The 88482-nt window shown below is 73.0% G+C and carries 70 protein-coding genes and 4 tRNA genes; 45 read left to right on the plus strand and 29 right to left on the minus strand.

Going from position 1 to position 88482, the window contains the following annotated elements; translation table 11 throughout:
* Positions 1–50: 50 nt before the first annotated feature.
* The 4 genes from ACYVM4_RS01390 to glsA form a co-directional block, all read right to left on the minus strand.
* Complete coding sequence (locus ACYVM4_RS01390) at positions 51–1028, minus strand: inorganic phosphate transporter (RefSeq protein ID WP_368820855.1); 978 nt, start codon at positions 1026–1028, stop codon at positions 51–53.
* Positions 1029–1071: 43 nt separating this feature from the next.
* A complete protein-coding gene (locus tag ACYVM4_RS01395) occupies positions 1072–1686 on the minus strand; it encodes a DUF47 domain-containing protein (RefSeq protein WP_460667413.1) in 615 nt (204 codons plus the stop codon).
* Positions 1687–1978: 292 nt separating this feature from the next.
* On the minus strand, positions 1979–2623 hold the full coding sequence (locus ACYVM4_RS01400; RefSeq protein ID WP_017832008.1) for a hypothetical protein: 645 nt from the start codon (positions 2621–2623) through the stop codon (positions 1979–1981).
* A gap of 43 nt (positions 2624–2666) precedes the next feature.
* The gene (glsA, locus tag ACYVM4_RS01405) at positions 2667–4538 is read right to left on the minus strand and encodes a glutaminase A (protein ID WP_460667414.1); all 1872 of its coding nucleotides are present in this window, start codon (positions 4536–4538) and stop codon (positions 2667–2669) included.
* 183 nt (positions 4539–4721) lie between these two features.
* On the opposite strand from glsA, the gene ACYVM4_RS01410 reads away from it, so the two are divergent.
* Positions 4722–4794: transfer RNA gene (locus ACYVM4_RS01410), tRNA-Lys, on the plus strand.
* A 108-nt stretch (positions 4795–4902) separates the two neighbouring features.
* Here the strand turns inward: ACYVM4_RS01410 and ACYVM4_RS01415 are convergent.
* Positions 4903–5187 carry a hypothetical protein gene (locus ACYVM4_RS01415; RefSeq protein WP_368820851.1) on the minus strand — a complete coding sequence of 95 codons (285 nt, stop codon included), beginning with the start codon at positions 5185–5187 and terminating at the stop codon, positions 4903–4905.
* Between the two features lie 165 nt (positions 5188–5352).
* On the minus strand, positions 5353–5607 hold the full coding sequence (locus ACYVM4_RS01420; protein WP_368820850.1) for a hypothetical protein: 255 nt from the start codon (positions 5605–5607) through the stop codon (positions 5353–5355).
* A 154-nt stretch (positions 5608–5761) separates the two neighbouring features.
* Between ACYVM4_RS01420 and ACYVM4_RS01425 the strand changes: the two genes are divergently transcribed.
* On the plus strand, positions 5762–5986 hold the full coding sequence (locus ACYVM4_RS01425) for a hypothetical protein (RefSeq protein ID WP_368820849.1): 225 nt from the start codon (positions 5762–5764) through the stop codon (positions 5984–5986).
* A gap of 19 nt (positions 5987–6005) precedes the next feature.
* Here the strand turns inward: ACYVM4_RS01425 and ACYVM4_RS01430 are convergent, their stop codons facing one another.
* Positions 6006–7076: an ArsO family NAD(P)H-dependent flavin-containing monooxygenase gene (locus tag ACYVM4_RS01430; protein ID WP_460667415.1), complete on the minus strand. Its 1071-nt coding sequence runs from the start codon at positions 7074–7076 to the stop codon at positions 6006–6008.
* 29 nt (positions 7077–7105) lie between these two features.
* Positions 7106–8254 carry a phosphate ABC transporter substrate-binding protein PstS gene (pstS, locus tag ACYVM4_RS01435; RefSeq protein WP_368820847.1) on the minus strand — a complete coding sequence of 383 codons (1149 nt, stop codon included), beginning with the start codon at positions 8252–8254 and terminating at the stop codon, positions 7106–7108.
* A 120-nt stretch (positions 8255–8374) separates the two neighbouring features.
* Here pstS and ACYVM4_RS01440 point away from each other — a divergent pair, with 120 nt between their 5' ends.
* On the plus strand, positions 8375–9667 hold the full coding sequence (locus tag ACYVM4_RS01440; protein ID WP_460667416.1) for a DUF2254 domain-containing protein: 1293 nt from the start codon (positions 8375–8377) through the stop codon (positions 9665–9667).
* A 9-nt stretch (positions 9668–9676) separates the two neighbouring features.
* Here ACYVM4_RS01440 and ACYVM4_RS01445 read toward each other — a convergent pair whose 3' ends face one another.
* Positions 9677–11203, minus strand: coding sequence for an MFS transporter (locus tag ACYVM4_RS01445; protein ID WP_460667417.1), 1527 nt, complete (start codon positions 11201–11203; stop codon positions 9677–9679).
* Between the two features lie 160 nt (positions 11204–11363).
* On the opposite strand from ACYVM4_RS01445, the gene ACYVM4_RS01450 reads away from it, so the two are divergent.
* From ACYVM4_RS01450 to ACYVM4_RS01465, 4 genes are all read left to right on the plus strand, one after another.
* Positions 11364–13160: an AMP-binding protein gene (locus tag ACYVM4_RS01450; protein WP_460667418.1), complete on the plus strand. Its 1797-nt coding sequence runs from the start codon at positions 11364–11366 to the stop codon at positions 13158–13160.
* Between the two features lie 616 nt (positions 13161–13776).
* Complete coding sequence (locus ACYVM4_RS01455) at positions 13777–15963, plus strand: RecQ family ATP-dependent DNA helicase (RefSeq protein WP_460667419.1); 2187 nt, start codon at positions 13777–13779, stop codon at positions 15961–15963.
* Positions 15964–16027: 64 nt separating this feature from the next.
* The gene (locus ACYVM4_RS01460) at positions 16028–17122 is read left to right on the plus strand and encodes a glycosyltransferase (RefSeq protein WP_368820842.1); all 1095 of its coding nucleotides are present in this window, start codon (positions 16028–16030) and stop codon (positions 17120–17122) included.
* 88 nt (positions 17123–17210) lie between these two features.
* Positions 17211–19307 carry an acyltransferase family protein gene (locus ACYVM4_RS01465; RefSeq protein WP_460667420.1) on the plus strand — a complete coding sequence of 699 codons (2097 nt, stop codon included), beginning with the start codon at positions 17211–17213 and terminating at the stop codon, positions 19305–19307.
* A 12-nt stretch (positions 19308–19319) separates the two neighbouring features.
* Here ACYVM4_RS01465 and ACYVM4_RS01470 read toward each other — a convergent pair whose 3' ends face one another.
* Positions 19320–20786, minus strand: a complete 1467-nt coding sequence (locus ACYVM4_RS01470; RefSeq protein WP_368820840.1) for a lipopolysaccharide biosynthesis protein — start codon at positions 20784–20786, stop codon at positions 19320–19322.
* Positions 20787–20996: 210 nt separating this feature from the next.
* On the opposite strand from ACYVM4_RS01470, the gene ACYVM4_RS01475 reads away from it, so the two are divergent.
* From ACYVM4_RS01475 to ACYVM4_RS01490, 4 genes are all read left to right on the plus strand, one after another.
* Positions 20997–22103: a glycosyltransferase gene (locus ACYVM4_RS01475; protein ID WP_460667421.1), complete on the plus strand. Its 1107-nt coding sequence runs from the start codon at positions 20997–20999 to the stop codon at positions 22101–22103.
* Positions 22104–22165: 62 nt separating this feature from the next.
* Positions 22166–22254 (plus strand) — tRNA-Ser (locus tag ACYVM4_RS01480).
* Positions 22255–22438: 184 nt separating this feature from the next.
* Positions 22439–22864, plus strand: a complete 426-nt coding sequence (locus tag ACYVM4_RS01485) for a spore germination protein GerW family protein (RefSeq protein WP_460667422.1) — start codon at positions 22439–22441, stop codon at positions 22862–22864.
* Positions 22865–22916: 52 nt separating this feature from the next.
* Positions 22917–23327, plus strand: a complete 411-nt coding sequence (locus tag ACYVM4_RS01490) for a phage holin family protein (protein ID WP_368820837.1) — start codon at positions 22917–22919, stop codon at positions 23325–23327.
* 13 nt (positions 23328–23340) lie between these two features.
* Here ACYVM4_RS01490 and ACYVM4_RS01495 read toward each other — a convergent pair whose 3' ends face one another.
* Positions 23341–25458, minus strand: coding sequence for a prolyl oligopeptidase family serine peptidase (locus ACYVM4_RS01495; protein ID WP_460667423.1), 2118 nt, complete (start codon positions 25456–25458; stop codon positions 23341–23343).
* Between the two features lie 64 nt (positions 25459–25522).
* On the opposite strand from ACYVM4_RS01495, the gene ACYVM4_RS01500 reads away from it, so the two are divergent.
* Positions 25523–27487, plus strand: coding sequence for an FAD/NAD(P)-binding protein (locus ACYVM4_RS01500; RefSeq protein ID WP_460667424.1), 1965 nt, complete (start codon positions 25523–25525; stop codon positions 27485–27487).
* A gap of 86 nt (positions 27488–27573) precedes the next feature.
* Here ACYVM4_RS01500 and ACYVM4_RS01505 read toward each other — a convergent pair whose 3' ends face one another.
* From ACYVM4_RS01505 to ACYVM4_RS01515, 3 genes are all read right to left on the minus strand, one after another.
* The gene (locus ACYVM4_RS01505; protein WP_460667425.1) at positions 27574–29634 is read right to left on the minus strand and encodes an ExeM/NucH family extracellular endonuclease; all 2061 of its coding nucleotides are present in this window, start codon (positions 29632–29634) and stop codon (positions 27574–27576) included.
* A 46-nt stretch (positions 29635–29680) separates the two neighbouring features.
* Entirely contained in the window at positions 29681–31852 is a 2172-nt protein-coding gene (locus ACYVM4_RS01510) for a bifunctional metallophosphatase/5'-nucleotidase (protein WP_460667426.1), read from the minus strand.
* A 162-nt stretch (positions 31853–32014) separates the two neighbouring features.
* Positions 32015–32102 (minus strand) — tRNA-Ser (locus tag ACYVM4_RS01515).
* Positions 32103–32197: 95 nt separating this feature from the next.
* On the opposite strand from ACYVM4_RS01515, the gene ACYVM4_RS01520 reads away from it, so the two are divergent.
* From ACYVM4_RS01520 to ACYVM4_RS01545, 6 genes are all read left to right on the plus strand, one after another.
* Positions 32198–33634: a cryptochrome/photolyase family protein gene (locus ACYVM4_RS01520; protein WP_368820833.1), complete on the plus strand. Its 1437-nt coding sequence runs from the start codon at positions 32198–32200 to the stop codon at positions 33632–33634.
* A 108-nt stretch (positions 33635–33742) separates the two neighbouring features.
* Entirely contained in the window at positions 33743–34726 is a 984-nt protein-coding gene (locus tag ACYVM4_RS01525; protein WP_368820832.1) for an NAD(P)H-quinone oxidoreductase, read from the plus strand.
* 111 nt (positions 34727–34837) lie between these two features.
* Positions 34838–37165, plus strand: coding sequence for a carbon starvation CstA family protein (locus ACYVM4_RS01530; protein ID WP_460667427.1), 2328 nt, complete (start codon positions 34838–34840; stop codon positions 37163–37165).
* Entirely contained in the window at positions 37158–37382 is a 225-nt protein-coding gene (locus tag ACYVM4_RS01535; protein WP_460667428.1) for a CstA-like transporter-associated (seleno)protein, read from the plus strand. Before ACYVM4_RS01530 ends, ACYVM4_RS01535 begins: the two co-directional genes overlap by 8 nt.
* Before the next feature lie 86 nt (positions 37383–37468).
* On the plus strand, positions 37469–37933 hold the full coding sequence (locus ACYVM4_RS01540) for a hypothetical protein (RefSeq protein ID WP_368820829.1): 465 nt from the start codon (positions 37469–37471) through the stop codon (positions 37931–37933).
* A 60-nt stretch (positions 37934–37993) separates the two neighbouring features.
* Positions 37994–38314, plus strand: a complete 321-nt coding sequence (locus tag ACYVM4_RS01545; RefSeq protein ID WP_368820828.1) for a hypothetical protein — start codon at positions 37994–37996, stop codon at positions 38312–38314.
* A 25-nt stretch (positions 38315–38339) separates the two neighbouring features.
* On the opposite strand, the gene ACYVM4_RS01550 is transcribed toward ACYVM4_RS01545, so the two are convergent.
* The 5 genes from ACYVM4_RS01550 to ACYVM4_RS01570 form a co-directional block, all read right to left on the minus strand.
* The gene (locus ACYVM4_RS01550) at positions 38340–38954 is read right to left on the minus strand and encodes a glycosyltransferase family 2 protein (protein WP_460667429.1); all 615 of its coding nucleotides are present in this window, start codon (positions 38952–38954) and stop codon (positions 38340–38342) included.
* Between the two features lie 219 nt (positions 38955–39173).
* Complete coding sequence (locus tag ACYVM4_RS01555; protein WP_460667430.1) at positions 39174–39605, minus strand: ATP-binding protein; 432 nt, start codon at positions 39603–39605, stop codon at positions 39174–39176.
* Positions 39598–39930, minus strand: coding sequence for an STAS domain-containing protein (locus ACYVM4_RS01560; RefSeq protein ID WP_368820825.1), 333 nt, complete (start codon positions 39928–39930; stop codon positions 39598–39600). Before ACYVM4_RS01560 ends, ACYVM4_RS01555 begins: the two co-directional genes overlap by 8 nt.
* Positions 39914–41869: a glycosyltransferase family 2 protein gene (locus ACYVM4_RS01565; protein ID WP_460667431.1), complete on the minus strand. Its 1956-nt coding sequence runs from the start codon at positions 41867–41869 to the stop codon at positions 39914–39916. The genes ACYVM4_RS01560 and ACYVM4_RS01565 overlap by 17 nt, the downstream gene beginning before the upstream one ends.
* A complete protein-coding gene (locus tag ACYVM4_RS01570) occupies positions 41866–42963 on the minus strand; it encodes a PP2C family protein-serine/threonine phosphatase (RefSeq protein WP_368820823.1) in 1098 nt (365 codons plus the stop codon). Before ACYVM4_RS01570 ends, ACYVM4_RS01565 begins: the two co-directional genes overlap by 4 nt.
* Before the next feature lie 79 nt (positions 42964–43042).
* On the opposite strand from ACYVM4_RS01570, the gene ACYVM4_RS01575 reads away from it, so the two are divergent.
* Entirely contained in the window at positions 43043–44860 is a 1818-nt protein-coding gene (locus tag ACYVM4_RS01575) for a sensor histidine kinase (RefSeq protein ID WP_460667432.1), read from the plus strand.
* 758 nt (positions 44861–45618) lie between these two features.
* Here the strand turns inward: ACYVM4_RS01575 and ACYVM4_RS01580 are convergent.
* Positions 45619–46290, minus strand: a complete 672-nt coding sequence (locus ACYVM4_RS01580; RefSeq protein WP_368820821.1) for a hypothetical protein — start codon at positions 46288–46290, stop codon at positions 45619–45621.
* 418 nt (positions 46291–46708) lie between these two features.
* Positions 46709–46781, minus strand: a tRNA-Thr gene (locus tag ACYVM4_RS01585).
* 219 nt (positions 46782–47000) lie between these two features.
* On the opposite strand from ACYVM4_RS01585, the gene ACYVM4_RS01590 reads away from it, so the two are divergent.
* Entirely contained in the window at positions 47001–47720 is a 720-nt protein-coding gene (locus ACYVM4_RS01590; RefSeq protein WP_460667433.1) for an HAD-IA family hydrolase, read from the plus strand.
* Positions 47721–47808: 88 nt separating this feature from the next.
* On the opposite strand, the gene ACYVM4_RS01595 is transcribed toward ACYVM4_RS01590, so the two are convergent.
* From ACYVM4_RS01595 to tmk, 3 genes are read right to left on the minus strand one after another with little or no spacing between them, the layout of a single operon-like run.
* On the minus strand, positions 47809–49398 hold the full coding sequence (locus ACYVM4_RS01595; RefSeq protein ID WP_460667434.1) for an alpha/beta hydrolase: 1590 nt from the start codon (positions 49396–49398) through the stop codon (positions 47809–47811).
* Between the two features lie 40 nt (positions 49399–49438).
* A complete protein-coding gene (locus ACYVM4_RS01600; protein WP_460667435.1) occupies positions 49439–50578 on the minus strand; it encodes a DNA polymerase III subunit delta' in 1140 nt (379 codons plus the stop codon).
* Positions 50575–51294, minus strand: coding sequence for a dTMP kinase (gene tmk / locus ACYVM4_RS01605; RefSeq protein WP_368820817.1), 720 nt, complete (start codon positions 51292–51294; stop codon positions 50575–50577). The genes ACYVM4_RS01600 and tmk overlap by 4 nt, the downstream gene beginning before the upstream one ends.
* 82 nt (positions 51295–51376) lie before the next feature.
* Between tmk and ACYVM4_RS01610 the strand changes: the two genes are divergently transcribed.
* The 3 genes from ACYVM4_RS01610 to ACYVM4_RS01620 all read left to right on the plus strand — a co-directional run bounded on the left by ACYVM4_RS01610 (position 51377) and on the right by ACYVM4_RS01620 (position 53719).
* Positions 51377–52546 (plus strand): trans-sulfuration enzyme family protein, encoded by a 1170-nt coding sequence (locus ACYVM4_RS01610; RefSeq protein ID WP_460667436.1) that lies wholly within the window; start codon positions 51377–51379, stop codon positions 52544–52546.
* 10 nt (positions 52547–52556) lie between these two features.
* Entirely contained in the window at positions 52557–52871 is a 315-nt protein-coding gene (locus tag ACYVM4_RS01615) for a DUF2516 family protein (RefSeq protein ID WP_368820815.1), read from the plus strand.
* Positions 52872–52960: 89 nt separating this feature from the next.
* Positions 52961–53719 carry a phosphoglyceromutase gene (locus ACYVM4_RS01620; RefSeq protein ID WP_368820814.1) on the plus strand — a complete coding sequence of 253 codons (759 nt, stop codon included), beginning with the start codon at positions 52961–52963 and terminating at the stop codon, positions 53717–53719.
* 103 nt (positions 53720–53822) lie between these two features.
* Here ACYVM4_RS01620 and phoU read toward each other — a convergent pair whose 3' ends face one another.
* On the minus strand, positions 53823–54521 hold the full coding sequence (gene phoU, locus ACYVM4_RS01625; RefSeq protein WP_368820813.1) for a phosphate signaling complex protein PhoU: 699 nt from the start codon (positions 54519–54521) through the stop codon (positions 53823–53825).
* Between the two features lie 220 nt (positions 54522–54741).
* On the opposite strand from phoU, the gene ACYVM4_RS01630 reads away from it, so the two are divergent.
* On the plus strand, positions 54742–56010 hold the full coding sequence (locus ACYVM4_RS01630) for a sensor histidine kinase (protein ID WP_460667437.1): 1269 nt from the start codon (positions 54742–54744) through the stop codon (positions 56008–56010).
* Complete coding sequence (locus ACYVM4_RS01635) at positions 56007–56687, plus strand: response regulator transcription factor (protein WP_035926161.1); 681 nt, start codon at positions 56007–56009, stop codon at positions 56685–56687. The genes ACYVM4_RS01630 and ACYVM4_RS01635 overlap by 4 nt, the downstream gene beginning before the upstream one ends.
* Positions 56688–56786: 99 nt before the next feature.
* Here ACYVM4_RS01635 and ACYVM4_RS01640 read toward each other — a convergent pair whose 3' ends face one another.
* A complete protein-coding gene (locus ACYVM4_RS01640; RefSeq protein WP_368820811.1) occupies positions 56787–57338 on the minus strand; it encodes a hypothetical protein in 552 nt (183 codons plus the stop codon).
* Between the two features lie 156 nt (positions 57339–57494).
* Here ACYVM4_RS01640 and ACYVM4_RS01645 point away from each other — a divergent pair, with 156 nt between their 5' ends.
* Entirely contained in the window at positions 57495–57977 is a 483-nt protein-coding gene (locus ACYVM4_RS01645; protein WP_017831963.1) for a CarD family transcriptional regulator, read from the plus strand.
* A gap of 207 nt (positions 57978–58184) precedes the next feature.
* Positions 58185–58991 (plus strand): IspD/TarI family cytidylyltransferase, encoded by an 807-nt coding sequence (locus ACYVM4_RS01650; protein WP_460667438.1) that lies wholly within the window; start codon positions 58185–58187, stop codon positions 58989–58991.
* Positions 58992–58994: 3 nt separating this feature from the next.
* Here ACYVM4_RS01650 and ACYVM4_RS01655 read toward each other — a convergent pair whose 3' ends face one another.
* Positions 58995–59918, minus strand: a complete 924-nt coding sequence (locus ACYVM4_RS01655) for a sugar-binding transcriptional regulator (RefSeq protein ID WP_460667439.1) — start codon at positions 59916–59918, stop codon at positions 58995–58997.
* Between the two features lie 171 nt (positions 59919–60089).
* Complete coding sequence (locus ACYVM4_RS01660) at positions 60090–60761, minus strand: histidine phosphatase family protein (RefSeq protein WP_460667440.1); 672 nt, start codon at positions 60759–60761, stop codon at positions 60090–60092.
* Positions 60762–60836: 75 nt separating this feature from the next.
* Here ACYVM4_RS01660 and ACYVM4_RS01665 point away from each other — a divergent pair, with 75 nt between their 5' ends.
* From ACYVM4_RS01665 to glgX, 15 genes are all read left to right on the plus strand, one after another.
* Positions 60837–61592, plus strand: coding sequence for a DeoR/GlpR family DNA-binding transcription regulator (locus ACYVM4_RS01665; protein WP_368820807.1), 756 nt, complete (start codon positions 60837–60839; stop codon positions 61590–61592).
* 1201 nt (positions 61593–62793) lie between these two features.
* Complete coding sequence (srlA, locus tag ACYVM4_RS01670; protein WP_460667441.1) at positions 62794–63462, plus strand: PTS glucitol/sorbitol transporter subunit IIC; 669 nt, start codon at positions 62794–62796, stop codon at positions 63460–63462.
* Positions 63463–63464: 2 nt separating this feature from the next.
* Complete coding sequence (gene srlE, locus ACYVM4_RS01675; RefSeq protein WP_460667442.1) at positions 63465–64547, plus strand: PTS glucitol/sorbitol transporter subunit IIB; 1083 nt, start codon at positions 63465–63467, stop codon at positions 64545–64547.
* 16 nt (positions 64548–64563) lie between these two features.
* Positions 64564–65007 carry a PTS glucitol/sorbitol transporter subunit IIA gene (locus ACYVM4_RS01680; RefSeq protein ID WP_368820804.1) on the plus strand — a complete coding sequence of 148 codons (444 nt, stop codon included), beginning with the start codon at positions 64564–64566 and terminating at the stop codon, positions 65005–65007.
* A 12-nt stretch (positions 65008–65019) separates the two neighbouring features.
* Positions 65020–65466, plus strand: coding sequence for a transcriptional regulator GutM (locus ACYVM4_RS01685; RefSeq protein ID WP_460667443.1), 447 nt, complete (start codon positions 65020–65022; stop codon positions 65464–65466).
* A gap of 24 nt (positions 65467–65490) precedes the next feature.
* Entirely contained in the window at positions 65491–66837 is a 1347-nt protein-coding gene (locus tag ACYVM4_RS01690; RefSeq protein WP_368820802.1) for an NAD(P)H-dependent oxidoreductase, read from the plus strand.
* Complete coding sequence (locus tag ACYVM4_RS01695) at positions 66834–67805, plus strand: thiamine pyrophosphate-dependent dehydrogenase E1 component subunit alpha (protein ID WP_368820801.1); 972 nt, start codon at positions 66834–66836, stop codon at positions 67803–67805. Before ACYVM4_RS01690 ends, ACYVM4_RS01695 begins: the two co-directional genes overlap by 4 nt.
* Positions 67806–67815: 10 nt before the next feature.
* Positions 67816–68826 carry an alpha-ketoacid dehydrogenase subunit beta gene (locus tag ACYVM4_RS01700; protein ID WP_460667444.1) on the plus strand — a complete coding sequence of 337 codons (1011 nt, stop codon included), beginning with the start codon at positions 67816–67818 and terminating at the stop codon, positions 68824–68826.
* Position 68827: 1 nt separating this feature from the next.
* Positions 68828–70231 carry a dihydrolipoamide acetyltransferase family protein gene (locus ACYVM4_RS01705; protein WP_460667445.1) on the plus strand — a complete coding sequence of 468 codons (1404 nt, stop codon included), beginning with the start codon at positions 68828–68830 and terminating at the stop codon, positions 70229–70231.
* A 126-nt stretch (positions 70232–70357) separates the two neighbouring features.
* Positions 70358–71104, plus strand: a complete 747-nt coding sequence (locus ACYVM4_RS01710) for an IspD/TarI family cytidylyltransferase (protein ID WP_368820799.1) — start codon at positions 70358–70360, stop codon at positions 71102–71104.
* A 37-nt stretch (positions 71105–71141) separates the two neighbouring features.
* On the plus strand, positions 71142–71528 hold the full coding sequence (locus ACYVM4_RS01715; RefSeq protein ID WP_460667446.1) for a hypothetical protein: 387 nt from the start codon (positions 71142–71144) through the stop codon (positions 71526–71528).
* Between the two features lie 101 nt (positions 71529–71629).
* On the plus strand, positions 71630–72124 hold the full coding sequence (gene ispF, locus ACYVM4_RS01720; protein ID WP_460667453.1) for a 2-C-methyl-D-erythritol 2,4-cyclodiphosphate synthase: 495 nt from the start codon (positions 71630–71632) through the stop codon (positions 72122–72124).
* 35 nt (positions 72125–72159) lie between these two features.
* A complete protein-coding gene (gene cysS / locus ACYVM4_RS01725; protein ID WP_460667447.1) occupies positions 72160–73590 on the plus strand; it encodes a cysteine--tRNA ligase in 1431 nt (476 codons plus the stop codon).
* A gap of 39 nt (positions 73591–73629) precedes the next feature.
* Complete coding sequence (gene rlmB / locus ACYVM4_RS01730; RefSeq protein ID WP_460667448.1) at positions 73630–74604, plus strand: 23S rRNA (guanosine(2251)-2'-O)-methyltransferase RlmB; 975 nt, start codon at positions 73630–73632, stop codon at positions 74602–74604.
* Positions 74591–76810: a glycogen debranching protein GlgX gene (glgX, locus tag ACYVM4_RS01735; RefSeq protein ID WP_460667449.1), complete on the plus strand. Its 2220-nt coding sequence runs from the start codon at positions 74591–74593 to the stop codon at positions 76808–76810. The genes rlmB and glgX overlap by 14 nt, the downstream gene beginning before the upstream one ends.
* A gap of 107 nt (positions 76811–76917) precedes the next feature.
* Here glgX and glgP read toward each other — a convergent pair whose 3' ends face one another.
* The gene (gene glgP, locus ACYVM4_RS01740) at positions 76918–79515 is read right to left on the minus strand and encodes an alpha-glucan family phosphorylase (RefSeq protein ID WP_460667450.1); all 2598 of its coding nucleotides are present in this window, start codon (positions 79513–79515) and stop codon (positions 76918–76920) included.
* Positions 79516–79658: 143 nt separating this feature from the next.
* Here glgP and ACYVM4_RS01745 point away from each other — a divergent pair, with 143 nt between their 5' ends.
* From ACYVM4_RS01745 to glgB, 3 genes are all read left to right on the plus strand, one after another.
* Positions 79659–82115 (plus strand): alpha-1,4-glucan--maltose-1-phosphate maltosyltransferase, encoded by a 2457-nt coding sequence (locus ACYVM4_RS01745; RefSeq protein ID WP_460667451.1) that lies wholly within the window; start codon positions 79659–79661, stop codon positions 82113–82115.
* A gap of 106 nt (positions 82116–82221) precedes the next feature.
* Positions 82222–83988: a maltose alpha-D-glucosyltransferase gene (gene treS / locus ACYVM4_RS01750; protein ID WP_368820792.1), complete on the plus strand. Its 1767-nt coding sequence runs from the start codon at positions 82222–82224 to the stop codon at positions 83986–83988.
* Positions 83989–84041: 53 nt separating this feature from the next.
* Entirely contained in the window at positions 84042–87980 is a 3939-nt protein-coding gene (glgB, locus tag ACYVM4_RS01755; RefSeq protein WP_460667452.1) for a 1,4-alpha-glucan branching protein GlgB, read from the plus strand.
* Positions 87981–88482 lie beyond the last annotated feature (502 nt).

Here is an 88482-nt window from a genome sequence, read left to right on the forward strand (position 1 = left end):
CCGTCGTCGTCGGTGCTCCCGACCGGGGTGCGGGGTCCCGCGGCGGGTCCCTACAGCAGCGGCGAGAGGGCGAGCAGGAGCGTCCCGGAGATCGTCGCGCACACCGGGACGGTGAGGACCCACACCAGGAGGACCCGCCGCACCACCCGGACGTTGACCGTGTGGAAGCGCTGCTGGCGCCCCGCGCCGAGGATCGCGGCGGCCGTGGTCTGGGACGTGGACATCGGCACGGGGATCAGCGTCCCGCCCAGGAACAGCAGGGCCCCCGCCACGCCCTGGGCCACCGCGCCGCGGAACGGGTCGGTCGTGATCATCCGGGAGGACAGGGTGTAGGCGATCCGCCAGGCCCCGAACAGGGTGCCCACGGCCAGCCCGGCCGCGACGACCAGGAAGGGCCACGGTACGGCACCGTCCGCCAGCGGATCCTGGAGGCCCGCGCACAGCATCAGCGTCGCGAAGACCCAGACGGCCCGGCGACCGTGGTGGATGCCGTGCCCGAAGGAGACGGCCGCCGCGCCGATGGCCAGGACGAGCCGGGATCGGAACGTGGTGGCGTCCGGCTCGGAGTGGCGCAGCGCGTGCAGCAGGGGCACCACGAGCACCCAGGCCGCGGCGTAGGCGACCAGCGGCGCCAGCACGAGGGGCACAACGACCTGGTAGAGGGCCGTGGCCGTGAGCGGGTTCTCCGCCACGAGCCCCACCGCGCGGGCGCCCAGCAGGGCGCCGAGCAGCCCGCCGGCCAGCGCTGTGGTCGACGAGCTGGGCATGCCCCACCACCAGGTGAGCAGGTTCCAGCCGATCGTGGTCACCAGGGCGCAGACGATCGTCGCGGAGCCGACCACGTCGTGCGGCACCGGGACGCCCGTGATGACCCAGTCCGCGAGCAGGTACGCGGCGGCCCACACGCCGGCCACGTTGACGAGGGCGGTGAACACCAGGCCCACCCGGGGGGTGAGGGCGCGGAAGCGCACCGGCAGGGCGAGGGCGTTGGGGGCGTCGTGGAAACCGTTGACGACGGTGTGGGTCACGGTCAGGACGATCCCCAGGACTGTCAGGGCCGTCAGCACGGAGTCAGGACTCCGCCACGACGATGCGGCCCACCTCGGTGGAGACCCGCACCAGGGCCCGGGCGGCCCCGGCGAAGCGCCGGACGGCGCGCTCCCGCCGCATCGCGGGGATCGCCTTGTGGTTCTCGAGCAGGTGACCCATGTGCAGCTGGTAGATGCGCTCGGACTGCTTGCCCAGCCGCAGCATCTCGTACCAGTAGTCGTCCAGGCCCTGGAGGCTGCCGAGGTCGCGCATCGCCCGGGTGGTGAGCTCGGACATCCGCTCGATCACCCCGAGCTGGTCCGTGGCGTACGAGGGTGGCCGGGTGAGTCCGTAGGCGACGTGCGCCTCCGCGACCGCCAGCAGCTCCTCCGCGGCCTTGTTGAGCCAGTGCCCCAGGATGTAGACGTCCTGCCGGGGGATGGGGATCACGAACGTGGAGCGCACCGTGGTCATCACGGAGAAGTACAGGTCCGTGGACCGGGCCTCGCACTCGCGGATCGCGTCGAGGGTCGCGACGTCGGCCTCGGGGGAGCCCAGCAGCTCGGACAGGAGCCGCACGCTCTCCGTCACCTGTCCCGACATGTCGGCCAGCAGGTCCAGGACCAGCTCGTCCTCCGGGAAGATGCGAAGCGCCATGTGCTGACCGTCCTGGGCGTCGGGACCTGCGCCGCGGAGCACGGCGGGTCTCACTGTACATGGGACCGTCGAACGGCCCGCGGGCGGCCGGCGGTCCCGGAGAGAGGGGGAGGGCGGTGCCGGACCGGGAGCGCCTCTCGGCGGAAGGCCGCTCGTGGCGGCTATGTGATGGAGCCCGGGGCTGCCGCGGCCCGGCACCTGGGGTCCATGGTAGTCGACGTGCGCGTGGGGCCAAGTCCTGCGGCTGTGGGCTCCCGCACGGCCGGGCGCGCAGCCGCCGGGGCGGCGGGACTCAGTCGAGGTGGCCGCGGCGCCACTGGTGCGCCGCGGCCTCGAGCTCCTCCGCGGTCCGCTCGAGCCGCTGGGTGAGGGCCACGGTGCTCGGCGCCCGTGCCGCGTCCGGGTCCACGACCGGCATCTGCCCCGTGTCCGCCAGCCGGATCCGGCCCAGGGCGATCACGCGGCAGAACGCCGCGAACCGGTCCAGGGCGACGTCGAACTCCCCGTTGAACGCCCCGGAGAGGATCGCGTCCGCCATCGAGGTGATCTCGTCCGCCCCGGGGGGCTCCGCGACGCCGGCCACCACGTGGGAGACCTGGGCGGTGCCCCGTCCCGCCGTGAAGTAGCGGCCCATCCGCACCGGGTCCTTCCGCACCCCCGCCCGCAGGGCGTAGAGCCGCCACAGGGCCCCGGGCAGGGACACCGCCGGGGCCTCCGCCCACATCTCGGCGATCCCCTCCAGGCCCTGCTCGTCGGTCAGCTCGATGAGCCGCCGGCTGATCTCGGGATCGTCGCTGGCGCGCCCGCGGGAGACGAGGGCATGGGCGGCGAGGTGGGCCGCCTCGGAAACGCGGGCCGGGTCGGGCCCGCCCTCGTGCGCTTCGAACTGCTCCGGGGAGAACTTCACCGGCTTGTGGTGGCGGGGCGCGTCGCTCATGCGTCCAGCGTACGGCCGTGGCCCGCGGCGGGCCACGGAGCGCTCACCAGTCGCTGGTCGAGGCGTGCACCGCCGCGTCCCGCCACTGCTGGTCGGTCTGCTCGAAGCCGTCCCGGGCCAGCGCCTTCCACAGCCGCAGGCCCAGGGCGGGCTCCTCCAGCTCGAGCTCCGCGAGCGCCTGCGGTAGCAGCACCCGTGCGGTGACGTCGGTGACGGCGCTCAGGGTCGCGTGCTGCTTGTTCCCGGTGCCGAGGGCGAGCTCCCCGAAGCTCATCCCCGGGCCGAGGACCTGCAGCTCGACGCGCTCGCCGATGGGCGTGCGTAGGGACATCGACACGCTCCCGCTGACGATGAGGTGGATGCCGGCGAAGTTCTGACCCGTGCGCAGGATGTTCTCCCCGGCCGCCCACGTCCGCTCGACGGTCCGCGCGCGGAGGTCGCGGGCGTCCTCCGGGTCCAGCCGGGAGAACAGCTCGGACTCCACGGGCTTCACCCGGGACGGGGTGCACTCCGGTCCGCCGTGCTCCTCGAGCAGCCGGTCCTCGACCCACTTGATGGCCGCGGCCCGGCTGGGGAACACCTCGAGCGGCGGATCGCCCCGGAAGGAGCCGGCGAAGCCCGGGTCGCTGGCGACCACCACCACGGTGCGGCCCGCCGCGTGCAGCTCGGCGCGGGTCTTGGCCAGGAGCGGCATCGCGTACTCGGCGATCACGTCCACCCGGCGCATGTCCACCACCACGTACGAGGCGTCGTAGGCGATGTCGCGGACCGTGCGGATCGCGGTCTCCGTGCCCGTGAACAGCAGGTCGCCCTGGAGCTCCACGACGACGCCGTCCCTGCCGTGCTCGGCCAGCACCGCCTCCGCCTCGGCGTTGCGGCGCACCAGTGACGGGGACTGGTCGATCGGGTAGCTGGCGCGGACCGTGGAGTGGGCCACCCGGGCGGTGTGCGTGAAGTGCAGGTCGAGGTCCTGGGAGAGCCGCTCGCACGCGAGCACCCCGCGCACGCTGTTGCCGTGCCGGTCCAGCGCCGGGGAGAAGGTGGCCACGGCCAGCTCCCCGGGCAGGACGGCGATGATGCCGCCGCCCACCCCGGACTTCGCAGGCAGGCCCACCCGGACCATCCACTCGCCGGCGTCGTCGTACATCCCGCAGGAGCTCATGACGGAGAGCACCCGGGAGACCGTGTCGACGTCGAAGACCTCGTCCCCGGTCAGCGGGTTCGTGCCGGCGTTGGCGAGGGTCGCGCCCATCAGGGCGAGGTCGCGGCACGTGATCAGCACCGAGCACTGGGCGAAGTAGTCCTCGAGGGCCTGGGTCGGGTCCCCCTCGATGATGCCGGCGGAGGCCAGGAGGTAGCCGAGGGCCCGGTTGCGGTCCCCGGCGTCGTGCTCCTGGGAGAGGACCTCGGGACTGATCGCCAGGTCCCGGCCCGCGCACCGGGAGTAGGCGTCGCGGATCCGATCCCGGCGCAGGTCGCGGTCGCTGTCGGGGACGAGCCACGTCGAGGCGATCGCACCGGCGTTGATCATCGGGTTGGCGGGGCGCCCGCTGCCGGGCTGGAGGGAGATCTCGTTGTAGGCGTCCCCGCTCGGCTCCACGTCCATCTTCGCGTGCACGGCCTCCGCCCCGAGGTCGGAGAGGGCGAGGGCGTAGGTGAACGCCTTGGAGATCGACTGGATGCTGAACTCGTCCCGCGTGCTGCCCGCCTCGTACACGTGGCCGTCCGCGGTGGCGATGACGATGCCGAAGCGCTCGGTGTCGGCTCCCGCCAGGGCGGGGATGGAGGAGCTGGGCTCGCCGCCGCGGACGTCCCGCAGCTGCTCCACCACCTGCTCGAGGTACTCGGTGACGGCCGACGGGCCGAAGAGCCCCGTCTCCGCGCGTCCTTCTTCCTCGGTGCTCGGGTGCGGCACGGTCGGTCCTCCGGTCGGGGTGGGCGTGGGTGGCACGGAACTGCCCACCACTCTAACCGTCAGGCGGCTGTGCACATCCGGGGCGGGTCGCCCCGGGCGGCGCGCACCGGCTCCCGGGGAGACCGTGCGGTAGAGTGGTGCCCGCTCCGGACCGGCCGCGCCCCGTGCCCGCCGGTGGAGCACGGGCCTCTAGCTCAGTTGGTAGAGCAGTGGACTTTTAATCCATGGGTCGTGGGTTCGAGCCCCACGGGGCCCACCCGAGGAGAACCCCATCACTGCCGGTGCGACCGGAGCCGGTGGGGTTCTTTCCTTGTCCTCCATCAGTTGCCCCGGCGCGCGGGGCAGCGCGGCGGGGCCGATGGTGCTACTGCTCGAGCAGGGCGAGGGCCTCGTCGATGCGGTCGCGCAGGGCTCTGGCCTGCTCCACGGTCCACGCCTCGTGGCCGATGTGGAGGACGAGGCCGTCGCGGTGGGCGTAGGAGCCGTCCGCGGTGGTGATGACCTCCCAGGTCTCCAGAAGCGCGACCGGTGAGGGGCCGGCGAGGGACCGGGTGGGCAGCTCCCGCGAGTTGGTGACCGTCTCGGGATCGGTCAGCTCCTGACGGGTCGCCCAGCGGGGGCGGGGAACGAGAGCGGTGTTCTCGTACATGGGGGTGCCTTCCAGGGAGAGGGGGTATGCCCATGTTTATGCATACGAGGTCCCGGGTGTCCGCGCGGCGTGCGCGTGTCGCCGAGGGATCGAGGTGTAGACGTCCGTCGGCATCCCCTGCACTTTTGTCCTGCCCGGCGACGACGCAGCCCCGCCGGGGCCGCCCTACTGCCCGTCGAGCTGCTCGGAGGGAGTGGGGACCGACTCGGGGCCCGGCTGGTCCGGCGCGGGAGCCGCGGACCCGGTCCCGGGATCCGTCGGCACGCCGTCAGGCGTCGGGGGCGGGGTGGCGGTGACCGGGGGAGGAGGGCTGAAGGAGGTGGGGGAGACGCCGGGAGTGCTCTCCACCTCCTCCGGCCGGTCGTCGCACCCGGTCAGTGTCAGCACGAGCAGGGCCACGGCGGGAAGGGTGCGGCGCATCGGAGGAGCCTCTCTGTCGGGGACCACTCCACGGTAGCGGGGCGGGCCGCCGCCGCGGGAGAAGGACGACAGGTGGGCCCCGCTCCCGGCAGGACGCACGCACCCGGGATGTGCGAGGATCCGGGGACCAGGACGCCGACCGGCAGGAGCCGCCATGTCCGAGCGAAGCAGCGAGCGCACCGCTCTCGTCCTCCTGTCCGCGACCGCGGTGCTGCTGCTCGCGGGCCAGCTCCTCACCTGGTCCTCGGAGGACGGGATGTTCAGCGCCCTCGTGCTCGTCCTGCTGCTGCTCTGGGCCGGGCTGATCGCCGTCCGGGTGGTCCGCTTCGTCCGGCGGGACCGCCGCCCGGAGGACACCGGCCCCGACGGTCCGGCCTAGGGCGCCGCCGGGGCGGGCGTCAGCCGCCGGCGAGCCGCTCCCGCACCGCCGCGACCGTGTCCCGCGCCGAGCGGCCCACACCGATGAGGGTCGCCGATCCGGGACCCGTCCAGTCCCCGTACCCCACGAGGTACAGGCCGGGCACCCGGGTGGAGGCCGTGCCGTCGGTGCGGATCCGCCCGTCGTCCTCCCGCAGGCGCAGCGGCCGGAGGTGCCGCAGGGCCGGGTGGAACCCGGTGCACCAGACGACGGCGTCCAACGGCTGCTCCCGGCCGTCCGCCAGGACCACGCCGTCCGCGGTGAACCGCGTGAACATCGGCCGGGGGTCGAGCACCCCGGCCTCGCGGGCGCGGCGCACGGCGGGGACGGCCACCACGTCGCCGAGGCTCGCCACCCCGCCGGGATCCGGGCTGCCCTCGGCGACGGCCTGGGCGCGCAGCGTGGCCACGCGGAACAGCTCGCGCCCGTCGACCTCGTCGGGGAGGTAGCGGAGCGGGGCGTTCGTGCACCACGTCAGCTCGCTCGCCCCGGCGAGCTCGGCGGCGATCTGCGCCCCGGAGTTCGCCCCGCCCACCACGAGAACGCGGCGGCCGCGGTACCGTCCGGGCCCGTCGTAGTGGGCGCTGTGCACCTGCTCGCCCCGGAACTCCCGCTGCCCGGGCAGGACGGGCCAGAACGGCTGCGACCACGTGCCGGTGGCGCTCACGACGGCGCGCGCCCGCAGCTCGCCGTCGTCCGTCACCAGTCGGAAGCCCGCCCCGTCGCGGTGCACGGCCCGCACCCGGACCGGCCGCCGGACGGGCAGCCCGTAGCGCTCCTCGTACCGGGACAGGTAGTCGACGACGTGCCCGGCGTCCGGGGCGGCCCCGCCCGTGTCCGGCATCGGGTGCCCGGGCAGCGACGAGTACCCCGCGGGGGAGAAGAGCCGCAGCGACGGCCAGACGTGCCGCCACGCCCCGCCCGGCGCCTCCTGCTCGTCGAGCAGCGCGAACGACAGGCCGGTGCGCCGGAGGTAGTAACCCACGGCCAGCGCGGCCTGTCCGGCGCCCACCACCGCGACGTCGAGGACCTCGTCCCCGTCCTCGTCCACGTCCCCGCCCGCGCTCCCGTCCCGACCGGTCAGCGGAGGCTGATCGAGTCCAGGGCCGCCTGCGCCTCGGCGGTCAGGTTCTCCGGCAGCGGGGCGCTCTTGACGGCCTCCGAGGAGGCCTGCTGGCCCTCCTCGCTGACCACGTAGTGCCCGAACTCCTTCGCCAGCTCGAGGACCTCCGGGTCCGCGTAGCTGCTGCAGTAGATGTGGTAGGACACCAGGACCACCGGATAGGCCCCGGCCGCGTCCGGCTCGCGGTCCAGCTCGAGGGCGATGTCGTGCGGGCCGGTGCCCTCCACCCGGGTGGCCTCGCCCACCGCGGTGCCGGCCGCCTCGCCGGACACGGCCACGTACTCGGAGCCGACCTTCACCCTTGCCTTGCCGAGGGACTCGTCCACGAGCGAGTCGTCCGCGTAGGTGACGGCGCCCTCGGTCTCCGCCGTGAGGCTCACGACCCCGGCGTTGCCCTGGGAGCGCTCCGTGGGCAGGTCCGCCGGCCAGCCGCCGTCCTCCTCGTCCGTCCACACCTCGGGGACCACCGAGTGCAGGTAGTCGGTGAAGTTCTCGGTCGTCCCCGAGTCGTCCGCACGGGCGATGGGCGTGATCGGCAGATCGGGCAGCTCCACGCCGGGGTTCTGGGCGGCGATCGCCGGGTCGTCCCACCGGGTGATCTCGTGGCGGAAGATGCCCGCGATGGTCCCGGCGTCGAGGTCGAGCTCCTGGATGCCGGGCAGGTTGAAGGCCACGCTGATCGGGGAGATGTAGACGGGGATGTTCAGCGCGCCCCCGGGACCGCAGAAGTCGCGGACCTCGGCCTGCTCCTCCTCGTCCAGGTAGGCGTCCGAGCCGGCGAAGTCGGTGCCGCCGCCCACGAGGGCGCTGCGCCCCGCGCCGGAGCCCGCGGAGAGGTACTGCACCTGCGCGTCCGGGTGCATCGACTCGAAGCCGCTGCGCCACGTCAGCATGGCGGCGTTCTGCGCCGAGGACCCCACGCCGGTGAGGATCCCGGACAGGTCCGAGCCGCCCTCCTCCGCGGCCCGGCGCTGCTCCTCGCCGAGGGGGTAGTCGGAGCCGCAGCCGGTGAGCGCCGTCAGGGCCAGGACCAGGGCCGGCGCCGCGCCGGCCCGCAGCACCCGGGCGGTCCTGTTCCGTCGGGGCGGTCGCGAAGCGTTGAGCATGGGGAGGTCTCCTCGGAGCGGTCAGGGTGGGGCGACAGGGAGGTGGCGCGCCCGCGGGCGCGCGGGTCCGGGCGCCCAGCCTACCGCCACCGGTGCGCAGGCCCGGTCTAGGGTGAGCCCATGGAAAAGCTCTCCGGCTCCTGGCGCCGGGTGTTCGACAGGTTCTGGTTCCTGCCCGCCGTGTGCGTGCTCGCCGCCGTCGTCCTGGCCCAGTCCGCCGTGGCCGCCGACCGGTGGCTGCCCCAGGACCTGGACTCCCCGTGGATCGCGTGGCTCTACGCCGTCGGCATCGACGGGTCCCGGTCGATGCTCTCCGCGATCGGCGGGTCGATGCTCGGCGTGGCCGCGACCGCCTTCTCCATCACCATCTCCGTGATCGCCACGGCCAGCTCCACGTACGGCCCCCGCCTGGTGCGCAACTTCATGGCGGACCGCGGCAACCAGGTGGTGCTGGGCATGCTGGTCTCCACCTTCATCTACACGCTGCTGGTCCTGCGCACGATCCGCTCGGCCTCCGACGACCTCGCGCAGCCGTTCGTCCCGCACCTGGCGGTCAACCTCGGGGTGCTGATGGCCGTCGCGGACGTCGCCCTGGTCGTCTACTTCATCCACCACATCGCGGACTCCGTGCAGGTGGACACCCTCGTCCACGGTGCGCGCCGGCACCTGCTGGACGTGATCGAGCGGTGGCACCCGGAGGAGACGCCGGAGGAGCTGGTCCGGACCGCGGGGCGCCGCAGCGGTGGGGGAGAGGTTCGGGCGGACAGCGTGGGCTACGTCGTCGGCGTCGACCTCGAGCGGCTCCGGGACCACGCCGAGGCCGGTGACGTCGTCGTCGAACTCGTCCCGCGGGTGGGCGACCACGTCCTGGCGGCGGAGCCGCTGGTCCGGGTGTGGCCCGAGCACCGGGCCGAGGAGCTCGCAGGCCGGCTGCGGCGCTGCGTGCGGGTGGGCGACTCCCGCTCGGCGCTCCAGGACGTCCGCTTCGCGGAGCAGCAGGTGGTGGAGCTCGCCGTGCGCGCCCTCTCCCCGAGCACCAACGACCCCTACACCGCGGTCAACGCCGTCGAGGAGGTCGCCTCCGGGATCGTCACGGCCGTGGCCCGCCCCCTCCCGGGGAACACCGTGGTCGTCGACGGCGTGCACCGGCTCCGCTACGGGACGGTGGGGGTCGAGGAGATCGTGGACATGCCGTTCGACCAGATCGGCCCGCACGCCACCGGGCACGTGAGCGTCCTGCTGGCCCTCGTGGACCTCGCCGCCCGCATCGAGGCGGCGAGCGTCCACCCGTCCGTGCGGCGGCAGGCCCACGAGCACGTCGACGTCCTGCTCGACCGGTTCCGGGACAGCGCACCGCACCCCCGGGACCTCGCCCGGGTGGAGCAGCACGTCAGGCTGCGCTCGGCCGGCTGAGCGGATCCGCTACCGGCGGCGGAGCCGCGGGACCCGGCGCAGCAGCAGGCCCACGAGCACCGCGGTCCCGGCCAGCAGGGCGGCGCCGATCCCGGCGGACAGGTGCACGCCGGCCTCGAAGGCCGCGACGGACGAGGTCAGGAGCTCCCCGGAGGCGTCCGGGCCGAGGCCTGCGGCGACGTCGACCGCCCCGCCGAGGGTCTCGGACGCGGTGGCGGCCTGCTCGGGGTCCAGTCCGGGCGGCACGGCCATCCGGCGGGCGTAGGTCGCGGTCACGGCCGTGCCCAGGACGGCCACGCCGAGCCCGGCCCCCAGCTCGTAGGCGGTCTCCGAGATCGCCGAGGCGGCACCGGCCTGCTCGGGGGCCACCTCGGTGAGGATCAGGTCCCCGGCGATCGTCTGGGCCGCGCCCGAGCCCAGCCCGATGACCATGAGGGCGACCACGAGCACGAGCCCGCCGGAGAGGTCGCCGAGCAGGACGAGCAGGAAGCCCGAGGCCATGACCAGCAGCCCGCCGCCGAGCACGAGCGCCGGGGGCACGAAGCCGACCACGCGCACCACCAGCAGACCCGAGGCGATCGTGACGGCGGCGCCCGGCATGAGGGCCAGGCCCGCCTCCAGGGGCGGCATGCCCTCCACGAGCTGCAGGTACTGGGAGACGAAGAACAGGAAGCCGATGAAGGTGGTCGAGGCCACCAGGTTGTTGAGCAGCCCGCCGGTGAAGGGGGCGTGGCGGAAGAGCCGCAGGTCCAGCATCGGCACCGGGCTGCGCAGCTGCCGGCGCACGAACAGCCCCCCGGCGGCCACGGCCACCACCGCGGCGGCCAGCACGCCGGCGGACGGGCCGTGCCCGCCGAGGTCCTTGATGCCGTGGACCAGCGCCACCATGGCGGTCATGATCAGCGCGGCGCTGGGCACGTCCACCGGGCCCGGCGCCGGGTTGCGGGACTCGGGCACCAGCACCGGCGCCAGGACCAGCAGCGGCAGCAGCACCGGGACCGCCAGGAGGAACACGGACCCCCACCAGAAGTGCTGGAGCAGGAACCCGCCCACCACCGGGCCCAGGATCCCGCCCGCCGAGAAGCCGGTGGCCCACACCGCGATGGCCGTGCGCCGCTGCGTCGCGTCGTGGAAGATGTTGCGCAGCAGGGACAGGGTGGCGGGCATCAGCATCGACCCGAAAAGGCCCAGCAGCGCCCGGGCGGCGACGAGCGCCTCCCCGGTCGGGGCGAGCGCGGCGAGCGCGGACACGGCCGCGAAGCCCGTGCTGCCCACCAGCAGCAGCCGGCGGCGGCCCACCCGGTCCCCGAGGGAGCCCATGGGCACGAGCAGCCCGGCGAGCACCAGCGGATAGGCGTCCACCATCCACAGCAGCTGCGTGCCGGTCGGGCCGAGCTCGCGGGAGATCTCCGGCAGCGCGAAGTTCAGGACCGTGTTGTCCACGGAGATCAGCAGCACCGGCAGCATCAGGACCACGAGGGCGGCCCACTCGCGGGCGCCGGCGCGGACCGGGACGTCGGGTGCCGGGGACAGCATGGCGGGGCGGGCTCCTTCCGGGGCGTGGGGTGCGGGCCCCATCCTTCCAGAGCCGGCACCGCGCCCGGCCCGGACGGGCGGCGGCGGGGCGCACTAGACTGCTCGGGATGGCCCGCCGGACGGTCCCGTCCGGCCCGCAGCGGAAAGAATGAGGTCCCCGATGGCCGAGCCGGTCCCCACAGGCACGACGTCCGACGACGCCCCCGGCGTCTCCGAGCAGTACGAGGCGGCCCGGGACCGCGTCCTGGAGCTGCGCGAGGACTACGACCGGGCCCGCGAGGAGTTCAGCTGGCCCCGGATGGAGCACTTCAACTTCGCCCTGGACTGGTTCGACCACGTCGCCGGGGACCCGGAGCGCGGGGCCCGGGACGCGCTGTGGATCGTCGAGGAGGACGGCACGGAGCTCCGGCGGACCTTCCGGGAACTCGCCGAGTCCTCTGCCCGCACCGCGAACTGGCTGCGGGGCCTGGGGGTGCGGCGTGGCGACCGAGTCCTGCTCATGCTCGGCAACCGGCTCGAGCTGTGGGAGACCCAGCTCGCCGGCATGAAGCTGGGCGCGCCCCTGATCCCGACCGCCGTCATGATGCCGCCCGCCGACCTGCTGGACCGCGTGCAGCGGGGCAAGGTCTCGTGGGTCGTCACGGACACCGCCAACGCGCCCAAGTTCGCGGGCGTCGACGGCGACTACGAGCTCGTCGTCGTCGGCGCCGGCGCGGAGGTCGAGGGAGTGCGCGCGCAGCTGCCCGGCCGTCCCGTGCACCCGTACGCGGAGGCCGCGGCCGCGGACCCCGTCTTCGTCCCGGAGGGCGCCACGCGCTCCCGGGACCCCCTGCTGCTGTACTTCACCTCCGGCACCACGTCCCAGGCCAAGCTCGTGGAGCACACCCACTACTCGTACTCCTTCGGGCACCTGTCCACGGTCTACTGGATGGGCCTGCGCCCCGGGGACGTCCACCTGAACATCGCCTCCCCGGGATGGGGCAAGCACTCGTGGTCCAACTTCTTCGCCCCGTGGATCGCTGAGGCCACCGTGTTCATCCACAACCAGGCCCGCTTCGACGCGGTCGGGCTCCTGGCGCAGATGGGCCGGGCCGGGGTCACCAGCTTCTGCGCCCCGCCCACCGTCTGGCGGATGCTCATCCAGGCCGACCTGCACCGGGTGCAGGACCCGCCGGCGTCCGCCGTCTCCGCCGGCGAACCGCTCAACCCCGAGGTGATCCGCCGGGTGCAGGACGCGTGGGGCGTGACCATCCGGGACGGCTACGGCCAGACGGAGACCACGCTGCAGATCGCCAACACCCCCGGGCAGCCGGTGGCGCCGGGGGCCATGGGCCGGCCCCTGCCGGGTTTCGTCGTCGACCTCTTCGACCCGCAGACGGGCGCGCCCGCCGAGGAGGGGGAGATCTGCCTGAAGGTCGACGACGACCCGCCCGGGATCATGGCGGGCTACATCGACGAGCCAGAGCGCACGGCCGAGGTCGTCAAGGACGGCTGGTACCACACCCGCGACATCGCCCGCCGCGACGAGCACGGCGTCTACACGTACGTGGGCCGCACAGACGACGTCTTCAAGGCCTCCGACTACCGGATCTCCCCGTTCGAGCTGGAATCCGTGCTCATCGAGCACCCCGCGGTGGCCGAGGCCGCCGTGGTCCCGGCGCCGGACCCGGTCCGGCACGCGGTGCCGAAGGCCTACCTGGTGCTCGCCGCCGGCGCCGAGCCCACCCGGGAGCTCGCGGGAGAGATCCTGCGCTTCGCCCGGGAGAACCTCGCGCCCTACAAGCGGGTGCGCCGGGTCGAGTTCACCGACCTGCCGAAGACGATCTCCGGCAAGATCCGCCGGGTGGCGCTGCGCGAGCGGGAGGCGGCGGCGGACCGCTCCGCCGCCGCGGATCCCGGGGCCGACGGGTACGGCGTCGAGTACACGGAGGCCGACTTCCCGGGGCTGCGCGGCTGAGCGCCCGCGCACGGCGCCCCGCGACCGGACCGGGGTGCCGTGCCCGCAACGTGACGTAACGCACGGTCCCGGCCGTGCGCCCAACGGGGGACACCCCGCGTGCGGGGTGTCCCCACTTCGTGCCACGCTCGCCGCCGCGCAATACCGATCGGTAATGAGAGGTCGGGGCCGAACCTGTCGTTGACTAGTGCAAACACATGATTCAGCTTCGATGTCCACCAAACCGAATGTGACTTCACGGGCCGTGACAGGTCACAGAAACCCTGCCACCATGGTGGCAATTGGTTCACCCGATGGGGCAGAACCAACCGATCCGCCGGGGGGCGGATCGACCGCGGTTCATCGGGGGATGGGCCGCACGCACGCAGGCATCGGGGGGTGCCGGTGCAGCCGGTTCATCGGGGGGTGAACCGAATGGGAGCACCGCTGGGGGGCGGTACTCCCGCCAGGCGAGTCTCTGCTCGCCACCGGCCGTCAGGCCGGTCGATGCGCCCGCTGCGGGGGCCATCCGTTCAACGGATGGGCAGCGGGCGCATCGCTCTGTCCGGGCCCTGTCGCCACTGCACGTCCTGACCTCCGGTGGGGCGGCGTCGGGGGGCCCTGGAAGACTGGGACCATGACGACTTCCCCCGCCCACGACATCGCCGCCCACGACACCGGGACGGACCCGGCCCTGCACGAGGACGCGCTCCACCTCCTGCGCGCGCTCACCGGCCGGGCGGACGCCGCCTTCCACCCCGGGCAGTTCGAGGCGGTCGAGGCGCTCGTGGGGCGCGGCCGGCGGGCCCTGGTGGTGCAGCGGACCGGCTGGGGCAAGTCCGCGGTCTACTTCCTCTCCGCCCTGCTCCTGCGTGCCCGGGGGCGCGGGCCCACCCTGATCGTCTCCCCGCTGCTGGCCCTCATGCGGGACCAGGTCTCCGCCGCCGCCCGCGCGGGCGTGCGGGCGGCGGCCATCAACTCCGCCAACGCCACCGAGTGGGGGCAGGTCGCCGCGCAGCTGGAGGCCGACGAGCTCGACGTCCTGCTGGTCTCCCCGGAGCGGCTCAACAACCCCGTGTTCCGGGAGCAGCAGCTGCCGCAGCTGGTCGCCCGGCTCGGGCTGCTCGTGGTGGACGAGGCGCACTGCATCTCCGACTGGGGCCACGACTTCCGGCCCGACTACCGGCGCATCCGCGACCTCATCGCCCGGCTCCCGGAGCAGGTCCCCGTCCTGGCCACGACCGCCACCGCGAACGAGCGCGTGGTCGCCGACGTCGAGGAGCAGCTGGGCGTGCGTCCCGGCGGCAGCAGCACGGGGGAGGTCTTCACTCTCCGCGGCCCGCTGTCCCGGGCGTCCCTGCGCCTCGGCGTGCTGGACCTGCCCTCGGCCACGGCGCGCCTGGCCTGGCTGCTCGAGCACGTCGAGTCCCTCCCGGGCAGCGGGATCATCTACGCGCTGACCGTGGGAGCCGCCGAGGACACCGCCCAGGCGCTCGCCGACGCCGGGATCCCGGTGCGCGCCTACACCGGGCGCACCGACCAGGGCGAGCGCGAGGAGCTCGAGGCCGCCCTCAAGGAGAACCGGGTCAAGGCCCTCGTGGCCACCTCCGCGCTCGGCATGGGCTTCGACAAGCCGGACCTGGGCTTCGTGGTCCACCTGGGCGCGCCGTCCTCGCCCGTGGCCTACTACCAGCAGGTGGGCCGTGCGGGCCGCGCCACGGACAACGCGGACGTCCTGCTGCTGCCGGGCACCGAGGACCGCCGGATCTGGGAGTACTTCGCCACCTCGTCGATGCCCACCGAGCAGAAGGCCGCCGCCGTCCTGGGCGAGCTGGAGGCCGCGGGCGGGGCCCTGTCCGTGGCCGTGCTGGAGTCCCGCGTGGACGTCCGGCGCAGCCCGCTCGAGCTGCTCCTGAAGGTCCTCGCCGTCGAGGGCGCGGTGGAGCGCGTGCAGGGCGGCTGGCAGAGCACGGGCGTGCCGTGGCGCTACGACGCCGAGCGCTACGGCCGGATCGCCGCGGCACGGGTGGCCGAGCAGGACGCCATGCTCGAGTACGAGCGCACCACCGGGTGCCGCATGGAGTTCCTCGCCCGGCAGCTCGACGACGCCACCGCCGAGGCGTGCGGGCGCTGCGACAGCTGCGCCGGCCCCTGGTACCCCACGACCGTCGACGAGTCCGCCACCGACACCGCCGGGGCCGCCCTGACCCGCGTGGGCGTCGTGGTGGAGCCGCGCGCCCAGTGGCCCACCGGGATGCCGCGCCTCGGGGTCGAGGTCAAGGGCCGCATCCCGGAGCAGGAGCGCTGCGCCGAGGGCCGGGCCCTGGCCCGGCTCACGGACCTCGGCTGGGGCAACCGGCTGCGCGAGGTGTTCCGCACCGACGAGGAGGGCGCGCCGGTCGACGGGCCGGTGGACCCCGCCCTCGGCCGGGCGTGCGTCCAGGTGCTCGCCGAGTGGCGCTGGGCGGACCGGCCCGCGGCCGTCGTCTCGGTCCCGTCCCGCTCGCGTCCCCGGCTCGTGCGCTCCCTGGCGGAGGGCATGGCCGAGGTCGGGCACCTGCCCTATCTCGGGGAGCTCGACGTCCCCGAGGGCTTCCCGTCCGGCGGGCACGGCGGCAACAGTGCGTACCGCCTCGCGGCCCTGTGGGAGAAGTTCCGGGTGCCGCCCGAGCTCGCGGAGGGGCTGGACCGGCTGGGCGGGCGCCCGGTGCTGCTGGTCGACGACCTCGTGGACAGCCGCTGGACGCTCGCCGTGGCCGCCCGCGCGCTGCGCCGGGCCGGTTCCGGACCCGTGCTGCCGTTCGTCCTGGCCTCCCAGGGCTGAGGCGCGGACCGCGCCGGGCGGCGCCGGGCGGCCCGGCCCGGCGCGGTCTTGTACGCTGGCCTGCGTGTCCTCTGCCCCCACGCCGCTCGTCGACGTCATCATCCCGGTGCACACCACCGCCCGGCCCGTGGACCGGGCCGTCGGCTCCGTGCTGGCCGGGGGGCTCCCGGTCGGCGACCACGGCGGGGTGCACATCACGGTGGTGTGCCACAACGTCGAGGCCGCACTGATCCGCGACCGCCTCGCCGCGGAGCACCGTCCGCTCGTCGAGCTCGTGGAGTGCTTCGACGGCACCAGCAACCCGGCCGGGCCCCGCAACCTGGCCCTCGAGCGCTCCCGCGCCCGGTACGTGTCCTTCGTGGACAGCGACGACACCCTCGCCCCCGGGGCCCTCGCGGCCTGGACGGCGACCGCCGAACGCCACGGCTCGGCGGCGGTGCTCCCACGCCTGGTCAAGGACTCCGGTCGGCCGGTGCGCACCCCCGTGCCGCGGCCCTTCCGCCGCGCGGACCTCGACCCGGTCAAGGACCGGCTCGCCTACCGCACCCACGTCTTCGGGCTGCTCCGCCGGGAGCTCCTGGTGGACCGCGGGGTCCGCTTCAACGGCCGGTACGCCACCGGGGAGGACCAGGAGCTGGTGGTCCGAGCCTGGTTCGGCGACGGGCGGGTCGACCTCGCGCCCCGCGGCGCCGGCTACCTCCTGCGGGAGGGGGCCGCCGACCGGATCAGTGCCGCGCCGCGGCCCCTGACGGACGACCTCGCCGCGGCGACCGACCTGCTCGGCGGCTCCTGGTACGCCGGGCTGGGCGTGGAGCAGCGGACGGCGATCGCCGCCAAGATCCTCCGGGTCCAGGTCTTCGGCACGGTCCGCGGCCGGACCGCCGCCGGACGGTGGTCCCCGGAGGACACGCACCAGGTGGGCAGCCTGCTCGACCTGGTCGCGTCGCGCGCACCCCGGGCGCTCACCGTGCTGTCCCGCGCGGACCGGGAGGTCCTGGACCTCGTCGTCCGGCCGGAGGCGACGGCGGAGGCCATCCTCCGGGTGGACAACGCCCGTCGCCGCTTCGGCTGGCCCACCACCCTGCTCACCCGGGACCCGCGCAGGGTCCTGCACCGCGAGGCCCCCCTGCGGTTCATGGTCGCGTCCCTGCTGATGTGACCGTGCGGCGCGACCGTGCGGCGCCACCGTGCGGTGGAACAATGGTGTCGAGCCAGTCGTCCGACCCCCCGCCCGACGAGAGAACTCCATGAGCCGTCTCCTCCCCGCCGACCCTTCCCCCGGGGTCGCGAGCAGCACCGCGCCCCCGGCGGGCACGGCCGCCCCCGCCCACCGCTTCCGCCCCGAGGTCCAGGGGCTGCGCACCGTGGCCGTCCTCCTGGTCGCCGTCTACCACGTGTGGATCGGCGGGGTCTCGGGCGGAGTGGACGTCTTCCTGTTCATCTCGGCGTTCCTCATGACGCTCTCCTTCGTCCGGCGGCTCGAGGCCGGGAAGGGGCCGCAGCTGGGCCGCTACTGGACCAGGACGTTCTCGCGGCTGCTGCCTCCCGTGGTCGTCACGGTGCTGGGCACCCTCGTCATGGTGCGGATGCTGTTCCCGCCCGACCGGTGGTACGCCGCGATCGAGGAGGCGGCGGCCACGGTGCTGTACTCCCAGAACTGGGTGCTCGCGTTCAACGCGGTCGACTACTACGCCGCGGACACCTCCTTGGCCAGCCCGTTCCAGCACTTCTGGTCCCTGTCCGTGCAGGGCCAGGTGTTCCTGCTGTGGCCCCTGCTCCTGGCCCTGTGCGGACTGGTCGCCCGGCGCACCCGGTGGTCCGTCGCCACGGTGGCCACCGGCGTGTTCGGCGCCGTCTTCCTCGCCTCCTTCGTCTTCTCGGTGGTCTCCACGGGCAACGAGCAGGCCTTCGCCTACTTCGACACCCGCGCCCGGCTGTGGGAGTTCGCCCTCGGGTCCCTGCTGGCCCTGGCCGTGCTGCGCGGCGTCACCCTGCCGGGCGCGCTGCGCCTCGTGCTGGGCTGGACCGGGCTCGTGGCCATCGCCGTGTGCGGGCTCGTCCTCGACGTCCAGGGCTCCTTCCCGGGCTGGGCCGCCCTGTGGCCGCTGACCGGGGCGGCTCTGGTGATCCTCGCCGGGCACACCGGCGACCCCCGCGGGGCCGACGCCCTGCTCGGCCGCCGGCCCCTGCTGGTCCTGGGCGAGGCGTCCTACGCCGTCTACCTGGTGCACTGGCCCGTGCTCGTCACCTACCTGGTGGTCACGGACCGCGCCAAGGCCACGCCGCTGCACGGGCTGCTCATCCTCCTGGGCAGCATCGTCCTGGGCGTGCTGGTGCACCGGCTCGTCGAACGGCCCCTGCGGCCCCGCACCGGAGCCCGTGCCGGCAGGCACCAGCTCGGGCTCGTGGTGCTGTGCGCGGCCCTCGTGCTCGTCCCCGTCTCCGGGGCGCGGGTGGTGCTGGACCGGCACGCCCAGGAGGCCGCGGAGCAGGCCGTCCTCGAGAACCCGGGGGCCGCGGTGCTGACCGGGGACCTCGCCTGGGAACGGGACCCGCAGGTGCCCACGATCCCGAACCCGCTGGTGCGGGAGGGTCAGTGGTCGGAGCTGCCGGAGTCCTGCGACGCCGCGACGGAGGAGTGGTTCGACGGCTACAAGGTGGCCTGCTCGACCCTGCCGGTCGACCCGGACGCCGAGGTCGACGCCATGGTGGTCGGCAACTCCCACGCCGAGCAGTGGCTGCCGGCGTTCCAGCGCGTCGCCGAGGACCGCGGCTGGAACCTGGTCTCCGTCATCCGGGGCGCCTGCCGGTTCCAGCCCGTGGAGACCACCGACAACACCGAGTGCCGGGAACTGATCGGTCTCACCGACCAGTACATCGAGGACCACGGGATCGACGTCGTGCTCACCACGTCCACCGTCACCGCCGACGAGGGGCCCGGCGAGCAGATCGCCCCCGGGTTCCCGCAGCTCCTGGACGACCTCGACGAGCGGGGCATCACGGTGGTCGGGATCCGGGACAACCCGCGGTTCTCCTTCAACATGGTCACCTGCATCGACCAGGACGGCCCGGACGCCGAGCGCTGCAACCCGCCGCGGGCGCAGAAGCTCGCCCCGCAGAACCCGGCCGACGCCCTGACGGGGCGGCACGGGAACTTCGTCAGCGTCGACATGAGCGACTGGATCTGCCCCGACGGCACGTGCTCGTCCCGGATCGGCAACCGCTGGGTCTACATGGACGACAACCACATGCCCCGCGACTACGTGGTCACGATGGTCCCGGCCTTCGCCGAGCAGTTCGACCAGTGGCTCGGGCAGCGGGCCCGGCCGCTGCCCGGCGGGTGAGCCGGCGCCGGCTCAGCGACGGAGCCGGGCGCCCACGGCGCGCAGCGCGGGCCGCAGGTCCCGGGCGCTGAGCCCGGCCCAGACCGCGAGGAACACGGCGGTCGCCCCGAGCGCCGGCAGCACCCTGAAGTCGGGGCCGAGCACCTGGAGCGCGACCAGGATCATCGCGTAGCCGGCCACGATCCGCAGCAGGACCGTGCCCCACCGCATCCGGTCGAGCCGCCAGACCACGAGCAGCGGCAGCAGCGCGCTCAGGAGCGAGCCCACGAGGTAGCCGACCGCGGAGGCCGTGATCCCGAGCTCCGGGCCCAGCAGGAGCATCGTGACCACGCCCAGCACCAGGCCGAGCCCGTTGGCGGCGGCGAGCACCTTGACCCCCCAGGGCTCGGTGCCGTTGAGCCGGGCGTTGGCGGCGTTGAAGCTGGTCGCCGAGACGGCCAGGAACAGCACGACCAGCAGCGGCTCGGCGTTCACGAACTCGGGGTCCCCGAAGTAGACCAGCCGGAGGACGGGTTCCGCCCACAGGGCCCCCACGCCGAAGACCGGCAGGAAGACCGTGACCATGGTGCGCAGGATCGTGTCCACCTGGCGGGTCAGGCCCGCGGTGTCCCCCGCGGCGTACATGCGGGCCACGCTCGGGGACAGCGCGGTGAGCATGGCCCCGGACAGCATGCTGGCGGGGGTCGCGAGGGACACCGCGGCGGCGTAGAGGCCGACCTCGGCCTTCGTGGCGAAGCTGTCGCCGATCACCAGGGACAGCTGCATCAGGCCGCTCGCCGCCAGCAGGTGAGCCGAACCCCAGGCGGTGAAGACCAGGATCTCCCGGCGCAGCGCCGGGTCGAGGCGCGCCCCGGTGCGGCGCGGCCAGGAGGGCAGCGCGTAGACCGAGTAGCCGAGGATCAGGGGCAGCAGCAGGACCCAGTGCCAGCCGGCGAGCAGGACCAGCAGCAGCAGGGTGAGGGTGAGGAACGAGCTGATGGTGTCCCACGCCGTCGTCGTCACGAACTGGTTGTTGCCCGTGCGGACGCCGCGCACGAAGTTGTAGGCCGACAGGGAGAGCACGAGCAGGCCCGCCGAGACCGCGAAGCCCCAGGAGAGCTCGAGCGCGAACGCGGCGTAGAGCACCGCCGAGACGGACAGCAGCGCCATGCCCGCGGACGCGCTGGTCGCGGTGAAGGAGGCCGTCGCCGCCTGCCCCTCGGGGTCCTGGCGGCCCCGGGCCATCGCGATGAACTTGGCGGCCCCCGTGCCCGAGGCCTGGGGCCACAGCAGCACGAGGAACAGGGCCAGCGAGATCGTCAGGTTGACCTCGGCGAGCGCCTCCTGCCCCAGCAGATTGCCCACCAGGACGCTGTAGCCGAAGCGGGACAGCCCCTGGACGAACACGGCCACCACGGTCAGCGCGAACGCCGACCCCAGGGGGTTGTCGGTGTTCGCGTGGTTGGGCGGCGGGAAGAGGATCGAGCGCAGCCGGGACATCAGGCGGCCGACCCGGGGGCTGGGCTGGTCATCGCGCCCGAGTCTACTCGCGCCCGGTCGCCGTCCGGGGACCGCCCCGGGCGTGGCCCGCCGATAGGGTGGCACCATGATCGCCGCCCCCACTTCGTCCAGCACCGTCCGCAGCACCCCGTTCAGCACCGCGCCCGACGACGCCCCCGGCCGCACCGGCGCCGGGAAGGGCTGAGCGCCGTGCGCGTGCTCGTCGTCAGCACCTGGTACCCGTCCGCGGAGCGGCCCGGGGAGACGCCCTTCGTCCCCCGACACGTCCGCGCCGCCGCCCGCCACCACGACGTCCGGGTGCTGCACCTGCGGCTGCTGCGCACCGGGCCGGCCGTCCAGGACCGGTGGGACGGGGTGCCGGTGCTCCGGCTCCCGTTCGACCCGCGGCACCCGGTCACGCTGATGCGGGCGTACGCCGCGCTCCGCCGCCACCTGGCCGGCGCCGACGTCCTGCACACCATGCCCTTCTCGGCCGCGCTCGTCTGCCTGCCCCTCGCGGGGCGCCGCCCGTGGGTGCACACGGAGCACTGGAACGGCGTGCTCACCCCCGAGCAGAACGGGCCCGTGTGGCGGCGCCTCGCCGGGAGCCGCCGGATCCTGCGCGTTCCGGACCGCGTCACCGGCGTGAGCACCATGATGTGCGACGTGCTGCGCCGCTTCGCGCCGGCCGACAGGGTCGAGCGGATCGGCAACGTGGTCGACCACGCCGAGCACGTCACGGCCCCGCCGCGGGGGAGCACCCTCGAGCTCGTCGCGGTCGGCGCCCTGCGCGACATCAAGGACCCCCTCCTGGCGGTCGACACCGTGGCGTGGCTGCGCGACGCCGGCCACGACGTCCGACTCACCTGGTGCGGCTCCGGCGGACTCGAGCAGGAGGTCCGGGACCGCGCGCGCCGGCTCGGGGTCGGGGAGCGCGTGCGGCTGCTGGGCAACGTCGGCGCGGACGAGGTGCAGCGGCGCCTGGCCGCCGCCGACGTGTTCCTGCTGCCCAGCCGTTCGGAGACGTTCTGCGTGGCGGCGGCCGAGGCCCTCGCCGCGGGCCGGCCGGTGGTCATGGGCGCCCTCGGCGGGCAGGGGGACTTCGTGCACCCGGGCAACGGGCGCCTCGTGGCCGAGCGCACCCCCGAGGCCTTCGGCGGTGCCGTGCTCGACGTCGTGGCGGACCCCGGACTGCTCGGCCCGGAGGCCATGGCGGAGGAGATCCGCTCCGTCTACGGGTCCGAGCGGATCGCCGCGGACCTCGACCGGCTCTACCGCTCCGTGCTCGCCGGGCGGCACGGGCGCCGTCGGCTTTGACCCCGTGCCCAGTCCTCCCTTAAGCTGGCCTGTGTTGTCCACCCGAGTGGTGGGCCGCGGATGGAGACGTGCCAGAGCGGCCGAATGGACTTCACTGCTAATGAAGGGTCGGGGTTAAACTCGACCGGGGGTTCAAATCCCCCCGTCTCCGCGCTCGCGATGTCCCCGGACATCGCAGACACCCCGGACCTCCGGTCCGGGGTGTCTCGCGTTCCGGGGCCTCCACCGGCCCCGGTGCCGCGCGTCATCTGCGGCCGCGCCCGTGACCGCCGCCGGGTCCGCTTCCTACACTGGTGCTCAGCGTCGCCGACGGACCGATCCCAGGGGGGAAGACCATGTCCGAGCAGCAGCCCGCCGTCCCGTCCCGCCCGTCCGACCCGTCCTCGGAGCGGACCACCGCGCTGTGGGAGTCCGGCGCCCCGGACCACTCCGTGCTGGAACGGGCCCTCGACGCCGTGACGGTGCGCCGCGTGTTCGGCGAGGCCTACGACCTCGACGGCGCCACGATCGTTCCCGTGGCCCACGTCCGCGGCTGGGGCGGCGGCGGTGGTGGTTCCGGGGAGCAGCACGGCGACTCCGGCAGCGGCTCGGGCCTCGGCTACGGGATCAATGCCTCCCCGGCCGGGGTGTACGTGCTGCACGACGGCGCCGTGACGTGGCAGCCGGCCGTGGAGCCGGTCCGGATCGCCCTGCCCGTCGGCCTGGCCTTCGTCGCGGCGCTCGGCGTGGTCGGCTGGGCCCTCGCCACCCGCCGCTCCTGAGCGCCCGCCCCACCCCTGTCGCCCTGCCACCGGGGCCTGACAGGATGACACCATGTCGTTCCTGCTCCGTGTCCTCGTCAACGCGCTCGCCATCTGGGTGGCCGCCTGGATCCTGCCCGGGATGGGCATCGCGGCGGACCCGTCCGTCGTCTCGGCCGTCGGCGGCGAGACTGCGGCGTCGGTGCTGGCCTACCTGTTCGTCGGCCTGGTGTTCGGCGTCGTGAACGCGGTCGTGCGGCCCGTGCTGTCGATCCTGTCGCTGCCGATCACCTGCCTCACGCTGGGGCTGTTCGCCATCGTGGTCAACGCGGCGATGCTGTGGCTGACGTCCTGGCTGAGCTCCTTCACGCCGCTCCGGCTCGAGATCGACTCCTTCCTCTGGACGGCGGTGCTCGCCACCCTGATCATCGGGGTGGTCTCCCTCGTGATGGGCTGGATCGTCCCCGACCGCGAGAAGCGCTGACCCGTGCCGGGGCTCAGCCCCGGTGCAGCGCCGTCCAGAGGAACTCGTGGGAGAGCGCGTGCAGGCGGGCGGCCTGCTTGTTGTCGCCCGCGCCCGCGTGCCCGCCGTCGGTGGCCTCGTAGAACCACACGTTCTCGTAGCCCATGCCGAGCATCCGCGCGGCGGCCTTGCGCGCCTGGACGGGGCCCACGCGGTCGTCGCTCGTGGCGGTCCAGAAGAGGACGTCCGGGTAGTCCCGCCCCTCCTCCAGCAGGTGGTACGGCGAGAACGTGCGGACGGACTCCCACTGCTCGGGGTCGTCCGGGTCGCCGTACTCCGCGATCCAGGAGTAGCCCGCGGACAGTTTCGTGTAGCGGCGCATGTCCAGCAGGGGCACCCCGCAGGAGACCGCCCCGAACAGCTCGGGGTGCCCGGTGAGCATGTTGCCCACGAGCAGCCCGCCGTTGGAGCCGCCCGAGCACGCGAGCGTTTCCCGGGAGCACACCCCGCGGGCCTGCAGGTCCGCGGCGACAGCCGCGAAGTCCTCGTACGCCCGGTGCCGGTTCTCCTGCAGCGCGGCCCGGTGCCACGCCGGGCCGTACTCCCCGCCGCCGCGGATGTTGGCGAGGACGTAGACCCCGGACCGCCCGGCGTCGTCGGTGCGGGTCAGCCAGGACCGTCCGAGCGCCCCCGAGTAGGCGGGGGTCCGGGAGACCTCGAAGCCCCCGTAGCCCGAGAGCAGCGTCGGGTTCGCCCCGTCGAGGACCAGGTCGGCCGGGCCCACCTGGAAGTAGGGCACCCGGGTGCCGTCCGCGGAGACCGCGAAGTGCTGCTCGACCGACAGCCCGGCCGCGTCGAAGAACGCCGGTGCGGTCCTCGCCGTGCGCGGCGGGGCCACCGCCCCGCCGCCGGCCGGGACGGTGCCGCGGGACACGGTGGTGGGGGTGAGGAAGCCGGTGGCCACGAGCCAGTAGTCGTTGCCCGCCTCCGGGTCCTCGTCGTCGACGGCGTAGGCGTCCACGCTGGACAGCGCCGGCGACCCGGGCAGCTCCGACGAGGTCCAGAAACCCGGCTCGGCGACCCGCACCACCGAGGAGACGTCCTGCAGCAGGTTGAGGAGCAGCCGGTCGGCCGTCCAGGACCAGGACTGCAGGGAGGTGTGCGCGTCCGGGACGAACACGGCGGTCACGGAGCGGCCCCCGGCCAGGAACGCCTCCAGCTCGGCCACGAGCAGTGAGCCGGCCGGGTGCACGGTCCCGTCCAGCTCGAGCTCCTCCTGCGGGCGCAGCAGCAGCCACTGCCGGTGCAGGTCCACCGTCACCGAGTCGGGGACGTCGACGTGCACGAGCTCCTCGTCCCGCACCAGGTAGGTGCGGGAGGCGAAGAAGTCCACCACGTCCACGGCCACGTCCCGCACGAAGCCCGGGGTGTGGTCGCGCACGAGCACCGCCTGGACGTGGTCCTCGGCCACCTCGAACACCTGACGGGCCTCGGCGAGGGCCTGCCCGCGGCGCAGGACGCGGACCGTGCGGGGATAGGAGGACGTGGTCATCGAGCCGGGGCCGAAGTCGGTGCCCACGTGCAGGGTGTCGGCGTCCATCCACGTCACGGTGGACTTCGCCGTGGGGACGTCGAAACCGCCGGGCACGAACCGGCGCTCGTCGAGGTCGAACTCGCGCACCCGCTTCGCGTCGCCGCCGTCGGGGGAGAGGCTGAACAGCGCCCGCCGGTGACGCCCGCCGGTGTAGTGGGGGCGCAGCAGCCGGGCACCGCCCCAGACCCAGTCGACGCCCTCCTCGGCGGCCAGCGCGTCGACGTCGAGCAGCACCTCCCACTCGGTGTCCTCGCCGACCCAGGACTCCCACGTGGTGCGGCGGAAGACGCCGCGCGGGTGCTCGGCGTCGCGCCAGAAGTTGTAGTAGTGCGGCCCGTGCTTGGCGACCATGGGGATCCGCTCGGTCGAGTCCATGACCGCGAGCACGTCGGCCTCGAGACGGCGCAGCCCCGGGCTCTCGAGCGCCGCCAGGGTGCGGGCGTTCTGCCCGGCGACCCACTCCAGGGGCGCGGCCCCCGTGATCTCCTCCAGCCACAGGTTCTCGTCGTGCGGCTGCTCGGCGGTCGGGCGGGCGGCGGTCTGCGCGGTCTCGGTCATGTCCGCCATCGTAGGCGCAGCCCCGTGCCCGTGGCCCCGTGCGCGGATCGATATCCTGAGGCTCATGAGCGCAACGGGCAGGCCAGGCACCGAACGACGAGTCACCGTGATCGGGGCCGGCCCGCGCGGGCTGTCGGTGGTGGAGCGGCTCGCGGCCCGTGCGGCGGCCTTCGGCACCCGGGTGCGCATCGACGTCGTCGACCCCTTCCCGCCCGGTCCGGGGCACGTGTGGCGGACGAACCAGTCCCCGCTGTACCTCATGAACACGCCCTCGGTGTTCCCCACGGTGATCGCCGACGACGGGGTGCTGCCCGTGGACCCGCTCGAGCCGCTGCGGAACATGAGCTTCGAGCACTGGCGGCTCGCCGCCGTGGCGGGGACCATCGCCGTGGACCCGGACGACGCCGCGCACCTGACCCGGATGACGCCGCAGTCCTACCCCTCCCGGCGGATGTACGGCGTCTACCTCTCCTGGGTCTTCCGCACGCTGCAGGACGCCCTCCCGCCCACCGTGCCGCTCGTCGTGCACCGGGCCGAGGCCGTCGGCGTGCACGTGCGGGAGCACGCCCGGCACCGCTACGACGTGGAGATCAGCGGCGGGCAGAACCTCCCGGCGGACGCCGTGGTGCTGGCCCTGGGCCATCTCGACGCCGACCTGCGCCCCGACCAGCGGGAGCTCGTGGACGGCGCCGCCGAGCTGGGGCTGACCTACTGGCCGCCCGCCGTGCCCGCCGACGTGCACTGGGACGCCCTGCCCGCCGGGCGCACCGTGCTGGTGCGCGGCATGGGCCTGAACTTCTGCGACGTCCTCGCCCAGGTCACCGAGGGCCGCGGCGGGATCTACACCCAGGACGGGGAGCGCTACGTCTACCACCCGTCCGGGCGGGAGCCCGTGATCGTGGCCGGCTCCCGCCGCGGTGCCCCGTACCGCTCCAAGGCCGTGCTCGAGGGCTACTACGCCGCCTCCCTCGTCACCCGGTTCTTCACCCTCGACGCCGTGCGGGCGCTCGCGGCGCGGGCGGAGGGACCGCTGTCCTTCGAGGCGGACCTGTATCCGCTGATCCGCAAGGACGCCCAGTGGAACTACTACACCGTCCTGGCGCGGACCGCCCCGGACGCCTTCGAGACCGATCCCCAGGAGTTCCTGGCGCGCTTCGACGCCGTGCTGAGCACCGGGGACGACCACCCCGAGGGGCCGTGGACGTCCCGGGCCGAGCGGCTCATCGCGTCCGCGGTGGTCCCGGGCCGGCAGCTCAACGCCCTGCGGCTCGCCCGCCCGTTCGAGGGGCTCAGCTTCGGCTCCCACGACGAGTACGCGGCGGCCCTGGTCCACCACCTGGACCGGGACGTGCACGGCGCGCTGGCCGGTGAGGACGACCCGCTGCAGATGGCCGTCGCCTCGCTCAACGCCGCGCGCACCGTGCTCAAGGCCGTGCTCGCGGACATCGGCATCGGCGACGCCTCCTGGACCGACGAGCTGCGGCGCGCGTTCGAGCCGTTCGTGGAGGGCCTCGCCTCCGGGCCGCCGGTGCTGCGGACCCAGCAGCTGGCGGCGCTGGCCCGTGCCGGCGTGGTGCGCTTCCTGGGCCCGGACCCGCAGTTCCTCGTGGACGAGGAGGCGGGCCGGTTCGTGGCGAGCTCCCCCTGGGTCAAGGACGAGCCGTTCCGCGCCGAGCACCTCGTGGAGGCCATGTCCCCGCCCAACGACGTCCGGCGCAACATCTCGCCGCTGCTGTCCGCGATGCACCGGGAGGGCCTGGTGCGGGTCCGGGCGATGGAGACCCGGGACGGTGTCGCGACCGTGCCCGGCACCGGGCTGGACGTGAGCCGTCCGCCGTACCGTGCCGTGCGCGTCGACGGCGGCGTGGAGCCCGGCGTCCTCGTGCTCGGCCTGCAGCTCTCGGCCGTGCAGTGGGGCGTGGCGATCGCCGCGGAGGCCGGTGCGTCCGCGGAGCTGGGCGCCCGGACCCTGGCGGACGCCGACCGCACCGCCGCGGCGGTGCTGGCCCCGGCTCCCGCCCCGCGCTGAGAAGGGCACGGCCACGGGGACCCCGGCCGGCCACGGGATCCGTGGCGGGCCGGGGACCCCGTGGCCGGTCACGGGCCGGGGGCAGCTCAGCCGAAGCGGCCCTGCAGCACCTCCCGGGCGCGGTCGGCGGCGTGCTCCGCGACGCCGCGGCCGGGCGCGCCGCGGCCGGGGTGCTCGCCGGAGCCGCCCCGGCCTGGCTTCTGCGGAACCACCGGATCCTCGGCGCCGGTGCGCAGGCCCACGACCTCCGGGTTGTGGTCGGAGGCACGGTACGGGTCGGCAGCGTAGAGGTCGACCACGTTGTGGTTGTGCCGGCTGTACTCCAGGCCCACGGACTCGTGGGCGTTGATCTCCCAGACGTCCGAGCCGGTGACCATCTCGGCCGCGGCGGGGGAGGCCAGGACGTGGTCGAGGGAGCCGACCATCCCGCCGTAGGCGTAGGAGTGCTCGCCCTCGGGTGCCAGGTTCGCGTAGCCGGCGTCGTGCAGGACCCGCATCGGGTCCTCCTGGTCGTAGGAGTTGAAGTCGCCGGTGAGGAGCACCCGGTCGGTGCCCTGCGTGGACTCCAGCTGCTCGGCGAACGCCACGAGCGCCTGCGCCTGCGCGGTGCGGTCGGCGTTCCAGCCGCCCGCGCCGTCCCCGGTGTCGGCGTTGGGGCCGGTGGAGGGGGCGGAGCCCTTGGACTTGAAGTGGTTGGCGACCACGGTGAAGTCGTCGCCCGCGTCCCCGCCGGCGGGACGGAACGTCTGGGCCAGCGGCTCGCGGGCGTTGTCGAAGTTCTCCTCGTCCTGGAGGATCACGGACTCGCCCACGGTCCCGAGCGCGGCCGGCCTGTAGATGAACGCGGTGCGGATGACGTCCTCGTCCTCGACGGCGGGCCGCTCGGCCGGTGACGGCACGTACGCCCAGACCTCGGAGCCGGCGGCGGCGTTGAGGGCACCGACCAGGTCGGCGAGCGCCTGGTCCCGGTCCTTGCCGAACTTCGCGGAGTTCTCGATCTCCTCCAGGGACACGACCTCGGCGTCCAGGGCGTTGACCGCGGCCACGATCTTGGCCTGCTGGCGCTCCAGGTCCTCCTGCTCGGCCGCGCCGCGGGCGTCGCAGCCCCCGCGCACCGAGATCGGGTCGCCGGCACGGTCCGTGTAGTAGCTGCAGCCGGTCAGCTCGTCGCCCGTGGTGGTGAAGTAGTTCAGCACGTTGAACGTGGCGAGCTGGAGGTCCCCGCCCACGTCCTCCGGGGCGGCGGTGCGGGTGTTCTCGGCGATGACGGGCGCGTCCTCGGGGTTCTCCCCGGTGAGGTGCGTCGTGGGCTGGAGGCGCCACTCGTCGAACGAGTAGCCGAGCACCACGGGCGCCACGAAGTCGACGGGCGCGCCGATCCGCATCGGCGTCGTGGGGGAGAGGTAGGGGAGGGGGACCGAGGCGTTGGCGACGTTGCCGTAGTCGGTCGTGGCGCCGTCGTCGAGCAGGACGCCCCGGGCCTCGTTGTCCGCGGCCTGCGCGGCGGCCTCGGGCGAGCCGGGCGCGCCCACGGCAGTGGGCTGCACGAGCGGGGTGGTGCCGGCCGCCAGGCCGATCTCGCCGTACCCGTTCAGGGCGTAGTTGTCGGTGATCACGAACTCACCGGACGGGTCGAGCAGCATGCCCTCGAGGTCCTCGCGCTCCGCCTCGTCCGCGGGCCAGCCGACAGCGGCGGGCTCGACCTCCTCGGCCGGCTCGTCGAGCACGCGCAGCCCGTCGGCGCGCACGCTGATCCGGGTCTGGCCGTGGTGCTCGGCGACCGTGCCCGTGAGCTCGACGTGCTGGCCGGGCTGCACGGTCCCCGCGGTGTCCGGGGAGTGCACGAACACCCCGTCGGAGGCGTCGTGCGCGGAGGCGTCCAGGTCCCCGCCGGTGCCGGGCGTCTGGACGTGGTAGCCGTTCAGGCCGCCGGTGGCGTACACGGCGGTGACGACGCCGCGGGTGGTCACGGCCCGCCCGGTCACCGGGGAGGTACCCCCGGTGCCCTGGATCCCCCGGACCGGGAGCTCCACCGGCGGGACGCCCGGCCCGGGCTCCGGGGCGGCGTGGACGGGGACCGTCAGCGGCGCGGCGAGCAGCGCGGCGGCCGCCGCCGCGCTCAGGGGCACGGAGAAGAGCTTCTGCACGGGGAGTTCCTTCGGTCGGGGGAGGGAGAAGGGGGGCGGGGAGGGCTCAGCCGAACAGGCGCCCGAGGACGGAGCGGGCGCGCTCGGAGCCGTGCTCCCGCACGCCCTTGCCGGGCTCGCCCTGCCCGGGGTGCTTCCCGGGGTGGCCCGTGCCGGGCTTGTGCCCCGGCGCGGGCTCCTCGGACGGCGCCGGCCCCTCGCCGGGCCCGTCGGTGGGGGCCGGTGCCGGCGCGCAGCCGTCGGCCAGGTCCAGGACCTGCTCCGGGACGCGGACCTGCGTGCCGGTGGGCTCGGCGACGAGCCACACCGGCGCGCCCCCGGTCAGCTCGGAGGTGTCCACGGAGACCGTGGCCGCGCCGTCGGCGACGGCCGCGGTGCCGATCCCGGTGCCCTCCGGGCCGCCCTCGCGCACGGAGAGCGACGTGGTGGCCGGGGCGCCCAGGGAGGTCATGTCGAGCTGGGAGACCTCGAAGCCCACGGTGCAGGCCCCGGCGGCCGCGCCGGCCAGGGACACGGACCGGCGGTCGAACTCCGGGGCGATCGGGGCGTCCGCGGAGCGGTCGGCGAGGTACTCCATCCAGGCGTCGCGGTCGATCCGGCCGGTGTCGGTCACGTCGGTGCCCTCGGTGAGGGCGGTGAAGTTGTCGCCGCCCTCCACCAGGAAGGACACGGAGCCGAGCACGTACTCGGCGGCCGGGTCGACGGGTTGCCCGTCGACCGTGATCGACGTGATCCGGTCGCCGGCCGGGCGGGCGGCGTCGAAGGTGTAGGAGACGTTCTCGGACAGGCCCAGCTGCAGATACGACCGGGACGCCCCGGCGGGCTGCCACTCCTGCTCGAGGACCCGCTCGAACTGCTCGCCGGTGAGGGTGACGGTGCTGAGGTTGTTGGCGAAGGGCATCACCTGGTTGGCCTCGGACTCCGTCACCACGCCGTCGCGCTCGCCGTCGATGACCCGGGCGGGGTCGTCCGCCCACAGGAGGTCGGCGCGCAGGCCGCCGGGGTTGATCAGGCCGATCTGCACGCCGTTCGACTCGTCCAGGCTGTCGCGGATGGACTCGGCGACCAGGTTGCCGAGGCTCGACTCGGCGCCGCGGTCGTCGCGGGCCGGCTTCCCGTCGCGGAGACCGTAGGCGGTGGTGATGTCCCCGGTGATCTCGCCGACCGGGGTCCTGCCCCGCTCCACGGCGACCTCCTCGGCGGCCGCGACGATCCCGGCGACCTCCGCGACGCGCGGGTACCGGGCCACGAGCTCCTGCTCGGTCGCGGTGACGACCTCGTCGACGGCCAGCACCGCGGTGGTGAGGTCGACGTCGTCGGCGGCCGCGTCGTAGCTCAGGGAGATCCGCCCGAGGCTGCCGCCGTACGAGCCGGCCTGCAGGACCGCGCGGTCGAGGTCGCCGTCGCCGTCCGCGTCGACGCCCTCGTCGTAGACCTCGTGGGTGTGCCCGTTGAGCACGACGTCCACGGTCGCGCTGGTGCCGGTCACCAGCCGGTCGCCGAGGGCGTCGGACGCGTCCGCGGCGCCCTCGTGGTAGACGGCCACGACGACGTCGGCCCCGTCCTCCTCGAGCCGCCCGGCCTCGGCGTTGACGGCCTCGACGGGGTCGCCGAAGGTGATGCCCTCGATCGCGCCGGGCGAGACGAGCGTGGCGGTCTGCTGGGTGACGGCGCCGACCACGCCCACGCGCACGCCGTCGACGTCGAACGTCGCGGACGCCTCGGTGACGAGCTCGCCGTCGGGGCCGGTGACGTTGGCCGCCAGGTAGGGGAAGTCGGCACGCTCGGTGATGCGGCCGGTCAGGTCGTCCGCGCCCCGGTCGAACTCGTGGTTGCCCACGGCGGAGGCGTCCAGGCCGAGCGCGTCGAGCACGTCCAGGGTGGGGTCGTCCTGCTGCACGGCCGAGACGTACTCGGAGGCGCCCACGTTGTCCCCGCCGGACAGCAGCAGCGTGCCGTCCTCGTTTCCCGCGCGCAGCTGCTCGATCGCGCCCGCGAAGAGGAGGGGGTCCGAGCCGAGCCGGCCGTGGTAGTCGTTGAAGTAGAGCAGATCGACGGCCGTCTCCCCGGCGGCGGTCGGATCCGCGGCGGGGACCGAGGTGCCCGGGGCCCTGGTCTCCTCGGCGGACGCCGCGGGGAGGACCAGGCCGGACGAGGTGACGACGGCGCCGGCGGCGAGCGCGGCGAGCAGGGCGGGACGGTGCTTCTGGGGTGCCATGGGCGGTCCTCCGGGGGGCGCGGCGGTTCGTTGTCCCCATTGGAGCACGCAGAGGTGAACGGTGGGCCACGACACAGCGACGTCTTCCGGCCCGCGCCGCGCGGGGCCCGGCATGCGCGGAGGCCCCCACCGGCGGGTTCGCGGCGGGGGCCTCGTGCGGGGCGGAAGGTAAGGGATTTGAACCCTTGGTACGGGGTCACCGCACACCGGTTTTCAAGACCGGCTCCTTAGGCCGCTCGGACAACCTTCCCCGCGCTCGACCGTTCCCCGGTGGGGCGGCGGAGCGCGCAGCCCATTCTTCCACGGCGCCTGGAACGCCGCCAAAGCCCCGGCTAGGGTGAGCGCGTGGACGCACCCGAGAGCCCCGACCGCGGGACGACGACGATCGTGTGGTTCCGGGACGATCTGCGCGTCACGGACCACCCCGCCCTCGACGCCGCGTGCCGGCGCGGCGCAGTGGTCGCCCTCTACGTCCTGGACCAGGAGTCCGAGGGGATCCGGCCCCTCGGCGCGGCCGCGACGTGGTGGCTGGACGGGTCCCTGCGGTCCCTGCGGGAGTCCCTCCGGGAGCTGGGCATCCCCCTCGTGCTGCGCCGCGGCCCCGCGGGGGACGTGCTGCCCGAGGTCCTCGGGCGCACGGGCGCGGGCGGCGTCACGTGGAACCGCCGCTACGGCGGCCCCGAGCTCGCCGTGGACGCCGGGGTGAAGCAGTGGTGCGCCGCGCACGGGGTCGAGGCGCACTCGTTCCAGGCCGCGCTCCTGCACGAGCCGTGGACCCTGCGCACCGGCGCCGGCGGCCCGTACAAGGTGTTCACCCCCTTCTGGAAGGCGCTCCGGGCGCTGGAGATCCGGCAGCCGCTGCCCGTGCCCGGTGCGGGCCGGGGCGCCGCCGCGGAGGTCGCGGCGGCCGCCGGCACCGAGGACCAGGACGACTGGGGCCTGGTGCCGTCCCCGGAGCGCGCGGCCGGTCTGGCGGCGACGTGGACGCCCGGGGAGGCGGCCGCGTGGGAGCGCCTGGACGACTTCCTGGACCGCGTCGAGGGCTACGCCGAGGGCCACGACCGGCCCGACCGGGACGGCACCAGCCGGCTCTCCCCGCACCTGCGGTGGGGCGAGATCAGCCCGTTCGCGGTGTGGGACGCGGCCGTCCGGCACCGGTCCGAGCAGGGGAGCAGCGAGGGACTGGAGAAGTTCCTGGCCGAGCTGGGCTGGCGGGAGTTCAACTGGCACCTGCTCCACCAGGTGCCGGACCTGCACGTGCGCCACGTCCGCCCGGCCTTCGACGCGTTCCCGTGGCGGGATCCGGCGGAGGCCGCCGGCGACGTCCGGGCCTGGCAGGAGGGGCGCACCGGCTTCCCGCTCGTGGACGCGGGCATGCGGCAGCTGCGGGCCACAGGGTGGATGCACAACCGGGTCCGGATGGTCGCCGGGTCCCTGCTCACCAAGAACCTGCTGGTCGACTGGCGGGCCGGGGAGCAGTGGTTCTGGGAGACGCTGGTGGACGCCGAGCCCGCGAGCGGGCCCGGGAACTGGCAGTGGGTCGCCGGCTCCGGCGCGGACGCGAGCCCGTTCTTCCGGATCTTCAACCCGCTGACCCAGGGCCGGAAGTTCGACCCCGACGCCCGCTACATCCGCCGCTGGATCCCCGAGCTGGCCGGGGACGAGGGCGTGGACCCGCACGAGCCCGGCCTGCTCGGCCCGTCGGTGGGCTACCCGGAGCCGGTCGTGGACCTGCCGACCAGCCGCGGACGGGCCCTCGACGCCTACGCCTCGATCCGCTGAGCGCGGCACCGGCGCACCCCTGTTCGCCACGGGCCGACGCCGGGTGACCGGGTCCCGGCCCCGCGACACAATGGGAGCGCACGTCGTCCCCGACCGGAAGGCCCCACCATGCGCGCAGTGCTCGAGACCACCCCCGGCGGACCGGAGGTCCTCGCGGTCGCCGAGGTCCCCGCCCCGGAGCTCACTCCCGACGGCGTGCGGATCCGGGTCCGGGCCGCCGGGATCAACCGGGCCGACGTCATGCAGCGGCGGGGCAAGTACCCGGTCCCGCCCGGAGCGTCGAGCGTCTTCGGCCTCGAGGTCTCGGGCACGGTGCAGGAGCTCGGCCCCGCGGTGCCCGCCGGCGCCGGGCTCGCACCCGGGGACGAGGTCGTCGCCCTCCTGGACTCCGGGGGCTACGCCGAGGAGGTCGTCGTCCCGGCCGGCCAGGTCCTGCCCGCGCCCGCGGGAGTGGACCTCGTCGCCGCCGCCGGGTTGCCGGAGGTCTGCGCCACGGTCTTCTCCAACGTCTTCATGGCCGCCGCCGCCCGCGAGGGCGAGACCATCCTGGTGCACGGCGGCACGGGCGGGATCGGCACCAACGCCATCCAGATGTGCCGGGCGCTCGGACTGCGCGTGCTGACCACGGTCGGCAGCCCGGACAAGGCCGACGCCGCACGGCGGCTCGGCGCCGAGGCGATCGACTACCGGCGGGAGGACTTCGTCGAGCGCGTGCGGGAGCTCACGGACGGGCACGGCGCCGACATCGTGCTCGACGTCGTGGGCGGCTCCTACCTGGGGCGCAACCTGGACGCGCTGGCCACCAGCGGGCGCATCGCGGTCATCGCCACCCAGGGCGGGCGCACGGGCGAGCTGGACCTCGGCACGCTCATGGCCAAGCGGGCCGCCGTGATCGGCACCACGCTGCGCCCGCGGCCCGTGGCGGAGAAGACCCGCATCATGGCCGCCGTGCGGGAGCACGTGTGGCCGCACGTGGAGTCGGGGGCCGTCCGCCCGATCGTCGACCGCACCTTCCCCCTGGACGAGGTCGCGCGGGCCCACGAGCACTTCGACTCCGGCACGCACATCGGCAAGGTCCTGCTCGTCCCCTGAGCGCGGCCGACGCGGCCAGGGCCTCCTGTGCCGTGGTTCACGGCAGGTCTACACTCGGAGCGGACTTCCCAGGAGATCCACAGCTTCCCTTCCCACGACTGGAGACCTGCGATGAGCTCTTCCCACCAGCCCCCCGGGGGGCCCCGGGACACCACACCACCGGGGCCCGCCGGCGGCGCCCCCGCAGCCCTCGACGAGCGGCCGCCGGCCGCCCTCGACCCCGAGACGCTGGAGCGCGAGGGCGGCCGCTGGACCCCCGCGAAGATCGCCGTCTGGGTCGCGATCGCCCTCGTCGGGGCCCTGGGCTGGTTCATGCTCGCGATCGCCCGCGGCGAGGCCGTCAACGCCATCTGGTTCGTCTTCGCGGCCGTGGCCACCTATCTGATCGCCTACCGCTTCTACTCGAAGTTCATCGAGGACAAGCTGGTCCGCCCGGACGACACCCGTGCCACCCCGGCCGAGTACAAGGCCAACGGCAAGGACTACATGCCCACCGACCGCCGGGTGCTCTACGGGCACCACTTCGCGGCGATCGCGGGCGCCGGTCCCCTGGTGGGCCCGGTGCTGGCCGCGCAGATGGGCTATCTGCCGGGCACCATCTGGATCATCGTGGGCGTCATCCTCGCCGGCGCGGTCCAGGACTACCTCGTCCTGTTCTTCTCCCTGCGCCGTGGCGGCCGCTCCCTCGGCCAGATGGCCCGTGAGGACCTGGGCGTGGTCGGCGGCACGGCCGCGATCCTCGCGACCCTCGCCATCATGATCATCATCACCGCGATCCTCGCGCTCGTGGTGGTGAACGCCCTCGGGGAGTCCCCGTGGGGTGTGTTCTCCGTGGCCATGACCATCCCGATCGCCCTGTTCATGGGCGTCTACCTGCGCTACCTGCGCCCGGGCAAGGTCATGGAGGTCTCCGTGATCGGGTTCGCGCTGCTGATGCTCGCCATCGTCGCCGGGGGCTGGGTCGCCGAGAGCCCCGCCTGGGCCGAGGTCTTCACCCTGGAGCGCACCACCATCGCGTGGGGCATCATCATCTACGGCTTCGTCGCCGCGGTCCTGCCGGTCTGGCTGCTGCTGGCGCCCCGCGACTACCTCTCCACCTTCATGAAGATCGGCGTGATCGGGCTCCTGGCGATCGCCATCGTCGTCGTCCGTCCCGAGGTGACCGCCCCCGCCGTGGACGTCTTCGCGTCCCGATCCGACGGTCCGGTGTTCCCCGGCTCCCTGTTCCCCTTCCTGTTCGTCACCATCGCCTGCGGCGCCCTCTCCGGGTTCCACGCGCTGATCTCCTCGGGGACCACCCCGAAGCTGCTCGAGAAGGAGCGCCAGGCCCGCTTCATCGGCTACGGCGGGATGCTCATGGAGTCCTTCGTGGCGATCATGGCCCTCGTGGCGGCGGTGACCATCGACCGCGGCCTGTACTTCGCCATGAACTCCTCGGCCGCCGTCACGCAGGGCACCGTGGAGGGCGCGGCCGCGTTCGTGAACTCGCTGGGTCTCACCGGCGTGGACGTGGACCCGGCCATGCTCGAGTCCACGGCCCGGGCCGTGGGCGAGGAGTCCGTGGTCTCCCGCACCGGCGGCGCGCCGACGCTGGCCGTGGGCCTGGCCAACATCCTGTCCCAGATGTTCGGCGGCGGCGGGCTGATGAGCTTCTGGTACCACTTCGCCATCATGTTCGAGGCGCTGTTCATCCTCACCGCCGTGGACGCCGGCACCCGCGTGGCCCGGTTCATGCTCTCCGACTCCCTGGGCAACGTGTTCCCGAAGTTCAAGGACACCTCGTGGCGGGTGGGCGCGTGGCTCACCACCGCGATCATGGTGGCCGGCTGGGGCGCGATCCTCTACATGGGCGTGACCGACCCCCTGGGCGGCATCAACACCCTGTTCCCGCTGTTCGGGATCGCCAACCAGCTGCTCGCGGCGATCGCCCTCGCCGTCTGCCTGACCATCGCCGCCAAGCGCGGGTCCTTCCAGTACCTGTGGATCATCGCGCTGCCCCTCGCCTTCGTCACCGTCATCACGGTCTACGGGTCGATCCTGAAGATCTTCTCGTCCGTGCCGGCGGTGGGCTACTGGGCGCAGCACAACGCCTTCCGCGCGGCGAAGGCCGCCGGTGCCGAGACCTTCGGAACGGCGAAGACCCCGGAGGCCATCGACGCGGTCATCCGCAACACCTTCATCCAGGGCTCGCTGTCCATCCTGTTCGTGGTGCTCGCGGTGATCGTCATCGTCACCGCCCTCGTGCGCACCGCGCAGGCCTTCGCCCACCGCGACGACCCGGACCACCCGTCCCGGCGGAACACCGAGGACCCGTACCTGCCGGCGGAGATCTACGCCCCCGCCGGCCTGGTGGCCTCGGCCCCGGAGAAGGAGCTCGAGCGGCAGTGGGCCGAGTACCACCGCGCGCACCCGCAGCCGCGGAGGCGCAGCCATGGCTGACACCTCGGCCCTGCGCCGCGAGCTGCGCATCGGCCTGCGGAGGATCGCGGACGGTGTCGGCCGGATGGGCCGCATCGCGCTCACGGGCGACAAGTACGAGCACTACCTGAAGTACCACGCCTCGACCGGGTGCGAGCACCCGCCGATGAGCGAGGCCGAGTTCTGGCGCGACTACCACGCGTGGCAGGACGACCACCCCGAGGGCCGCTGCTGCTGAGGCGGTGCCCCCCCCCGGCGGCCACCCGCGCGGGAGGCGGGCCGGAGCGCCGTAGGATGGACTGTCTCCTCTCGAAAGGACCGCCCGTGGCATTCCTGCGCGACTACCGCGCCGCTCGCCGTGACGAGGCCGAGCTCGGCCTGGGCGTGTGGCGCCGCGCCCACGACCGGTTCCGCCGGGGTCTGGACCGCTTCCACCAGATCCTCGAGAGCCTCCCGGACAAGACGCTCGCGCAGTCCGTGGTGCCGACCGCCAACGCGCTCGCCGATCTGCTGCCGGAGGTGCGGGCCGTGTGCGCCGCGGCGCAGCGCACGGCGCCCAGCAGCAGCCACGACATCCCGGCCTCCCCGGGCGGCTACCTCAACGACGTCCACCGCGAGCTGTCCCGCGCCGGCAACGCGATGGCCCAGGCCGCGGAGGCCCTCACCATGGCCCGGTTCGTGCGCCCCGACGAGGAGTCCTCGGCCCACCGCCTGGACGCGGTCGTCCGCCGGGCGGAGGCGGTGCGGGAGCACGTGGAGCGCGCGGAGGAGCTGCTGCGGCGGGGCTGAGCCCGTCCCACCCAGGGGCCGGGGTGGACCCGACAGCCTGCTGATGGTTGGATGGTCGGCATGAACGCATCCGGATTCGACTACCGCGCGGCCGACGACGAGTTCGACGCCCGCTGGTCCCGCTCACCCCTCGGCCGTCCCGGCCGCGGCGGCCCCGGCCGCTTCGGCCCGGGCTACGACCTGCCCGGCCGCCGGGGAGGGACGTACGGGCGCCGGTCCGGCTTCCGGATGCTCCCCTTCCCCGGCTACTCCACGCGGACCCGCCGCGGCACGAACGTCACGGTGGGCGGCTGCTGCCTGCCGCTGCCGATCGGGTGCCTGACCACCACGGTCCTCGCGGGCGCGGCGGCCGTCCTCGTGGGGCGTGCCACCCGCGACTGAGCGTCCCGGCGGGCCGGGCGGCGGATCACGCGGCCGCCGGCTCCGCCCGCAGGGCGTCGACCGGGACGGGCGCGACGACCGCGACCGGAGCGGGCGTGACGTGCTCGACCGGGACGGGTGCGTCCTCCTCGGCCTCCAGGGGCGGGCAGAGGCGCCAGCCGACGGCCTCGAGGTCCAGGGCGAGGCGCATCTGGCCGGTCACGGGGCCCTCGTCGCAGTAGCGGCCGAAGGACCGGCGGACGTCCTCGAGCGCCCGCCAGCGGATCAGCGCCGCCGGGCCGCCGACGGCGGTGGACCGGGCGGAGACGGCGCCCACGTTGCGGTCCTGCAGGGCGGCCAGGGCTCGGGCCAGGAAGCCCGGTGGCAGCCGGACGCCCGCGTCGAGGACCAGGACCAGGTCGTCCGGCTCCATCCGGACGGTGTCCAGGGCCTGGTTCAGCGCCCCGGCCCGGTCGTGACGGTTGTCGACGGTGAGCAGGACCTCGGCGCCGGCGTCCAGGGCGACCTCGACGGTGGCGTCGGTGGAGTCGTCCGACATCACGAGGATGCGCTCCGGCGGACGGGTCTGGCGGTGGAGGGAGGTGACCGCGTGCTCGACGCGGGCCGCCTCGTCGTGGACGGGAATGATCGCGGCGATCATGACGACTTCTCTCGGCGTGCTCGGCGTGCGCCCCGCCGCTGACGTCCCCCTGCGGCGAGGAGCCCGACCGGCCCCTGAACGAGTGCTTTCGGTGACAACGTGAGCCCCCTGACGTGTTGTCCTGGACCAAAGTCTAGGCACCACGGCGGACAGTTTACATCCGCAAATCAGGGGACGTCGGCCCCGGCAGGACAGGCGATCCGGGGGGCTCCGGGGGCGCTACGCCTCGTCCCGGCCGCACTCCCGGCACAGCTTCCAGAGGTTGGTGTCCCCGTGCCGCTCGAACACCACCCGGCTCACCAGCGCCTGGATCAGGGCGAGCCCGCGCCCGGACTCGCGGTGCTCCTGTGCCATGGTCCGCGCCAGGTCCACCTGCGCCGGTGCGGCGCCGATCTCGTAGATCCTCGCCTCCAGCCGGTGCGGGTCCGCGACCAGGTCCACCGCGAGCTCGATCGGCTCCTCCGCCGCGGGCACCGCGTGGATCACCACGTTGCCGGCCGCCTCCACCACCGCGAGCGTGAAGGCCATCCGGTCGGCCTCGGGCACGAACGCGGCCTCTCCCCACAGGGCGTCCAGGTCCTCGTGCAGGGCGTCCACCGTCAGGGCTGTGGCGGGACCCCGGCGCGAGCGTCGGGCCGTGGGCTCAGTCATCGGCGAAGGCCGCGTCGGCGGTGTCGTAGGGGTTGAGGACGCGGTGCATGCTGGTGAGCTCGAGGACCATGCGCACCTGGGGGCTGACGTTCGCGATCCGCAGGTCGCCGCCGGCCTGGCGGGCCAGCTTGAGGCACCCGATCAGGGCGCCCAGGCCGGAGGAGTCCATGAACTCGGTGCCGCCGAGGTCGACCACCACGTGGTTGCTGCCCTCGCCGACGACCTTCGCCACGACCTCCCGGAGCTTGGGCGCTCCCACCATGTTGAGCCGTCCGGTGCCCGTGATGTGGGCGAACCTCGGCTTCTGCTCAATCGTGAACTGCATCGGCACTCCTCTTCCCGGGCTCGAAGCCCGTGTATCTCGCGGCGGTGACCAGCACGCTCAGCACCACCAGGTCGAAGGCGACCCAGGCCACGTTGACCAGGGTTCCCACCGGTTCGTTCAGTCCCACCGCCAGCCGGACGGTCCCCACCACGAGGGCCGCGGCCAGCAGCCCCATCACCACCAGCTGCGGGCGGATCAGGTGCCATGCCGGACCGGAGTCCTGCCGCACCTTGGGCGTGACCGCGAAGCCCAGGGGCCGGCCGAACCAGACGTTGCGGGCGGCCGTGGTGCACGCCCGGATCCAGATGGGGAACAGGGCCAGACTGTACTGCTGGCCGCGCCACGTGGGGATGCCCCGGCCCACCACGAGGAACAGCAGCTGGTTGACCACCATGAAGGGGATGAACCGGACGAAGAAGTCCCAGCTGAGACTCGTGACCGGGAGGATGCCCAGCACCAGGTACACGATGGGCGCGGCGAAGTAGACGACGGCCGCGAAGCCGGACAGGTAGCTCCACATCGTGGCGAAGTACATGAGCCGCTGGCCCCACCCGAGCCGGCGCTGCAGCAGCGGGTTCTCCCGGAGCAGCACCTGCACCGTGCCCTGCGCCCAGCGCAGGCGCTGGGTGAGCATGGTCTTCAGGTCCTCGGGCGCCAGGCCGTGGGCGAGGACCTCGTGGTGGTAGACGCTGCGCCAGCCCAGGCCGTGCAGGCGCATGGCCGTGGCCATGTCCTCGGTGACCGAGATCGTCGCCAGGGGCATCACCGGCTGGGCCTCGCCGGGCCGGTCCACGGAGACCGCCTCGAGCACCTCCCGGACCGGCTGCACGGCGGCCAGCGGGGACAGGTCGCGGCGGGACATCCGGTCCACGGCGGAGGCGAGCTCCTCCGGCCACACCATGCCGTCCTCGGGGGGCAGCTCCAGGGCGGCGATCGAGGCGAGGTCCGCCTCGATCTGGGAGAAGTCCTGGGTGACCGTCCGCCGGGCCGCCGCGTCCACCTCCCGCTGCAGCCGGTAGGTCAGCTCCGTCAGGGGGGCGCCGGCCTTCAGCTCGGCGTGGGCCCTCGCGGTGGCGGCCTCGACGTCGTCGAGCATGCCGGCGACGACGGGGTTCGCGGCCTCCGGGGCCCGCCGCGCCTTCCGCAGGGCGGCCCGCGTGCGGGCGAGGGCCTCCTTCACGTCCTGCTCGACCTCCTGGACGTAGCCGGAGAGGCCGAGCTGCATGAGCGCCTCGCGGCGCAGGATCGCGTTGGAGCCGCAGAAGAAGGCGGCGTTCCAGCCGTCCTTGCCCTGCTGGATGGGGCCGTAGAACAGGGGGGCCTGGCTGCCGAGCGGATCGAGGTTGGGCACGTTGACGAACCACTGCGGCGTCTGCACGAGCGCCACCTTGCGGTCGTTGAACCAGCCCAGGGTGCGGTCCAGGATCTCCGGGTCGGGGACCTGGTCGGCGTCGAGGATCAGGAGGAACTCGCCCTGGGTCGTCATCAGGGCGTTGTTGAGGTTACCGGCCTTGGCGTGGCGGGGCCGGTCGGTCCAGTCCTCGCTGCGCGTCAGGTAGCCCAGCCCGTGCTCGGCGGCGAGGGCCGCGAGCTCGGGGCGGGCACCGTCGTCGAGGATCCACGTGCTGTGGGGGTGCCGGATCGCCTGCGCGGCCAGGGCGGTGCCCATCACGAGGTCCAGGGGCTCGTCGTAGGTGGTGATGAAGACGTCCACCGTGGCGCCCGCGGGCGGGGCGCCGGCCTCTCCCCGGCGCCGGAGCCGCCACACGGTGAGCCCGAAGAGCGAGACGTCGATCAGGCTGTAGGTCTCGGCGAGCACGAGGGGCACGGCGATCCACCAGGCCGACCAGTTCAGCGACTCGAGCCAGCGCCAGGCGATGTAGTTGACCCCCAGCAGGAGGGTCAGGACGACCAGGAGCCGGACGAGGAACCGGTTCACGGGGCGTCCCGGCGGCGGACGACCACGGCGGTGACGTCGTCGGTGCGGGTCTCCTCGGCGGCCAGGTCGAGGATCGCGGTGCAGACGGACTGGGCGTCGTGGTGGCGGGAGACCACGTCCGCGACCGCCCGCACGGCGTGGTCGACGTCCTCGTAGGCGTCGAGGAGGCCGTCGCTGACGACGACGAGCGCGTCGCCGGGCGCGAGCACGATCCGGCCGGGCACCCACTCCGTCCCGGGCACCGCCCCCACCGGGGGACCGCCCGGGCGCAGCCGGTCGATGCCGTCCGCGCGCACGTGCAGCCCCAGCCCGTGGCCCGCGTCGACGTACTCCACGACCCCGCGCGCCGTGTCCAGGCGGGCGTGGAAGAGCGTGACGAAGGAGTCCGAGTGGGCGAGGTCGTTCTCGAGGTGCCGGCACGTGTCGCGGAAGGCCTGCTGCATGTCCGGCTGCCCGGCCGCGGAGCGCAGCACCGCGCGCACGGTGGCGGCGATGAGCGCGGCCCCCATGCCCTTGCCCATGGCGTCGGCCAGCGAGACCTGGAGCCCGCCGCCGGTCGTGTACCAGTCGAAGAAGTCCCCGCCCACGCTGCGGGAGGGCCGGCACGCACCGGCCACGTCGTAGCCGGGCACGGACGGGGCGGCGGCGGGCAGCAGGCTGCGCTGGACCTCGGCCGCGCGGCGCAGCTCCTCGGCGTCGGCCTGCTCCGCCCGGGCGCGCGGCCGGCGGAACATCGCCTCGATCCGGGCCTGCAGCTCGCGGGGGCTGAACGGCTTGCTGATGTAGTCGTCCGCCCCGAGCTCGAGGCCCTCCAGCCGGTCGATCTCGCCGGGGCGGGCCGTGACCATGAGCAGGTAGGCGTCGGAGAACTGCCGCACCCGCCGGCAGACCTCCAGCCCGTCGAGGTCCGGGAGGCTGAGGTCCAGGGTGATGAGGTCGGCGCCGTCGCGGCGCACGGCCTCGATGCCCTCGAGGCCGGTCGCGGCGGTCGTCACGGTGAAGCCGCGCATGCCGATGGTCTGGGCGAGGAGGTTGCGGATGTCGTCGTGGTCTTCGATCACGACGGCACGGCGACCCTGGGGGGAGGGGGTCATGGACTCATTAAGCCGCTATTCTTTGCAATTGTCATCCCGACCCCCCGAGGGTGACGCACCCAGTCGGAAGAGTTCTCCCGTGGACCGCTTGCTCACCGTCCTCTCCCTCGACCGGATCAGCTTCCACGAGCTGTCGATGCGCCGGCGCGTGCTCCTCAGCCAGATGCCGCTGTTCGTCACGACCGTCGTCCTCGTGGCCGGGATCTGGGCCGTCCACGAGCCGCTGCGGGACGACCTGCGGGTGCAGCTGGCCCTCGCGCTCACGGTCGCCCTGACGGCCCTGTGCGTGCTCGTGCCGTGGGACCGGCTGCCCTACGGGGCGTTCCTGACGATCCCGGTCCTGGACTTCGTCCCCATCACCCTGCTGCGGGAGGGCACGTTGAGCACCGTGACGGGGGTGGGCATCATGGCCGCGTTCCCCGTCATCTGGCTCACCGGCTCGGGACGGCTGCCCCGGGCGTCCGCACCGCTGGGGTTCCTCCTGACCCTCGCCATGGTGTGGGTCCCGCTCCTCGTCCCGCCCCGGCCGCTGAGCGCGCAGCTGCTGACGGCCCCGCTGCTGATCCCGGTCATGCTGCTGGGCATCGGGCTCACCGTCCAGGTGCTGTCGAACAGCATGGAGCGCCAGAACGCCGAGCTCGAGGCCAAGGACGCCGAGCTGCGCCGGCTGCTGGGCGTGACCGCGCGGCGGGAACGGCTGCTGAACACCGTCCTGGACACGGTGGACGTGGGCGTGCTGGCGATCGACGAGCACGGCCACGACATCCTCATGAACCGCCGCCAGCACCGGATCCACGAGCTCTCGCTGCCCGAGGGGATGCGGGACGGCGCGGAGGCGGACCTGCGGATCTACGCGGACGCGGACGGGACCCCGCTGCCCGTGGACCGGCGTCCCGCCCTCCGTGCCATCCGCGGCGAGTCCTTCTCCGACGCCCTGGTCTGGGCGGGGGAGCCGCCCCTCCAGCGGGTCCTCTCCGTGTCCGCGCGCGTGCTCCGGGACGAGGACGGGGGGACCGAGGGCTCCGTCCTGTCGTTCAACGACGTGACCGAGCTGGTGGCGGCGCTGCAGGCCAAGGACGACTTCCTGGCCGGCGTCTCCCACGAGCTGCGCACGCCACTGACGTCCATCCGCGGCTACACCGAGCTCCTGGCCATGGACGAACAGCTCCCCGGGCACGTCCGCTCCGGGCTGGAGGTCGTCGAGCGCAACGCCGACCAGCTGCTCGTCCTGGTCGAGGACCTCCTGCGCACGGCCGGCCCCGTCCTCGAGCTGCAGCCGGTGCGGGCCGACCTCGTCCAGGTGGTCCAGCAGTCCGTCGCGGCGTCCGGGCTCCGGGCCGCGGAGGCGGGGGTGGACCTGCGGGTCGACGCCCCGTCCCGCCTGGTCCTGCCCTGCGACCCCGTGCGCCTGGGGCAGGTGCTCGACAACCTGCTCTCGAACGCCATCAAGTACTCCCCGCACGGCGGGCCGGTGACGGTCCGGGTGGCCCCGGCCGGGACCACCGTGCAGGTGCAGGTGGCCGACCGCGGCATGGGGATGCGTGCGGAGGACGCCGAGCACGTGTTCGGCCGGTTCTTCCGCAGCAGCAACGCCCGGATGAGCGCGATCCCTGGGCTGGGCCTGGGCCTGGCGGTCGTGCGCGAGATCGTCGAGCGCCACGGCGGCACCGTCCGCTGCGACAGCGCGCCGGGGGAGGGGACGGTCTTCACCCTCGTCCTCCCCGCGGACGGGCCGACCGGTGCGGGCGACGTCGACGGGGCGGAGCCGGCCGGATCACCGGCTGTACTCGAGCCGGACCGAGCTGTCGTCGGGCAGCACCAGGACCGAGCTGCCGGCGACCGTCCAGTGCTCGGGCAGGAGAAAGTACCGGCCGCCCCGCAGCGTGAGCAGCCGTAGCCCGTCGTAGCGGTAGAGCGGGTCGTCCGGCGGGCCCAGTTCCTCCGCGCCGACCCCGGGGAGGCCGATGTGCAGTGGCTTCTCGCTGTAGACGACCGTCCGCGGCATCGTCTCCAGCTCGTCCTCCAGGTCGTAGGCCATGGCCCGGCCCATGGCCTCGGCCACCGCCGACGTGCCCCAGAAGACCAGGAGGGCGACCACGGACATCAGCGCGAAGCCTCTCAGGAGTTGCCGGTCCGGCGCGGCGAGCGGCTCGCTCAGGGCAACGACGCGCCGCCGGAGGCCTGCCGCCCAGGCGGCGCCGAGGACGCACAGCGCCATGACGAAGGGGACGACCCAGGCCTCCTGCTCCGGCACGGCGCCGCCGAGGATCCGCGCCGCGACGGCCAGCCCGACGAAGAACCACGTCCCCCGGCGCGCCCACCGCGCCACCGGGGCGCTCCCGGACCGGCGGACGCGGGCCTCCACGCGCTCGCGGATCCTGCGGTCCAGCCACACCCCGCCGAGGACGGCCACGGCGATCCAGAGGAGCTGGACGTACAGGGAGCCGATGCTCAGCAGCAGGTAGTCCTGGGTGGTGTAGCCGAAGAGGTTCGCGTCCAGGCCCATCTCCCGGGCCTGGGCGCCGGCGCGGACCCAGCCGAAGTACAGGAGCAGCGCCGTGAGCAGGCTCACCCCCACGCCCAGCTCCGAGACCGCCTGGAACAGCCGCCCCCAGAGCGGGGACCCGGCCGGCTTCGGCTCCGCCACCGTGGCTCCTACGGCGTGGGGGCGGGCGTGGGCACGGGTGCCGGGGCGGGCTTCGGCGGAGGGCCGGGACAGGGGGCCGCCGGCACCTGGTACACCAGGTAGCCCTGCCCGCCGACCGGCCAGTCCGCGTCCGTGACGGACACCGGGACCGGGCCGGCCACGTCGGACGGCGGAGCGCGGAAGAACAGGCTGCCGTTGCCCTCCTGCACCGGCACGGCCGTGGCGCCCACCGACACGGCGCGGATGCCCTCGGGCGGCACCCACTCGAGATTGCCCTGCAGGAAGACCGGAGCACCCCCGCAGGTGGAGACGGGGATCTCCAGACCCTCCACCCCGGGAGCCAGGGGCGAGAGGAGGCCCTCCAGGACGAGGGGGCACGCCGTGCCGTCGGGGACCTCGAGCTCGGGGACCGCCTCCGGTGTCCGGCGGTGGAACTCGACCAGCCTCCGCAGGCCCGCCACGGTCTCCTCCTCCCAGCAGCTGCCGGGTGCCGGGGCGGCGGCCAGGGCCTCCTCGCCCTGCCGCCACAGCTCGGGGTCGTTGGTCGTGGCGGCCTCGCACAGGAGGGCGCCGGCGCGCGGAATGGGCTGGCCCCGGGACGCGAGCAGCTGCTCGTCGCCGCAGTCCCCGTCCTTCAGGGGGTCGTACCACAGCGGGGTGCCCTCCCCGTTGGGCCCCATGCGTAGCCAGGTCAGGATGCGCGAGACCGGGGGGTCGGCGGCCTCGCTGGGTGGCGGGGCCCCGGAGCCCGACGGGGGCGCGGACTCCGGGGAGGTCGGGGCGGGCCCGTCCGGGGGAGGATCGGAGGAGGTTCCGCAGGCCGAGGTCGCCAGAGCCGCTCCGGCGAGGACGAGCGTGCAGAGCCGCTGTGGGGAACGGAGTCGCATGGTGCACCGCCAAAGTGGTCCGTGGTGGCCGATCGCCCGGAGTGGCCTCAGCGTACGGCGGGATCGGCTCGACAAACAGCGCTCTGACCAGGGGTGACGCGACTGTGACGGCCGGTCGGCGCCGTCCGCCGCCGGGGCCGGCGGCGGACGGGGCCCGGGGCGCGACGACGAAGGCTCCGGACCCGTCGGGTCCGGAGCCTTCTCCTGCCGGAGCCTCCTGTCGGAATCGAACCGACGACCTTTTCATTACGAGTGAAACGCTCTACCGACTGAGCTAAGGAGGCCTGCACACGGCCGTCCAGGACGGCCTCAGTGCAGGTGAAACTGTAGCAGAGAGCGCCGGGGCGTCCCCAATCGGGTCGGCCGGGCGCCGTGGGGCGTTCCCCGGGAGTTCACCGGCTCTTCGGCCGCCCGGCGTGGCCCGCCCGCGGACCCGGTGCGCAGCATGGACGGACACGACGACAGGGCCGGCCGCAGGGCCCGCCCGGAAGAGGAGCAGCCCAGTGCGCACACCGGACGGCGGTCTCGCGCCGGACCTCGAACTGGCCTTCCTGGACATGTCCGGGACCGTGTTCCACGACAACGGGATCATGGAGCGGGCCTTCGAGCGCACCGTGACCGGTCTCGGCGTCGACCCCGGCTCGGAGCGGTTCCGACGGATGCTCCAGCACGTCCGGGACACGCTGGGCCAGTCGAAGGCGGGGGTGCTCGAGCAGCTGTTCGCGACCGACCCGGACCGGGCGCGGCAGGCCGTCCGGGACTTCGAGCACCATCTCGACGAACTGCTGGCTACGGAGGGGGTCACCCCCGTGGAGGGCGCGGAGGAGGCCGTCGCGGCGCTGCGCGAGGCGGGTCTGCGGGTGTGCCTGGCCACCGGCTACGACCGGCACAGCCTGAACACGCTCCTCGAGCAGCTCGGCTGGACGGGTCTGGCCGATCTCAGCCTGTGTCCTTCGGACGCGGGGCGCGGGCGGCCCTGGCCGGACATGGTGCTGACCGCCGTGCTGGCCCTCGACCTCGGCGACGTCCGCCGGGTCATGGTCGTGGGGGACACCGCGGCGGACGTGCAGGCCGGGCTGCGGGCCGGTTCCTCCGCGGTCGTCGGCGTCCGCACGGGCGCGCACGACGCCGCGTCCCTGCGCGCGGCCGGCGCCCACGTGGTGGTCGACTCGGTCCGGGACCTCCCGGGCCTCGTCCGGGCGCCGGTGCCCGGGAGGAGCTGACGCCCACCGCGCCGTGCCTCCGCGCTCCGGCGGACCGCGTGCGAGTGCGACGCGCGCCGACCGGCTCGGCCGCCTCGGCGGCGCGGGCTCAGGAGCAGGTCGTGCCCTCCGCGGGGAGCTCGCCCTCGAGCAGGTAGGCGTCCACGGCGTCCTGCACGCAGCGGTTGCCGGCCGTGTAGGCGGTGTGGCCGTAGCTGTCGTAGGTGAGCAGGCGGGCGTCGTCGAGCTGCTCCACGAGGGCCTCGGACCAGTGGTAGGGGGTCGCGGGGTCGTGGGTGGTGCCCACCACGAGGAGGGGATCGGCGCCCGCGGCGTCGAGCGGCTCCTGCAGGCCCACCGGGTCGACGGGCCATCCCTGGCACGCGGCGTCGCCGTAGCCGAGGTATGGGCCGAAGGTCGGCGCGACCCGCTCGAGCTCCTCCTGGTGCCGGGCCATCTGCTCCGCCGTGACCGTCCCGTCGGGCCGGTCGAGGCAGCTGACGGCCGTGAACGCCACGGTCGTGTTGCTCGTGTACCGGCCCTCGGCGCTGCGCCCGTGCGTGGCGTCCGACTGGGCGAGCAGCGCGGAGAAGTCGCCGTCGAAGGCGGCGCCCAGGGACTCGTTGAGCGTCTCGTAGGTGGTGGTCGCGTAGAGCGGGCCCAGGATGCCCTCGACCGCGTTGGTGGCGGTGACCCGCCGGCCGTCCGCGGCGGTCACGGTCCCCTCGTCGACCGAGGCGACGAGCTCCTGGATCCGGTTCATCGCCTCGTCCACGGAGACGTCGGCCACCACGCAGTCCCGGATCTCGGACTGGCACTGCTGCACCCAGTGGCGCAGGTTGTCCTCGAAGCCCTCCGCCTGGTCGGCGGTGGCCTCCATGTCGCTCAGGGTCGGGTCCACGCCGCCGTCGAGCACGAGCCGGCCGACCCGGTCGGGGAACAGGTCGGCGTACACCGCGCCCAGGTGGGTGCCGTAGGAGAAGCCCAGGTAGGTCGTCCGCTCGTCGCCGAGGACGGCCCGGAGCACGTCCATGTCCCGGGCGGCGCTCACGGTGTCCATCCGGGACACGAGCTCCCCGGAGTCCTGCACGCACGCCGCGCCGAGCTGTTCGTACTCGTCCTGGATCTGCTCGACCGGCTGGTCCTGGGGGTCGAACATCGGCTCGGCCCGCCACGCGTCCAGCTCGGCGTCGTCGAGGCACTCGATCCCCTCGGAGCGGCTCACGCCGCGCGGGTCGAAGCCCACCACGTCGTAGGCCTCGCGCACGTCGCCGGTGACCGTGTACTGCGCGTAGAGCATCGCGTCCACCCCGGAGGCGCCGGGCCCGCCGGGGTTGAGGAGCAGGCTGCCGCGGGCGTCCCCGCGGGCGGGCAGGCGCGACATCACCACCGTGGTGGTCCCCCCGTCCGGGTCGGCGTAGTCGAGGGGCACCTCGACGTCGGCGCACTGGAGGTCGTCCTGCGCGCCGTTCGTCTCCACCTCGAACGTGCAGTCCTCCCAGGCGACGGTCTGCGTGTAGTAGCGCCGGAGCTCCTCGGGGCTGCCCTCGACGACGGCGCCGGCGGCGCCTCCGGAGGTCGGCTCGCCCGTGGCGCCGGCCCCGAGGGAGGAGCATCCGCTCAGGAGCAGGCCGGCGGCGGTCAGTGCGGCCGTGACCGGCAGGAGACAGCGGCGCGAGGGGGCGGCACGGCGGATCATGGGGCTCCTCGAGGGGGTGGGGGGCGGGCGGTCGCGGGCGTCAGAGCAGGGAGACGGCCATGGCCTCGAAGGCCAGCTGCGCGCTGACGTTGGTGCGGATCCGGTCCCGGGTCCGGCTGATCACGTCGATGCGGTGCAGCGTCCGCTCGGGGGTCGAGTTGGACGCGTGGTCCTGCAGCTGCTGGGCCAGGTGCTCGTTGACCAGGGCGGAGCCCGTGCGCAGCTGGAGGGTCAGGACGTCGCGGTAGAAGGTGGTGAGGTCGATGAGGAAGCGGTCGAGGGTGTCCGTCTGGATCCGCCGGGACCGGCGCTTCTGGTCGGCCTCGAGCCGGTTGAGGGCGCCGCGGATGGCGGGCGGCACCCGCCCGGACTCCGGTGCGCCCAGGGCCACGAGCAGCTGCTTGCGCTCCGCCTCGTTGCGGGACTCGGCGTCCGCCTGGGACTCCTCCACGGCGATCTTGTGCAGCCGGTCCGCGGCGCGCACGGCGTCCGGCACCCCCGAGAGCTTCAGCGGCATGGAGACGACCTCCTGGCGCCGGGTGCGGGCGTCGTCGTAGAGGGCGAGCCGCTTGGCGATCCCCACGTGGGACTGGGCCAGCCGGGCGCTCTCCTCCGCGCGCTGCCGGGGCACCCCGTGCCGCCGGATCAGCAGCTCGGCCACGTCCTCCACGGCGGGCACTTTCAGCGTGGCCGGACGGCAGCGCGAGCGGATGGTCACGAGCACGTCCATGGGGCTCGGGGCGCACAGCAGCCAGATGGTGTTGGGCGGGGGCTCCTCCACGGCCTTGAGCATCACGTTGGAGGTGCGCTCCACCATGCGGTCGGCGTCCTCGACCACCATGACGCGCCAGCGTCCCACCGAGGGCCGGTCCTGGGCGCGGACCACGAGCTCGCGGGCCTCCTCGATGGTGATCTGCGGGTTCTCCGTGACGAAGTGGGTGAGGTCCGCGTGCGAGCTGGCCAGGACGGTGCGGCACGCGTGGCACTTCCCGCACCCGCGCTCGGCGGGGTCCTCCTGCTCGCACAGCAGGGCCGCGGCGAACGCGAGGGCCGCGTTGGAGCGCCCCGAACCGGGCGGCCCGGTGAACAGCCAGGCGTGGTTGGGGCGGTCCTCCTGGGCGGCGCGCCGCAGCTGCGCCACCACGGCGTCCTGGCCCAGCAGCTGGTCCCACACGCTCACGCTCCCACCTCCGCGGCCGCGGCGCACCGGGAGAGCCCGGCGAGGCGGGCGCGCACGGAGGCCGCGATCTCCGAGGCCGGGCGGGTGGCGTCGAGCACCAGGTAGCGCTCCGGCGCCCGCCCGGCGAGCTCGAGGAACGCCTCCCGGTTGGCGTCGTGGAAGGCGTCGGGCTCGGTCTCCAGGCGGTCGCCCGCGGTGCCGTCGCGGGCCTCCCGGCGGGCGCGCCCCGTCCCGGCCGGGACGTCGAGGAGCACGGTGAGGTCCGGGACGAGCCCGGCCGTGGCCCACGCGTTGAGCTCCGCGACGCGGTCCACGCCGAGGCCGCGCCCGGCGCCCTGGTAGGCGGCGGACGAGTCGGCGAAGCGGTCGCAGACCACGGTCCGCCCGGCGGCGAGCGCGGGGCGGATGAGCTGGGCGACGTGGGCGGCGCGGGCCGCGGCGAAGAGCAGGGCCTCGGCGCGGGCGTCGACGGGCCCGTGCGCCGGGTCCAGCACGAGCTCGCGCACCTTCTCGCCCAGGGGGGTCCCGCCGGGCTCCCGGGTGCGCACGGTGTCGTGCCCCTCGGCGCGCAGGGCGTCCACGAGCCGGTCGACCTGCGTGGACTTCCCGGCGCCGTCCCCGCCCTCGAACACGACGAAGAGCCCGCGCCCGGACGGCGCGGGGGAGGACTCCGCGGCGGAGGCGGGCGTCGGGGCGGGGTCCGGTCGGGAGGTCACGGTCCCAGCCTATCCACCCGCGCGGACAGCGCCGCCGGACCGCGCGCGGGCCGGGGACGCCGCGGGCCGATAGCCTGGGGCCATGACTGCGCGCTCCGAGATCCCGTCCGCCCCCGGCCCCACCGCCCTCCGCCCGGACACCGTGCTGGTCGCGGGCGGGCGGCCCGCACCGGAGCACGACGCGCCGGTCGGCCCGTCCATCGTCCTGACCTCCACCTATCGGGGCTCCGGCGCGCTCGACGCCGAGGACCGCACCTACGGGCGCTTCAGCAATCCCACGTGGGAGGACGTCGAGGACGTGCTGGGCCGGCTCGAGCAGGCCCAGCTGCCCGGGTTGCTCTACGCCTCGGGGCTGGCCGCCGTCGCGTCGGTGCTCTCGCTCGTCCCGGCGGGCGGGCGCGTTGTGCTGCCCCGGCACAGCTACCAGGGCTCCCTGGCCCTGGCCGCGGACCTCGAGTCCCGCGGGATGCTCACGGTGCGGACCGTGGACGTCGCGGACACCGAGGACGTCGTGGCCGCCCTCGACGACGCCGACCTGCTCTGGCTCGAGAGCCCCACAAACCCCATGCTGGAGGTCGCCGACCTCCCCGCGCTGCTCGCCGCGGCCCGCGAGCGCGGCGTGCTCACGTGCGTGGACAACACGTTCGCCACCCCGCTCCTGCAGCGCCCGCTCGTGCACGGCGCCGACATCGTGGTGCACTCCGTGACCAAGTACCTGGCGGGGCACTCCGACGTCGTCCTGGGGGCCGCCGTCACCTCCGACCCGGCCCTGCGGGCCCGGCTGAAGGGCCACCGCTCCCTGCACGGCGCGATCCCGGGCCCGTTCGAGGCGTGGCTCGCGCTGCGGGGGATGCGCACCCTGGCGGTGCGGGTGGAACGCTCCGCGGCCACCGCCGGAGAGCTCGCCCGCCGCCTCCAGCGGCACCCGGCCGTGCTCGAGGTCCGCTACCCGGGCCTGCCCGGGGACCCCGGGCACGAGCGCGCCGCGGCGCAGATGGACGGCTTCGGCGCGATCGTGGCGATCGTCCCCGCGGGGGACGTCGACGCCGTCGAGGCGGCCGTGGACACGCTGCGCGTGTGGACCCCCGCGACCTCGCTCGGCGGGGTGGAGTCGCTGATCGAGCGGCGGCGCCGGCACCACGAGGAGCCGCACAGCGTCCCGGAGACGCTGCTGCGCCTGTCGGTGGGCATCGAGAACGTCGAGGACCTCTGGGAGGACCTCGACCGCGCCCTGTCCGGGATCGACCGGTAGGCTGGGCGGCGTGGACATTCCCTGGGTCTTCTATCTCGTGCGTTTCATCGACATCGCGCTCGCCCTGGTCGTCGCCGGACTGGCCGTGTGGGCTTTCGTGGACTGCCTGACCAAGGCGCCGGTGCAGTTCCAGCGCGCCTTCAAGCGGACCAAGGGCTTCTGGCTCGCGCTCACGGGGGGCTCCCTCGCGTTCACGGTCTTCACGCTGCTGCTCCTGCGGCCCAGCCTGTTCATCCTGCTCATCGCGGGCACGGCCGTGGGCGTCTACCTCGCCGACGTCCGCCCGGCCGTGGGCCTGGAGTCCAAGGGCCCCAGCAACTGGTGACCGGCGGCCGCGCGGCCCCTGTCCCGCGACACGGGGCGCCCGTGACGCCGGCTTGTCCCGGGCCGCCGCCCGGATGGAAGAATGGCCCCATGGCTACCGAATCAGCACCGCACAAGCTCGTCCTGCTCCGGCACGGACAGTCCGACTGGAACGAGAAGAACCTGTTCACCGGGTGGGTGGACGTGGACCTGACCGAGAAGGGGCGGGAGGAAGCCGTCCGCGGCGGTGAGCTGCTCGTCGAGAAGGGGATCGCCCCGGACGTCCTGCACACCTCGCTCCTGCGCCGGGCGATCACCACCGCCCACCTCGCGCTGGACCGGGCGGACCGGCACTGGATCCCCGTGAAGCGCTCGTGGCGGCTCAACGAGCGCCACTACGGCGCGCTGCAGGGCAAGGACAAGACCCAGATTCGCGACGAGTACGGCGACGAGCAGTTCATGACCTGGCGCCGCTCCTACGACGTCCCGCCGCCCGAGCTGGACGACTCCGACCGGTACTCCCAGGCCGGGGACCCCCGCTACGCGGACGTGGCGGACGCGCCCCGCACCGAGTGCCTCAAGGACGTCCTCGACCGCTTCATGCCGTACTGGGAGCAGGAGATCGTCCCCGACCTGCAGGCCGGGCGGACGGTCATCGTCGCCGCGCACGGCAACTCCCTGCGCGCCCTGGTGAAGCACCTCGACGGCATCTCCGACGAGGACATCGCGGCCCTGAACATCCCCACGGGCATCCCGCTCTACTACGAGCTCGACGAGGACCTGCGCCCGCTCGTGGCCGGCGGCGAGTACCTCGACCCCGAGGCCGCCGCGAGCTCGATCCAGGCGGTCGCCAACCAGGGGAAGAAGTAGTCCCGGCAGGCTCCTGCGGCACGAGGAAGGGCCGGGTCCACCGTAGCGGTGGACCCGGCCCTTCCTCGTGCCGGGGCGGCTCAGCCGGCGCCCGGGCGGGGGCTCACTCGCCCCCGTCGCGGCCCACGTGGCCGTGACCGGTCGGGCGGTCGGAGGTCGCCGGGACCCAGTCGCCGGTCACCAGGTAGGAGACCTTGCGGGTCACCGAGACCCCGTGGTCCCCGATGCGCTCGAGGTAGCGGGAGCACAGGGTGACGTCCACGGCGGTGGGCACCGACGAGTCCCAGCTCGGCGCGGCGAGCGCGTCGAAGACGGACTGGTGCAGCTTGTTGACCTCGCCCTTGAGCGAGTAGATGTCGTCGGCGAGGGAGAGGTCGCGGGTCTGGAGCACCTGGATGACCCGGTCCAGGATCTGGAGGTCGAGGTCGAACATCTGCGTGAACGTCTCCACGAGCGGCTCGGGGATGACCGGCTGGGGGTAGCGGATGCGCACGGCCTGGGCCAGGTGCCGGGCGAGGTCGCCGGCACGCTCCAGGGAGGCGCTCATCCGCAGCGCGCCCACGATCATCCGCAGGTCCGAGGCCACGGGGCTCTGCAGCGCGAGGATGTCGATCGAGCGCTCGTCGAGGTCGTTCTGCAGGAAGTCGATCCGGGCGTCGTTGGAGATGACCTCCTCGGCGAGCTGGATGTCCGCGTCGAGGAGCGCGTCCTTGGCCCGGGCGAGGGCCTCGCGGACCAGGGTCGCGATCTGGATGAGCTCCTCACCGACCTGGTGGAGTTCTGCCTGGAAAACCTTGCGCACGGATGCGTCCTTTCGAGATGCGGCGGCGTCCGCGGCTGCCGCGGCCGGGGTGCGGCGCGGAGCGGGACGGATGACGTGGGGGCCGGGTGCGAGCACACCCGCCGCCACCGTCACAGCCAGGAGTGAACTTTCGCTCATCTTAGGATGAACGTTCGTTGAACCTGTAGCCCGTGACGTCCGGTGCGGGGTCCCCGCGCCCCCGAGTGCCTAAGCTGGTTCCGTGAGTCCAACTGCCATCGCCGTCGCCGCGGGTCTGCTCGGCTTCGCCCTCGGGGTGAGCGGTCTGATCGCCCTCCGGGTGAGCGGGCGCGGCCGCCGCGCCCGCGCCGACGTCCAGGAGCCCACGCTGCCGGACGGCACCGCGGACGTGCTCGCGGTCATCGGCCGGGCCTACGTGGTGGTGGACGGGGTCGACGGCGTGGTGCGCGCCTCCCCGGCCGCCTACGCCTTCGGACTGGTCCGCGGGCACACCGTGGTGCACGAGCAGATGCTCGAGATGATCCGCAGGGCCCGGCGCAGCGGTGTGATCGAGGAGCGGCGGGTCGAGCTGACCCGCGGACCGTTCCAGACGGGCGCGGTGGTGCTCGACGTCCGGGTGGCCCCCATCGCGGAGGAGTACATCCTGCTGCTCGCCGACGACCAGACGGAGATCGTCCGGGCGCAGTCGATCCGCAACGACTTCGTCGCCAACGTCTCGCACGAGCTCAAGACCCCCGTGGGGGCCATCGGGCTGCTCGCCGAGGCGATCGAGGACGCGGCCGAGGACGAGGAGGCTGTGCGCCGCTTCGCCCAGCGCCTGCACAAGGAGTCCGCCCGGCTGACCGCCCTCGTCCAGGACATCATCGAGCTCTCCCGCCTGCAGGGCGCGGACGTGGTCACCGAGGGCCGGCCCGTGGACCTCAACCAGGTGATCGCCGACGCCGTGGACCGCAACCGGTTCCCGGCCGAGAACAAGGGCATCGACATCGCGGTGGGCGGGCGCGTCACCCGGCCCGTCTTCGGCGACCCCGACCTGCTCGTCACCGCGCTGCGCAACCTCATCGACAACGCCGTGCACTACTCCCCGGAGGGCACCCGCGTGGGCGTCGGCGTCCGGGAGCGGGACGGGATGGCCCAGATCTCGGTGACCGACCAGGGTCCGGGCATCCCGGAGGACGAGCAGGACCGGATCTTCGAGCGCTTCTACCGCGTGGACGCGGCCCGGTCCCGCCGAACGGGCGGGACCGGGCTGGGCCTGAGCATCGTCAAGCACGTCATGTCGCAGCACGGCGGCGAGGCCACGCTGTGGTCGCAGCCGGGCCGCGGCTCCACGTTCACCCTCAGCATCCCCCAGATCGAGGGCGCCGACGACGCCGGGGGGACCGGGCAGCCGGCTCCCGGCGCGTCCGCCCGACCGGTGCCGCAGCAGGCACCACCCCGCCCAGGAGCATCGACCCCACGGCCCGCCGCCCCCGCGGCGCGCGCCGGGAGCACGGAGGACCGACAGTGACCCGCATCCTGATCGTCGAGGACGAGGAGTCCCTCAGCGACCCGCTCTCCTACCTGCTCGGGAAGGAGGGGTTCGAGGTGGAGGTCGTCGACAACGGCGTGGACGCCGTGGCGGAGTTCGACCGGTCCGGGGCAGACCTGATGCTGCTGGACCTCATGCTCCCGGGTCTGTCCGGCACCGAGGTGTGCCGGCAGGTGCGGCAGCGCTCCTCCGTGCCGATCATCATGCTCACGGCCAAGGACGCCGAGATCGACAAGGTGGTGGGGCTCGAGCTCGGCGCCGACGACTACGTCACCAAGCCGTACTCGTCCCGGGAGCTCGTGGCCCGGATCCGCGCGGTCCTGCGCCGGCAGGGGGAGCCCGAGGAGCTCGTCTCGGCGACCGTGCAGGCCGGTCCCGTGCGGATGGACATCGAGCGGCACGTGGTCAGCGTCCACGGCGAGCGGGTGGCCATGCCGCTCAAGGAGTTCGAGCTGCTGGAGATGCTGCTGCGCAACGCCGGGCGCGTGCTGACCCGCGGACAGCTCATCGACCGGGTCTGGGGCTCGGACTACGTGGGCGACACCAAGACCCTCGACGTCCACGTCAAGCGGCTGCGCGCCAAGATCGAGCCCGACCCCTCCGCCCCGCGGCACCTGGTGACGGTGCGCGGCCTGGGCTACAAGTTCGAGGGCTGAGCCGGCGGCGCCGGAGACGGAGGACCCCGGACACGGAAGGGCCCGGAACCCCGCGGGGTTCCGGGCCCTTCGCCCGAGCGCGCGTGCCGGTGGGAGCCGTCAGTGGCCGCTCTCCTGTCCCACCATCTCCTCGACGGGCACGGGCGTGTTGGAGGGGTTCGCCGGGGTGGTCGGCGCGCCGCCGGGGACGAACTCGGCGTAGCGGGGGAATGTGTGGTCCAGGACCGGGACCTGCTCGGTGAGGGACTCGCCGCCGGCGGTGAACTCCGTCTCCACCATGAGCCCGGGGTCGGCGCCGGCACGGTCCACGGTCACGACCGGATCGTCCTGGTCGAGGTCCACGGAGCCGCCGGCCGGGATCTGCACCTCGGCGGTGGCGCCGTCGACGTCCATCGTCAGCGTGACGTCCTCGTCGCCGCGGTTGCTGAGGGTGCCCAGCACGCGGCCCTCCTCCTCGGCGCCGGTGGCCACGATCAGCACGTTGGCCAGCTTGACGTCGCCCACCTGCTCCACGATGCCGTCCGCGGCCGAGTACACCATGGTCGTGGCCGGCGGGTTGATGTAGGCGCATCCGGCGGTGGTCAGCAGGGCGGCCGCGGCGGCGGCACTCAGGCCTGCGCGGCGCAGCTTCTGGCGGGCGGCGATCTTCACGGCGCGTACTCCTCGGGAGCTCAGGACGATGTCCCGTTCAGCTTATCCGTTTGCCGACGGATCGTCCGCATCGCCGGGCCCCCGGCGCCCCGCCCGTCCCGGATCGGCGAATCCTACACCGTGTTAGAATGGAAGTTCTGAAAGGGGTATTTCCATATGGTTTTTGAGGTTGGCGAGACGGTTGTCTACCCGCACCACGGCGCGGCGACCATCGAGGAGATCAAGACCCGCACCGTCAAGGGCGAAGAGAAGATGTATCTCAAGCTCAAGGTGACCCAGGGGGATCTGGTGATCGAGGTACCCGCGGAGAACGTCGACCTGGTGGGCGTGCGTGACGTCGTCGACGAGGACGGGCTCAAGAAGGTCATCTCGGTCCTGCAGGCGAAGGACACCGAGGAGGCCAGCAACTGGTCCCGGCGCTACAAGGCCAACCTCGAGAAGCTCGCCTCGGGCGACGTGCTTAAGGTCGCGGAGGTCGTGCGCGACCTCTGGCGCCGCGACCGCGACCGCGGGCTCTCGGCGGGGGAGAAGCGGATGCTGACGAAGGCCCGCCAGATCCTCACCTCCGAGCTGGCGCTCGCCAAGAAGATCGACGAGGAAGAGGCCGAGAAGCGCCTCGACGACATCCTGGCGTCCTGACCGGCCCGTGACCGGCAACGGACCCACGGTCCACGACGGCGAACCCGCCCTCCCTAGAGGGCGGGTTCGCCGCTTCCGTGGGCACAGCCGTGTTGGCGTCCATGATTCTCGGGGTCGTGCGCAGTTGATCGTGCTAGGGTGCACGTCGGTCTGTGCACGAGCCGTTGTAGCTCGCCGCCGGGCCGCGACGTACTTCCCGCTGCTGCAGTGCGACATCTGCAGCACGCCGAGCAGAATCGAGGTCCCGGCCTGAGCGGAACTCTGGCGATCGTGCCGTGCTCCTCGGTCTTCACCCGTCTGCGCCCGGGAGCGCACCCCTTCACCAGCTCCGCCCTCAATGGGCGGAGCATCTTCGCGCACACCCTCGCCACTCTGGCCGAATGCCCGTCCGTCACGGACGTCGTCGTCCTCACGGACGACCGGAGTCGCGCAGAGATCGACGAGTGCCTCACCGGTCAGCCGGCCGGGACACGGGTGCACCTGTTGCCGACCGCCCGGCCCGGGGCAGAGATCGTGTCCTTGCTGGCCGAGTGCGGAGAACTGGCCGCCGAGTACGGCCACCGCAACGTGGTGATCCACCGGATCACCCACGCTCTCGCGAGCGCTCGGCTCATCGGGTCGGTGGCGGCGGCGCTGGAGTCGGGCCACGATGTCGTGGTTCCCGCCATCCCCGTGGTGGACAGCATCAAGGTCGTTCGTGACGACGGATCAGGGCTGATCTCCAACGCCGTGGACCGTGACCGGGTGCGAGTCCTGCAAAGCCCCTGGGGGTTCTCCGCCGAGGCGCTCGGCCACGTCGAGGACCTGCCACCCGTCCGCACCGACGATCCGCGGAACGGGGAGACCTCGGTGCGCAAGGCGTTCATCACGCTGGCCTACGGCGTCGCGGAGCGCATGGGCTGCGAGGTGAAGGTCCTTCCCGGGGAGATGCAGGCGATCCCCATGACGTCGCTGGTGGACATGATCCGCGCGGAGATCTTCCACGAGGGCAGCGCGGCCTTCCGGAAGCTCTGAGGGCTACGACTCCAGCAGTCCCTCGCCGAGTTCGGCGTCCACGACGAGGACGTCGACCAGATCGCCGCGTAGAGCGCCGTGCACCGCGCGCACCTTCTGGGCGCCCTCGGCCACGGCCACGACGGTGGGAATGGACCTCAGGGACTCCAGATCGATGCCGATGACCCGGCCATCCGCCGGAGAGCTGACCAGACGACCCTCCGCGTCGAAGAACCGGGTGCAGGCGTCCCCCACGACGGGTGAGTTCTCGAAGATCTCCGCCTCCGCGTCGGTGAACTCCATCGCCTCGACGATCGCCGCGGTGGAACCGTGGTGGACGCTGCCGATGCCGATGATGGCGATGTCCGCGTTCCGCGCGTCGTCCAGGACCTGGCTGATCGCCGGTTCGCCGAGCATCGCGTCCCGCGCCTGCACCGATCGCACTACCGCCGGCGCCAGCAGGGGGCGGTAGTGCGCGCCCAGTTTCGCCGACAGCCCGCGGACGACGGCGTTCGGGTTCTGGCTCACGTCCAAGGTGGAGAACCCGCCCACCAGGGGGAGGACCTCGAGGTCGGGATGCGGGGACCGGCCCTGGAAGTGCGTCACGAGCGACTGCACGGACCGCCCCCAGGACAGGGCGATCCGGGACGAGTCCCCGAGATTGTCCTCCAACCAGGCGGCGCCGACCGAGCCGACGGCGTCCAGCGGCGTCCGGTGGACGCCGTCCACCGCCACGAGGCAGGCCTTCAGCCCGAACTTGGCCTGGAGCGAGCTCTCCAGCTCGTGGCCCCGCACCGCCGGCTCGTGGATCCGGATCTCCACGATCCCGGCCTCGCGCGCGGCCGTGAGGATGCGCGAGACGTTGGACCTGCTGACCCCCAGCTCCCGGGCGATGTCGCTCTGGGGCCGGTTCTCCAGGTAGTACATGCGCGCGGCACGAGCCAGCATGGCAGATTCACGGGGTGCCGGCATGGGATGCTCCATCGGGGCGCCGTGAGCGGGGGCCGCTGTCCGGGGGAAGTGGTCGGCCGTGTCCTGCACCCATCACCGCCCGAGCCTCCATGCACGCAGTGTACAACGGGGGTGCTGCGGTACCGGGGGCGGCCTGCCCGGCCGGCGTCAGCCGACGGGCTCCCCGGCCGGTCCGGCCGGAGCGAACATCCCGATGCCGCTGACCGGCCGGCCCATCCAGCTGCGGCACGTCCACGGGTGTTCGCCCCCTGCTGTCTCGTCGAGGACCACCACTCCGGTGTTGTCGAGCGGGCGCTGCTCCAGGGCGCCGGCGTCGAGGTTGTCGGTCCTCCGGGCGGTCCAGCAGCGGATGGCCGTCCCATGGGCGACGACCGCGACCGCCGACAAGCCGTCCTGCCGACCGGTCCGCACGGCTTCGTCGATGACCTCGTCGAAGCGGGCGAAGAACTCGTGGCCGGTCTCCCCGCCCGGCATCCGACGCCCCAGGTCCCCGTGTGCCCACGACAGCACGACGTCGTAGTAGAGGTCGATGTGCTCCGGGTTCCCCGACAGCTCCCAGTCCGGGGCCTGGATCTCGTGGAGCCCGTGCCGCTGCACCGGAACCAGGCCGTACGCCTCGGCCAGCGGCTCGGCCGTGTGGTGGGTGCGGACCATGCTCGAGATCCACAGTGCCCCGATGTCCTCGCCCGACAGGGCGTCGGGCAGGGCCGCCGCTTGGCGCGCGCCCAGGGGGGTCAGCGGGGGACCGGGAATGCGGGTGTCGATGAGTTCGTCGACGTTGGGCTGGGTCTGACCGTGCCGGATGAGGAGGAGTCGCATGGCCTCCATTCTACGCAACGTGATCGAGCAAGCAACAAATGTGATCGAACGATCAGCCGGAGGTATCGTGGGTGCATGACGACAACGGAACGACGTGCGGAGATCCTGCGGCTCCTCGAGGACGTCGAGAGCGTGAGTGTGACCGAGCTGGTGGACGAGCTGGGGGCCTCGGAGGCGACGGTGCGCCGCGACCTGGTGCAACTCGACAGGGAGGGCGTCCTGCGGCGCACGCACGGCGGCGCTCGCCGTCTGTCCCTGCGCGGTGTCACGACGCCCTTCGCCGCTCGGACCTCCGTCGCGCCCGAGGCCAAGGGGCGGATCGCCGCCGCGGCCACTGCGATGCTCGCCCCCCACGAGAGCGTCGTTCTCGACGGGGGCACCACGTGTCTGGAGGTCGCCCGTCGGCTGCGGGAGCCGAGTCTGCGCGTGGTGCCGCTGTCCCTGCGTGCCGCGACCGTCCTGGGGGACTCGGGGATTCACCTCACCCTGTGCGGCGGGGACATCCGCCCCGACGAGCTGTCCTTCACCGGGGCGAACGCGGTGAGCGGCATCGGCAGGCTGCGCCTGGACACGGCGATCATCTCCTGCTGCGGGTTCTCGTTCACGGAGGGCGTGACCTCCTACGACGCCGAGGACGCGGCGATCAAGGCTGCTGCCGTCCGGCACTCCAGCCGGGTGATCCTGCTCTGCGACGAGACCAAGTGGGGCAAGACGGCCTTCGGCTGGCTCGCGGACGCGGCGGAGCTCAGCACCATCGTCACCGACCACGTCCTCACCCCTGACGAGCGGACCGCTGCTGCCGAGGCGGGGGTCGAGGTCGTTACGGTCTAGGGGGCGCGGCACGGTCCGCGTCGGTCATGACGGCCTGCCGGCGGGCGCGCCCGAGCTCCTGTCGGCTCCGGTTCAGCCTCGGCGTGGGACCGCCGGCAGCGTGTCGGCGACGGGAGACCTCCTCCGTGGCAGCTGCTCAGCAGCCGCCCGCCGTCGACAAGCGGTTGCCCCCGGCCGCTTCTCGGCGGATGCACCGCCCTCCGCAGCGCTGGGATCCTCCGTGATCCGGTCGCCTCCGCGCAACGCCCCCGATGGCAGGGGTCCGGTGCTGGTGGTCAACAGCTCTCTTCCCGCGCGACGACGGGATGCTCGTCCGTCGATTGCCCGGGTCGTGCACCTGCATGCCTCGTGTGATCGGCCGGCCTGGAAGTCCCGATGGTTCGCCGGGCACCATCTGGGCGGTGAGAGCGCCGCCGGAACACGAGCGCACCGAGCGTTCCTCGACCATCGAGGCGGCCCCGCTCGGCGCGGCCCCGGGCGTCCTTGCTCCGGGCGGGGCCAGGACCGGTCGTGGTCGTGGTCCGGGCGGGAGTGCAGTCCGGAGTCGTTGCCGGTGAACGCGGTGGCCTCCTCCCTGGTGGGCGGCATCGGGGCTATCACCCACACCGCCGCCTCGTGCGCCGCGGCCGCGATCGCGGTCAGCTCCTCCTGATGCCGAGTCCTGGTCTCGGGCTCCGGAACCAGCTTGGGGGCCGGGTCGGGATTCACCGTCCCGGAGCGGCCCTCGACGTGGACGAGCGCCTCCTCCGGGACCTGGTCCTCCCCGGTGGTGGCCAGGACGACAGGATGCTCCAGGGCACACCCCGACGCCGTGCGACGGGGCCGTCCTGGTCGTGCAGTCATCGGAGTTCATGAGCTTCGAGCACCGTTCTGGTCGGCGGCGTGCAGTGCCGAGGCGCGCATCGCCGCGGCAAATCGGCACCGGCAGGTGACGAAAAGCCATGAATCGCACCGATGTGCAGACCTGCGTCGCCTCTGAAGGAGGCTTCGGTGCCTCCGGAGCTGCGCGAAAGGTCGGCTGATCGTCAAGCCCCTGCCGTAATGACACGACCCACCTCTTGTCAGCGTTGCCGGCGTGGTGTTAGATGGGTCACACTCACATATGAGATTAACCATAATCACTTATGTGCACCATCGCATTCGGTGAGCGTTGCGACGCTTCCCGTCAACCGGCCGGAAGGCCACGAGCAGAGGAGTCGCCGTGAACACACAGCTCCTGGCTACAACCACAGAACCCATCGCTCCACCACCCGGTCAGGACAACCCCGTGCTGGGGGCCCTGGACTGGGCCGCCACGAACTTCATCGGGCTCTTCAACGAGGCTGGGGGGACGTTCATGAGCCTGGTCACCGGGATCCTCCCCACCCTGCTGGTGCTGCTGACCACGATGTACGCGATCACCACCTGGGTGGGGGAGGACCGCATGGACCGGGCGATCCAGCGCTCCGGCAAGTACGCCATCACGCGGTACACGTTGATGCCGATCCTGGCTGTGATCATCCTGACCAACCCGATGTGCTACTCCTTCGGCAAGTTCCTCCCGGAACGGCAGAAGCCGGCCTTCTACGACTCGGCCGTCTCCTTCGTGCACCCGGTCACCTCGTTCTTCCCTCACGCGAACGCGGGAGAGCTCTTCGTGTGGACGGGGGTCGCGGCCGGTGTCCTCGAGGTGAGTGAAGCCTCCTACGCCCGCCTGGCGCTGCTGTACTTCTCGGTCGGCATCGTCGTGATCTTCATCCGCGGCATGGTCACCGAGTGGATCACCCGCATGATGATCCGGCGCACCGGCAGGTCCGAGCTCTTCGACGAGTTCGACCGCCACTTCGCCGCCAGCACTCCCGCCGTCACTTCCGCCACCAAGGGGGCCTAGGCATGAGCGAGCAGACCAACGCTGGCCAGCACAGCGACGAGAGCACCCAGTACAGGTCCGTGACCGTCAACCGCGGCGGCGCCGGATGGGGCAAGGGCCTGCACCTGACGCCCACCCCGGAGAAGAACATCGTGCTGTCCGTGACCGGTGGGGGCATCCACCCGGTGGCCGCGCGGATCGCCGAGCTGACCGGGGCCGAGGCCGTGGACGGCTTCACGACCACGGTCCCGGACGAGACGGTGCTCGCCGCGGTGATCAACTGCGGTGGAACGGCGCGGATCGGTGTGTATCCGCGCAAGAAGATCGCCACGGTCGACGTCTTCCCGGGGGAACCCTCGGGACCCCTGGCGCAGTTCATCACCGAGGACCTGTTCGTGTCCGCCGTCGGCGTGCAGCAGGTCCAGCCGGCGGAGGGCGAGCAGGCGGCCACCACGGTACCGCCGGCCGACGCGGGACAGCCCACCGCGGCGTCGACCACCTTCGCCCGGCCTCCCGCCAAGGAACGGCTGGCGCAGACCGCCGAGGCCATGGGCGGTGGCAGCAAGATCGGGGGGGCATTCTCCCGCTTCGTCGTGAGCTTCGGCTCCGCCATCGGCTACTTCATCAACACGCTGCTCTCGGCAGGTCGCCAGGCCGTGACGCTGACGATCCAGACGATCCTGCCGTTCATGGTCTACGTCAGTCTCCTGATCGGCATCGTGACCTACACGGGAGTCTCCGAATGGATCGCCCAGGGCGTGCAACCGCTGGCCAGCAATCCGCTGGGGCTGATCCTGCTGGGGTTCATCACGGCGATCCCGCTGCTCTCCCCCATCCTCGGCCCGGGTGCGGCCATCGCGCAGGTGGTGGGTGTGCTCATGGGGACCCAGATCGCCCAGGGCGCACTGCCTGTGCAGTACGCGCTGCCCACCCTGTTCGCCATCAACGGCCAGGTGGGATGCGACTTCGTCCCGGTCGGGCTCTCCCTCGGGGAGGCCAAGCCGGAGACCGTGGCGGTCGGCACCCCGGCCGTGCTCTTCTCCCGCATGATCACCTCCCCGCTGGCGGTGCTCATCGCCTGGGGCGCCAGCTTCCTGCTCGTCTGAGAGAGGTGCACCACCGATGAACCAGATTCGATCCGTCACCAACGTCACCAACGTCGAGAGGAACGAGATGACCACGCAGTCCAGCGACGTCGTCTACGAGAGCGAAGTCAGCACCGTGGGCGAGGACGCCGCGTCGATGGTGGAGGGTGGCGTGCTGATCTTCTTCGCGGACCCCTGCCCCGCCGCACTGGCCGAGGTGAGCGTCGTGCACAGGCCCACGGGCCCTGCCACCCGCGCCCCCGAGCCCGGGGACGTCGTGCAACTCGGCGACAAGGGAGTCCGCATCACCAAGGTGGGCGACCTGGCCGGCACGAACCTGCAGGAACTGGGACACGTGGTCGTGTACCTGGATCCGGCGGAGAACGTGAAGCTGCTGCCGGGCGCCATCCACGCCCACGGCACCCTGGATCTGCCGGCTCCGGGGATGCGCTTCACCATCCATACCGGATCCGCCGAGTAGCCGGGGGACGTCGTGAACACCGAATTCGCCCTGTTGTTCGGGGTGGCCCTGGTCCTCGGGGCCGGAGGAACACTGTTGCAGCACCGGGCCTACGGCCGCGCGGTCGCCCGGCTGGCGGAGACCTACCGCGGCCAGGCCGCGAAGCTGGTGTCCGGGCGGTACAAGGGAAAGCTGCGGGGGGCGGTCGTGCTCCTGGTCGTCGACGAGACGACCCGCCAGGTGCTGGCCGCCGAGAAGATGACCGGCATGTCGGTCCTGGCCCGCTTCCGGGCCGCCCCGGAACTGCTCGGTCCCGTCGGCGATGCCGATCAGCGCGCCGCCCGGCCGCAGCTGGGCCTGGCCGTCCAAGACGCGCAGCAGCAGTTCGCCGCGCTGATGCAGCGCCAGAAGAAGTCCCCTGCCGCGGCGCAGGCGGCCGCCCGGAAGACAGCCCACCCGATCGCCACCCCTCAACGGTGAAGAACCTCAGCTAAGGAGTCCCCCATGGGATACAGCAAGAAGCTCATTGCGCGACAGGCCCGGACGGGCCGTCCCGTACGCGTCGGCCTCGTCGGAGCAGGACAGATGGGATCCGGCTTCATCGCCCAGATCAGCCGCCAGCCAGGAATGGACATCACGGCCGTGGCCGACATCGCCGCCGACCGAGCCGTCACTGCCCTGGCCAACGCCGGCGTCACGGACGTGCAGCAGAGCGAGGACATCACCGAACTCGTCGCCGCTGTGGAAGCAGGCGGCCACGTGGTCGTCACCGACGCCGTGGCACTGACCCGGCTCCCGGTCGACATCGTGATCGAGTGCTCCGGGGTTCCGGAGGTCGCCGCAAAGGTCGCCCTCGCGTCCATCCTCGCCGGCAAGGACGTGGCACTGATGACCGTCGAGGCCGACGTGACGGTCGGACTCCTGCTCGCCCGCTTGGCCGAGCGCAGCGGCGTCGTGTACACCGTGTGCCGCGGCGACGAGCCCGTCGAGTGCCTCAAGCTGATGGAGTTCGTCGAGGACATCGGGCTGGACATCGTCTGCGTCGGCAAGGGCAAGAACAACCCGCTGCGCCCCACCGACACCCCGGAGGACCTGGCCGCCGAGGCGGAGGCGAAGGGCATGAACCCCCGGATGCTCTGCTCCTTCGTGGACGGCACCAAGACCATGATCGAGATGGCCGACCTGGCCAACGCCGCGAACCTGGAGCTCTCGCAGCGCGGAATGATCGGCCCGGAGACCACCGTCGCCGCTCTGCCGGACGTCTTCAAGCCCCAGGCCGACGGCGGCATCCTCGACCGGTCCGGTGTCATCGACTACGCCACGGGGCCCGTGGCGCCCGGCGTGTTCGTCATCGGCAAGTCGACGGACCCGGTCGTGAGCGAGGAGCTGCGCTATCTCAAACTCGGTGAGGGCCCGTACTTCTCCTTCTACCGCCCGTACCACCTGGCCAGCATCGAGGCCGTGCTCTCCATCGGGGAGGCCGTCCTCGAGCGCCAGTCCTCCCTGGCACCGGTCGCCTGGAATGCCGAGGTGACCGCGGTCGCCAAGCGGGACCTGTTGGTCGGCGAGAAGATCGACGGCATCGGCGGGTTCACGGTCCACGGTGTGGCCGTACCGGCGCAGGAGGCCGCCGCCGGTCGGGAGCTGCCGATCGGGCTGGCCTCCGCGGCGACCCTGGTCCGCGACGTCCCCGCCGGCGTGGCGGTCACCTACGACGACGTCGAGCTGGACGAGACCCGCACCATCGTCGTCCTGCGCAAGCTCCAGGACCTCCTGCTCAAGGACGGCAATCTGTCCGCCTTCGACCTCATCGTGCGGAACACGGCCCAGAAGGAGAACGCGCTCCGATGAACAAGCTCGCTGCAGACCAGGACAAAGCCCACGAGATCCTCACCACCATGTGGCGCATCCGCCGTTTCGAGGAAGCGGTCGACGACCTCTTCGGACGCGGGCTGATGCACGGCACGATGCACCTGTCGATCGGTCAGGAGGCCGTCCCGACCGGGGCGTGCCTCGCCCTGACGCGGGAGGACTACATCACCTCCACCCACCGCGGCCACGGGCACTGCATCGCCAAGGGCGCCAGCATCGAGCGGATGATGGCGGAGCTGCTGGCCAAGGAGACCGGCTACTGCAAGGGCCGGGGCGGCTCCATGCACATCGCCGACCCCGAGACAGGCAACCTCGGCGCCAACGGGATCGTGGCCGGAGGCATTCCCATCGCCACCGGTGCAGGACTGGCAGCCCAGATGAAGGGCACGGACCAGGTCGCCGTCTGCTTCCACGGGGACGGGGCGATGGGCGAGGGCGCCTGGCACGAAGGCGTCGTCCTCGCCACCATGTGGCAGCTGCCCGTGGTCTTCATCTGCGAGAACAACAAGTACGGGATGTCCATGAGCTCGGAGCAGGCCTTCCGGCTCGAGAAGCTCTCCGACCGCGCCCTGGGCTACGGCATCCCCGGGGTGACCGTGGACGGCAACGACGTCCAAGCCGTCCACGACGCGGTGCGGACCGCCGTGGCACGGGCGCGTGCCGGGGAGGGACCGACGTTCATCGAGACCCTGACCTACCGCTGGAAAGGCCACTCCAAGAGCGACAAGAACCTCTACCGCACCCGCGAGGAGATCGAGCAGTGGCAGGGCAGGGATCCCATCCTCGCCTTCGAGAAAGAGGTCGTCGAGCACGGCACCCTGGACGAGGGCCGGCTCGAGGAGATCCGCACCGCGGTGCGCGACGAGCTCCGCGCCGCCGTCCGGACCGGCAACGCCGCCCCGGAACCCTCCGTCGACGACCTTCTGTCCGCTGTCTACGCGAAGTGAGTGAGCGATCATGACTGACACCCTGACCGACGTGCAGACACGCACGATGACTTACTCCGAGGCCATCCGCGAAGCCCTGCTCCTGGCCATGGAGGCCGACGACCGGGTCTTCATGATGGGCGAGGACGTCGGGACCTACGGTGGAGCCTTCGGAGTCACCGGCGACCTGATTCACAAGGTGGGTCCCGCACGCCTGCGGGACACCACGATCAGCGAACTCGGGATCGTCGGCGCCGGGGTGGGTGCCGCCCTGGCTGGCATGAAGCCCATCGTGGAGATCCAGTTCTCCGACTTCACCGCCCAGGCCATGGACCAGATCGTCAACCAGGCCGCCAAGATCCACTTCATGCTGGGTGGGTCCGTCAACGTCCCCATGGTCATCCGAGCCCCGGGCGGTTCCGGCACTGGCGCCGCGGCGCAGCACTCCCAGAGCCTGGAGGCGTGGTTCGCCCACGTCCCAGGACTCAAGGTGGTCATGCCCTCCAACCCCCGGGACGCGAAGGGCCTGTTGCTGGCCGCGCTCGAGGACCCGAACCCGGTGATGATCCTCGAGCACAAGCTGCTCTATCGGACCTCCGGGCCGGTGCCCGAGGGGGCCTACCACACCCCCCTCGGTGTGGCCGAGGTCGTCCGGGAGGGCAAGGACCTGACCATCGTCGCCACCGGCATCGAAGTCAGCCGCTCTCTCGAGGCCGCAGCCCTCCTGGCCGAGCGAGGCATCGAAGCGACCGTGGTGGACCCGAGGACCCTGACGCCCCTGGACACGGAGACCATCTTCGCCTCGGCGAAGCAGACCGGGCGGGTGCTCCTGGTGCAGGAAGCCGTGAAGACCGGCGGCTTCATCAGTGAGATCTCGGCGCTGATCGCCGAGTCCGACGTCTTCGGTCACCTTCGGGCGCCGATCAAGCGCCTCGCCGGGCTGGACATCCCCATTCCGTACGCCCCGAAGCTGGAGAAGGCCGCGGTGCCGCAGGTCGACGACATCGTGGTTGCCGCCACCCAACTGGTTCAGGAGTGGTGAGATGGCCCGGAAGCCGGTCACGATGCCGAAGATGTCCATGACCATGGAGGAAGGCACGGTGGCGCAGTGGTTCAAGCAGCCCGGGGACACCGTCACGGCCGGGGAGCCGATCTGCGAGGTGGAGACCGACAAGGTCGAGATGGAGGTGGAGGCCCCGTTCAGCGGGGTGCTGGAGGAGATCGTGGCCCAGCCCGAGGACGTGGTCCCGGTGGGTGAACCCCTGTGCTACGTGAGCACCGAGGCCGAGGACCTGCTGGGGGACCTCTTCGACGCCCCGGCGGCGCCGGCCGCAGTCGAGCCGGGGGGCGGTCCTGTGACTGGGCCGCCCGTGCCGTCGGCGGCCGAGGCCCAGGGCGGGGTCTCGGTGCCGGTGGCCGTCGAGTCCCAGGACGCGGTCCTGACGCCCGCCCCTGCCGCCGTGTCCTCCACCGCGGGCTCCGGGACCCTCCGGGAGGTCGGAGGACAACCGGCCTGGCCGGTGGCGGTGCCGGCGGCCCGAAGGCTCGCAGCCGAGTCCCGCGTGGACCTGGCGTCCGTGCGGCCCACGGGGCCGTGGAACACTGTGCGCGTGCAGGACGTGGAGGCCGTCGTCGGAGGCCGGTCGCGAGCTGCGGCCCCGGCCGCGGCGCCGCCCCGGCAGCCCGCCGCCACGACCATGCAGGCCACGACGACGGCGTCCGCCCCGTCGACCACGCTGTCCCCGAGCGCGAAGGCACCGCGGGCGGACGAGGTGTCCAAGGCGGAGATCCGCCGCCGCCGGTTGCGCAAGCAGACGGCGAAGGTGATGTCGGCCTCCGCCCTGGTCCCGCAGTTCACCGTCTACGCGGACCTGGACCTCACTCACCTGGAGAAGGTCCGCAAGACCGTGCTCAAGGGCGCGGGGTGGACCGCGATCCTGCTCAAGGCCCAGGCCGTCGCCCTGCGCACCCACCACTCCCTCAACGCCTACTGGACGGAGGAGGGACTGGCTCCCAACGCGGACGTGGGCATCGCCCTGGCGGTGGACACGGACAACGGGCTCCTGGCTCCCGTGCTGAAGAACCCGGACATCGTGCCTCTGCTGGAGCTCGACCGGCAGATCCGTGGGGCGGCTGCCGACGCACGGAGGGGATCGCTCAAGCTGGAGCAGCTGAGCGGAGGAACAGCCGTGCTGTCGAACCTGGGGGGCTGGAACATCAGCTCCTTCAACGCGCTGCTCACGCCCCCGCACTCCACGGCCCTGTCCCTGGGCTCGATCGAACGCAGGATCGTCGTGGGCGCGGACGGAACGTTCGGAGCACGCCTGCTGTGCACCGTGGGGCTGACCTCCGACCACAGGAGTGCCGACGGAGCGGACGCGGCCCGGTTCATCGGCACGCTGCGGGACGTCATCGCCGACCCCACCCGGTTGGGCGCCGTCGAGTAGGCCCGGTGAGCCGGGCGGCGTCGGGCGCACGCCCGATCGGTCGGGTGCCCGGCCGGTCGGGCGCCGTCGGGCAGGCGCCCGGCCGTCGAGTGGTTGCCGGGATGCCGCCGCGACTAAGATCGAGGCATGAAGCCCCCAGCAGGCCAGGCCTCGACCGACCGACCGACGGCAGCCGGGATCGTGCTGGCAGCAGGTTCGGGCACCCGCTTCGGCGGGTCCGTGAACAAGGCCTTTTTGCCTCTGGCGGGCCAGAGCCTGATCTCCTGGTCGCTCAACGTCATGGCCACCATCAGCGACATCTCACCGCTCGTCCTGGTCATCAGGCCGGAGGACCACCGGCGTGCCGAGGAAGTGCTCGACAAGGAGGTGACAGCGGATGTCGAGATCGTCTACGGGGACGCGACCCGTCAGGGGTCCGAACTGCGTGCTTTCCGGCACCTGGTGCCGCGCATCGACGCGGGACTGGTGGACTCGATCCTCATCCACGACTCCGCCCGGCCCCTGCTCTCCGAGGAGCTGTGCGCCGCGGTGCTGCACGCGACTCGCGAGTACGGGGCCGCCATCCCGGCACTCTACGGTCCCGACCTGTCCGTGACCGGTGACGACGGTGCCACGTCCGTGGAGCTGCACCGCGACCATCTCGTCCGCGCGCAGACTCCGCAGGGCTTCGCGGCCCGGCCTCTGGTGGACGCCTACGAGGCGGCGGCCCGAGACGGACTGGACGCCACGGACACGGCCGGGTGCGTCGCCTGTTACACGGACCTGTCCATCCGCTGGATCTCCGGGGAGGACCAGAACTTCAAGATCACCTACGCCCACGATCTCGTCGTGGCCCAGCAACTGCTTGCCGCTCTCGACCACCAGGTGCACTGAGCGGGGGACGCGGCGTCCTCGAGAATTGAAGGTAGCGATGGAACGGATCCAGCACGCATCGTTAGTCTGCGCCTCGTGCCTCAAGGAGTGCGACCACGAGGTCACCTACGCCGGCCGGCTCGTGGCGGCCTTCAAGTGCAGCAACTGCGGGACACAGGTGAACATCCAGGTCGCGGACGACTACTTCCCGGACGTCGGCCGGCGTCTTGCGAGCAAGCCGCGGCGCATGATGCGCCGGTTCCGCAAGCACCCCCTGGGCTACACGCTGAGCCTGCCCCGGGCCGTGGCGACCAAGCCGCGGGAGGTGCTGGGAGAGGTGCGACTCGCCATCGCCTCCCGGCAGCCGACCGAGCACGAAGGGGACTCCTCCGCTCCGGTCGACCGGAGCATCGAGAGCCCCGCGCCCCCGGGCTGTGAGCAGTAGCCGGGCATCCCCGCACGGTTCTCCGCCGAGTCCGGACGCCCGGCCCGCGATGCCCGCGGTCATGGAGGGGCGCAGCCGGAAGATGGCACACTGAGGCGGTGATCACCATCCTGCCCCGCACCGGCATCGCCGTGGACGTCCACGCCTTCGGGCCCGAGGGCACCCCGCTGTGGGTCGCGGGGCTCGAGTGGCCGGGGGAGCGCGGCCTCGCGGGGCACTCGGACGGGGACGTCGTGGCCCACGCCGCGGCCGACGCCCTGTTCTCGGCCTCGGGCACGGGGGACCTGGGCGCCAACTTCGGCGTGGACCGCCCCGAGCTGAAGGGCGCGTCCGGGACGCTCATCCTCACCGAGGCGGCCCGGATCGTGCGGGCGGCCGGCTTCGAGATCGGCAACGTGGCCGTGCAGCTGATCGGGAACCGGCCGCGGTTCGCACCGCGGCGCGCCGAGGCCGAGGCGGTCCTCACCGCCGCGGCCGGCGCGCCCGTCACGGTCAGCGCCACGACCTCCGACGGCCTCGGGCTCACGGGCCGCGGCGAGGGCCTCGCGGCCGTGGCCACCGCGCTGGTCGTCCCCGCGGACGCGCGGGGAGCCTGACCGGCGCGCGACCGCCCGCCCTTATGATGGGCCGTGTGACTCTGCGCTTCTACGACACCGCCACCGCGACCGTGCGGGACTTCACGCCCGCCCACCCCGGTGAGGCGCGTCTGTACTACTGCGGCGCCACCGTCCAGGGAATGCCGCACATCGGCCACGTCCGCTCGGCCCTGGTCTTCGACCAGCTCGCCCGGTGGCTGGCCCACCGCGGCTACCGGGTCACCACCGTGCGCAACGTCACCGACATCGACGACAAGATCCTCGCGAACTCGGCCGCGTCCTTCGCCCCCGACTACGACGGCGACCATCCCCGCGAGCCCTGGTGGGCGCTCGCCTACCGCTTCGAGCAGGCGTTCAACGCCGCCTACGACGCCATCGGCGTCGACCGGCCCACCTACGAGCCGCGCGCCACCGGCCACGTCCCCGAGATGCACGCGCTGATCCGCGCCCTGGTCGACGCCGGGCACGCCTACCCGGCGCCGGACGGCTCCGGGGACGTCTACTTCGACGTCCGCTCCTGGGCGCGCTACGGCGAGCTCACCCACCAGTCGGTCGACGACATGCAGGACGCCCCCGACGCCGACCCCCGCGGCAAGCGGGACCCCCGCGACTTCGCCCTGTGGAAGGGGCACAAGACGGGCGAGCCCGAGACCGCCCGCTGGGACTCGCCCTGGGGCGCCGGCCGGCCCGGCTGGCACCTCGAGTGCTCCGCGATGGCCGCGAAGTACCTGGGCGAGCACTTCGACATCCACGGCGGCGGCCTGGACCTGCGCTTCCCCCACCACGAGAACGAGCTCGCCCAGTCGACGGCGGCCGGGCAGCGGTTCGCGACCCTCTGGCTGCACAACGGACTGGTCACCTACGCCGGCGAGAAGATGTCCAAGTCGATCGGCAACACCGTCTCCCCGGCGGACATGCTCGCCGAGGCCCGGCCGCTGGCCGTGCGCTACTACCTCGGCCAGGCCCACTACCGGTCCGTGCTGGACTACCGCCCCACCTCCCTCGTCGAGGCCACGGCCGCGGTCGAGCGGGTGGAGTCCTTCCTGCGCGCCGCCCGGGACGCCGGCGCCGACCTCGAGGGGGCGGCCGGGGACGTGCCGCAGGCCTTCGGGGACGCCATGGACGACGACCTCAACGTCCCCCAGGCCCTCGCCGTCCTGCACGAGACCGTCCGCGCCGGCAACTCCGCGCTCGCCGACGGCCTGGACGCCGCCGCACCCGCCCGCGCGGTGCGCGCCATGACCGACGTCCTCGGTCTGACCGGGCTCATGGACCTCGGGGACGCCGCAGGGAACGCGGCTGAGCACACGGCCCTCGACGCCCTCGTGCGCTCGCTGCTGGCCCAGCGCGACCAGGCCCGCGCCGCCAAGGACTGGGTCCGGGCCGACGCCATCCGGGACGAGCTCGCCGCGGCCGGCGTCGCGGTGCGCGACGCCGCCGGCGGCTCCACCTGGTCCGTGGCCTGACCGGCCCGCCCCACCACCCACGACCGAACAGAGGAACCCATGCCAGCCCCCAAGCGTCCCGGCGCGATCCGCAAGAACAAGAAGGGCCCCCTGGTCGGCACCGGCGGCCACGGCCGCAAGGCCCTCGAGGGCCGGGGCCCCACCCCCAAGGCCGAGGACCGCCCGTACCACAAGGCGCACAAGCTGAAGAAGGCCGCCGAGCGCCGGCAGAGCCTGGGCGGCCGCTCACCGGCCCGGACCCGCGGCAAGGTCCAGGAGGACCTCGTCACCGGGCGGAACTCAGTGGTCGAGGCGCTGCGCGCGGACATCCCCGCCAAGGCCCTGTACGCGGCGAGCAAGATCGACGTCGACGACCGCGTGCGCGAGATCCTGCAGCTCTGCGCCGAGCGGGGGATCACGATCCTCGAGGCCTCCAAGGGCGAGCTCGACCGGCTCACCAGCGACGCCGTGCACCAGGGCGTGGCCCTGCAGGTGCCGGCCTACGAGTACCAGGATGCCGTGGAGGCCGCCCGGAAGTTCATGACCCAGTGGGAGAAGCGGCACATCCGCCGCCCGCCGCTGATGGTCGCCCTCGACGGGATCACCGACCCCCGCAACCTCGGCGCCATCATCCGCAGCGTCTCCGCGTTCTCCGGCAACGCCGTGATCGTGCCCGAGCGCCGGTCCGTGGGCGTCACGGCCTCCGCCTGGAAGACCAGCGCCGGTGCCGCGGCCCGGGTGCCCGTCACGAAGGCGGCCAACCTCAACCGCACGCTCGAGGAGCTCAAGGCCATGGGCTACTTCGTGGTCGGCCTCGACGGGGGAGGCGACGTCGAGCTGCCCGGGCTCGAGCTGGCCACCGAGCCGCTCGTCATCGTGGTGGGCTCGGAGGGCAAGGGCCTGTCCCGCCTGGTCACGGAGAACTGCGACCAGATCGTCTCCATCCCCATCGACTCCACGATGGAGTCGCTCAACGCCTCGATGGCCGTGGGCATCACCCTGTACGAGGTGTCGCGACGCCGTGCTGGTTCCTGAGCCCCGGCGGCAGGACACCGGTCGGCCGTACGTCTCCCACCCCTACCCCCTCGGGGTCCACCCCTCGCCGGAGCGCGACGGCAGCGCGAACGTGGCGGTCTACGCCCCGGGGATCCCCGACCTGGACATCGTCCTCCGGCTGCCCGGCGGGCGCTGGCAGCGCCGACGGCTCACCGGCCGCACCGGCGGCGTGCACCACGGGACGATCCCGCCGGCCGAGCAGCAGCGGCTCTCGGAGACGGAGTTCGACGACCTGCGGCACCGGGACGAGGCCCCCGCCCTGCCTGCCGGCACGGAGTACGGCTTCGTGCCCGCCGACTCGCCGGTCGCCTCCCGGCACCGCTCCCCGGACCCGGCGGACCAGCAGATCCTGCTCGACCCCTACGGCAAGGGGCTGCGCCGCGTCGCCCCGCCGCCCGGGGTCGCCGACCCCGGCCCCGACGCCTACGGGGGTCGTTACGTGTCCGTCGTCGTCCAGCAGGACTTCGACTGGGACGAGGACCGCCGTCCCGCCACCCCGTGGCGGGACACCGTCGTCTACGAGGCGCACGTCAAGGGTCTGACCGCCCTGCACCCCGACATCCCGGAACACCTCCGGGGCACGTACGCGGGGCTCGCGCACCCCGCGATGACCGAGTACCTCACGTCCCTGGGCGTCACGGCCGTCGAGCTCCTGCCCGTGCACGCCCACCTGGACGAGCCCCACCTCACGTCGCTCGGGCTCAGCAACTACTGGGGCTACAACACGCTCGGCTTCTTCGCCCCGCACGCCGGCTACGCGACCGAGGCCGCCCGGGCCCGGGGGCCGCAGGGCGTGCTCGACGAGTTCAAAGCCATGGTCCGGGAGCTGCACCGCGCCGGGCTCGAGGTCTACCTCGACGTCGTCTACAACCACACGGCAGAGGCCGGCCAGGAGGAGCCCGCCTACTGCTGGCGGGGACTCGGCGACGAGGCCTACTACCGACACGGCGAGGACGGCCGCTACGTGGACGTCACGGGGTGCGGCAACTCCGTGAACTTCGGCAACCCGCGGGTGGTGCAGATGGCGCTGGACTCCCTGCGCTACTGGGTGGAGGGCTGCCACGTGGACGGCTTCCGCTTCGACCTCGCCCCCGAGCTGGCCCGGGACGAGCGACACCGCTTCACCCGCAACCACCCCTTCCTCGTGGCCGTCGGCGCCGATCCCGCCCTGTTCGGGACGAAGCTCATCGCCGAGCCCTGGGACGTGGGCATGGGCGGATGGCAGACCGGTCACTTCCCCGAGGGGTGGGCCGACTGGAACGACCGCTTCCGGGACACCGTCCGCGACTTCTGGCTCACCGGCCCGCGCAGCATGAGCCTGGGCGGGGACGGCGGCAACGCCGCACGGCTCGCCGGGGCGCTCGCGGGCTCCTCGGACATGTTCGCCGCGTCCGGTCGCAGCGCCCTGGCGTCCCTGAACTTCGTGACCGCCCACGACGGCTTCACCCTGGCGGACCTCGTCTCCTACGACAACAAGCACAACCAGGACAACCTGGAGAAGAACCGGGACGGGACCAACGACAACCACTCGTGGAACCACGGGGTGGAGGGCCCGGCGCGCGACGTCCGGATCCGGGCCGACCGGGCCCAGACCGCGCGCAACGTCATGGCCACCCTGCTCTTCTCCCAGGGCGTGCCCATGATCACGGCCGGGGACGAGTTCGGCCGCACCCAGCGCGGCAACAACAACGCCTACTGCCAGGACAACGAGCTGTCCTGGGTGGACTGGCGGCTCACCCCGGCGGACCGCGCCATGCTCGCGGCCACCCGCTCCCTGGTGGGCGTGCGGGGGGAGTTCCTGGCGGGGCAGCCGTCCCACTTCCCGACCCGCCCCGACGAGGTGATGATGCACTGGTTCGGCCCCGACGGTTCGGCCATGACCGCCACCGGCTGGCAGACCCCCGGGGCCCGGACCATCCAGGTGCTGATCGGGTCCCGCGGCGGCCGGGTGGCGGGGCTCATGGTCGTCAACGGCGCGAGCGCCGACATGGCGATCACCTTCCCGGACCTCGCGGACCTCCTGCGCCCGGGCGAGCACGGGCACCCCCTGGAGAAGGCCGACGGCGTCTACTCCCTGGTGCACAGCACGGCCTCCGTGCTGCACGGGCGCTACGGCACGCGCTACCGGGCGGGCCAGGCGCAGGGCGTTCCCGCCGGCTCGGTGACCCTCTTCCGGGTGCTCTGAGCTTCCGGGGGCGCTGACCTTCCGGGCGCGCTGAGCGGCGGAGGCCCACGCACAGGAGGGGCCGCACCCGTGGGTCACGGGTGCGGCCCCTCCTGTGCCGCGCCGGCTCAGGCGTTGGTCACCAGGCCCAGCTCCGCCTTGTCGGCGAGCTCGGGGTGGGCGGGCAGCACCCGCACGGTGTAGCCGAACGGTCCCGAGCGGTCCACGGTGATGCTCCCGCAGAACTTGTGCCGGCCGCCGCCCAGGTCGTCGACCGGGCTCAGGCCCGCGTACTTGCGCTCGTGGATGTGGTCCGTCTCCGAGACCCGGCCGTACCCGATCTCCGCGCACACGTCGTCGGGGCTCAGGGAGCCGAGCGAGAGGTACGCGCACACCGTGAGCTCGTCGCCGATCTGCGGCTCCTGGGCCACGCCCTCGGCGTCCACGTGCTCGACCGCCACCTGGTCCCACCCCTGGCGCACGCGCCCGACCCACCGGGACTTCGCCCGGGCGGCCGCGTGGCCGTCCAGCGCGGCCCGGCGGCCGGAGACCGCGGCCGGCACGTAGAGGTGCCGCACGTAGTCCTCGAGCATGCGCTTGGCGGAGACCTGCGGGCCCAGTGTCGCCAGGGTGTGCTTGACCATGGCCAGCCACTGGTGCGGCACGCCGTCGGTGTTCGGGTCCGAGCCCTCCGCCGTCTCGCCGTAGAACCGCGGGGCCACGTGGTTCTCGATGAGCTCGTAGAGCGCGGCGGCCTCGATGTCGTCGCGCTCGTCCGGGTGCGCGCCCTCGTCGGCGGTCGGGATGGCCCAGCCGTTCTGCCCGTCGTACATCTCGTCCCACCAGCCGTCGAGCACCGAGAGGTTCAGCCCGCCGTTGAGGGCGGCCTTCATCCCGGACGTGCCGCACGCCTCGAGCGGGCGCAGCGGGTTGTTCAGCCACACGTCGCAGCCCGGGAAGAGGGTCCGGGCCATCGCGATGTCGTAGTTGGGGAGGAACACGATCCGGTGGCGCACCTCCGGGTCGTCCGTGAAGCGCACGAGGTCCTGGATCAGGCGCTTGCCCTGCTCGTCGGCCGGGTGCGACTTCCCGGCGACCACGAGCTGCACGGGGTGCTCCGGGTCCAGCAGGATCCGCTTGAGCCGCTGCGGGTCCCTCAGCATGAGCGTGAGCCGCTTGTAGGTGGGCACCCGGCGGGCGAAGCCGATCGTGAGCACGCCCGGGTCGAGGACCGTGTCGGTCCAGCCCAGCTCGGCGTCGGCGAGACCGCGCTTCTTCCACGACGCTCGCAGCCGCGCCCGGACGTCCTCCACCAGCCGGGTCCGCAGCTCCCGGCGGACGGACCACAGCTCGGCGTCGTCGGCGCCGTAGATCCGGCGCCACCGCGCGGCCCGGTTGAGGTCGGAGCCCATCGGGTCGAGGGCCAGTTCCGCCATGCGCGGGTCGATCCACGTCATCACGTGCACGCCGTTGGTGATCGAGCCGATCGGCACCTCGTCGACGTCGAAGCCCGGCCACAGTCCCTGGAACATGCCCCGGGAGACCACGCCGTGCAGCTTGGCCACCCCGTTGGCGCGCTGGGCCAGGCGCAGGCCCATGACCGCCATGTTGAACTTGGCGGGGTCGCCGCCGTCGTAGTCCTCGGCGCCCAGGGACAGGACCTTGGCCGTGGGCACGGACGGGGCGAGGCCCGCGTTGAGGAAGTGCTCGATCTGCGCCTGCTCGAACCGGTCGATGCCCGCGGGCACCGGGGTGTGGGTCGTGAACACGGTGGCCGAGCGCACCGCGGTCAGGGCCTCGTCCCACGTCATCGGCTCGGTCCCGTCCGCCGGGTCCATGAGCTCCGCGATCCGCTCGACGCCCAGGAACCCGGCGTGGCCCTCGTTGCAGTGGAAGACCTCCGGGGCGGGTGCCCCGGTCAGTCGGGAGAAGGCCCGCAGCGCCCGGATCCCGCCCATCCCGAGGAGCAGCTCCTGCTGGAGCCGGTGGTCGCCGCCGCCGCCGTAGAGGCGGTCCGTGACGTTGCGGGCGTGGTCGTCGTTGTCCGGGATGTCCGAGTCGAGCAGCAGCAGGGGGACGCGGCCGACGTCGGCCCGCCAGACGTGGGCGGACAGGGAACGGCCGTTGGGCAGGGGCAGGGTGATGCGGACGGGGCTCCCGTCCTCCTCCCGCAGCAGGGCCAGCGGCATGCCGTCCGGGTCGAGCACGGGGTAGGACTCCTGCTGCCACGCGTCGCGGGACAGGGACTGCTTGAAGTAGCCGTGCTGGTAGAAGAGGCCGACCCCCACCACCGGCACGCCGAGGTCCGAGGCGCTCTTGAGGTGGTCGCCGGCGAGGATCCCGAGCCCGCCCGAGTACTGGGGGAGCACGGAGGTGACGCCGTACTCGGCGGAGAAGTAGGCGATGGCCCTCGGGGCGTCCCCCGTCTGGGTCTTCTGGTACCACAGGTCGTCGGTGAGGTAGCGCTCGAGGTCGGCGTCCAGCTCCTCGATCCGGCGCACCGTGGCGGGGTCCTGGGCGATCTGCTGGATCTCCTCGCGGGTGAGGGAGCCGAGGAGCTTGACGGGGTCCCCGTGGACCGCGTCCCAGGCCTGCGGGTTCAGCTCGGCGAACAACTGTTCGGTGGGCCGGTGCCAGGACCAGCGGAGGTTCCTCGCAAGTCGGCTCAGAGGGGCGATGGACTCCGGCAGCACGGTGCGCACGGTGAATCTACGGATTGCCTTCACGCCGTCAGACTACCGGTGCCGCGGCGGCGGAGGGCGGCGCCACGGCCCACCCGTCCCACGGCGCGCCGGGCCGCCCCACCGGCGCCGCGACACCGTCCCACGGTTCGACAGCGGGCTTAACGATCGCCGGGTTTGTCGCTAACGTGGTCCAGGTGAGCCAAGCCAACACGCCGCCCCCGTCCGACCCGGCCTCGAGCCCGGCCGGCGCGCCCGCCCCCGACCCCTCGACGACACCCGCCCTTCCCGCCGCCGGGACCGGTGCCCCCGCGGCGCCGGCCGAGCAGCCCGCGAAGAAGGCGCCGGCCCGGCGCCGAGCGTCCACCGCCCGGAAGACCCCGGACGCGGCGGCCCCGGCGCCCGTGGCCGACGAGCCCGGCATCGCCGTCGTCCCCGCGGCGGAGCCCAAGCCGCGTGCCAAGCGGACCTCGACGACCAGGACCGCCGCCACGAAGGCGCCCGCGGCCGCCAAGGCTCCGGCCGCCAAGGCCGGCACCACGAGGACTGCCACCGCCAGGAAGACCACCACGCCCCGGAAGGCGACGACCACCCGCCGGAAGGCCGCCGGCTCGGCGTTCTCCCGCGAGGACCTGGTCTACGGCCGGATCCCGGTCGTCGGCGTCAGCCCCGTGGTCGAGGGCGGGCGCTTCCCGGCCAAGGCCGTGCCGGGCGAGTCGATCCGGGTGGGCGCCACCGTGTTCCGCGAGGGCCACGACGCCCTGGGCGTGACCGCGGTGCTGTACGACCCGCAGGGCGCGGAGGCCGAGCGCGTGCCGATGCGCCTCACCACTCCCGGCACGGACCGCTACGAGGCGTGGCTGACGCCGACCGCCGAGGGCGCCTGGACCTTCGCCGTCGAGGGCTGGGGCGACCTGTTCGAGACGTGGCGCCACGCCGCCGAGATCAAGCTGGGCGTCGGCCAGGACGTCGACCTCATGATGGCGGAGGGCGTCGTGCTCTTCGACCGCGCCGCCGCGGAGCCGGGCCGCCCGGACTCCGACGCCGAGCTGTTCCGCTCGGTCTCGCGCACGCTCGGCAACGGCGAGCTGCCCGCCGAGCACCGGCTCGAGGCCGGCACCTCCGCCGAGGTCCTGGCCGTGGTCGCCGAGCGGCCCGTGCGGGACCTCGTGACCGAGAGCCGCCGCTACCCGCTGAAGGTCGAGCGCGCCGCCGCCGGCCGTGGGTCCTGGTACGAGTTCTTCCCCCGCTCCGAGGGCGCCGTCTTCGACGCCGAGTCCGGCACGTGGACCTCCGGCACCTTCCGGACCGCCGCGGAGAGCCTCGACCGCGTCGCCGCCATGGGCTTCGACGTCATCTACCTGCCCCCGATCCACCCGATCGGCCACGCCCACCGCAAGGGCCCCAACAACACGCTGGTGGCCGGTCCGCAGGACCCGGGGTCCCCGTGGGCCATCGGCGCCGCCGAGGGCGGGCACGACGCGATCCACCCCGACCTCGGCTCGTTCGAGGACTTCGACGGATTCGTGGCCCGCGCCGCGGACCTCGGCCTCGAGGTGGCCCTGGACCTCGCCCTGCAGGCCTCCCCGGACCACCCGTGGGTCACGGCGCACCCGGAGTGGTTCACGACCCGGGCCGACGGCTCCATCGCGTACGCGGAGAACCCGCCGAAGAAGTACCAGGACATCTACCCGATCAACTTCGACAACGACCCCGAGGGCCTGTCCCTCGAGGTGCTGCGGATCGTGGAGCTGTGGATCGCCCACGGCGTGAAGATCTTCCGGGTCGACAACCCGCACACCAAGCCCCTGTGGTTCTGGGAGTGGCTGATCGGCACCGTCAACGCCAAGCACCCCGACGTCGTGTTCCTCGCCGAGGCGTTCACCCGCCCCGCCATGATGCAGGGCCTCGCCCGGGTCGGCTTCCAGCAGTCCTACTCGTACTTCACCTGGCGCAACACCAAGAAGGAGATCGAGGAGTACCTGGAGGAGATCAGCCACGAGACCTCGGCGGTGTACCGGCCGAACTTCTTCGTGAACACCCCCGACATCCTCACCGAGTACCTGCAGTTCGGCGGTCCCGCGGCCTTCAAGATCCGTGCCGTCCTGGCCGCCACCGGCTCGCCCCTCTGGGGCGTCTACGCCGGCTACGAGCTGTACGAGCACGTGGCGCGGGCGGGTGCCGAGGAGTACGTCGACAACGAGAAGTACCAGTACCGGCCCCGCGACTTCGCCGGCGCCGAGGAGCGCGGCGAGTCCCTGGCCCCGTACCTCACGCGGCTCAACGAGATCCGGCGCCGGCACGCCTCCCTGGGCGACCTGCAGAACCTGACGGTGCAGTCCACGTCCGACGACGCCCTGGTCGCCTACTCGAAGACGAAGACCGTCCGGCACGGGGGCTCGAGCTACAAGGACACGGTCATCGTGGTCGTCAACGTGGACCCGCACGCGGTCCGCGAGGGCACCGTGTGGCTGGACCTGGAGTCCCTGGACCTGGACGACGCGGACTTCAACGAGGACGGCAGCTTCTGGGTGGACGACCTGCTCAGCGGGCACTCGTGGAAGTGGGGCACGCACAACTACGTGCGCCTGGACCCGCACTACGACCCCGCGCACGTCCTGCACGTCCGCCGCAACGTGAAGTAGGGGCTCGACCGCTCCCCGTCGGGGCCCTCCCGGGCGACACCCCGGGAGGGCCCCTCCTCAGCACCGATGGCCTCCGACCCACCTGTCCGAAAGGCGGCACCCCCGCATGAGCATCTCGCCGTACTCGCTCAACGCCCCCGGCATCTCCCACGACCCCGACTGGTTCCGCAAAGCGGTGTTCTACGAGGTGCTCGTCCGGGCGTTCTCCGACGCCAACGGTGACGGCTCGGGCGACTTCTCCGGCCTGATCGACAAGCTCGACTACCTGCAGTGGCTGGGCATCGACTGCCTCTGGCTGCCGCCGTTCTTCGAGTCCCCGCTGCGCGACGGCGGCTACGACATCTCGGACTACTACTCCGTGCTCGACGAGTTCGGCACGATCAGCGACTTCAAGCGACTCGTGGCCGAGGCGCACGCCCGCGGCCTGCGGGTGATCATCGACCTCCCGCTCAACCACACGAGCGACCAGCACCCGTGGTTCCAGGCTTCCCGCGAGGACCCCGAGGGGCCCTACGGCGACTTCTACGTCTGGTCCGACACGGACGAGCTGTACCAGGACGCCCGGATCATCTTCGTGGACACCGAGGAGTCGAACTGGACGTTCGACCCGATCCGCCGCCAGTTCTTCTGGCACCGGTTCTTCTCCCACCAGCCGGACCTCAACTTCGAGAACCCCGCCGTGGTGGAGGCCGTCCACGACGTGGTGAAGTTCTGGCTCGACATGGGCATCGACGGCTTCCGGGCCGACGCGATCCCGTACCTGATCGAGGAGGAGGGGACCAACTGCGAGAACCTCCCCGGCACCCACGACTTCCTGGTCGACCTGCGGCGCATGATCGACGACCAGTACCCGGGGCGCGTGGTGGTCGCCGAGGCGAACCAGATGCCGCACGAGGTGGTGGAGTACTTCGGCAGCGAGGAGAGCCCGGAGTGCCACATGTGCTTCCACTTCCCGATCATGCCGCGGATCTTCTACGCGCTGCGGGACCAGAAGGCCGGCCCGATCGTGGAGACCATGCACGAGACCCCGGACATCCCGCGCGGCACCCAGTGGGGCACGTTCCTGCGCAACCACGACGAGCTGACCCTCGAGATGGTGACCACCGAGGAGCGCCAGGCGATGCTCGGCTGGTACGCCCCTGACTCCCGCATGCGCGCCAACGTGGGCATCCGCCGCCGGCTGGCACCCCTGCTGGACAACTCGCGGGCCGAGATCGAGCTGATCCACGCCCTGCTCCTGTCCCTGCCGGGGAGCCCGTTCCTGTACTACGGGGACGAGATCGGGATGGGCGACAACATCTGGCTCGACGACCGCGACGCGTCCCGCACCCCGATGCAGTGGACCCCGGACCGCAACGCCGGGTTCTCCAAGGCGGACCCGGGCAAGCTGTACCTGCCGGTCGTGCAGTCGCTGGTCTACCACTACAACCAGGTCAACGTGGAGGCGCAGCTGGCGTCGTCGTCGTCCCTGCTGCACTGGATGCGCCAGATGCTCGCGGTGCGCAAGGCGCACCCGGCCTTCGGCCTCGGCTCCTACGTCAACGTGGAGACGGACCACGACTCCGTGCTCGCGTTCCTGCGCGTGCTCCCCGACGAGGAGACCGACGACGGGCGCGGCGAGACCGTGCTGTGCCTGTTCAACCTCGCCCACACCCCCGCCTTCGCGCGGATCCGGATGCCGCAGTTCGCGGGACGCGGGCTGCGCGAGCTCTTCGGCGGCGACCTGTTCGGCGAGGTGGACGAGGCCGGGGAGTACCGCATCACCCTCGGCAGCCAGGACTTCTTCTGGCTGCGTCTGCGGGCGGCCGCCCGCGACGACGGCTCGGCCCCGCAGACCACGGCCATGCCGATCATCACCGCGACCAAGTCCTGAGCGCGTCCGCGCGTCCGGCCACCTCCACGCCCGTCCCGGAAGGACCCGATCCTATGACCGACCAGCACCCCGACGAGCTCCTCGACCTCCTGCGCCGGTGGCTGCCGCGGCAGCGGTGGTTCCCCTTCGCCGACGGGGGTGCGGGAGTGGAGCTGCGGGTCGTCGCCCAGCTGGCCCTGCCGGACCAGGAGGGCGCCGGCGCCCGGATCCTCCTGGTGGAGGCCTCCGAGGGGGCGCGCACCGAACTCCTCCAGGTGCCGCTGAGCTTCCGCGCCGCTCCCCTCGAGGGCGCCGAGCGCTTCCTCGTCGGGGAGCTGGCACCGGCCGCGGCCGAGGAGGCCGGGACGGGCGTCCCGCAGGAGGAGAACGCCACGCCGCGCCGCGCCGCGCGCTTCCTCCGGGACCGGGCGGCCCGCGCCGGCCGCGCCGTGGCCCACCGCACCGGGCTGCCGCTGCCCGGCGCGGAGGAGGCCGTGGCCGGTCCGTGGGTCTACGACGGGGTCGGGGACCCGGCCTTCGTCGGGCCGGTCCTCGGGCTCATGCAGCGCGCGGAATCCGTCAGCTCCGGCCCCCTCGGGATGACCGTGACCGGTGCGCACGGCGACGTGCTGCGCGTCCCCTACGCGGTCGAGACGTCCGAGCAGGTTCGTGTGATCTCGAGCGAGCAGTCGAACTCCTCGGTGATCCTCACCCCGCCCGCGGGCCGGGCGGACGCCGACGCCGTGATCGTGAAGTTCTTCCGGGTGCTGGGGGAGGGCGACAACCCCGACGTCGAGGTGGGCCGCGAGCTCACCGCGCTCGGCTGCCCCGCGGTGCCGAGCACCTTCGGGTGGCTCGACGCCCGCTGGCGCACCGGGCTGAGCACCGTGCAGGGCCAGCTGGCCGTGGCCACCGAGTTCCTCGCCGGCTCCGCCGACGCGTGGGGACGGGCCGTCCAGGCCGCCGAGCAGGGTGTGGACTTCTCCGAGGAGGCCCGGGAACTGGGCCGCACGACCGCGCGCGTGCACCGCGACCTGGGCCGCGCGTTCGGCGCGGACGCCCCCGACGACGCGGCCCGCGCCCGTCTCCTGAACGACCTCGGAGGGCGCCTGCGCTGGGCCCGCACCGAGACCGGCTCCCTGTTCTCGGAGCACGCGGCCGCCCTCGACCAGCTGATCACGTCCCTCGACGACGTGCCGGAGCTGCCTCCGCTGCAGCGGATCCACGGCGACTACCACCTGGGTCAGGTCCTGCAGACCGAGGACGGGCAGTTCAAGGTCCTGGACTTCGAGGGGGAGCCCCTGCGCGCCATCGAGGAGCGCACCCGCCCGGACGTCGCCCTGCGCGACGTGGTCGGCATGCTGCGCTCCTTCGACTACGCCGCCGCCTTCGGGGCCCGTGCCGGCGCGGATGACGCCGAGGAGTGGGGCCGGCGCGCCGGCGACGCCTTCCTGGCGGGCTACGAGCAGGGCGCGGGGCACGCGGTGGACCGCGGTTCCCCCCTGTTCCTGGCGCTGTGGCTGGACAAGGCCCTGTACGAGGTCGTCTACGAGCAGCGCAACCGCCCCGACTGGGTGGACGTCCCGGCCGCGGCGGTTCGCCGTTCACTGGTGAGCCTCCGGTCGCGTAGCGTGAACCCTGATACCGCCGGTGCGGACCCCGCGTCCGGCACCGACCACGACGACGACAGCTCCCGGTCCGCGCGGCTCATCCCGGCGGCAGCGGGAACGGAAATCGAGGACGCAGTGAGCCCCAGCACTCCGCAGGACCGATCCGACCCCGCCCAGACGTCCCGAGCCGTCCCGGCCGGACACGACGTGGCACCCGCGGGGCCGGCGCCCGTGGCCGAGCACGTGCTGGCCGCGGTGTCCGAGGGCCGTCACCACGACCCGCACGGCGTCCTGGGCGCCCACCTCAACCCGGACGGCAGCGTCACCGTGCGCACGCTGCGCCGGTTCGCGACGGCCGTGGCGGTCGTGACGCAGGACGGCACCTTCGAGCTCGAGCACGAGTGGGGCGGCATCTTCACGGGCGTGGTCCCGGCGCACGAACCGGGGCGGATCCCCGACTACCGCGTGGACGTGACCTACCGGGACCTGGAGCCGCAGCGGCTGGACGACCCGTACCGCTTCGGGCCGACCCTCGGCGAGCTGGACCTCCACCTCATCGGCGAGGGCCGCCACGAGACGCTGTGGACCGTCCTCGGCGCGCACGTGCGCCGCTACCCCTCGGCGATGGGCGACATCACCGGCGTGGCGTTCGCCGTGTGGGCGCCCAACGCCCAGGCGGTGCGGGTCATCGGCGACTTCAACGGCTGGGACGGCAGCGAGCACGCCATGCGCTCCCTCGGCTCCTCGGGCGTGTGGGAGATCTTCGTACCGGGCCTGGGCTCCGGCGCCACCTACAAGTTCCGCATCCTCGGCCGGGACGGCGGCTGGCGCGAGAAGGCGGACCCCATGGCTTTCGGCACCGAGGTGCCGCCGTCCACCGCGTCCCGCGTCTTCGAGTCCGACTACGAGTTCCAGGACGACGACTGGATGGCGCGCCGCGCGGCGACCGATCCGCACAACGCGCCCATGAGCGTCTACGAGCTGCACATCGGCTCGTGGCGCAAGGGCCTCGGCTACAAGGACCTCGCGAAGGAGCTCGTCGAGTACCTCACCTGGCAGGGCTTCACCCACGTGGAGTTCATGCCCGTGGCGGAGCACCCGTTCGGCGGGTCCTGGGGCTACCAGGTGACGTCCTACTACGCGCCGTCCTCCCGCTTCGGCAGCCCGGACGAGTTCCGCTACCTCGTGGACAAGCTGCACCAGGCCGGCATCGGCGTGATCGTGGACTGGGTCCCGGGCCACTTCCCGAAGGACGAGTGGGCGCTGGCCCGCTTCGACGGGGAGCCCCTGTACGAGCACGCCGACCCCCGCCGGGGCGAGCACAAGGACTGGGGGACGCTGATCCCCGACTACGGCCGCAACGAGGTCCGGAACTTCCTGGTGGCCAACGCCTCCTACTGGCTCGAGGAGTTCCACGTGGACGGTCTGCGCGTGGACGCGGTCGCGTCCATGCTCTACCTCGACTACTCGCGCAACGAGGGGGAGTGGGAGCCCAACGTCTACGGCGGCCGGGAGAACCTCGAGGCGATCGCGTTCCTCAAGGAGGCCAACGCCACCGCGTACAAGCGCACCCCGGGGGTCGTCATGATCGCCGAGGAGTCGACGTCCTACCCGGGCGTGACCCGGCCGACCGACGCCGACGGGCTGGGCTTCGGGCTCAAGTGGAACATGGGGTGGATGAACGACACCCTCGAGTACATGGCGGAGGACCCGGTCAACCGGTACTACCACCACAACAAGCTCACGTTCTCGCTGGTCTACGCGTTCTCGGAGAACTTCCTGCTCCCGATCTCCCACGACGAGGTCGTCTACGGCAAGGGCTCCCTGCTGCGCAAGATGCCGGGCGACCGGTGGCAGCAGCTCGCCAACGTCCGCGCCTACCTGGCGTTCATGTGGGCCCACCCCGGCAAGCAGCTGATCTTCATGGGCACGGAGTACGCCCAGGAGTCGGAGTGGTCCCAGGAGCACGGCCTGGACTGGTGGCTCTCCGAGACCCCGCCGCACAAGGGCGTCCAGGAGCTGGTGCGCACCCTCAACGGGATCTACCGCGAGACCCCCGCGCTGTACGAGCGGGACAACAACCCCGCCGGGTTCGAGTGGATCGACGCGGCCGACGCCGGGCGCAACACCCTCTCCTTCACCCGCTGGGACGAGCAGGGCAACCCGCTCGTGTGCGTGGCGAACTTCGCCGGCAACCCGCACGAGAACTTCCGGCTGGGTCTGCCGTGGGCGGGGGAGTGGGTCGAGGTGCTCAACACGGACTCCGAGCTCTTCGGCGGCTCCGGCGTGGGCAACCTCGGCAAGGTCACCGCCACGGAGGGCGCCCACAACGGCAACCCCGCCTCGGTCGAGCTGACCGTCCCGCCGCTGGCGGTCCTGTACCTCAAGCCGGCCGAGCACTGATCCGACCCCGGCGGCGCCCGCGAGGTGTCGACCGGAGTCACGGGAAGGGCCCGGATCCTCGGATCCGGGCCCTTCCGCCGTCCCCGGCAACGGCGCGGGGCGCCCGGGAGACCCCTCGACGGGCGGCGGCAGGGCGGTCCCGGCGGCCGGTTTGCACGGGCCGCGGAAACGGAGTAACTTCTTCCAAGTCGTCGCGGCGAGGAACTCCTCCGGGAGAGCCACGGGACGGCATCCCACACCGGACGGTCTGCACCGAGCAACCAGCGAGTTGCGCGGAGTCGGAAGAGTGTTAGGGTGGGAGATTGTGAGCTTCGCCGGAAGGCGGCGCCGTCACGATCAGGTAACCAAGAGTTCACCTGAGATTGACCGGGGCCGACCGGAAGGGCTAAGGTTGCAGAGCACTCCGGCAGCAAGGTGTCAAGCGAGACACGCTGATCGGTCTGTTGTTTGAGAACTCAATAGTGTGCCATGTTTGTTGATACCGGATGTTTTATTCGGTTGA

This window comes from Kocuria himachalensis (genome assembly GCF_054784195.1).

Bases quoted from the DNA above. Each gene is read 5' to 3' on its own strand.
- ACYVM4_RS01395 (WP_460667413.1), bottom strand. From the start codon at position 1,686: ATGGCGCTTCGCATCTTCCCGGAGGACGAGCTGGTCCTGGACCTGCTG.
- ACYVM4_RS01400 (WP_017832008.1), bottom strand. From the start codon at position 2,623: ATGAGCGACGCGCCCCGCCACCACAAGCCGGTGAAGTTCTCCCCGGAG.
- ACYVM4_RS01415 (WP_368820851.1), bottom strand. From the start codon at position 5,187: ATGTACGAGAACACCGCTCTCGTTCCCCGCCCCCGCTGGGCGACCCGT.
- ACYVM4_RS01420 (WP_368820850.1), bottom strand. From the start codon at position 5,607: ATGCGCCGCACCCTTCCCGCCGTGGCCCTGCTCGTGCTGACACTGACC.
- ACYVM4_RS01425 (WP_368820849.1), top strand. From the start codon at position 5,762: ATGTCCGAGCGAAGCAGCGAGCGCACCGCTCTCGTCCTCCTGTCCGCG.
- pstS (WP_368820847.1), bottom strand. From the start codon at position 8,254: ATGCTCAACGCTTCGCGACCGCCCCGACGGAACAGGACCGCCCGGGTG.
- ACYVM4_RS01440 (WP_460667416.1), top strand. From the start codon at position 8,375: ATGGAAAAGCTCTCCGGCTCCTGGCGCCGGGTGTTCGACAGGTTCTGG.
- ACYVM4_RS01445 (WP_460667417.1), bottom strand. From the start codon at position 11,203: ATGCTGTCCCCGGCACCCGACGTCCCGGTCCGCGCCGGCGCCCGCGAG.
- ACYVM4_RS01450 (WP_460667418.1), top strand. From the start codon at position 11,364: ATGGCCGAGCCGGTCCCCACAGGCACGACGTCCGACGACGCCCCCGGC.
- ACYVM4_RS01455 (WP_460667419.1), top strand. From the start codon at position 13,777: ATGACGACTTCCCCCGCCCACGACATCGCCGCCCACGACACCGGGACG.
- ACYVM4_RS01465 (WP_460667420.1), top strand. From the start codon at position 17,211: ATGAGCCGTCTCCTCCCCGCCGACCCTTCCCCCGGGGTCGCGAGCAGC.
- ACYVM4_RS01470 (WP_368820840.1), bottom strand. From the start codon at position 20,786: ATGTCCCGGCTGCGCTCGATCCTCTTCCCGCCGCCCAACCACGCGAAC.
- ACYVM4_RS01485 (WP_460667422.1), top strand. From the start codon at position 22,439: ATGTCCGAGCAGCAGCCCGCCGTCCCGTCCCGCCCGTCCGACCCGTCC.
- ACYVM4_RS01490 (WP_368820837.1), top strand. From the start codon at position 22,917: ATGTCGTTCCTGCTCCGTGTCCTCGTCAACGCGCTCGCCATCTGGGTG.
- ACYVM4_RS01495 (WP_460667423.1), bottom strand. From the start codon at position 25,458: ATGACCGAGACCGCGCAGACCGCCGCCCGCCCGACCGCCGAGCAGCCG.
- ACYVM4_RS01500 (WP_460667424.1), top strand. From the start codon at position 25,523: ATGAGCGCAACGGGCAGGCCAGGCACCGAACGACGAGTCACCGTGATC.
- ACYVM4_RS01510 (WP_460667426.1), bottom strand. From the start codon at position 31,852: ATGGCACCCCAGAAGCACCGTCCCGCCCTGCTCGCCGCGCTCGCCGCC.
- ACYVM4_RS01525 (WP_368820832.1), top strand. From the start codon at position 33,743: ATGCGCGCAGTGCTCGAGACCACCCCCGGCGGACCGGAGGTCCTCGCG.
- ACYVM4_RS01530 (WP_460667427.1), top strand. From the start codon at position 34,838: ATGAGCTCTTCCCACCAGCCCCCCGGGGGGCCCCGGGACACCACACCA.
- ACYVM4_RS01535 (WP_460667428.1), top strand. From the start codon at position 37,158: ATGGCTGACACCTCGGCCCTGCGCCGCGAGCTGCGCATCGGCCTGCGG.
- ACYVM4_RS01545 (WP_368820828.1), top strand. From the start codon at position 37,994: ATGAACGCATCCGGATTCGACTACCGCGCGGCCGACGACGAGTTCGAC.
- ACYVM4_RS01550 (WP_460667429.1), bottom strand. From the start codon at position 38,954: ATGATCGCCGCGATCATTCCCGTCCACGACGAGGCGGCCCGCGTCGAG.
- ACYVM4_RS01555 (WP_460667430.1), bottom strand. From the start codon at position 39,605: ATGACTGAGCCCACGGCCCGACGCTCGCGCCGGGGTCCCGCCACAGCC.
- ACYVM4_RS01560 (WP_368820825.1), bottom strand. From the start codon at position 39,930: ATGCAGTTCACGATTGAGCAGAAGCCGAGGTTCGCCCACATCACGGGC.
- ACYVM4_RS01570 (WP_368820823.1), bottom strand. From the start codon at position 42,963: ATGACCCCCTCCCCCCAGGGTCGCCGTGCCGTCGTGATCGAAGACCAC.
- ACYVM4_RS01580 (WP_368820821.1), bottom strand. From the start codon at position 46,290: ATGGGGCCCAACGGGGAGGGCACCCCGCTGTGGTACGACCCCCTGAAG.
- ACYVM4_RS01595 (WP_460667434.1), bottom strand. From the start codon at position 49,398: ATGATCCGCCGTGCCGCCCCCTCGCGCCGCTGTCTCCTGCCGGTCACG.
- ACYVM4_RS01610 (WP_460667436.1), top strand. From the start codon at position 51,377: ATGACTGCGCGCTCCGAGATCCCGTCCGCCCCCGGCCCCACCGCCCTC.
- ACYVM4_RS01620 (WP_368820814.1), top strand. From the start codon at position 52,961: ATGGCTACCGAATCAGCACCGCACAAGCTCGTCCTGCTCCGGCACGGA.
- ACYVM4_RS01645 (WP_017831963.1), top strand. From the start codon at position 57,495: ATGGTTTTTGAGGTTGGCGAGACGGTTGTCTACCCGCACCACGGCGCG.
- ACYVM4_RS01655 (WP_460667439.1), bottom strand. From the start codon at position 59,918: ATGCTGGCTCGTGCCGCGCGCATGTACTACCTGGAGAACCGGCCCCAG.
- ACYVM4_RS01660 (WP_460667440.1), bottom strand. From the start codon at position 60,761: ATGCGACTCCTCCTCATCCGGCACGGTCAGACCCAGCCCAACGTCGAC.
- ACYVM4_RS01665 (WP_368820807.1), top strand. From the start codon at position 60,837: ATGACGACAACGGAACGACGTGCGGAGATCCTGCGGCTCCTCGAGGAC.
- srlE (WP_460667442.1), top strand. From the start codon at position 63,465: ATGAGCGAGCAGACCAACGCTGGCCAGCACAGCGACGAGAGCACCCAG.
- ACYVM4_RS01680 (WP_368820804.1), top strand. From the start codon at position 64,564: ATGAACCAGATTCGATCCGTCACCAACGTCACCAACGTCGAGAGGAAC.
- ACYVM4_RS01690 (WP_368820802.1), top strand. From the start codon at position 65,491: ATGGGATACAGCAAGAAGCTCATTGCGCGACAGGCCCGGACGGGCCGT.
- ACYVM4_RS01695 (WP_368820801.1), top strand. From the start codon at position 66,834: ATGAACAAGCTCGCTGCAGACCAGGACAAAGCCCACGAGATCCTCACC.
- ACYVM4_RS01700 (WP_460667444.1), top strand. From the start codon at position 67,816: ATGACTGACACCCTGACCGACGTGCAGACACGCACGATGACTTACTCC.
- ACYVM4_RS01705 (WP_460667445.1), top strand. From the start codon at position 68,828: ATGGCCCGGAAGCCGGTCACGATGCCGAAGATGTCCATGACCATGGAG.
- ACYVM4_RS01710 (WP_368820799.1), top strand. From the start codon at position 70,358: ATGAAGCCCCCAGCAGGCCAGGCCTCGACCGACCGACCGACGGCAGCC.
- ACYVM4_RS01715 (WP_460667446.1), top strand. From the start codon at position 71,142: ATGGAACGGATCCAGCACGCATCGTTAGTCTGCGCCTCGTGCCTCAAG.
- rlmB (WP_460667448.1), top strand. From the start codon at position 73,630: ATGCCAGCCCCCAAGCGTCCCGGCGCGATCCGCAAGAACAAGAAGGGC.
- treS (WP_368820792.1), top strand. From the start codon at position 82,222: ATGAGCATCTCGCCGTACTCGCTCAACGCCCCCGGCATCTCCCACGAC.
- glgB (WP_460667452.1), top strand. From the start codon at position 84,042: ATGACCGACCAGCACCCCGACGAGCTCCTCGACCTCCTGCGCCGGTGG.